Here is a 115,343-nt window from a genome sequence, read left to right on the forward strand (position 1 = left end):
CGCGCACTCAGGTACTGGGACATCACCCGGTCCGATTGGGTCGTCCCCTCCGGAAACTACACCATTCAGGTCGCCGAGAACGCTTCGGAAGTGCTCCTCCAACAGGACGTCCAGCTCGACGGCGATGAGCTGGCCGCCGCCCTTTCGCTTCAGTCAGACGTCGCGGAATGGGTCAGCCACCCGGTGGCCGGTCCGGCGCTCCGAGACCGGCTGAACCAGATTATGGCAGCCAACAACCAGCATCTCGATGATGACAGCGAAGGGACCAAAATGATGCTCTCCATGCCCATGAACCAGATCCTCAGCATCCTTGGCGGTGCCATCGACGGCGACTGGCTCCTCGCAATGCTCAACGAGCCCAGCCAGCCCGCAACTGCCACTGCCTAGCCTCGAATCAGAAAGTGAACCCCATGAACGAGACCCGTTCCTCCGTGTCCGCAGTCTGCAATCCGCTGGATATTGCCTATAGATTCCAGGACCTGCGCCCCCTGGGCGACGAACGATCAGTGCACCGGGAGGCGGCCGACCCCTCAATCGTGCGCTTCCGCGGCCGCTACTATCTCTTCGCCTCCATGGCGGGTGGATTCTGGCACTCCGAGGACCTCAAGACCTGGCATTACCAGGCAACAGACAAGCTGCCGCCGATGGACTACGCACCGGACGTCCGGGAAATCGACGGCGCCCTTTACATCTCCGCTTCAAGGACCACCGACAGCCCCTTTTTCCGCAGCCAGAACCCATTGGACGACGACTTCACTGAAGTCAACTCCGGCTTCCCCTTCTGGGACCCGCATCTCTTCCAGGACCACGACGGCACGGCATATTTCTACTGGGGATGCTCCAACAAGGAACCAATTGCCGGCGCACGCATCGACCCGGCAACGATGGAAATCATTGGCGAGGCCGTCCCCTTGATCAGCGGTGACCCCGACCGGCACGGGTGGGAACAGATCGGCGAGAACTACATCAAGAAGGAACCGACGACCGAGCGCGAAAAATTCATGGCGCAATACCTCGGGGATGCTCCGTTCATCGAAGGCGCATGGATGACGCACCGCGATGGCACCTACTACCTGCAGTACGCCGGCCCGGGTACGGAGTGGAACACCTACGCCGACGGCTACTATACCGGAGAAGGTCCGCTGGGGCCCTTCAGCTACTCGCCGCACAGCCCCTTCTCGTCCAAGCCCGGGGGATTCATCACGGGCGCGGGCCACGGCAGCACCTTCCAGGACGAGTATGGGAACTGGTGGCACGCGTCCACCATGCGTATCTCGGTCCACCACCAATTCGAGCGCCGCATCGGGATCTTTCCTGCCGGCTTCGACGACGACGGTGTCCTGTTCTGCAACCAGAATTTCGGGGACTACCCCATGATCGTGCCCGACCGCCGGATCGACCCGTGGACTGAATCATCTCCAGGGTGGATGCTGCAGTCCTTCCGGGCCGAAGCCACGGCATCATCATCGCTGCCCGGCCACGGGCCTGCCCTCTCGGTCGATGAAGACATCCGCACCTGGTGGGTCGCTGGCGGATCGGAACCGGGGGAGTGGCTCCAACTTGACCTCCGCACCGAGCGGACAATCCACGCCATTCAGGTCAATCTCGCCGACCACGAGCTCGCCAAGATCGCGCCTGAGCGGTCCGACGGCCAGCAGTTCCCGGGAGAGTACCGGGCACTCTACCCAGGCTCGCAGCCAACGGAGTTCATCATTGAAGTCTCCGCCGACGGCCAGCAATGGGAGCCTGTTCTCGATACCCGTGCGGCAGGGGCGGAAGCGCCGCACGCATTTGAGGTCCTCCCTTCGGCCAAGCGGGCACGATACGTGCGCCTGACAGCAGGCAGGATGCCATTTGGAGCTGCTGCCGCAGTGAGCGGACTGCGTGTCTTCGGCCTCGGGGACGGCGCCGCTCCCGGGAGCGTCACGCCCACGGCAATCCGAATCAATGACCTGACCGCACGCATCGAGTGGCCTGCCAGCGAGGCAGCCCAGGGCTACAACGTGCGGTACGGAATTGCGCCGGACAAGCTCTACCACAGCTGGCTTGTCTATGAGCAGACCGACCTTGACCTCGGAAGCCTCAACGCAGGCTGCGACTACTGGGTTGCCGTGGACGCATTCAACGAAAACGGCATCACACCGGGCGCCGTCACTGCCATGCATCCCGCACTGACCAAGACGATCTGAAAAGGACCGACAACATGACCGCATTCAAGCCAGGTTTTCTCTGGGGTGCCTCCACGTCCCCACACCAAACTGAGGGAAATAACGTCAACAGCGACTGGTGGGGCCGCGAGGGACTTTATCCCGGGATGGAACTCAGCGGAGACGCAAATGACAGTTACCACCGCTACCGCGAAGACATGACGCTACTGGCCGAGGCAGGGCTGAACTCCTACCGGTTCGGGATTGAGTGGGCGCGCATCGAGCCGCGGCCCGGAGTGTTCTCCTCTGCGCTGCTGAAGCACTACCGGGCGATGATCGACACCGCCCTCGAACTTGGGATCAAACCCGTGATCACCCTCCATCACTTCAGCTCTCCCCGTTGGTTCGCCGACGAAGGCGGTTGGAGCACTCCCAATGCCGCCGAACGCTTCGCACGTTACGTCAAGGCTGCATCCTCCATCCTCGGCGACGTGGGACACGTAGTCACGATCAACGAACCCAACATGCTGGCTATGATGCTTAACCTCGAAGCCGCCGCCCTCCGAGGCGAGCTGGATGAATGGCAGAGCCCAACCATCGAAAACCAGGCGGACAGCGGATACAAGCAGCCGCCCCTGCCCGTTCCAACGCCTGCGGACGGGCAACACGTTATCGATGCTCACCATGCTGCCCGCGAAGTCCTTCATGAGAACACCGACGCCCTGATCGGATGGAGCGTCGCGAACCAGGCCTTCACCGCCGCCCCCGGCGGCGAGGAACGGTTGCGCGAGGTTCGATGGAACTTTGAGGACCTCTACCTGGAAGCCGCCCGCGACGATGACTTCATCGGGGTGCAGTCCTATACGACACAGCAAGTGGACGCCAACGGCCTGGTTCCGCATCCGCCGCACCCGGACAACACCATGATCGGCACGGCCTATCGTCCTGACGCGCTGGCAATGGCTGTCCATCACGCAGCGAACGTGACAAAAGTTCCGGTCCTGGTGACCGAAAACGGCATCGCCACCCCGGATGACGAACGCCGTATCGCTTACACACACGAAGCGTTGCTGGCTTTGTCCGGCGCTGTCGAAGACGGGGTGGATGTACGCGGGTACCTCCACTGGAGTCTGCTTGACAACTACGAATGGGGGCACTGGGATCCGAAGTTCGGTCTGGTGGAGGTTGACAGGGACACCTTTGAACGCCGTCCCAAGAAAAGCCTCAACTGGCTTGGCAACATCGCGCGCTCGAACGGGGACGGGCTAAAACGCCCCGCCAGCGCAGGCAACACCCATAGGTAAAACCCCAAGCCGGGCCGACGGAACCGACCGGTACCACTACAGGGAACAGCATCAAGGAGAAGCAATCATGGCAGGAAAGCTAGCAGGGAAAGTTGCCATCATCACCGGATCAGGACAGGGCATCGGGCGCGACGTCGCCTTGTGCATGGCGAAGGAAGGTGCCCGCATCGTAACGAACAACCGCAAGCCCGGGTCCTCCATCAACGCCTTCGAAAAAACCGCACTGCCCTTCACCGATCAGGAACAACAAGCACTCGAAACCGTCGCCGGAGATGCCCAAACAACTGCCGATGAGATCCGCCGGCTGGGCGGGGAAGCGGTTCCATTCTTCGGAGACGCCGGCGACTTTGAAACCGCCAGGCAGATGGTCGAAACCGCCGTAACGAACTACGGCCGGATCGACATCGTCGTCAACAACGCCTCGTCCAACTGGGTGGGCAACATCATGGACATGGATGAGGAGCTCTGGGACATCTCAGTAGTTTCCAAGCTCAAAGGCACGTTCAATCTCATGCACCATGCCCTCCCTCACATGAAGGAGCAGGGATTTGGCCGAATCCTAAACTCGTCCTCTGACGCCTTCCTCGGCCTGCCAGGGTACGCGGCATACGGCGCAGCGAACGCCGGCGTAGTTGCCCTGACCAAGGCCGTCGCGGCCGACATTCACGGACACGGAATCACGGTCAACGCCTATACGCCGTTGGCCAGGACACGTTCCTGGGTCAACGCCGCTGCCGCCTACCGTCTCCAAGGCATGCCCCCGGAAGCCATCGAGGCGGCGGCTCCCGCTGCAATGAAGAGGACACCGGAAGGAATGGTCCCCTTCCTGGCCTACCTCTCTTCCGACGACGCGGCCGATATCACCGGACACCTGTTCAAGCTAGCCGCGGACGGTGAAATCGGCCTCTGGTCCGACCCGCAGCTCGTCAACCAAATCACGGCAGCAAACGGGACCTGGACCATGGTCGAGCTGGCCGAACGCGTCCCCAACGAACTACTGGCGAACGCCAAGAACCTTTCCGTAGCACTGCCCATGAGCTAGCGCCCCCACCGGTCGGGATCCAATAACTCCCACATCACCGAACCATCGTCAAACAAAGGAACCAACTTGGGAAAGCTAGACAACAAAGTCATCCTCATCACTGGGTGCTCCACTGGTCTGGGCAAGGAGCAGGCAATCCGGATGGCGGCTGAGGGCGCGAAGCTCGCCATCTGTGCGAGGAACGAGACCAAGCTGAAGGAAACCAAGAACATCTGCGAAGAAAAGGGTGCAGAAGTTCTTGCCATGTCCGTGGACATCATGGATTACGACAGCCTGGTGGAATTCGTTGATGCCACCGTTGAGCGCTTCGGAACCATCGACGTGTTGGTCAACAACGCCCATACCATCACCATCCCGAAACCCTTCCTCGAAAAGACCATCGAGGATCTCGACGTGGAGATGAAAAGTTCCGTCTACGCCTACTGGCATCTCATGAAGCTGTGCTTCCCGCACCTGCGCGATAAGGAAGGGGCAGGAGGTTCCATCATCAACTTCGCGTCTGAAGCAGGCGTTAAAGGCGATTCTCTTTATGCTCCCTACGCGGCAGCCAAAGAGGCCGTACGGGGGCTGTCCCGCACAGTTGCGCGCGAATGGGGCCAGTACAACATCCGGGTCAACACTCTCTGCCCCAACGGCATGACGGAAAACGCGTCCGCCGGCTTGGACTCAGAGGCACTGAGTCTGGAGGCTAGGGATCACATTCGAGACGCATTCACGAATAACCCGTTCCAGCGCGCTGGCGATCCATACCGTGATGTCGCACCCGTGGGTGTATTTCTCGCCTCCGATGACAGCCATTGGATCACCGGCCAGAACATCCACGCAGACGGCGGCATTCTAATCAGCGCGTGATCCCGATAGTTGAAAACGTACCTAAATGAAACCGGCAAACTGAGCCGCCAACTGCTCCTGCATTTGTTCATCAGGGCAGCATCACCGCGTCTCGTGGGACCGGGCCATCGCTTGTAGCCGGCCCGCAATTGCCAAAACTCACCAACACCATCTGGAAGGACAATATGGGTAACGAAGCTACATGGCAGGAAGCCATCAGCAATAACCGATTTGCAGGAAAAACCGTCATCGTCACAGGGGCGGCCTCCGGGATCGGGCAAGCTACCGCCCTGCGCATCGCGAAGGAAGGCGGTAAAGTCATCGCCGCCGATATCAGCAAGGAACGCCTCGATGCTCTAGTCGAGGAGAACAGCGGCCTGGAGCTGGTACCTGTGGCCGGCGACATCTCAACAGAAGAAACTGTTGCCGCCGTCGTGGCTGCCGCCGGCGGGCGCATTGACGCCCTTGCCAACGTGGCCGGAATCATGGACAACTTCGCACCGGTCCACGAAGTGGACGACGAACTCTGGGACCGCGTCTTCCGGATCAATGTCACCGCGCTCATGCGCCTTACCCGCGCCGTGGTACCACTGATGCTGGAACACGGCTCAGGCTCCGTGGTCAACGTTTCCTCCGAGGCCGGCATCCGCGGATCGGCCGCAGGCGCCGCCTACACCGCGTCCAAGCACGCCGTCGTCGGCCTCACCAAAAACTCCGCCGTCATCTACGGCCCCAAGGGACTGCGCTTCAACGCTGTGGCCCCCGGGCCAACCATGACCGGAATCGTCGCGAATTTCGGCTCCCAAATGGCCGCCGAACGCCTCGGCCCACTCATGCAGGCCAACATCCCCACACCGGCAACAGCCGCGCAACTCGCCGCGTCAATCACCTTCCTGCTTAGCGACGACGGAACCAACCTCAATGGCGCCATCTTGGCCTCCGATGGAGGTTGGTCGGCGATTTAGCCGCTAGCGGGAGCGGCTCTTTATTTGCGGGCGCCTGAATGTTGGTCCCCCGGGCGCCCGCCATGAGTCTCAGTTACGGGTAGCAAATGAGTCAACACCGGAAGTTGAGGCGATTTGTGGCACCCGAAATGTTCGGCATCTTAGACGTCAAGGGTTATCAGAGCGCTGCAGACGCTACTTGTGGCCGGAGTCAGGCTTCCTTGCGCGGCTGTGCCGCCTTGACAGGGAGCTCTGCAGGAATTAGCCGTAACCGATCCACGCCTCACGAGCCAAGTCCCTCATGGAAGGTAAGAATGACGCAGACAATAGGGATGCAAATCCCCTCGCCAGATACGCTGACTGAAGAAGGTTTGCATTCGTTAGACGTTGCAGGCCGGCCCCGTAGCTCCAAGGACATCGAGTGCTGGCTCACGGACATGGACGGCGTCCTGGTTCATGAAAACCAGGCAATCCCGGGTGCGGCTGAACTTATCCAGCGCTGGGTGGATACGTCCAAGCGCTTCCTGGTCCTCACCAACAACTCCATTTTCACTCCCCGCGACCTCGCAGCCCGCCTGCGCGCATCCGGCTTGGAAGTCCCGGAAGAGAACATCTGGACGTCCGCCCTGGCCACCGCCCAGTTCCTCAAGGACCAGGTCCAGTCCTCTGGCTCGGGCAACCGCGCCTACACCATCGGCGAAGCCGGACTCACAACGGCCCTGCACGAGGCCGGGTTCATCCTCACGGACACCGATCCCGACTTCGTAGTGCTCGGCGAAACCCGCACCTACTCTTTCGAAGCAATCACCATGGCCGTCCGACACATCCTGGCCGGCGCCCGCTTCATCGCCACCAACCCGGACGCCACCGGCCCATCCAAGGACGGCCCCATGCCGGCCACCGGTGCCATCGCGGCCATGATCACCAAGGCCACGGGCCGCGAGCCCTACATTGTTGGCAAGCCGAACCCCATGATGTTCCGCTCCGCCATGAACCAGATCGACGCCCACTCCGAGACCACCGCCATGATCGGCGACCGCATGGACACAGACATCGTGGCCGGCATGGAAGCAGGCCTGCACACCGTCCTGGTGCTCAGCGGCATCACACAGCGCGAAGAAATCGTCTCCTTCCCGTTCCGGCCCCATCAAGTTGTAGAGTCTGTGGCAGACCTGAAAAGCCAGATATAGGGGAATGGCCACCCTCGTAGTAGGTCTCATTGCCCCCGGGAAGGCCGGTCGCTTCAGGTATTGGCAATTGGTCTCAGGCGCCGATGATGTGGACCCTGTTGAGTGCGGAAAGGTACGCGTCGTCAGCCCTTCAGCGCGCGAAGTTCACGACTGACAGCCTGGAGGCCCGTTCGGAGTGCTCGAAGTTCGTCAACTGTCAGCCCTGCCAATACGTCGCCGGCCAGTTCCGGGCGGGCCCCCATAAGTTCCCGAACAACGGAGCGGCCGAGATCGGTCGCGTGGATGCGGCGGACTCGTTGATCTTCGGGGTCGAGTGACTTGGCGACCAGTCCAGCGGCTGCGAGGCGGCCAATGAGTTTCGACATGGATGCCATTGATACGCCGAAGGTATCGATCAAGCCGACTCCCGTTGCCCCGGTACAATCCATTCCTTACTACCCGCAGATGACTTTCGACCAACCATGCAAGGTAGAAAGACCGAACCAACGCCGCATCCCATGTAGGTGCGAAGAATGCGCGTCCATGGGACTTGCCCCGTCAACGAGCATACGAGATACACCCCATGCCACGACGTGAGCTCCATTAACAAAATAGCCGCAGACCGGAAACGACGGATTCGTCACAGGACGGGAGTTCCCGCAGCTACTTCTACTCCCGTACTTTGAGAGCCGATAACGGATATTCCGTCAAGCTAGGGTGAGGAGCGGGCGGGGGAGCGGACTATTCGCTCCGCCAGGTCAGGCCGAGCATCCGGAAGGCGTCCTTGATCGCATCGCTGTCGTGGTGCAGTTCCTCGGTCCTGGCGTGGCTTAGTTTTGGGCTGACGTGAGGGTCGCCTGCCCGTTCGAAGATGGCCCAGAGCTTCAGGTCGTCGCCATGGCGGGACGCGAAGGTAACCCCGTCGAGGTCTGTTGTTTCGTAGATCCAAGCGGCGATTGCCTGGGTCAACCGGCGCGGCCGGGCATCTTTTAGGGCTGCGGCGTCCAGGTCTAAGAGTCCCAGGCTGAGAGCCACTCCGATGAAGTGCGGGTGGAGGACGGCGATGGACCGGGAGTCCGTCACGGCGCAGTAGGTGCCGGTAAGTTCGGCTGAGGTCGCTGCGCGGGCGTCAAGCCATTCCCGGGGCACCTGCCCGGGTACCAGTGTCGGGTGCAGCACGGCATCTTCGTCATCCTCGACGATCTCGTCCAGTTCCGTTGCCAGCCTGCCGTCACGGCGGAAGCCGGCGAGCACCTCGAGCAGGCATGCCCTCAGGCTGGAGCCGGCGTAGACGGTCCTGAAGTTTCCGTGCAGGTCATCCCACCGGCCGGGGAACCTGCCATCGGTTGCCCACTCCCAGCCACTCCACGCCCAAGGATCCGGGCGGAAACCAATGCGCCATACCCGGGTGTTAGCAGTGGCTGTTGCCAGTTGTTGCTCGTCAACCACCCGTCAGCCTGCTGCCGCGAATGCCCTGGCAGCGGCAAGGACCGCCTGTGCCGCGTCGTCGACCTGGCCTTCGCGCAGTAGCCGCGCTGGCGGCACGTCGTCCAGTTGCGGGTTCATTCCCTGGAACCATGCCTGGACCACGGACCGGGAGTCCCGCTCAGCCAACAGAGCTGCGACGTGGTAGGCATGACGCAGCCGGGTCATGACCTCGGCTGACGGTTTCCGTTCACCGTCGGCCCACTGACGCACGGCCCGGGTTTCCTTGACCGAGCCGATGTACGCAACGAGCTTCGCCCCCAGGATGTCCCGCAGGTCCCGGACCAGTTCAGGCTCGGAAAGCCGAATGGAATCCTGATGCGCTTTCAGCCCTCCACGGGCTCCTGTAACGGCTGTCATGCTTTCATGGTGTCACGGATCAACAGTGTCTTTCAACGATTTGATCACACCCCAAATCACAACTGCGAACGCAAAAGAGATTTGGTCCTCCCGCCGCTTGGTGTGGTGGCGTCAGAATAGTGGCAAATTCCGTTTTACTGACGGTGGCTCATGATGTTCTCAGATCCCACCCTGACAGTCGGAGGGGAAGGAAACGGGGTGGGGCAGCTCGAGAATTGTCGAAGTAGCCCAAAGAATCTGGACTTGATGAAGTCCGTTTGGGGCGGAGGGTGGTTATGTCACCTTCCGTGACTGGCCGTGCCTCGGAGAACAAGCGGGAACGCTGCCCCCAGGCCTAATCCTCCCTGGTCAGGCGGTTTTGACGTCCGGGTGGGGTGTGCCCAACTTTGGACGTGCTGGCCGATTGAATGACAGCGGTGCTCCCCTGTCTCAACAGGCGATGAACAATGACGAGACTCCCGCTTGCCGTGCGGACGCACTTGCCCCTCTATACCCCACGGGGGTATGTTTGAGGTGTTGTCAGTGACATGGTGTGTCCCGGCCGGTGCCTCGCGCCCGCCCTTACAGCCGTCATCCCCAGCACCCATTGATGCTTCGTCAAGGAATGGAAACTGACGTGTTTGAATCTGAAAAACGCACTGAGCTGCCTCTCGCCTCGTCGGCTGGAGGGTGCGGCTGCTGCTCATCCGAACCCTCCTCCTCGCGTGTTGGCACCGGCGACGTTGAGTTCACTGTTGAAGGTCTAACCTGCGGGCACTGTGTTCTGGCTGTTGAGAAAGCTGTCTCGGCGCTGGAGGGTGTGGAATCTGCCTCTGTTGAGCTCGTTCCCGGCGGCCCTTCCCGTCTGGTTGTCAGCGGTCCAGTCAACGGCGGCGCTGTCCGTGATGCCGTCACTTCCGCCGGTTACTCCGTCATCAGCAACTGAGCCGGTAGCACGCCGCGGTTCCCCTACAGGCAACCGCGCGGAATCGCGGTCTCCCTTTTGCTCCAGGAGTTGAAAGGCCGAAACGCTGTGCCAGGCCATCATTCCCCGTGGCCGGTAGCGGCCAAACCGGGGGCACAGGCGTGCTGCAACCCGACAAGCTGCACCGGTCACTGCGACGAACGAGGCTCCGGCCTGGGCAGCACCGCCAAGCAGCAATGGGGTGCTTTGCACCCTTCTGTCCCCAAACCTAATTTGTCGGCATCCATGCGGGATGCGTGAGCAGACGAAAGTCACTGCGCGCCCCAGCGCTGCCTCCCCATATTTTTGAAGGAAATGTTGTGACAGAGAAAACAGGACAGCGGCGGGGTTTGATACCGCTGCTGGTGATAGCCGCCGCGCAGCTGATGCTGGTGCTGGATGACTCCATCGTTAATATTGCTTTGCCGAGGATTCAGCAGGAACTCGGTATCGACGCCGTGCATTTGCCTTGGATCGTGAACGCCTATATCCTCGCGTTCGGCGCCCTGCTGCTCCTGGGCGGGCGGATCGGCGACCTCTACGGGCGCCGGCGTGCCCTGCAGGCGGGCCTGGTGATTTTCGTGCTTGCGTCCCTGATCGGCGGTTTAGGACTGAGCAGTGGGGCGCTCATAGGCGGCCGGGCCGTCCAGGGGCTGGGGGCGGCGCTGGTCGCACCGAATGCCCTGGCCTTGATCGCCACAACCTTTGCCGAGCGCAAGACGCGGGACGCCGCCCTGGCGCTGTACGGCGCGATGTCTGGCCTCGGGATCGTGATCGGGCTGCTCCTCGGGGGCGTGTTGACCGGCACCCTGGGATGGCGGTGGGTCTTCTTCATCAACATCCCCATCGGGATCCTGGTGCTGCTCGGCAGCCGCACGCTGGTTGAAGCCGAGCGTCACCCGGGCAGCCTTGACATCAGGGGCGCAGTGCTGGGAACCAGCGGCATGGTGGCCCTGGTGTATGCCATCACCCGCTTTGGTGAGGATGGCTTCACCGACCCGATCGGGCTGGGGCTCATCGGCGCCGCACTGGTGCTGCTCGCAGCATTCATCGCTACGCAAGCCCGCAGCCGCACGCCGCTGGTTCCGCTGAGCTTGTTCCAGGACCGCGGCCGCGCCGGCGCCTACGCGTCCATGCTGTTGCTGGCCGTCGGGCCGATGGGCACCTTCTATGTGATCACCCTATATCTCCAGCAGGTACAGCACTACAGCCCCTTCCAGACCGGGCTGAGCTGGCTTCCTTTCGCTGCCGGGATTGTCGTCGGAGCCGGCGGCGCCCCCAAACTGCTCAACAAGGTGGCTCCGCGCGTCATCGCATCAGGGGGCGCTCTGCTCAGCGCCGCGGCAGCCTTCTGGTTCTCCTTCATCCAGGTAGACACGAGCTACTGGCTGCACCTTGCCCCGGCCATGTTCTTCCTCGCCCTGGGATTCGGGCTCGGCGTCATCGCCCTGACCCAGGCCGCCGTCTACAACACGGCATCCCACGAGGCCGGCATTGCCTCCGCACTGCTCAACTCCGCGCAGCAAATCGGGGTGGCCCTGGGACTGGCGGTTCTGTCTGGCATCGCCGCAACCGTCACCGGGACGCCCGAACCCGGCGCAACAGCGGCCCCTCAACTGGTCGCCGGGTACGGCAGTGCACTCGCCGTCGCCGCCGTCATGCTCGCAGCAGCAGGAATACTGGCCGCCACCACCCTGCCCTCCAAACCACCGGCACAAGCCGATCACAAACCCGCTGTGGCTGCGGTCGACCAGCCGAGCCACTAGCGCAGGAACCGAAAAGCGGCAGGCCTGCCTCCGCATTCACGGCTGCCCTTACGGTCACCGTCCGCCCCACAACATTGGCAAATAGAAGTACCCGCACGCAACGAAAGGCTAACTAATGCATGATCACCAGGCAGATGCCCAGTACATGAAGGATCTGAAGGAGAGCGCACCGGAGATGGTCTCCGCGTTCTTTGCGTTCGACAAGGCGGTTTTCGGCAAGAAGACCGGCGGCCTTGATCCCCTTGTCCGGGAACTCATCGCAGTCGGCGTCGCGGTCACCACACAATGCTCCTTCTGCATCGAGGATCACACCAAGCGCGCCGTCACCGCGGGGGCCTCCAAAGCCGACATTGCGGAGACTGTCATGGTTGCTACCGCGCTGCGTGCCGGAGGTGGCGTGACCCACGGGTGGAAAGCGATGAGAAGCATTGTTGAAGGGGACTGAGTAACGCGAATGCAAGCGCCACGTGGGATGCATCGTTTAGCCCCGGCACCGAATTAACGGCCAGTGGCGTCAAGCGCCATAACAGCAGCGCGCCCGCATACGTCCCCGCTGATGCCGGCCCTGGGCTATGTGCAGCTGGTGGGGTTCTTGCCGAAGATCTGTCTGGTTGTCATCCGGTAGCTGAGTTCGCCGGAGAGTGCTTGGGGCGTGACCCAGACCTGGTGGCCTTGGCACGCTTCGAACATTTGGCGCGGGTTGCTGTGGTCGGCCGCAAGCCAGATTACCGAGGAGTCGGGCATGACGTCTTCGACGAACCCGGTTCTGATTACCTGGCCGTTTTGTCGGATTTCGACCAGAGCGTTAATCAGCAGGCTCCAGTCACCGTGTTTACGCGGCGTTGCTCGGTTCAGTGTCATGGGCTTTCCGGTTCTGGTCTAAAGAGTGGCAGCGGCCCATGCCGGGCCTCTGCCACTCTTGTCGGCGGGGAGGGAGCCGTGGCGGCCTCTAGGAGGCGACGGCTTCTTTGATCCGGTCGCGGATCTGGCGTTCGAGGTTCTCCTGGGCGGGGAGGGCCTTAAGAGTTTCGTTAAGTTCTGATTGGGGGATGACGACGATGCCGTCCTGGTCGCCGATGATGACATCGCCGGGGTTGCAGACGACGTTGCCGCAGGCGACGGGTTTGCCGACGTACCCGGGTCCGTTTTTGGATGGCCCGGCGGGAACTACGGCGCGGGCGAAGACGGCAAGGCCCATTTGATTCATTTCTTCGATGTCGCGGACGGCGCCGTCGACGATGACCCCGGTGACGCCTTTATGAAGGCAGATTTCGGCGAGGATGCCGCCGAAGACGGATCGGTTGGTGACGCCGTTCCCTGAGATGACCAGGACGTCCCCGGGTTTGGCTTCGTCGAGTCCGCGGTGGATGGCGAGGTTGTCGCCTTCCCAGATTTGGATGGGGAGGGCGGTCCCGGCGAGTCGGGCGCCGGGGGTGAGGCAGCGGATGTCCGCGGACATCATGTCTAGGCGTTTGCGTACGTCACCGATCAACGCCGGGGGGTAGGCCGCGAGGGCTTGGACGAGGTCCTGGCTGGGGCGGGGCCATTCGGGGTAGACGGTGATGTTTTCGGCGGAGGCGTTGATGTACATGTGGTGTTCCTTGAATTTTTGGGGCCGGGATTAGGCGGGGACTTTGCGCAGCTCGTTGGCGTTGACCGGGAAGGCCGGGGTGTTACCTGCCAGGACTGCGCGTACTTCCGACCAGGACCGGGTGCCGGCTTCCTGGAATGCTTGCTGGGTCTGGCCGGCGATGTGGGAGGTGACGAGCAGGTTGGGAACCTCGTTGAGGGGTACCCGGTTGTGGGGGAGCGGGTCCTTCATGTCGATGCTTTCGGCTTCGAGCACGTCAAGGGCTGCGCCGGCGAGGGTGCCATCGGTCAGGGCCGTGACCAGTGCGTTCTCGTCGATCAGACCGCCGCGCGAGGTGTTGATGACGATTGCTGTGCGTTTCATCAGGGCCAGTTCGCGGGTGGAGATCATGTGGCGGGTGGCGGGCAGCAGCGGGGCGTGCACGGTGATGATGTCCGCCCGGTCATAGAGGGTGTCCAGTTCCACCAAGTCGGCACCTGCAGCTGCCACGTCGGCTGCTTTGGCGACCGGGTCGGCGGCGAGCACACGCATCCCGAAGCCCCGGGCGATGGCGGCAACGCGCTTGCCAATGGCTCCGAACCCCACGATCCCGAGGGTGCGGCCGGAGAGTTCGAGCCCGATCAGGTCTCCGCGGCCTTCGGCCCAAGTTCCGGCAACGACACGGTTCGCTGCCGGGACGATTTTGCGGGTCAGGGAGAGCAGGAGGGCAAAGACATGTTCGGCGACGGCGTTGCTGTTCGAACCTGGAGTGCTGGTGACCCAGACCCCGTTTTCCGATGCGGCCGGGATGTCGACGTTGTCAGTGCCGACCCCATGGCGGGCGATGATCTTGAGAATGGGCGAGGCTTCGATCATCTCGCGGGTGAAGGTTTCTCCCCGCAGGATCACAGCGTCAATGTTTTCGCTGACGTCGAGGTAGTTGACCTTGTCGGGGCCGTAGCCGACGTGCACGATGGCATTTGTGTGGATGTCTGCCAGGACGTCCTCGTGGATGACGTCGGAGATGTAGATTTCGGTCACGGTGCAGGGCCTAACGGTAGAGGTGCGAAGAGGGGTCGGAGTTGGCCCGGACCGTGAGTCCGACCACCAGCAGTCCGAGGGCGCCTGCGCCTACCAGGATGAAAGCCGGGACGAAGGTGTTGCCGGTCTGGTCGATCAGGTACGTGGCCAGGTAGGGGCCGGCGCCGCCGCCGATGACGGCTCCGACGCTGTGGCCGAACGCGACGCCGGTGTGCCGGACGCGGGTGGGGTAGAACTCGAGCATGGCGCCGTAGGTGCCGGCCTGGCACAGGGCGTAAGGGATGATGCCCATGCCAAGGCCCAGCAGCGCCAGGACGAAGGAGCCCTGGTTCATCATGGCGAAGGACGGGATCGTGACGGCGACATAGGCCACGTAGGCCCAGAGCAGGACCTTCTTGCTGCCGATGCGGCTGCCGAGCTGGCCGGCCATGGGAATCAGGAGCGCAGCAAAGAGGACTGCTAGGAGAACGATCGTGGAGGCTTCGCCCTTGGTGAAGCCGAGGACTTCACTGAAGTAGACGGCGACGAAGACGGTGCCAATGTACGTTCCGAGGTTCTGCACGAGGGAGATGGAGGTGACCTTGGCCAGCGCCTTGGGGTACTTGGTCAGGACCTCTTTGAACGGAGCCTTGGAGGTGCCTTCCGTGGTTTTGTTGATGGCCTGGAATTCCGGGCTGTCTTCGACCTTCAGGCGCATGACCAGGCACAGGACGCCCAGGGGCAGGGCGAGGAGGAATGGGATGCGCCAGCCCCACGCTGCCAGGTCGGCTGCTGGCATCATTGCCGCGGCGAGGGCGGCCAGGCCGGCGGCCAGGCCCTTGCCGAGCTGGGCGACGGACGGGATCAGGGAGACGAAGAGGGAGCGGCGGTTCGGTGCGGCCCATTCGTGGATGTAGGCGGCGGCACCGCCGATTTCGCCTCCGGTTGAGAAGCCCTGGAGCATGCGCAGCAGCACCAGCAGGATGGGTGCCAGGACGCCGATCTGGGCGTAGCCCGGCAGCAGGCCGGTGAGGGTCGCGGCGACACCCATGCAGGTGATGCTCGCGATGAGGCTCGTCCGGCGGCCCTTCCGGTCCCCGAGACGGCCGAAGAAGACGGCGCCGAGCGGGCGGACGATGAATGCGGAGCCAAACACCAACAGGGTGTTCAGCAGGCCGATGACCGGGTCATCGCCGGGGAAGAAGACGATTGCCAGAGTGGCTGCGACGTAGCCGTAGACGCTGAAGTCGTAGTACTCGATGAACGTTCCGAAGGCGGCTACGCCTGTGGCCTTCTTGGCTTTGGTGCGGCGGGCAGCGTCTGGAACTGCCAGTGTGGGGATGGTCATCCGAAGACCTCTCTGTCTTTTGGCTTAGAAAAGTGGGACACTGTCTCACTTGGGGATTGCTTAAAGAATGCCTGTGTTCCACGCCACTGTCAAGCGGTGGCGGCAGGGCCGGGTTCATTCCAGGAGGAGGGCGCCGAATGGTGTGGGATACTGCAAATATGGAGCAACTGGACCAGTCGGCACAGCGGGACGGCTCTAAAGAGGTCGTTGCCGTCATTGAGGCTGTTATCGGCCGCGCAGGCTACGGATGGGGTGTGCGGGAACTGGCCGAGGAACTTGGCGCGAGCCGAAGCACCGTCAACCGGATCCTCAGCCGGCTCGTTGAGGAACGCCTGGTGTCCAGGGACGCCAGCGGCGCTTACATCGTCGGGCCGCGGCTGAAGGTTCTGTCCGCAGCGCTGCAGGAAGGTCATCCTCTCTTTGCCGAGGGGACGAGGATTCTGGCGCGCTTGAGCCGGGCCTCCGGGGCCACAGCGCTGATGGCCGTCGAAACCGGTAATCCGGAGCAGTGCTTCGTCCTGGCATCCGTGGAACCTGACGCGCCCGTCAGGTACACGCTTCCACCGGGTACCAACCTGCCAACCCATGCCGGCGCACTCGGACTCGCCATCCTTACCCGTAGGGGAACTAGAGGGCTGCCCGAGGAACTGAAGAAGTACACCGAAGCCTCTATGGAGAGCAGGACCCGCATCGAGAATGCCCTGAAGAGCTATGACACGATGGGCGCTGTCGTCAGCATTGGCCAGCACATCCCCGACGCCGCCGGCATCGGCGTGCCATTCACCGTCAACGACCGGCTCTTCGGTTCCCTGTCACTGTCCCGGCCGCGGAACGAATTCAAGGAATCAGACATCGAAGCCGGCGCAAAACTACTCAACGAAGCCGCCCGGGAACTCGAAGCCCTGCTCACCGACAGTGCCAGCAGCAGGAACAAGTGGCAGGTCCTGCCTCAAGCCGAATCGTCCGCACTCATTCAACGGGTCGCGGTCATCATCGCGGCATTCTGTTCGGAACCGTTGGCCCAGCTCTCGCTGCAGGACCTTTCGAGTTTGTGGGGAACCCGGTCCGTGGCTACCCGCCGCCTTGCTGAATCAGTTCGCGATGTGGGGCTGATGACCACGCTGGACAACGGCGGAGCCTGGACGGCTGGCCCGACCCTGCTGCAGTGGTCATCCTCGCTCGGCTCCGGACACGACCTTCCACAACTGGTGGACGAGGATCTGCGCGAACTCAGCGGACAAACGGGCGAGACCACCACCCTTGCCCTCTACGACGCGGATAGCCACCTGGCCCACATAGGACGAACGATCGCCGGTGCCCGGAACGTCCGCTACGTCCTGGAAGAAGGCGAAGAAATTCCCCTGACCGCCGGAGCTGCGGGCAAAGCGATCCTCGCGCACCTGCCCGAGCACGTCCGCACCCGGAAAGCAGATGAGGCGGGAGTCTCCACTGAGGAGCTGGGCCTTATCCGCACCCAGGGCTGGGCTGCCACCGACAGTGAACGAGTCCCTGACGCCCACGGCATCGCCGCACCATTCTTCGTCAACGGAATCGTTCGAGGATCGGTCACCGTCACAGTCCCAAACCACCGTGTAGCCGGAACCCCGCCAAAGGAGCTCACCAGCGCCGTAGTCGCCACGGCCCGGCGGCTCTCACGCCTGCTCACCTTCAAGAGCGCGAGGGCCCCTGCCGCCCATGAAGGCAATCCCGGAGAGCAGGAATCTGAACGCGGCATCGTCTTCGCTGCCGCGCAATAAGCCCTGCCTGGTTAGCGGGCGCGAAGTGGTGCGCTCCTAGTGCTTCTGCAGTTCCGCCAATACTTTTTGTCAGGTTGGGGTGTAGTTCAACCTGATATGAGGGTCGCCGCACTTCGCCTGTTCTGGTGCGTAAAGTTTGCGTGTATCGGGCAGACTAATCAGGTTCCGAGGTCGTCTGCACTAAGTGGCAGAAGGCGCTAAGTGGTACGCCTGAGCCATAAGGTGTGTCTGTCATGGGTCACCGCTTTACTTGGATGACAGCGACGTCGGAGGCTTCGAGGGTGATTTCTTTTCCCTTGGTGACCTTACGGTTGCCCAGGAGTTCCTTTCCGCTAATTTCCAGTTCCAGTGTTTTCGGTGTTGTGGAGTGGTTGAGGAAGAAGAGGAATCTGTTATCGCTGGTGTGGCGTTCGGTGACTTCGACGTCCTGGGGTGCGGCGTGGGGTGATTCCACGGCAGAGCGTTCGATGAAGGCGGCAACGAGCCGCTCCAGTGATTCCTGGGGGAGTTGCGCTCCTATGTAGATCGCACTGCCGTGACCTATGTGGTGGTCGAGGATGGCTGGTTTGCCCTTCAGGTGCCCTTCGGTGAAGACGGCCACGGTGTTCGCAGTCTCGGGAGCGATGTCCTCCTGCCAGCGGGAGGCCTTTGCTGTGAACGTGCTGGGGAGAAGATCTTGCCCCGGGACCGCGGCTATCTCTACCGTGGCGTCTTTAGCCAGCGGGGAGAGGTCCCGGATATGTGCCCCAATGACGTCACGCAGACCCCCCGGGTATCCGTTCTCGATGATCTGGTCGTCATCGTTGACGATGCCGGAGAAGTAGGAGATGAGGACGTGCCCGCCGGCGCGGATGAATTCTCGGACGGCGTCCTGCTGCAGTTCGCTGATCAGGTACTGGTTGGGGATGACCAGGGCACGGTATTTTGAAAGGTCGGAGGACAGGGTGACGACATCCACGGCGACGTTGGTCTTCCACAGCGCCTGATAGTGGCTGGTGACGACTTCACGGTAGTCGTAGTTGTTGAGCGGATGGGCTGCGCCTTCTACGGCCCACCAGTTTTCCCAATCCCATACGAGCGCGACTTTGGCCTCGGTGCGGGCACCGGCGACCGCTTCCAGGGTACGGAGTTCGTTGCCGAGATCACGGACTTCCTGCCATGTCCGTGTATCTTGGCCGCCGTGGGGAAGCATGGCTGAGTGGAACTTTTCCTGCCCGAACCGGGATGCCCGCCATTGGAAAAACATGACGGCGTCGGCTCCGTGAGCAATGGCTTGGTAGGACCCCAAACGCATGCGGCCCGGTTGCTTGGTGAGGTTGACTTTCCACTGGCTTACCGCGCCGGCGGCTTGTTCCATCATCATCCAGGGGGCGCCGTTTCCGAGGTGGCGCATAAGGTCGTACTGCATGGCCGCTTCTGTCAGCGAACTGGGTTTGGCCGGATCCGGGTAGATGTCCAGTGCGATAACGTCTGTTTCCGGGGCCCACCGCCGGTAGTCCTGGATCCGGAAGAACTGTATGAAGTTGGTGGTCGCCGGTATATCGGGGGTGATGCTTTGGAGCAGGTCTTTTTCGAGCCGGTACAGCTCGACCTGTATGTCAGTGTTGAAACGTGCGAAGTCCAGTTCCCGGGCGGTGTTGACCCAGCCTCTGACCGGTTTGGGCACATGTACCTGGTTCCACTGGCTATAGATTTGGCCCCATAAGGTGGTGCCCCACCGTGTGTTCAGTTCGTCAAGAGTGCCGTATTTGTTCTGCAGCCACTGCCGGAACCGTTCATCGCAGAGGTCGCAGAAGCAGTTCGAGTGGTATTCGTTGCCGATGTGCCACATGGCCAGGGCGGGGTGGTCCGCGTAGCGTTCCGCCAGTTTGCGGGCAATGCGCTGGCTGCGGTCACGGTAGACCTCGGATGAGGGGCAAAAGTGCCCCCGGCTTCCGACGGCCACCCGGGTGCCGGAGCGTTCGACCATCAACGTTTCGGGGAACTCGGTAGCCAGCCATGGCGGCGGTGAAGCGTTGGGGGTTGCAAGGTTGGCGAAGATCCCGTTGACGGCCAGCAGGTCCATGACTTCATCGAGCCAGCCGAAGTCGAATTCTCCGTCTGCCGGTTCCAGGGCGGACCAGGAGAAGACTCCCAGACTGACGAGCGTGACGTTGGCTTCGCGCATGAGGCGCACATCTTCCTGCCACGTGCTGCGAGGCCACTGTTCAGGGTTGTAATCACCGCCGTAGATAATTCCCGGGAGTCGGTCTCGGAGGGACATAAATGATGCAACGGTCATGGGTTTTGCACTCTCAGAACGAAGAAGGGTGGAAGGAGGGGTGCGTGCCCCGACGGCAGCCGGGACCCGCACGGTTCACATCGCTGCTTGAACTTCAACGATGAGCTGGTCGGCTGCCTGCTTCGGTGTGAGCCTGTCGAACACGACCTCTTGGGAAAGCCGCTTCACGGCATTAATCAGGACTGCGCCGGCTTTCGGATGAGGGATCGCGTAAGGAGGCGCGTCCAGTTCGTTGACGCGCGTTCCATACTCGGCGACCCGGCTCTCCACGGAGGTGAGGGAGGGTTTGAGTGCTTCGAGGACCTTGGTGTTGGAGGGAATTCCCCGGTCGAACTTCAGCACTTCTCCGGCCTCGGGCGAGTTGGTCAAGAAGTCGATGAGCATTGCGGCTTCTTTGGGGTGTTCGCTGTTGGAGGCGATGGAGTAGTAGATGCCCGGCTTGGTCCATCCACCCTCAGCTTTGAACTGCTTTTCGCCAGGGAGCATGAAGAGTTTGAATTCCTGCCCGGAGGCCTTCTCCAGGTTGCCGAGCTGATTCACGGAGATCAGGGTCATGGCCTTCTTCCCCATGGCCAGGTCGGACTGCTCCAGTGCCACGCTGGCTGATTCAAGCTCTGCCTCGACGGAGCGGGTCCCACCGCTGTCGCGCAGATCCCGGACGAATTCCCACCAGCTGGCAGCAGTCTCTGCCGTGAAGCCGATTTCGCTTCCGTTGTTTTTCCAGTAGTCCTCTCCATGCTGGCGGAGCCACAGGTTCATCGTCTGCTCATCCATCGTGATGGACGTCCCGGCAACCTCGGGAAGGGCTTTGGAGATTGCTACCGAGGTTTCCTTGAAGTCATCCCAGGACCAGGTGCTGTCGTCCGGGAGCGCAACTCCCGCCTTCTCGAATAATGCCGGATTGACTGCCATGCCGAAGCCCGACTCCCCGCTGGGGATGCCGTAGAGCCCGCCATCGATTTGCGTTCCTGCCAGGGATGTCTCCGCGAAGTCCCCCGTCGGCAGGACGTCCGAGTGTTCCTTGAGATCCACGAGCTGGCCGTTGTCGATGTACGAGTACATGTACGGGTCAGTCATCTGCATGACGTCGGGCAGGTCCCTGGATGCGGCACCGGTGGAAAGCTTGTTGAAGTAGTCAGTGAAGTTTGAGAACTCCGGCTGAACGCTGATGTTGGGGTGGGCTGCCTCAAAGAGGTCGATGGCCTTCTGCGTCTGGGCATGACGCGCATCCGAGCCCCACCAGTTAAAACGCAGGGACACCTTTTCGTCCTCTGCCGCCGGAGTGCTGCTGCACCCGGAAACCATTCCCAGGCATGCGAGGACGGAAACGACCGCGGCCGCTGCCTTGAACCTTTTCGGACGTGTTGATGTGGCTAGCACTTAGAGCTCCTTTGCTTCACAAAAAATGGCACAGACCTGAACGCCGGACCCACCAAGGTCAGCGCTTCACTGCGTCGGGATGCCGCTGGGAATCCCGGGAAAGGATCACGCAGAAGCGTGCAGCCTGCGTGTCTCAAGGAAAGTCAAGAGAACCCAGAACGTGACTCGGTAGTGACCGATCACTACTTCGCATGGACTTACACGGAGCGGATCGGAGAACTGTATGGGAAAACCATAGTGACCGGTCACTATTTTGGTCAATAGCATTGACGGCAGTGATTTCGCGCTGCCATACTCGACTCCTGTCAGCCGGTCTGCGCTGTCCCGGCCTCCCACTTCTTCCCTTTGACCCTGGAGTACCTATGTCAACGTTGACGCCATTACCTCGGAGCAGCGGCTCTGTTGGTGAGACGAAGCCTGAGGTTCAAACCAGGCGACGGACCCTGATGAAGCAGGTTGAGGAGCGTGCCGCGTGGTCGTTCCTACTTCCGTGGTTCATCGGGATGCTCGTCATCACCATTGGTCCGATGATCGCTTCGTTGTATTTCTCCTTCACGGACTACAACCTGCTGCGTGCGCCGTCCTGGATCGGGCTGGAAAACTACGAACAGATGATGAAGGACCCGCGGCTGCTGAAGTCGCTCGGGGTCACCTTCGTCTACGTTCTGATCGGCGTTCCGGCACTGCTTGTTGTGGCACTGTCCCTGGCAATGGTGCTGAACAGGGGAATCCGCGGCCTTCCAATCTACCGGTCCGTCTTCTACCTCCCCTCGCTTCTGGGCGGTTCTGTCGCGATCGGCATTCTGTGGCGACAGCTCTTTGGAACAGACGGACTTGTCAATCAGTTCCTGGCTCTTTTCGGCATCGAAGGGCCGGGCTGGATATCGAATCCAAGCACGGCCCTGACCTCCCTGATCATGCTCCACATCTGGAGCTTCGGCTCGTCCATGGTCATTTTCCTGGCCGGCCTTCGTCAGATTCCGGAGGATCTCTATGAGGCTGCCTCGCTCGACGGCGCCGGGAAATGGATGCAGTTCCGCAACGTCACGCTGCCCCTGCTTACCCCCATCCTGTTCTTCAACCTCATTCTCCAGATCATCAACTCATTCCAGACGTTCACTCAGGCTTTCGTGGTCAGCGGCGGAACGGGCGGCCCGGCCGATTCGACACTGTTCTACTCGCTCTACCTCTACGAACAGGGTTTCGGCCAGTTGAACATGGGCTACGCGTCAGCAATGGCGTGGTTGCTGGTGGTCATCATCGGCGTCGCCACCGCCGTCAACTTCTACTTCAGCAAACGATGGGTGTTCTACAGTGACCGCGACTGATACCGCACAAGCAGAAACTCAAACTTCCTACGACGCCGACATCGATTACAGCAAGGGGCGCGGACGCAACCAAAAGCTTCGAGCGCTGGGCAAGCACGCAACGTTGCTCCTGGCAGCAGCACTAATGCTGTACCCGCTGCTGTGGATGGTGGCAAGTTCTTTCAGGCCCGAAGCACTGATCTTCAGGGACCCTTCCCTGATACCGACTGAAGTGGACCTTGGCCACTATGAGGACGGGTGGAACGCACTTGCCCACCCGTTCCACGTATTCCTCATCAATTCAGCCATCATCGTCGCCGGTTCCCTGATCGGTAACCTGCTGACATGCTCAATGGCGGCCTACGCCTTCGCCAAGCTCGACTTCCGTGGCCGAAGCTTCCTCTTCGGTGCGCTCCTGCTCACCCTTATGCTTCCGATGCACGTTATCCTCATTCCGCAATACGTGCTCTTCTCCAACCTCGACTGGGTCAACACCTTCCTGCCGCTGATCGTGCCCAAATTCCTGGCAACTGACGCGTTCTTCGTCTTCCTCATGGTCCAGTTCTTCCGCGGACTACCCAAGGAACTCGATGAGGCGGCACGGCTCGACGGAGCCGGCTACTGGCGCACGTACTTGCAGGTCATCCTGCCCCTGTCAGTACCGGCACTGGCAACCACTGCAATCTTCACCTTCATCTGGACCTGGAATGACTTTTTCGGACAGCTCATCTACCTGACGAAACCGGCGCTGCAGACCGCCCCCGTCGCCCTCCGGAACTTCGTTGACGCAACCAGCGGCGCCTCCTGGGGCTCCCTCTTTGCGATGTCAATCGTGACGCTCATCCCGGTATTCATCGTCTTCCTGGTAGGCCAGAAGTACCTCGTCAAAGGCATTGCAACCACCGGCATAAAGTAACCGCCCAAGGAACAATGCCTGGATTGCTCCGCCATGGATCAACCTTCGCAATCAGCTCCCATGTCCGGACCGGCCGAGAGGCCGGCCCGGACTCACTCCAGCATTGGCCGGCAGGCCTTGCCCCTCGCGCACGACACAGCGCCCAGCACACGCGCAGCTTAGACCTGCGGGAGCGCCTCACCACCGTCAACGGCGCGAAAAGGAAACATGTGTACCAACAATCCCGGCCTCCAGCAACCACCGCCGTAAGCGCGCTGACGAGAAACCCATAGACTGAAATTATGGAACCGACACCAGAGGTCTCGACAGCCGTCGGAACCCTCAGCCGCCGCGCGACCATAGTTGACGTGGCCTCTGCTGCCGGCGTATCGAAACAGACTGTCACCCGCGCCATGAACGACATGCCGGGAATCAAAGCGGAAACCAGGGACCGCATCAGAAACCTTGCCAGGGAGCTCGGGTACGTCCCCAGTCGTTTCGCGAAGGGCCTCGCCCAAGGCGCTCGCACCTCGATCGGCCTCGCAATCCCCGGACTGACAAACCCCTACTTCCCGGCCTTCGTCTCCAGCGTTGTTGAGCAATCCACGCAGCGCGACTGGCATGTTGTCATCCACGATTACGCCGACGGGTCCGTGGACCCCGTTTCCGCTGTCACACAACTCGCTCCCCAAGTTGATGCCGTGATCGGATACCTCGGCAACGAAACCGGTGCCTCGCAGGAAATTCTAGGCAGACGCCCGCTGGTCCTGCTGGACCTGACTAACAGCCGATCAGCCGGGGAAGTCTCCTTCGACTATGGGCACGCCGCCACACTGGCCCTGGAGTACTTAATCTCCAAAGGCCGCACGCGCATCACCTACCTTGACTACGTCCGAGACGGCGGATTGTCAGTCCGCGGCCAGGCCTTTGCCCGTCGGGCCGGGGAACTCGGCATAGCCATAACGTTCATCAACTCCGAGGGTTCCGCGCCGAGTGCGCGGCAAGCGATCACATCGCTGCTGGAGCAAGGGGTCACGCCCGACGCTCTGGTGACGTTCAACGATGTGATGGCAGCCGGGGCACTCAAAGCCCTGTCTGAAGCCGGAAAATCCGTTCCCGAAGACTGCGCAGTCATCGGAATGGACGGCATAGCACTGGGAGAACTCCTAAATCCCGAACTCACCACCCTCGCCCTCGATTTCAGAGAAGTCGGAGCCGTAGCCGTAGGACTCGTCGAAAAACTTCTCTCGGGTGACACGACCCCGGGCGACACTACGTCGAAGATGACACTGAAACATCATCTGACCATCCGCCAGTCCGCCTAAAGGGGGCTCTTCCCGCGTTGCAGGTAGTGGAAACATTGGACCTATACCGCCCCGAAATAGCCGGGACAAGTGAGATTCGGGTCAAGTCCTACATTGGCGAAAGTGGCGTTCTTCAACTTCCATGCCTTTGGGTGTTCCTGCTACCAGGCGTACGTAACCAATTCAGTGAGTGGACCTGCAGTTGCGCTTAGATGCAGATCCTCTCGTTCAATGACGTCCTCGACGCATCGCCGATAATGGATATTCGGTCAAGTAGCTATCGGGTAATGCCAGGAAGCAGGAGGCGTGTGAGGGGTCCCGCACGCCTTGCCCGTTGAAGTTTCTCTGAGGTTGCCTCGCTCTAGAGCAGCGTTGGACAGGGGTGCCGGGGGAGCGCGGGGAACTTGCGGGCGCCGGTCTGGCGTCAGAATAGCGCGAAATTCGGCATTGTTGACGGTGGCTTGTGATGTTCTCAGATCCCAGCCTGACAGTTGGAGGGGCAGGAAACCGAGCTGCGGTAGCCCGAGAACCATCGCAATATTCCGAAGAATCGGGTCTTGATGGAAGTCGCTTAGCGACGGGGCGGGCGATGTCGCCTCCTGCGGTTCCTCAGGTGTCTGAGAACCCGATCGGAGCTCCACCTACGGGCAAGTCTTCCCACGTCAGGCACCCCGACGTCAGGTTGGCGTGTGGCCTATCGCACGGTCTTCGGCAGTCAGGCACACGGACTTGATTGTCAGTGACGGTCGACAGGGGACGTACGTAGTTGGCGCTTCTTCCAACTAGGTTTTCCAGCGCCTTGCCCGTGCGGAAGTGACTCTAGGCTCCTCTTGCTCAGTGCTGTCGCGGCCAACATCGGGGTGTATCCCAGCTTCTCCCGGCTGCTAGGTGCGGAGGTGGCCTGATGGACCGCGTCCGCCAGGCCGGCTTTGGCTATGGCGTACCGAGCGAGGTGATCCATCAATTCGCGCGGGGCCCGATCCGCAGGTCGGGTCTTGAGTAGTTCTGCCGCGACGTCTGCAACCTGTTCCATCCCGTGACGGTAAACCTCCATTATCAGCGCATCGCGGTGCGTGAAGTGTCGGTAGATGGTGCTTTGTCCCACGCCTTCCTTCCTAGCGATCGTGCTTAGCGGGACGTCCGTCGAGCGCGTCAAGTCAGCGTAACCCTGCATCGATTGCAGAGCTGCTCAGACCCTGGCTGCCAGCCACCCAAAATTGAATGTCTTGGTCGACAATTCCGGCATCCTGCTGCACGAGAACGTGTTGGACCCAGCCGGCTTGCAGATCGCGGAGGTCCAGATAACTACAAACCTGCTGGGTACCATCAGGATGACCTACCTGTAAGTTCGTCGGTAACGGAACGCATTCGGCTCTGGCAGGACTTGTAAGGTGTGGGCCCGAGAACCAGCCCGCCTCTGATAGCCGGTGCAAAAGGTTTCCAGGTTTTCCGCAGGACTGTTGACGCGGTGCTGTACAGCAGTGTACATGTATATACATGACTAGTCAGGTATTCAGTAAGCGCAAGCTCATTGTCGAGAAGCTCGCAAACCAGATCCGGCGCGGCGAGATAGGTCCGGGCCAGCGACTGGACGGGGAGCACCGGCTTGCCGAGGAATTTGACGTGTCACGAGGAACGATCCGCCAGGCCCTGGGTGAGCTGCAGCGTCGGCGCCTCATCTCGATCCAGTCCGGGATAGGTTCCTTTGTCACTTATGACGGGCATGCACTGGACCAGCGGCTCGGTTGGGCACAGGCCCTCGCAGAAGTCGGCAGTAAAGTGACAACCCGTGTCCTGAGCATCGAGCCTATCTCCGGCTCTCAGGTCCCAGGACTTCCCGACGATGTTGCCCTGGACGAAGCGATTGCAGTGCGCCGAGTGCGTACGACGCCGGGCGAGGGCGGAGCGGAGGTGGCGGTTTCCTTTGAGTGCGCGTCCGTGCCGGCCGTCGGCTCACTGCGTGATCTCCCGATCCGGGGACTCAAGGATGACTCGCTGTGGGCGTCGCTGCGGGAGGAAGGCCTGATTGCAACTAATGGTCAACAGAGTGTGGACGTTCATCAGTTGGATGAACGCGAGGCTTCCATACTTGGCCGCCCTGTAGGCAGTTCCTTCCTGCGCACCGTCCGAACTTCCTATGACTCCGACGGTCAATTTGTCGAACACGTCCTGTCTTTGCTCGATCCATCCCACTTCACGTTGAAGCTGACATTCGGAGACGAGTCATGAAAACCACTACTCCGGTTTTGGCTGCCACCGACAGGGCCTTCGCCGCGCTCCTTGGGTTGGCTGTGGGCGTCGCCGGCCGGATGCCAACCCAATCGATGCGGCGGGAAGCGATCCGCGCGCGGTACGGCCAACTGGCGGGGTTCGTTGCGGCCAGTGATGATCAGCCCATTGCCCCCGGGATGCCGGCAGGGTCGGTGACCGATGACACCGAGCAGGCCGTACTGGTCGCTGAACTGCTGCTCTCCGGAGGAGGCCGGATCGAGGCGGGTTCCTTCGCTTCTACTCTCCTTACTTGGGAGCAGTCCATGATCGATAAGGGATCCAGGGATCTGTTAGGCCCCTCAACGAAAGCGTCGCTGAACGCTTTGCAGTCCGGGCAAAGCATTGAAGAGGCCGGCCGGTACGGTACGACCAACGGGGCAGCCATGCGGATCACCCCGGTGGGGATCATGTATCGCCGTGGACCCCGATTGATGTCGGCCGTCGTGGAAGCCTGCCAGGTTACGCACAACACGGGACTCGGAATCTCGGCCGCGGCCGCGATTGCAGCGGGCGTCAGTGCAGGAATAGACGGAGCCGAGGTGCCCGAGGCGCTTGACGCTGCAATTGACGCTGCACTTGCTGGCCAGACGCTGGGCCACTGGGTCGCAGGAGCATCGGTGGCCCAGAGGTACCTGAGCCTTCACCAGCATGCACGGTCTCTCGGAAATGACCAGTTTGCTGACTTCCTCTATGACGTGGTCGGAACCTCGGTCCAGTCACAGGAATCGGTTGTCAGCGCCTTGCTGATCATCGACCGATTTCGGGACGACCCCTTTGAAGGGCTTTGCGCGGCAGCTTCCCTCGGCGGGGACACCGACACCATCGCTGCGATTGCCGGCGCCGTCCTGGGCGCCTGCTCCGGTTCGGAAGTTTTTCCGGCTTCTGTCCAAGACCAGCTCATTGCAGCCAACCCAGAGCTGGAACTCCAGGACCTCTCAGCCCGGCTCATCGAAGTTCGCCAGTAACCGCTATCAATGGCGGGGTTGATCAGTGCCAGCTGATCAACCCCGCACCCCTGAAGTGCGCCCCCAATTCGCAGATGGCGCGCACAAGAACAGATCCTCAAAGGAGAGAAAATCATGTCCAGAGACACCTTAACCAGCGGTCCTTCACTAAAACCAGCAGGGGCACTCGGGGCGGTCGAGCAACGCGGCATTGAACCCGTCCCGGTCAGCGAAAGAACAGGAAATCCGCTCCAGCTCTTCTGGGTATGGTTCGCTGCCAACATTTCCGTCCTAGGCCTGCCGCTCGGCGTCGCGCTGGTTGCTATGGGCCTGTCCATCTGGCAAGCCATCTTCGTCGCGGCCGTGGGATCCTTCGGGTCCTTTGCCCTTGTAGGCCTCGTCTCCATCGCTGGTCGCCGCGGCGGGGCACCCAGCCTCACCCTTTCCAGAGCTACCTTCGGTGTGCGGGGAAACTTCGGCCCGACTGCCATGACCCTCTGTTCGCGCCTGGGATGGGAGACCGTGAATACGGCCACGGCGGCCCTGGCCTTCGTGACCATTTGCTCACTGATTTTCAACACCAGCACCGGGGCCAAGGACGTTCCGATGCTGACCGTCCTGGGTGTCGCACTGTTTGTCGCCTGTACTGTCGCCGTTTCCGGACTGGGGCACAGCTTCATCCTCACCGTACAAAAGTGGTCCACATGGATCTTCGGGGCCATCAACCTGGTTGTCCTTGTTTTTCTCGCAGCCAACGTCAACTGGGCAGCTGTTGCCCAGGCACCGTCCGGTGACGTGGCCTCCGTCCTGACAGGAATCGGCATGATCGCTGCAGGCACCGGCATCGGCTGGGCCAATTCCGGTGCAGACATGGCCCGCTACCAGTCACCCGCGGCCAAGGCAGGTGCCCTTGTGGTATCAGCATCAGCAGGAGCAGGCATCCCTTTGGTCCTCATAATCTCGATGGGTTCCCTGCTGGGCGCCTCCAACTCAGCCGTCCTCGGCTCATCCAACCCTCTGGACACCATCCGCGACACGCTGCCCCCGGCAGTAGCTGTGATCTACCTGGTGGTGTCCTTCGCTGGACTGCTCCTGTCGAACCACCTGTCCGTCTATTCAGCAGGCCTGACCACCATCACTCTCGGAGTACGGATCAAGCGTGTCTACGCCGTCATCGTCGACGTTGTCGTTACCACGACAGCCTCACTCTGCTTCCTCCTCATTGCAGACGGCTTCTACGGACCTTTCATCACCTTCATCTCACTGCTGTCCGTTCCCATCATCGCGTGGGTCGGGATCTTCCTCGTCGACATGCTGGGCCGCAAGAGTTACAACTCCGAAGGCCTGCTGGACCTGACTCCAGGCTCCGGCTACTGGTATCGGAACGGAATTGAATGGCGTGCCCTCGGTTCATGGCTGGCCGCCATCACCGCTGGAGCGCTGTTCATGAAGGTTCAACCGGGAGACACTCCTTGGTACACCGGACCGCTGCACGAGACTTGGATTGGCCAAAATGGCCTGACATGGGTCGTCGCAGGACTACTTGGTGCCGTCGCTTACGCCATTCTTGGCGGCGCCCGGAAAGAGTCTGCCCAATGAAAAACCGCGTCATTCACACCGGCCAAGCAATCGTGGACCTCGTCATGGAAGTCGGCCGCATCCCGGAACCAGGCGGAGACACCTTTGCCCGACGATACGAATTCACCGCGGGCGGTGGCTTCAACGTCATGTCCGCAGCAGCCCGCGACGGTGCCGAAGTCCTCTATGCCGGCGGACACGGCACCGGACCCTTCGGCGACACCGTACGGGCAGCCATGACCGCAGCCGGGATAACCGTCCTGGCACCGGTCAACAGTGTCCGGGACACGGGCTTTTGCGTAGCCCTGGTCGATGACAGCGCCGAACGGACATTCGTCTCCACGCTAGGGGCCGAGGGGGACGTAACAGCGGAAAACTACCGCAAAGCCAGCCCTCGCCCCGGTGATGTCGTATACATGTCAGGCTATTCGCTCCTGCACCACGCAAGCAGGGACGCGCTCCTCGAGTGGCTCCCCGAACTCCCCACCGACACAACCGTCGTCGTCGATCCGTCGCCAATCGTAGAAGAGATTCCCGCTAACGTCCTGCGGAACGTCATTCGTCATACTTCGATCTGGAGTACCAACACACGTGAAGCGATGAACACTGCAAGGCTTCTCGGTTCACCAATTCCTTCAAACATGGACCTGGCTGGTCAGGCTGTCCACCTGGCTCAGCTCCTGGCCTGCTCGATAGTCCTGCGGGCGGGGGCGGAAGGTGCGGCAACGGTGGAATGGTCCCGCGAGAGCCAAACAATCCAGGCGACCAGCTACACGCCGGCACTAACAGTCGAGGCGATTGATACCAATGGAGCAGGAGACTCGCATTGCGGGGTGCTTTGCGCGGCACTTGCCGCTGGCAGCGACATCGCCACGGCTGTTCAACGGGCAAATATTTCATCAGGTTTGGCCGTCTCCCGCCGGGGCCCTGCGACTTCCCCCACAACAGCGGAGATAAATGCACTGCTACCAGCCGCGATGGGCAGCATTCCGGATAAGTTGCATTCCACGGTTTAGGAACGGTGCCGGCATCACGGGGCTGTGCGGAAGTTTCCGGGCAGATCATCCCACCTGCCCGGGAACCTGCGTTGGTTGCCCATTCCCAACCGCTCCACGCCCTGGTCAGGACGGAACCCGATCCGCCATACCCGGTTGGCCGCTTGTTTCGAGGTCAGCTATTCCAGCCCTACCGGTCAGCCCGCGGGCGGCGTCCGGGCGACAGTGTCTGCAGGGTTTCCTCGGATGACGGAGTCGACTTGGACCAGAAGGTTGGCTTCGGTAACTGCGGGATTGTTGCCCAAGACCGTCAAACCGCTTCGATCTGCGAGGAGCTTGGTCGTTGTAGGGAGGACTGAAAGCCCTTGCTAGTACGACCACGAGGTCCGCCACGTCCGCCACAACGCTATTTCAGAAAGTAGTGACGAAAGCGACTCGCGAATTCGGTCATGCGTTTGGCGGAACCGCTGAACTGGCGGCGAAACGCAGGGCACAACACGACCTCTGCGATCAGAAATGCCCAACCACTACGACGAGGGAGCCACCAAAGGGGGTGAGCGTGCTGCTTCCGCGCGCCAGGCGGCATCGCTCTGGAGTTCATACAACCGTCTCCCAGTGTCCTGCACCGACACAGTCTATTGCGCCTGCACTGTATGAGTCTCCTCACGTTTGGTGTTACTATCTGAACAGGATCATCACCTTATGAAAAACTCGGGTAGCCTGTTCGCGCCGGTTCCTGCACCATCCGCTTACAAAGGAGTAATTGTGAGGGGTTTAACCCTCGTAGAAAATTCATCACCATCGGCACGATCCTAGCAACTCTGGTTGTAGTGGGGTGGGTACCCGGCGGCGCTAACGAAGGCAGCCGCTGAAGCTCTGACTGGGTGACGCCAAGCAGGTATCAGACCACTCCGAGTCTTCGCACACCGACGCCTGAAATGGCGGCGCCCGTTCCAGACCCTGGACTACAACGTGAACGTCGAGAGTCTGCCTCCGGCTGCTCGCGGCCGAACATGACATGAGCACTACAAGCTGAAAGGTAACTGCACATGCTTTCCGTAATAGATCTCCGTTGCGAGTATTTGGAGGGAGACGTTGTTCTTGATGAATTAGTCCCACGACTTAGCTGGCAGGTTCATAGCCCAGCAGCGGGCCAATGGCAGTCCGCCTATGAGATCGTCGTCGTGAACTCTGCTGACTCCTTCTCGGATGAACCGGTTTGGTCAAGCGGACGCGTCACTTCTTCTCAGACGACTCAGATTGTTTACGGCGGCCCTGCGCCGAAACCGTTACAGGAATACAAGTGGCGAGTTCGAGTCTTCGACCAGGACGGAGTTGAGTCCGATTGGAGCCAGCCTTCTCGATGGGGCACCGGTTTCCTCGACAATTCAAACTGGTCGGCCAGCTGGATTCAGTGCGTTAACGAATGGTCCATAGCTCCTCCAGGCGGCCCCTACGAGCGCCAGAACTGGCTCATGCTTTCGCCACCGATGCACCTGCGGCGCAATTTCGACATTGACGACTCTTACACTAAAGCGACTGTCTATGCGACCGCCAGAGGTGTGTATCAGCTTTCGATCAATGGTCAGCGAGTCGGGGACCACGAACTTAGTCCCGGTTGGACTGATTACGCAGTACGGCAGCAGTATCAGGCTTTTGATGTCACAGACCATCTTCAGTCTGGACCCAACACGCTTGGCGCCATCCTTGGCGAGGGGTGGTACGCCGGGATGGTTGGTTTTAATCAGAAGCAGGCTGGCGGACACTGGGGCAAGATTCCTCAGCTACTAGTCGAACTGCATATCGAATATGGTGACGGACGTGTGCGCCGTATCTGCACGGACGAGCTCTGGAAGGGCTCGATGGGGCCTCGGATTCGATCTGACATTCTTCAGGGAGAACTTTACATATCCTCCGGGGAGATCGACGGCTGGGATACCGTCGGCTATGACGATTCAAACTGGAAGCCGGTCACAGTCCTCCCGGAGTTGGGGCCTGCCTGTCTTGTTGCTGAGCCGGCACCGCCTATCCGGGTGACGCGGACGCTTGCTCCGAAGTCCGTCAGCAGATCTGGGTCCGGAAGCTGGATCATCGACTTCGGTGAGTACGTTTCTGGGGTCACTGAGCTCGAGGTCGACGGGGAACCAGGTACTCCTGTGGCCATCCGTCATGGGGAGTGGTTGAAGAACGGCGAGGTGTACACGGACAACCTGCACACCGCCTCGCCCACCGACATCGTCCTGTTGCGGGGTGGCTTACAGCGGTATCGACCTCTCTTCACCCAGCATGCATTCCAGTTCGTCGAGGTGACCAACTACCCGGGTGAGCTCACGGTTGACCGAATTACTGCTCTGCAGTTTCATACTGATTTCCGTGGCGCTGGTGAGTTCGAGTGTTCAGACCCGCTTTTGACCCAGTTGGTACAGAATGTGGACCGCACTCTCCGCTCCAACAGCATGAGCATTCCTACGTGCGAACCCGCTCGGGATGAACGGATGGCTTATGTCGGTGATGCGCAATTTGCTAGCGCAACCGCAATGTATGTGCGAGACCATTCAGCGTTTTACACCAAGTGGATGCGCGACATCCTCGACACTACCCGCTCCTTGGAGGGGCTCTTCGCCAACGCAGCGCCAACACCGTATCCTGATGAAGGAGCCCCCGGATGGGGTGATGGCGGCGTCGTCATACCTTGGACGATGTATCGGTTCTATGGCGACACGCGAGTGATCGACGAGATGTGGGACGCCATGGGCGCCTGGATGTCATCGATTTATGACGCCAACCCAGATTTGATTCGAAAGCACCGCCTGAATTCTGATTTCAATGACTGGCTGGTGCCGGGCGGCGCGGATCAAACGCCCCATGCAGTCCTCGCAACAGCATGGTGGGCCTGGTGCGCCCGGCTCATGGCAGAAATGGCTGAAGTGACGGGTCGCTCAGCCGACGAGGCTCATTATCGTGACCTTGCCAGTTCCCTCGCTCGAACGTTCGCCGACACCTTCTTCGACTCAGATGGAAGACTCGAAGGAGACACGCAGACCGTTTACGCAATGGCATTCCGCATGGGGCTCGTTCCCAAAGAACTCAAGGCGGCGGCAGCGAAGCACTTCGAAGCCAGCTTGGAGCGGGAGTCCTACTCCGTGCGGGTTGGCTTTGCAGGGGTCGGCTTCATTCTTCCTGCCCTGCATGAGGCGGGTTTGACCCACCTCGCTTATCGCCTGCTACTGAACCAAAGCTTCCCGTCATGGTTGTACCCCGTAACTCGCGGTGCCACCACGATTTGGGAACGTTGGGACACCCTCGATGCAGACGGGCAAATATCGCACGAGACTATGAACGCCTTCAGCCTTGTCGTGTTGGGAAGCGCAGTGGAGTGGCTTTACCGGGGTGTGGCGGGCATCGAATCCGTCGAAGGCGCTGGAGGTATGCAGCAGCTCGCAATCTCTCCAGTACCTGGTCCCGAGCTCAGCTGGGCGCAGGCGACGCACAGGACACCACACGGCGTGGTCACTAGCCGGTGGGAAGGAGAGGACGACATGATTCGATACACGTTCGACGTACCAACTAACGCTCAGGCCTTGATCACGATCAGAACGTCCGACTCCGCAAAGTTCCAGGAGCTGAGTGGAAAAGCGGAATGGACGACGACGGCGGACACCGTATTCGCCCATGTGCGTTCAGGACGCTTCGAACTGCGCGCTCCCGCAGCGCAGCCCGAGCCGGCAGACCTCGTCACTGCGGAATAAGAACGGATTACAGAAAGAGGGGCAACCCGCCACTGAACTGCTCCCCGGAAGTTGGACTGAGACATCTAGTCCCGACTCCCGGGGAGCAGTTTTATGTACGCACGCAAAGTAGTTCCTTGTCGGTGGCACAGCACCAGACGCCGCTGCAGCGCGCTTCGAGTATGGCGCCGTCATCCTGTTCAGTGTGACAGTTCTCGTTATTGTTGGTCAGGCGGCTAGGGGTTCCTGGACGGTGGTTTGGTAGGCGGTGGGGGCGGTGACTGGTGGTGCGCCACCGGCCCGTTGATTTTTACCAGCCTTGGATGTAGCCAATGGCAGCGAGCCTGGAACCGAAGCGTTCGTGGTGGTACAACTCGGTGTTGACGTAGGAGAAGAAGTTCTGGGCGACCGCACTGTCCCAGCACACCGCGACCTTGTCCATAGACTGCACCCGTTGGTAGCGAACCATTTCTGGAATTTGTCAGAGGTGTATTAGGCACCTCGGTTGGAGTGGAATGCTACCCCATGCACGGCGAAGCGGTCGTGGTTCCGGGCCATTCGAAGGGCGGCTGTGCATAGGCATGCCCGCCTGTTCGGCCATGGACCAGCCGATGACCATGCCGGAAAAACAGGGCGATGACGATGGCCAGATAGAGCTAGCCTTCCCCGGTGCCCAGGTAGGTGACGTCACTCACCAGCGGGTCCCGGGCAGCGCGGACGTGAACTTGCGTTTGCCCGGCCATCAGCATGTTGTTCGTGATGTGGGCGGTCTTGGCCTGGGTGTCCTGAAACGTGGTCGTTCTCTCTTTGATGAATTCCCCGCACGCCTATACGGGTGAGCCGTGAACGAACGCACGCAGGTCATCGAGGTTGAGTGCGAGCCGGTCCAAGCTGCGCGCTACCACGGTGTCCGCCTCTCGAGCGAACCGCAATAACTCGGTCAGTTCTGGTCTGGAAGTGTTTCTGCCGAGAGGCCTTGCCTGTGACAACTAGGTCTAGGGCCTGACCTTCGAGTTGAGGTTTCTCGTTCTGCTCCAGCGTGTTTACCAGTGCGTACCCGATTCTCTGCCTGGCGACTGATTGCCTCCACCCTGAACCCGTTAGGTTGCCGATCGCCGGCGATCGCGGCAAAAGCACTGGCAAACTCTTGGAAATCCTGGGGCCTCTCGCCGCTGGTCTGAATCGACGAATTCCGCCCACCCCTGTCGAGCCAGTGTAGAAGCCTTCCGCAAGGGGTTGCTGTTAGGCGACTTTATGCCATTCCCATCTACCTCTTAGGGCGCTAGTATTTGAAACAGATTCAAGATAGGAACCAGCGCGATCCGGTAACCCGAACCGACTGCCGTCACTAAGAAAGCAACGAAGCTTCATGATCAGATGTCTGACACAACGTGCAATAAGCAATTTGGACGGTCGCCACGAAGAGTCGATTACGAACGAGCCAAACTGTCGATTCTACGACGTCCGCTTGGCCCGGAGTGGGATTCAGTGTGAGGACTTCGTGGCCGGCGCGCACTTCGTCTGGTCCTGTGAACATGCTGCCTGCTTCTTCATCGAGCGCGGAGATCGGCACACCTCCGCAGAAGCTCCGAAGACTTGGGCATCGAGAACAGCAAAGATATGACGCGTTTATCGGTAGGAAGGATGCTGATGCAAGAGGGACAGATTGTAGTAGTCACGGGTATCTCCAAGGGGATCGGGAGGGCGATTGCACTACGCGCGGCGGCTCAAGGGGCGTGCGTCGCAGGCATCCATCGTGGAAGCGATCCGAGAGCTACCGAGCATCTTTCGACGGAAATCTCAGCACTCGGCGGGACACCGCTTATCTTGACGGGCGACACCGGGTCGACGTCAGACGTCGACCGCCTAGCTGACGCGGTTTCAGATCGTTTTGGTGGCATTGATGTCTGGATCAATAACGCTGCTGCCCTTCTGGTCCAGCCATTTTTGTCCATGACAGATGACGATTGGATGTCAATTATCAATTCGAATCTAATGGGGTATATCAGAGGCGCACGCGCCGCCGCCGCTGTCATGGTTCCCGCGGGACGCGGAAGCATAATAAACATCAGCTCGGTCGTTGCTGACCAACCACCCACTGAAATGACAGGATACGTTGTCGCCAAGGGCGGCATCTCGGGACTGACGCGTTCGTTGGCCGTGGAGCTTGGCCCGCTGGGCGTAACAGTAAACTCCCTTGCGCCCGGTGCCACTGAGACACCATTGAACACCGATAGTTGGACCGAGGATGTGCGTGCAACCTACCGTGACCGTATCCCCCTCGGCCGCATCGCCACCCCTGAGGAGATCGCCGATGTCGCCCTGTTCCTCGCGTCCGACGCGGCGCGGTACGTAACGGGTCAGACCATCTCAGTGGACGGAGGGCTTTTGCTCAACGGGTCGGTAGGCCACAAACGCCTTGCCGCTGCGGAGCCGGCGAAGTGACCATAGTTCTTGAAAATGCGCACGTAGTACTGGTGTTGGACCCCGAACGGGGAGGAGAAATACAGAGCTTTGCCCGCCATGGTGAAGGCAACGGTCTGGCACATTACGGGTGGACAACCCCCAACCCGCCCGATCAAAACATCCGGTACGGCTCCACCGAACTCGACTGGCTGGCCGGGTACCGTGGGGGATGGCAGGTGCTATTCCCGAACGCTGGCGCGGAATGCGTCATCGACGGTCTCCGTGTCGCCTTCCACGGGGAGGCCTCTGTATCCCGGGCCCGGGTGGTTGAACGTACCGGCACATCGTGCACCTTATCGATTGGCTCCCGGCTTCCTCTCGAGCTAACTAGAACCGTGCGGATCCTGGAAGATTTCCCTGCCGTGCAGGTCGAAGATACCGTCCACAACATAGGAATCGGGCCTGCCTCCTTTATCTGGGGCCACCACCCGGTGTTTCCCCTTACTGAAGGAAGCGTGATCGACGCGCCACCGGCGATGGTGCAGATTGAACCCAGCAAAGCAGGGGGCCACCTTCTCCGATCCGGTCAATGGCCACGTCTCAGTGACCAAGACGGGGCCTGGGAAGACCTGAGCCGCTCTCCTGGAGACCAGAGGGAGCGATTGGTTTACCTTCATGACCTCCCCGAAGGGTGGGCAGCACTTCGTCATCCAGACGGGGGGCCACCAAGCATAGCGATCTCGTGGGATCTCAATGCCTATCCCCACCTTTGGCTGTGGACTCTCGATGGGGCTGACGGGTTCCCCTGGTACGGGCGTGCCCGCATGGTCGGGATTGAGCCCCAGCGCGCCTGGCCTTTCGATGGCCTGAAAGGAGCGATCGACCGCGGCCAGGCCCTAACCCTTGAGCCAGGTCATCAGCAGTCATCCTGGTTCACTCTGACTCTGCTTTCTGACGGAGAAAGGCCAGTGACAGGCATGGATCAGGCCGGGAGGGTGGACCATGACTGACCGGATCACTGAGGCCGAGGCGTGGTTGGTGCGGCTACCCATGCCCCACGAGCTGGTGCTCGGACCCATAACCTACAAAACCCGTGACTACGCCATCCTTCGGTTGATCACCGAGTCGGGGCTCATGGGTGTGGCGGTGGGCTACACACGACACACGCCTTTGATCGAGGCGCTCGAAGTCCTAGTCCCCCAGATACAGGGCCTCGGACTTGACCCAGGCGAGGTTCAGCGTACCCTGCAAGGCCGTTTCTCTCCTGGTTGGGGCTCGCTCGTCCGGGCAGCATCTCTGATCGACATAGCCCTATGGGACATAAGTGCCAAGACCAGACATCAATCCCTCGAAGACTTTATGGGAACGCGGAACGGGCCCGTTCCGCTGATGGCGGTAGCCGGCTACTTCCTGGAAGCCAGGGGAAGGGCCGCCGTCATTGAGGAGATCGAGCGTTTTGTCGCCGAGGGCTACACGACCATCAAGCTCATCATCCCTGGCCATGACTTGGACCACGACCTGAGCCTAATCGACGCCATCAGCAAGATCCTGCCACCGGAGGTAACGGTCGCAGCTGATTTCCATGGAGCCTTTGGGTCAGTCGCGGAGGCGGTGCAATACGGCGAAGGCTTGTCAGGTTGCGGACTCCGGTTCATCGAGGACCCTTTCCCGAGCTACGAGAGCGATATGGTGTCGGCCTTTGCAAGATCAGCTGGCACGCCTGCCGCTGCAGGTGAAGATGTGATGACCCCGGCTGCACACCGTGCGCTGTTGGACGGCGGCGTCCGTTACCTTCGCGCGGACGCGACGGCCACCGGCGGATATACAGCCGCTGTGGCAAGTATCGCCGCAGCGGAAGACGCAGCAGCATGGGTTGCCCCTCATGTTTGGCCCCATATCCACTATCCGCTCTCACACACCTCGACTCGTGTAGCAATGATCGAAACTATCCCCCGGTACGTAGGAGCCGACCCTATCGTTGACCTCCTCCTGGAGGATCTGCCCATTATTGACGGCAGGTGGTCACCGCCCCAGCACGAGGGTCTGTACCTCCCCCTGGACTGGTCACGCATCGAGGGGTCAGCCAGTGTTTCTCGTAGCTGGGTTCTCTAAGAAGACCAAGCCCGCACTATCTGTTGTTCCGCTTTACGTCACCATCTCAAAGAAGAGGTAATGCAATGAAAATAGGAATCCTGACCGCACTGTTCGACGCAAAGCCGCTGGACGAAGTAGCAACTTATGTTGCTGATCTCGGCTATGAAGCCGTCGAACTGACCACCTGGGCAGGCTCTGGCCATTTCGATCTCGATCAGGCCATCTCGGATCCGCAGTACAGCCGGAATTTGAAGAAGATGTTGAACTCTCGCGGGCTTTCCATCTCGGCTCTCTCGGACCATCTATCAGCCCAGCAAGTGCTTCCGCCCAAGGATGCCAGTTTCGATGATTGGTCGCCGACCACCGACAAACAGGAGATGTTCGAATACGGTAAGCAGCACTTGCTGAATACCGCACGAGCAGCATCAGACCTGGAAATTCCGGTGGTCAACGGCTTCTTCGGCTCAACTGTCTGGGGCTCCTGGTACACGTGGCCTCCGAAGCACCTCGAAATCTACAACGAAGGCTGGGACCTCTTTGTGGAGCGCTGGAATCCGATCTTGGACGAGTTCGCGAAGCTCGGAGTGAAGTTCGCCCACGAGGTCCACCCGACTGAGATCGCTTACAACATCACCACAGCACAGACTGCTGTCGAGAAGCTTGACCGTGACGACTGGGGTTTCAATTTCGATCCCAGCCACTTCATCTGGCAGCAGATCGACCCGGTCGTCTTCATCAAGACCTTCGGCAACCGGATCCTCCACGTACACGCGAAGGACTTTGAAGTGCAGGAAGACGAGATCCGACGCGACGGAGTGCTCTCGACCGGATCCTGGCGGAATATGCACCGGGCAGCACGCTACCGGGTGGTCGGCTGGGGGCAGGTGCCGTGGAAGAGGGTCATCACTGCCTTGCTCGAAGTCGGCTACGACTACGTCATGTCCTACGAGCATGAGGACCCGGTAATGAGCGAACGGGACGGTGCCGAGAAGGCCATCGACTACCTGCGTCCGCTCATCGTGAAAGAGCCGATGGATCCCGAAGCCCAGCACTTCTGGCTCGTCTGAGACAAGACAGGGGAAGATTACGATGACTCAGGATTTGCCAGCCTTTTTCACCCAGGGAAAAATGAAAGATGATCACCGGGAAGTCCCGGCGATCGGCGTCGGCATGCTCGGCTATTCGTTCATGGGCAGGGCACACACCAATGCCCTGAAGAAGATTACATACACCTATTGGCCCCCACCGATGCAACCGGAATTGATCGGAATCGCAGGCCGCACACAAGGCCCACTTGATGAAGCAGCGCGCCGATACGGCTATGCCAAGTCAACGACGGACTGGCGCGAGCTGGTTGCGGATCCAGCGATCGGGCTTTTCGATAACACCGGCCCGAACGACCAACACAAGGAACCGACCATCGCCGCGGCCAGGGCCGGGAAGCACGTGATTTGCGAAAAGCCCCTGGGCCGAACCGCTGATGAGGCCTATGAAATCTGGACCGAAGTCGCGAAGACCGGCGTTAAGGCGATGACCGCCTTCAACTACAGGTTCTTTCCCGCCATCCGGTTGATAAAGCAGATGCTCGGCGACGGGACACTTGGTGAGGTCCGTCATTTCCGGGCCCGGTATCATCAGGAGTGGCTGGTTGACCCGAAAAGTCCCACTTCATGGAGGCTGGACAAGAACATCGCAGGTTCAGGAGCGCTGGGAGACCTTGGTGCCCACATCATCGACCTTTCCCGGTATCTCGTAGGTGAGCCAGTAACCGTCTCCGCCAATATGAAGACGTTCGTAGAGGATCGTCCTGGCGGGCACGTCGACGTTGATGACGCTTTCGACGCCATCATCACCTTTGATACCGGTGCTCTTGGCACGTTGGAAGCAACCCGCGTTGCGCCAGGCCGTAAAAACCACATGCGCTTTGAGATCAGCGCCGCGAACGGAAGTGTAATTTTCGATCAGGAACGAATGAACGAAATCGAGTTGCACCTGGCTGACTCGTCACCAGGGCTGAAAGCACAAGGTTTCCGCACGGTTCTCGTTTCCGAAAGTTACCACCCGTACTGGGAACATTGGTGGCCGCACGGCCACATGATCGGGTGGGAAGATAGCTTCGTCCACGAGCTCGGTCACCTGCTGCAAGCCATCGCCGATGACACAGTGATCGGCCCTCACGGCGCCACGCTCGAAGACGGATATCGCTGCGCCGAGGTCGCTGATGCAATCGAGCGAGCGGCAACCACCGGTGCAAGACAAGAAGTTGTGTATCGGGAGGCATCAACGGCTGTTGCTGGAAGCATGCGAGAAAACAGCGATCCAAGGTACGCGGATCGGGATTAGGGCACTACAGGGCGTCCAGGTCATCCGAGGAATGTCAGACAACTGTGGCGCCAGTGGCTCGGATGAAAGCTAGTTACAGCGTCAGGTGACGTCGGAGGAGATTGGTGTGGGCTGCGCCCGCATCGATCTCCTCCGCGTTTAAGACCTCGGACCGCGGCATGGCAGCGCTACGGCCTTGCTCCATTAAATTTCTAGGGACACCTCTGCGTGAGTTCCTGCTCAGGCCCCAACGTCCGAGCGTCCAGAGCGGTACTGAGGCGGTGACAGGGCCGGCTGTGCAGGGTTTGGATGGCCGAAGGGCACTCGTGTCAACGATGGAATGAGAGCCGGGTTCGGGCTGCCCGCGATGGCTAGGGAAGCAAGGAAATCACTAGGTCATCCTCTCTGGACTTGCGCTGCTAGCCAGCGAAAAGAAGGTCAGGATCATGAAGGCCGCCACGCTCCGTGCGGAGCCGTCGCGAAGGCCGCGGTCATGGATGGCAGCCTGTGGATGTAGTGGGACTGGTCCTGGCCTGAGCTTCGCGGTCACGAGTCATGAGAACACCGGTTCACGGTGCCCGCCTCAGCCGCGACCCACTCATCCGATAAAAGCCTGACCCGTCAGCGAACCCAATACACCACCAGCCACCCCCGCGCTGATTCATCGAACGGGGTATGCAGAAAAGAGACAAAGTTGATGCAGCTACCAGAGCGCCGATTTCAGATAGTGAAGCATAAACTATAGTCATGACAAACCAGGACCCTATGGGCGACGAACCGCGTAGCCAGACACGAATCCAATCCGTCAGCAGGGCAGTGGGGCTGCTCCTTGCCGTTGCAGAAAGCACAGACGGGGAAACCGCTAAGCGTCTCGCTGAAAAGTCGGGGCTCTCATTGGCGACCACATATCACCTTCTGACCACGCTCTGGGGTGAAGGCATGTTGACGAAAGACGACCTACGGGTGTTCCGGTTGGGGACTCGAGTGGGCGCCCTTGTAGACGCCTATCAACGGCTGGACTCAGTGCCGGCCGCCTACCGGCAAGCGCTGCAGTCGGTGGCGCGCCGGACAGGCGAAAGCGTTTTTCTTGGTGTCTGGCGGAACAGCGGGGTGCAGGTGCTGGACAGGGCCGAGGGGACACACGCCGTGCGCGTCGTCGGATTGGACGTTGGGTTTGCAGAGGACATGCACGCCCGGGCAAGCGCGAAGCTTTTCCTTGCTTTCGCCCCTAAGGATCTTCGTGACGGCGTTCTTGAACGAATGCGCCTCCGGCCGCTTACGCCGCAAACCATCACCAGGAAAAGCAATCTACTTTCCGAATTCACCAAAATACGTGAAAGCGGACTTGCTTATGATCGTGAAGAGTTTCGAGCAGGCGTTACTTGCGTCAGTGTCCCCATCTGGCGGGGCGACAATATCGCCGCCTGCCTCACGGTCTCGTCGCCGACCCAAAGGTTTGAGGACAACGAGGGTGAGATCGTTTCAGCGCTTAAGGAAGCTGCGGAATCCGTACGGGAAGCATGAAACGGCTGCTTCGTGACGGCCTGGCGCTAACGGCCCTTTCAGGAATGTTCGAGTTGTCCCCCTGAGCGTCGCCCTGAGGACGGGAACTAGAAAAAGCATCCAATCGTCGTGCTCAACCGATCTAAGCTCTTGTACCGTGCTGCTTCGCCAAGACGCCCTGGGGGAGTGGTCAAGGGCCCAAGTCGGCTGGTCCTTTACCTTAGATTCTAATGTTGGCTCTCCTGATCAAAGGAGACTCACAGATCAAGGCCCCCACCAACAAGCAGCATCTCATTCTTCATATGGTGCGACCCTTGCGCAGATAATGAAATCGCTATAAGCTGAAGGCTCTCGGACGGGAACCAGTCGTATGGCAATTTTCTGCCCCACTGGGAAGAGCAAGATCTGAGAGTCAACACAAAGGAGTGCGTGGCACTATGACATTGTCGTGCTGGTTTAGACAGCTACCTGAGCTCGTGTTATTGGGCAGGCCCGTATGATCGGATTCCTTCTGCGCCGCCTTGTAAGCGGGCTGGTGCTGCTGTTTGTGGTCACCGGAGGAGTGTTTTTTCTGACGTACGGCACCGCTGTGTCGATCGCCCGGAACATCCTCGGACAGAATGCGGCTCAGGATCAGGTTGATGCGATGAACGCACGCCTCGGCCTGGACCGCCCTCTCCTCGAGCAGTACTGGTCATGGCTGACCGGTGCGGTGCAAGGGGACTTGGGGAACTCGTTTTTCACTGGCGAAGCGATTTCGCATTCTTTGTCAACCCGTCTTCCCGTCACCTTTTCCATCGTCGTCGTCGCACTGCTGATCACTGTCGTCGTCAGTTCGGCCCTTGGAATTGCAGCTGCTGCTCGAGGCGGTTTGCTCGATCGCGTTGTCCAGGCACTCGTTACCTTGTCGTATGTGTTCCCGGTCATCATTCTGGCGATCGGGATGATCTACATCTTCGCTGTCTTGCTGATGTGGGTCCCCGCCATCGGATTCGTGCCTCTGCTGCAATCACCTACCGGTTGGTTCGCATCCGTCATATTGCCGGCAGTAACTTTGTCGATTGCCGGCATTGCGTCGCTGTCCTCCCAGATCAGGGGCTCCATGATTGACGAACTCAAGCGCGATTACGTGCGGACGCTACGGAGCCGGGGCGTTCCTGAGATGTCCATCATGTTCAAGCACGCGCTGCGCAACGCGGCCTCGCCTGCGTTGACGACCTTCTCGCTCCTCTTCATTGGCTTGTTTGGTGCCTCATTCTTTATTGAGCGGATCTTCGCGCTCCCTGGCTTCGGTGACTTCGCTGTAGGAGCCACCATCCAGGGTGATCTTCCCGCGGTTCTGGGCGTCACCCTCTTCAGCACTGTTCTCGTTGTGATCGTAAACATGGTCGTCGATGTGTTACAGGGCTGGTTGAACCCGAAAGTGAGGACCAGATGACCGAGAGTGTGCGCCCTACCGAGGGGACCAAACCGGAAGCACTACGCAGACCCTCAGGGGTGTCGGGGCGGCTTCTAAGGAACCCTATGGCTGTGGGATCCCTTGCCGTCCTTGCGATCTCCATACTCCTGGGCGTTCTCGAGCCGGTCTTGAGAACCCACGAGCCAAGTTTCGTGTCACTCCAGCACATACATGCCCCTGCTGGAACGGAAGGTTGGCCGCTGGGCGGCGACGGTTCGGGCCGCGACATCTGGGCGATGTTTCTCGCTTCCGTTAAGGTTTCGCTGTTGTCCGCAGCCATTGGGACGGGCGTGGCGGTGATCGTCGGCGGGACCTTCGGACTCATAGCCGGGTACTTTCGTAAGTCGACAGACACTGTCGCATCCTACGTCTTCGACTTGCTCATGGCGCTTCCCACGGTAATTATGCTGGTCGTTCTCTCGCCGCTTACCGGCGGTGGGTACGCGATTACAATGACCATCCTTGGGCTCCTCCTTGCACCCGGAGTCTTCCGCCTTGTACGCAACTTGGTGGTAGCTGTTCGTGATGAGCTCTATGTCGATGCGGCTAGAGTGTCCGGCTTGTCAGCAATGCGGATCATTTCTCGTCATATCTTCTACGTCGTACGAGGACCCATCGTGATCCAAGCGGCCTTCCTGGCTACCGCATGCATCGGATTGCAGGCAGGTCTCGCGTTCATCGGCATTGGGGCCGATATCCCCAGTTTTGGCACGATGACGAGCCAAGCCTTCGCAAATGTTTACTCGTATCCGATGCAACTGTTGTGGCCGACCATCGGTCTCACCCTGCTCACTGGTGCATGCATCCTCTTCGGAAACGCCTACCGTGATGCTCTGGCCGGTTCACGCAGGAGCAGGCGACGTCCGAGCCCGCGACCGGGCACCGCAAAGACCATGACGTCTCGGGTCACCGAAGTTCCGAATGGAAGAGATGCCGCGTCGAGCGATGTGCTTCTGCGAGTTCGCGACCTCGTCGTTGCATACGCAGGTGATGACGGCACGGAAAAGGAAGTAGTTCACGGCGTTTCGCTGGATGTACGCCCTGGCGAGATCGTCGGCCTTGTTGGCGAGTCCGGATCGGGAAAGACGCAGACGGCCTTTTCAATCTTGGGCCTGCTTCCTGGCGACGCCTCAGTGCATGCCTCCGAACTCTCACTGGAAGGCCATACACTGCTTGGCCGGAACCTCAGCGGAGTGCGCGGTCGCGATATCGCCTACATACCCCAGGAGCCAATGTCCAACCTGGATCCGTCATTCACCGTCGGCAGCCAGCTGGTAGAAGGACTTCGACAAACAATGCCCCGAGCGGAAGCGAAAAAAGTCATCCTCGAGCTCCTATCGAGAGTAGGCCTTCCCGACCCGGTGCGTACTTTCAACTCCTACCCCCACCAGATCTCAGGAGGCATGGCTCAGCGGGTACTAATCGCAGGAGCAGTCGCGTCACGGCCCAAACTCCTGATTGCAGATGAACCCACAACGGCGCTGGACGTCACCGTGCAGGCAGACATCCTGGATCTGCTGAGGGAACTTCAGCGCGAGCTTGGCATGGCAGTCCTACTCGTTACCCACAACTTCGGCGTAGTCGCAGATCTTTGCGAGAGGGTTGTAGTAATGCGCGCCGGGCAGGTCGTTGAGACAGGCGCAGTCCATGACATTTTCCACAACCCTCATCATCCCTACACACGTGAGCTAATCGGCGCAATATTGGATGAAAACGCCGTTCGAACCGACGTACCTGAGACCGCTCTTGGAGGATCACGATGAATTCCCTGTTGACGGTAAAGGACTTGCGTCTTCGCTATCCTGCTCGCGGGTTCCGGCGTTTCTCGCCCGAAATCCTGCAAGGTGTTTCCTTGGATATCGCGCCGGGAGAAACGCTCGGGCTAGTTGGCGAGTCGGGCTCCGGGAAGACGACTATTGGTCGCGCCGTGCTGGGACTAGCCACCCCCACCGGAGGCAGTATCGTCTATGAAGGTCGCGACATTACTCACCTTCAGCACCGTGAGAGGAGAGCCCTTGCCAGTGACATACAGGTCGTTTTTCAGGACCCGTACACATCACTGAACCCCGCTCTGCAGGTGGCAGACATTTTGTCCGAGCCGCTTATTGCTCAAGGCATTGATCACAAGAACGCACACCAGCGTGTGCAGGAGCTCCTGGATCGGGTAGGGCTTCCCAACAGCTCTGCAATGCGATATCCGCGCGAGTTCAGCGGGGGACAGCGTCAGCGCATTGCCATTGCCCGTGCTTTGGCGCTCAAGCCACGCCTCATAGTGTGTGATGAACCAGTTTCAGCCCTGGATCTCACGACCCAAGCGCGCGTTCTGGATCTCTTCATTGAAATCCAACGCAGCACACAGGCGGCCTACCTGTTCATTACCCACGATCTGTCTGTCGTTAGACACATAAGCCATCGTGTTGCTGTGATGTATAGGGGACAAATTGTGGAAACAGGGCCCACAAGGTCCGTAACCGACGATCCCCAGCACGACTACACTAAACAGCTTTTGCTTGCATCCCCTACGGCGGACCCTGATCGGCAAACCGAACGGCGTCGGGCACGTCACGAACTTCTCAACCGGACTTGAGCGGTCCGCCCTAGAGCCGGCAGCGGTACAGGAACTGTCCACGCGCAGGTCCTGAAAACCGGATCACCACGGCCTCGCATATCCAGTCACCATGAGGCCACAGCTATAGCCTCATGGTGACCCGGCGTTAAGCAGAAAATCGAATTCAAGCGCAAGGCTGCACCTTCGTCCCGGCGTTATTTGAATGAGCAGGTTCGCCTGAATCATCTGATGAAGGCGACGATCTTCGTTTCCGGTTGGCGGTGGCCCTATCCTTCTCAAACGACGAACCACGGGTTACTGGGCATTGTGAACCTCGGGGACTCCCAGGCAGATGACAAGGACCTGGCGCGTGTTCTCCTGCCGGTCTACGCGAAGACAGAAAACAAACTGATCTGCGGATCAAACAGGCCCTCAAAGGGCGTTCCATTTTTCAAATGGCGCAGATATGCTATAACTATATGACTTCGAGGGTATACGCCTTCGGGGTGGATTGTGTCTATCACGACAAAGGAGTCAAAGTGCCATCCCGTACCCGAAATTTGGCAGCAGGGCTTGCAGCTCTCGCCACCTCAGCAGCACTACTGCTCAGCGGATGTTCATCCCCGGCACCACAAACGAGCGAAGAAGCACCCACCACGCTTCGAGTCCCGGTCACCTCAGCCCCGAACAGCTTTGCGATTGGCTACAACCAGGGCGGACAGAACATTATTCAGCTTTCTGTTTTTGACACGGTGCTGTCCATGCAAAAGGACGGCTCCATCGCTCCGGGACTCGCTACGAAGTGGGAATACAACGAAGACCGGACGAAGCTCACGCTCGACATCCGGCAAGGCAGCAAATTTTCAAACGGAGAACCCGTTGATGCTGCAGCCGTAGCCAAATCGCTTGAAGCAGCTCGTACCGGACCAACTCAGTCAAACGAGCTCGCGACTATGAGCTCGGTCGCAGCGCCCGATGCGAAAACGGTGGTCATCTCCCTCTCACAGCCCGATGCCTCCGTACTCCCGAGGCTGGCCACGATCAATGGTGCGGTCGCAGCTCCGTCCACCATCGGATCCCCTGATGCGGCGACTAAGCCCGTAGGCTCGGGGCCTTACGTTTTGGACCAGGAGCGGTCGCAGTCTGGTTCAAAGTACGTCGTTGCAAAAAACAAAGATTACTGGCGGGCCGGCGACTACCCGTTTGAAACAATCGAGTATTCCGTCATTGCAGACCCTACTGCAGCCTTCAACGGCCTTCGGTCGGGGCAGCTTGACTTCGCCCCCGTCACCGCCGATCAAGCCAAGCAGCTCCCCTCGTCGCAGTTCGCCATGGGATCGGACAACCCTACGGTTATTGGCGCTCTCTGGATTGTCGACCGCGAAGGTACCATTCTTCCGCCCTTGGCCAACATCAAAGTCCGTCAAGCCATCAACATGGCCTTCGACCGGAACTCCATGGAAAAAGTTGCACCTGGCGTTGCGCACGGGATCAATCAGGCCGTCAATCCTGCGGGGAAGGCTTACAGCAAGGACCTGGAATCAACCTACTCCTACAATCTTGAGGAAGCCCGCAAGCTGATGGCCGAGGCGGGATTCAAAGACGGATTCGCAGTGACCATGCCGAGCACCATTGCTTCTCAGCAATACGAGCCCGTGATCACCCAGTCCCTGAAGGACATCGGCATCACGGTGAACTGGGAGGTCGTTCCTATTACGGACGTCGTCGCAAAGATTTTGTCCAAGACATACCCCATGTTCTATTTCCCCAACGCTTGGGGTGCCTCTGACGCCCAAGACTTACAGGCAATTACGAATTATGGCGTGTTCAACCCGTTTACAACCACGACGCCGGAGCTCACGAAGCTCCTGAGTGAAGCAAATGCTTCCGACAAGGCTGACTCATTCGCCCCCGTCAACCGTTACCTTGTTGAGAATGCCTGGAACGCGCCCCTTCAGTACATGACCCTTCCTTGGGCTCACAAGACGTCCATAAGCTACTCCCCGCCGGCAATCTACCGTGACCAGAATGCTCCTTGGGTCTGGGGCTTGCCCGCCAAGTGAAACCTCGGTCGGTTTGACCCGCCTCTTTAGGGTCAAACCGACCGGCTAACGGGTGCGCCCGCTAACGGCGGACCCACCATTCCTGCAGAGGATTAGGTATATGAACAGATTCAGAGACAAGGTCATCCTAGTAACTGGCGCCGGCAAAGGAATTGGTGCTGCCACGGCAGAACTTCTGGGGCGGGAAGGAGCATCGCTCGCCCTGTTCGATATAGATCAGAAGGCCGTGTCCGAAACGGCCGAGCGAATTACACAAGCCGGCGGCAAGGCAATGGCCCTCTACGGCGACGCAAGATCCTCCTCGGATGTGCGACAGGCGGTCGAGGCGGCGGTTAGGGAATACAAGGGCTTGGACGGCATTGCTGCTATCGCAGGGGTTCTGAGACTGACCCCCACCGAGGAGGTGCCGGACGAGCAGTGGCGCGAAGTTGTGGAAACGAACGTCAAGGGACCATTTGAGGTCATCCGCGCAGCACTTCCGCACCTCCGATCGCGAGGCGGTGGCTCAATCGTGCTGGCCTCGTCTGCGATGGCCTTCGCCAGTTCACCGGGTGCGGCACTCTACTCGGCTTCGAAGGGAGCGTTGGTGTCGATGACCATGGCACTTGCCGTCGAGTTCGCCGCGGAGGGCATCAGGGTCAATTGTGTCGCTCCAGGCACAGTACGAACCCCCATGGCCATGGCACTTGCCGAGTGGACCCGCCAGGAACGGGCGGTTGAAGACGCGGTCGAGGACTTCGGCAAGAATCACCCGATGGGACGCCTCATCGAAGCTGACGAAGTCGCCAATGTGGTGGCCTTCCTGCTAAGCGAGGAAGCAAGTGCCGTAACTGGATCTTGTTATGGAGTTGACGCCGGACTGCTCGCAAATCTCGCTTAGTCGCCGATGCCTCGGCAAACTAGGCGCGTGTGACGGGACGCCTCTCAAACCCCTAAGCAATAAGCAATGCTGCTTCTTAGAGAAGCAGCATAAACAAATAACATGAAAGGACAACGCTCAATGCGCTACTACGGAGTGGTTTACGACGTCGGAGTCAAGTACGAAGACCTGGCAGACAGCGGTTCCACGGTCGAACCATTCGATCCGTCCCTCGTCCGACACGACCTCAATGCGATCGCGAACGACCTTCACGCGAACGCAGTTCGTATCGAGGGGGACTCCATTGAACGTGTTGTCACGGCGGCACGATTGGCCCATGACGCCGGCCTCTCGGTGTACTTCTCACCGTGGAAAATGGGGGTGGGTATCGATGACATGCACACCTACCTCGCCGAGGCTGCCAAGGCTGCAGATGAACTCCGTACTGAAGGCGTTGACATCGTTTTCGTCCTGGGCTGCGAATACAGCATCTTTTCCAAAGGGATCTATCCTGGCGAAAAATTCAGCGATAGGGTCGCATGGCTGGCGGAGGTCCTAACCGAGCACGGGGTGCCTAAAACACCTGAACAGCTCCCTGAAGCCTTCGACCGCGCTTCCGACAAGCTCAACGTTGTACTTCGTGCCTTGGCCGAAACGGTTCGCGCAAGCTTCCAGGGTCCGCTGACCTATTCGGCCCTCTTTACCGAAAAAGTTGACTGGTCCATCTTCGACATCACAGGGCCGAACTACTACCGGACAGACGAGTCGGATGAGGAGTACCGCGCCGGCCTCGAGTACTACAAAGCATTCGGTAACCCCGTGGTCGTGCCGGAGGTTGGTTGCTGCACCTACGAGGGAGCCGGGGTGCTCGGTGCTGGTGGCCACGTCGCCCTACACGGGGTGAATGAAGATGGCAGCGGGAATTTTGCGGGCGGAGTACCGCCGGTTCGGAGTGAACGAGAACAAGCCGATACCATCGGGCGCGAGCTTGAAATCTTCGCCGACGCCGATCTCTACGGTGCCTTCGTCTTCCTCTTCAGCTTCCCCGTGTACCCAACCGGTGAGGGCACCAGGGATCTGGATCTGGTTGCCTACTCGCTCGTCAAGACATATTCAAAAGACGACCCCCGTTCTGCGTCCATGCCGCCATGGGGGCCAAAAGAGTCCTTCCAACGAGTTGCAGATTTTTACGGGAACCTTTCGAAGAACCAGCTGAAGGAGTGAAGAGAGTGACGAGTGAGGTGATGGGCAGATGAGCTCACAACGTGATCACGGCATCGTCAGTGGTTTTGGGTTGGTCAAGCACGCGCAGGGGGCCGGCAGCGTAGGTCTCCAGCAGGTTCAGGTCGGGCCCCCGGGATCCGGGCAGGTGCTGGTGGAAATTGCTGCTGCAGGTATTTGCGGCACAGACCTGCACATCATCGACGGTGAGTGGCCAGTGCGCCCACCGGTGACTGTTGGGCATGAGCTTAGTGGGACGGTTAAGGCAACAGGTCCCGGAGTCAGCGAGGAGTGGGTTGGGGCGCGGGTAGTGTCGGAGGTCTTCTACGGCAGCGATGGTACCTGCGACGCCTGCCGTGGCGGACACCGCAACCTGTGCCCGAACCGGCAGTCACTGGGAAGCCATGTCGATGGTGCCTTCGCGCCCGCTGTCCTCGTTCCGGTAACCAATCTTCACCGCGTGCCTGAATCCATCGACCTTGTAGAGGCCGCGCTGCTCGAACCCCTGGCTTGTGCTGCCGGTGCCCTCTGCGACCCTCCGATTGTCAACCCAGGAGATCGGGTACTTGTTACTGGGCCCGGAGCGATCGGCCTGTTCGCCGCGCAAATCGCCCGCGCCGCAGGAGGAGATGTCGTCTTGTCTGGCAGGGAAGCCGACGGGCAGCGGCTGGCAATCGGGTCCCAGTTGGGTCTTACCACTCATGTAAGCGGGCGCGAGCTAACGGACATGATCGAAGAGTTTGACGTTGTCATTGAGTGCGCAGGAGCCGCCGCGGCAGCCGCGACCTGTCTGGCCGCCGTCAAACGCCAGGGACACTACGTTCAACTCGGTCTCTTCAGTAAGCCCGTTCCAATCGACATGAACGCCGTCTGCCTGAAGGATCTCACTGTCACCTCGGGTTTCGGGGCAACTCCCAGCGGATTCCGTCGGGCAATTCGCCTCGCCGCCTTGGGGAAAGTCGAGCTGCGGCCCCTCATTACACGTCAGGCATCTCTGTCGGAATGGGAAGACGTTTTCGCGTCCACGCGTCGAGGTGACGGCGTCAAGTTCCTCTTCACGCCGACACGTTGACCATTACCACCTACCAATTTTACTAATGAGTTTGGAGCGATCCACCATGGGCTATCCCTACAGTCCGACAGATTCGTACCGCCGAATGGCCTTCATCCGGAAATTCGAAGAGCAAGTCCAAGACCTGGGACGGGAAGGCCACGTCGTTGGTTCGGTGCACCTGTGCCTGGGGCAGGAAGCAATCCCCGTAGGGGCGATGTCGGTCTTGGAACCGGGAGACAAAGTGCTGGCGACATACCGCGGACACGGCTGGGCCCTCGCGTGCGGCGCGGACCCCCTCGCACTCATGGCGGAGATCGCCCAGCGCGCCGATGGAGTAAACGGCGGCCGCGCGGGCTCACCTATGCTCAGCGCCCCAGACGCAGGCTTTCTGGGTGAAAACTCAATCATTGGTGCCGGCCTGCCTATAGCTGCAGGTGTGGCGATGGCTGACGGAGCCAAGGGGGGTACCGCAGTGGTGCTCGCATCGTTGGGCGATGGTGCTATGAACCAAGGCGGCACGACAGAAGCGATGATCTTCGCCGCCGCCAAGAATCTTCCGGTGATCTTCGCCTGCGAAAATAACGGATGGGCGGAGATGACCCCCACCGCTGTGACGACGCGTGGCGAGCATCTGGCAATGCGTGGACAGGGCCTCAACATCGAGAGTCACGTCGTGGATGGAAACGATCCCGTTGCGGTCGCTGACGCGGTCGCCGACGCGGCCCGAGTATGCCGCTCGGGTACAGGCCCTGTTCTCCTTGAATTCAAGACCGCCCGGCTCTCCGGTCATTACAATAAGGACATTCAGCACTACCGGCAGGCCGAAGACATTGAGGCGGCAAAACGCCTCGACCCGCTCCTGCGGCTGCGCGAGTTAGAAGGCCTCTCTGACGAGGATGCTGCTTTGATCGACGCCGAAGTTGATGCCGAGATCAAACTGCTGGCCGAGAAGGTTCGGCAGATGCCGGCCCCGAACCCCGACGGAGTTTTCGAGCACCTTTACGCCCCTGACCTGCCGGTTCCAGCCAGTTCACAGACATCTGAGGTCAAGGAAATTCCCTACTTCCGTGCTGTCAACGAGGCACTGAAGAATGCGATGCAACGGCGGGACGAAGTAATCGTCTACGGCGAAGACGTCGGATACGCTGGTGGGATTTTCGGTGTAACGCGAGGCCTCCAAAAGCAGTTCGGCCAGGAACGGGTCTTCGACACGCCCATCGCCGAGTCCGCTATTCTCGGGTCAGCCGTGGGCGCAGCAATCGCCGGCCTGCGACCAGTCGTGGAGATCATGTGGGCCGATTTCGTCTTCGTCGCCCTTGATCAGATCATTAACCAAGCCTCTAACGTCCGCTACGTGAACCGCTCCAAATTGTCGGCTCCACTGGTTATTCGGATGCAGCAAGGAGTTACGCCGGGCTCATGCGCGCAGCATTCACAGAGCATCGAAGCTATTTTGAGCCACATTCCTGGTATCAAGGTCGGCTTGCCGGCTACTCCGCAGGATGCTTACGCGATGACACTCGCTGCGATTGAGGATCCCGATCCTGTCGTCCTTCTTGAGCACAGGTCCATGTACCAGACCGTGGGCGAAGTCGCCCTCAATGGGCCCACCGAGATTGCTGCGGGAGCCGTTGAACGGCGGGATGGTGCCGACGTTGCGATCATCAGTTGGGGATCCATGGTTGCACCGGCCCTTGAGGCAGCCGAAAGGCTTAGTGACGAGGGCATCGACGCCACTGTTGTCGACCTTCGGTGGCTCCGGCCGCTCGACGACCAGGCCATCGCCAAGGCAGTTTCCCGCTGCGGCGGGCGCGTGGTCATAGCCCACGAGGCCTTCCTTTCCGGCGGATTTGGCGCTGAGGTCTCAGCCTTGATTACTGAGCGGCACTTCGATCTTCTGGTAAGTCCCGTTGTGCGCGTCGGAACTCCCGACGTGCGGATGCCATCGGCGCCGTCACTGCAAGATAGCGTCCTCCCGACCGCCAGCGACATTATCGACGCAGCCCGCCGGGTCCACACCCGGTGAACCACATGTCGGAGTTCCTTGTGCGGGTCGATATTGACACGGGTGACCTTCCAACTGCGGAAGTCGAACGGCTGCGGGCAGCCGAGGGCGCTCGTGCAAAGGAACTGGCAGCTGCCGGCCACATAATCGCCCTTTGGCGTGTACCGGATGCTTGGTCTAACTACGGCCTGTGGCGCGCCACTGATGAGTTTGAACTAACTAAGTTGCTAGACAGTCTTCCGCTTCGGCCATTCATGACCGTGAGGATACAATGCCTGGCCCCGCATCCAAACGACCCCCGAAGCGACGGGTGAGATACAACTACAAGTCCTAGGCTGTCCAAGCCAGTGCCATCCGTAATCGCGTGCACGCCTTCAGCTGCAAAGCCAATCCCGGGGCCGGGGAAGACCAACGTGAACGGCGCGGTTAAGAATCAATAATGAAAGTAGGCTCCATTTAGTGACTAATACTGTCGAGAGGCTTTCTGGCACCCAGAACCTCGCAAACCATCGCATCGAAGAACTTGTCTTTCCGGCCGGCTTTGTGTTTGGGCTGTCCAGTTCGTGCAACCAAACAGAGGGCGCCGTCACGCAAGGTGGGAAGGGAGTCTCGATTTGGGACACCTTTACCCAAAAGCCCGGGGCCATCGTGGATGGAAGTACGCAGGAACGCGCGATCGACCACTACAACCGCTTTGATAGCGACTTTGACATGCTTGCAGCGATCGGCCCGGACACCTATCGACCCTCCATAGCATGGTCCCGAGTTGACCCCTTAGGCGACGGCGTTTGGAATGAAGAAGCCCTGACCTACTATTCCGACGTTATCGATAAGTTGATAGCGATCGGCGTGGATCCTTGGGTCACGCTCTACCACTGGGACATGCCGCAGGCTCTCCAGGACCGAGGGGGGTGGGAATCCCGGGAAACCGTTCAGCGGTTCACGGATTATGCGCTAAAGGTCCAAGACAGGCTGGGCGATCGTGTAAAACGATGGACGACTTTTGAGGAGCCCTCCTGCGTGGCGCTATTCGGCTACGGCTCCGGAAAGCATGCGCCGGGAATCACCAGCCCCACTTCGGCCCTAAGGGCCGCCCATCACGTCCTCCTCGCTCATGGGAATGCCACTAAGGCGATGAAGGCCGCCCGCCCCGATAACGAAGTCGGCATCGCGCTGGTCCTGACTCCCATCGATGCTGCGTCCACCTCAAGCAAAGACCTGGATGCCGCACGCCGCGCCGATCTTGTGATCAATCGTTTCTTCATCGAGCCGATACTGACCGGCGGTTACGCCGATGACGCGGTGGCGCTGATCCAGCGCTACACGGACGCGTCGCACATACAGCCAGGGGATGCCGAGCTGATCGCCACCCCCATCGACTTTCTCGGTGTGAACTACTACTTCCGGGAGTACGCTAAGTGGGATCCCAGCCACTGGAACGCGGTGACGCCCAACATCGGGTGCGAGGATGTCGTCATGGTCAAATCGGGTGCTCCACAAACGCTCTCTGGTTGGGAAATCGATCACCACGGGCTTTACGACGCACTCATGCGAGTCCATCACCTTTATCCGGCCATTCCGATTTACATAACCGAAGCAGGAGCATCATTCGACTACGAAGTTGCCCCTGACGGAGCCGTTCATGATATCAACCGGGTGGAATACCTAGCCAACCAGTTCGCCATGGCACAACACGCAGTTCGGTCGGGCGTAAACCTTCGTGGATTCTGCGTATGGACGTTCATGGACAACTGGGAATGGGCTGCGGGCTGGACCCAACGGTTCGGGCTAGTCCACGTTGACCGAGATAGTCTCGAACGGCGTTACAAAGACAGCGCATACTGGTTCGGAAACCTCATCCGCCACAACACTCCCGCTGAACGGCAAAAGCCTGAAATGGTGCCGACGGCAACACAGGCCGTACCGTAACTCCCATTGCCATTATTTAGACCCAAGACGCGACGGCGTCACGAAATCAGGAAATATGAGTAAACCTCTCGCATTAATTACTGGCGGCGCCTCCGGTATTGGCCTCGCATTTGCGTGCCGGTGGATCCGGGAAGGAGGACGTGCCGCCCTCCTCGATCTCCGTCCCGATGCTGTCACTTCAGCGGTAGAGCAACTCGGCGGACCAGACGTCGCCGTGGGTCGCGCCGCAGACGTTTCCGAGTCCGCTTCCGTGGAAAAAGCAGTCCAGCAGATCGCTGACTCAACTGGAGGTGCGATCGACGCCGTGGTGAACTGCGCTGGCATTGCACGACCGGCGATGGCAGCATCCTCGACCGACAGTGAGTGGTCCGGCCTTGTCGACATACACCTGAACGGCACGATGCGCGTCAACCGTGCAGCATATCCCTTCCTTCTCGAGTCGAAGCGGGCTGCTATCGTCAACCTCTCATCAGTGGCCGCGACGTCCGGGATGCCCGGACGCTCAAGCTACTGCGCAGCCAAGGCCGGCGTCGAAGGTCTGACAAAGGCCTTAGCCGTCGAGTGGGCGGGCGACAAGATCCGCGTGAATGCTGTCGCGCCCGGATACGTGAACTCGGCGATGACGGCTGGCCTCGTCGCGGCAGGGTCACTAAGGCTCGAGCCGGTCCTTACCCGGACTCCAATGAGTCGGCTAGCAGAGCCAGAGGAAATCTCAGCAGCGATCTTCTTCCTTGCCTCCCAGGAATCCTCCTACATCACCGGCCAGACCCTTTACGTTGATGGCGGGATGACCGTGGACGGCAACTGGTACTAAGAAGCAGCGCTGTCAATCCCGCAGACGTCAATGTTGACGGGAGCATTCTCCTACCAGGGTCGTGGTTGCCCCTGTGGTCAAGTCAGTTGTCGATGCCCAAAACGGGGGATTTGGCAGTGCGCTGGCCCCCGAAGGGGCGCTGGGTTTCATCATCGAGCGGCGAGGTTCGATGACCGGTTGCCGGCCTATCAGAAACAGGACAAGCCCGCGCACGGCCTGCTCAGGCCATGGGGGCGCAGCTCCGGTACGTATCGCGGACCGGGAAGCTGCCCCCGGCGATTGCACAGTTCAAGGTTCGACCGACGGTGGAAGGCATTCCCGCCAGGTGCTCTGTGGGACTCTGCCGAGCCAGGAGTTCGCGTGGCAGCTGGTTGAGTTCAGCGCCTCCAGTACCAGGGTGTTCCGGCTGTGGACCCTGGAGTCTTTTTCTTTGGATCGTAGGGCGGAGCACGGAGGTTCTCGTTTCAAGCGCGCCGCCGGGGCGCGGGGGCACGGGGGCATACTCGCCACATTGGCTCACTCTTCGACCGTCACCATCCGTCCAAGGCATTTACTTGGTGGCGCGGGCCGCTCGAGCGCAATGGTTGGGCGAGCGGAGCCACCCGATGAGCCCAATTCTGTGATCCAGTAAGGCCCCGCATTCCGACGTTTCGCGGCTGCCTGTTCTCCCTAGGTAGCGTGCCTAGACCCTTGCCAAAAAAAGATTCCGTGAATCCGCTGTCCGGGAGCTTCCTGCAAGCAGCTCCCGGGCAGCGATTCTCGGTAGCAGGGTCAGAGAGCCGCAGGTGAGAGTATTAAGCTCGGAAGTGGTGCCGTGAAGTGGTGTCGACCGGATCCGATCAGAGAGGTCGCTGTGTCATCGCCTAGGACCCACTGCGCTGTCTTTTGAAGATGATCGACCTTAGAGGGGTCGGAACTGGAGATTACAACGGTGGCTGTAGTGTTGGTGGGAATCTGGATAGTGTAATGGACCAGAGCGCCCCTTATGTTCCACTCGCTCACGATCTCGCCGTGTGGTGAGACGTGGGTGCCTTTTGCCCACGTTAGGCCCGGCCCTGGTGTGGGTGAAATAGCAAATTCGCGCATGCCACCTGCACCCTCGACGGTATTGATGCCGGCCACGCCCCGGAACAGCCACTCAACGGCACTGCCGAGCACCACGAGGCTGAAGGCGTTCATTACCGGTGTCGGAATGCTCCCGTCCTCGGCAACCGTGTTCCAACGTTCCCAGATTGATGTTGCTCCGCGGCTGACACTGTACAACCAGGATGGATAGCGGCGGTCCAGCATCAGTCTGTAGGCAGTCTCGGTGAGACCTGCTTGCTGTAGCGCGGGGAGAATGAATCCCACGCCGGCGAATCCCACCCGCACGTGGTTGTCCTCGCGGATTACGCTATTCTGAAACCTCTTGGCGACAGCCATTCGGCGTTGGGGCGGCACGAGCCCCATCCGGAACGCCATAGCGTAAACCGTTTGAGTGTCCCCTTCGATCAGGCCGTCTTCGCTGATGAACTCGGTTGCAAAGGCGTTGGCGATCTTCTCAGCCAAAGCGCCATAGCGCTTGCCCTCATCCCCACGGCCGGTGACTGATGCCATTTCCGACATCAGGCGCGCGCACCAGTACCAGTATGCAGTGGCAAGGACCGGCGGGGGAGTGAAGTCTTTATCGCCGGGCACCAGCCAGTCATTAAAGTTCTTATTCAGGCGGTTCCGGCGAACATGGTCTGGATTGGCTCCGTGGATTGAGTCCATCCACGCACTCATCGCCGCCCACATCTTCTCGATAACCCTCAGATCTCCGTAGAACCGATACATGGTCCACGGCAAAATGATCCCTCCATCGCCCCATCCTGGGGCCGCCTCCGAAGGGTACGGCGTGGGCGCAGCGTCGGTGAACAACCCGCCGATTCCTTCAGCTGCATCGAGGATGTCATCAGTCCATTTACTGTAGAACGCGGCCTGGTCGCGTAGATACATTGCAGTTGCTGAGGCGATCTGAACGTCACCGAGATAGGCCATTCGCTCATCACGGGCCGGTTCGCACGTAGGGATGCTCATGCTGTTAGACCTAAGGCTGCGGTCGGCATTCTCGACCAAGGTAGTGAGGTCCGGCTCAGAGCACTCGAAATAACCCATGCGGCTGTTATCTGTGTGGAACTGCAAGGCAACGACATCGGCATCTGCCACGTCGCCATCGAGGCCGATAATTTCGACAAACTGGAAGCCGTGCTGAGTGAACAACGGCCGGTACCGCTGACGGCCGCCCCGCAGAATGACGACATCGGTCGAAGACGCGGTGTGGAGGTTCTCAACATATGCTGAGTCTCCGGCCAACCATTCACCGTGCTTCAGGCTCACCGTCGAACCAGCCTCGCCATTGAGCGTTAGCTCCGTCACTCCCGAAATGTACTCTCCAAAGTCGAGGACCCAGTTCCCGGCTTCATTTTTCCAAGAACGCTTCGGTACGAGCTTTCTGGTCACTCGGATAGGCGGAGACGGTTCCGCGACCAGCGGGACGGAGCGTTGCTCCGCGACGACCATCGCGGGGTACCAGGAGGAATCATCGAAGTCCGTCCTGTCCCAGCCAGGCAACTCGTTAGCCGAGACGTACCTTTCGCCCTGGTAGATGTCGGACCAAGCTCGGGGTCCACGGGAGCATTTCCAGAGATCATCAGTGCAGACCCGCTGCACGCGCCCATCGGCATGCTCGATGCGCAACTCCACCAGCAACTCGGGTGTGCTGCCGTAGTGACCGCCCGGACGCTTCTGGTCATATCCCAGCATTCCTGCGTACCAGCCCTCACCGAGCAACGCTCCAAGAACGTTGCTGCCGGCTTTGAGATGTTCGGTGACATCGAATGCCTGGTACTGATGCCGACGATCGTAATCGGTCCAACCCGGCGCCAGCTCGTGATCGCCGACCCGCTGTCCATTAATCGATAGTTGATAGACGCCGCGCGCCGTTGCATACACCGTGGCGCGGGAATATTGGCCACTAATTTCGAATGGGCGCCGCAGATGCATCGTAGGCGCCATCAGCATCCAATTTTGCCTGCTATACGTAGGTCCACCCTGAGGAACGACCCGTGTTTGCAGCTTGGTATGAATCCACTGGGCCGACCAGTTTTCGTTGGCGAGGAAACCTGCTCGCCACACTGACTCCTTGCTCCACTGAGATACGACGCCGTCCTTGTCCCAAGAACGCACCCGCCATCGCAAGTCCTGCAAAGGCCGCGGAGCAGGGCCACCATACGGTATTTCGGTGGTCTCGCCAGAGGAGACCCGGCCTGTATTCCAGAGCATTTCGTCCCAGCTCTGCGAGGCGTCAATCACAGCGATTTCGTACGCCGTTTGTCGCTGCTCCGGTTCACTGGACTCCACCCGCCAACTGAACCTTGGCGCAAGTTCGTCTAGAACTATGGGCCCCTTCAAGTGTTCGCATCGAAGATCAAGCACTGTGAGCATAGTATTTCCAATCCGCTAAATGGGACCCGCCGAGGGGTCCGCGCGCACGCATTTTAGAACCGGATTTACCGGACCTACGCGCAGAAACGACGCGCCGCCAGCCCGTCGCTGGTCATTGTCATATGAATTGTATTTCAAATGAAAGTAAGCATCTAGCCTACAACCTTGTCGTCACTGGGGCAGCAGGGCTGGTTCGCCCGCTTCCGTTTCAGGAGTCGGGACCGGGAAATGATGCTGGATAAAGGAAATAACCTGCTCTCGCAACTCGTCATCCTCTGGGGTTGCCCCGCCGAAACCGCCATGCGGTCTCGCTTCAAAGACGTGCAGCTCTGCGGCTGCACCAGCTGCGAGAAGCCGGCGGTGCATGCGTACTGAGTTGGAAAGAAAGAGATCTCTCGTTCCCGTGTGGATAAGCGTTGAGGGAAACCCGGCAAGGTTGCCAAATAGCGGCGACAGGTATGGCTCTGACAGATCGTTGCCGTTCGCGTACAGAAGGTTAATGGATTGAGTGCTCTGCAGCGTAGTGTCCGCGTATTTGTTGACCTGGAAAGAGTCTCCGGATTCAGTCAAGTCCACTTCTGGAGTCCCAAGGACGAGAGCGCGGGGCATGGGCAGCCCCTCATCCTTGGCTCGAAGGAGCAGGGCAGCCGCGAGGTTCCCGCCTGCCGATGTGCCCGAAACCAGAATGTTTTCCGCTCCCCGCGCTTCAACGAGCTCCCGGTACACCGTCAGGGCGTCATCCAGTGCGGCCGGGTACGGGTGAATGGGGGGCATTCTGTAGTCGACGCTCCACGTCTCCATCCCATAGGAGAGGGCCGTAAAGGCGCCGAGGCGACGGCAAACTTCTCCGCCCATGAACATCAGGGCCCCGGGATGCAGGTCCAAGCAGACCGCGTCGCCTGTGCTACGGCCTGTGGGCAGGGACACGAAGACCTGCACTCCTTGAATGTCCCGGCGGTCCTCAGGCAGTGGGCTCTCAGGGAAACGAGCGAGGAAACTCTCATCCAATGCAGCAACGAGTTGCTGCCAAGAGTCGCTGTCCATGGTCTCAAGGGGTTCGGAGGTTGCTGCTGGTGCCGCAAGGAAGGCCCTGGCCTGCTCGCTGACGCTCAAAGGTGGTACGTAGTTGGGCTGGATTTGGCTCGTCATTGGGCTTCAGTCCTTACTTAATTGAGTACACATCATCATGACGTGGTGAAAATAGATCGACTTCAGTCGGGGGTTGATGTTCCGAGGGCGCGCTTGAGGATCTTGATGACCTCATTTTGCGTACTGTCAAAGCGCTGAGCTGGCAACGAGACAGTAATGCATGCTACGACGGTGTCGCCGCGCCAGATTGGTGCGCTTACGCACTTCACACCGATCTCGAATTCTTCTCTGTCAAAGGACAGGCCCCGCTCGCGAATGTCCTCGAATTCGCGGAATAGGTCCGACTTCTTGGTGATGGTATGAGGAGTTCGCCTCCTCAACCGCAACCGGTCTACGATCGACCGCTGTTCCTCGCTCTGCATGAAGGCCATGAGCAGTTTGCCGCTAGCGCGGGCATGGATATCTTCGGCGTAACCCTCACTAAGCCCGACGACGCGGACCGAGTGGGCGCCATCTACCCTGTCAAGCACCCGAACGCTGTTATTGCTCCAGACCCCCAGGTACGCCGTTTCCCCTGTCTCCCCTGCGACAGCGTGGAGAATGTCGCGATACTCACGTGGGACCGTGTCAAGCCGCATATAGGCCTCCGCAAGAGTTGCGGCGCGGGGGCCGAGGCGGTAAACGCGCGAGGCTTCCTTGGATAGCAAGCCGTCGGCCCACAGCGTCGTCAGTAGATGGTAGGTCGTTGCGAGAGACAGCCCGAAGCGGTCGGCAAGTTCTCGGGCCGTCAGACCCTCTGTGCTTTCCGCCACTTCAATCAAAAGGGACATGGCGCGACTCACTGATTGAATGCGCGTCTGGCTGCGCGGTTCATCCTCGCCGAAATCCGTCATAAGATAATAGTAGCGGTTCACCATATGAAAATATATGCCAGCCATAACTGCACGCCAGGAACACGTGTAGAAGAGTATGAGGGCCGGTACACCCCGCTCAGACTGCGCCGGCTGTCTCGGCAGGATTACCCCTCCAGCCAGCACCTTCGGGCAATGGGGAGTGCGTAGAACTTCACATGATGAAATACGAAGCAATATTCTGCTTGCAGCAAGTTTGACCCGTCGTGACAATGCCGTTCGAGAGGATCCTCACCCGTGAAAAAGACCGAAACCGACAACTTGCCTCATCGCCAATTCCACAGCCCTCCTGTTGGTCCGGGAGCGTAGCTGTGAGCTCGCGTGCCGGAGCAGTGGAAATGAGGGAGGGCCTCCGAACTGTCGCGTCCGGATTTCATTTCTTGGAGGCCCCGCGATGGCATCAGGGATCTCTCTACGCCTCTGATATGCACGGCCAGAAGGTTCTTCGATTTAGCCATGGCGGCGGTTTCGATGTGGTCTGCGACGTGCCTGCCCGTCCTTCTGGATTGGCCTGGACCGGGCAGGGAGACCTCCTCATCTCATCCATGGCTGATCAGCTCATTCTGCGGCTTCGGGCAGGCACGCTTGAGCCGTTCGCGGACTTAACGGAAGCTGTCCCTGGCGATCTCAATGACATGATCTCTGACCGTCGGGGCGGGCTGTATATAGGGAACTTCGGCTTCCGGGCCGGCGAAGCCATGAAACCGACCGTTCTTGTCCACGTGAACGGCAGCGGAGAAACCAGGTGCGTGGCAGAAGGCCTTGGTTTCCCCAACGGCATGGCTATTACTCCGGACGGTCGCAATCTCTTGGTTGCAGAGACGTTTTCATTCCGAATAAGCGCTTTTGAAATTCGGCCTGATGGTTCCCTTTCCACCCGACGTGATTGGGCCGCCTTCAGCCCAGCACCGGTCGAACTTGATCCAGCCGCCGCTATGAAGGGCGACGTGCCGCTCCCGGACGGTATATGTCTGGACGCCGAAGGTGCGCTGTGGATTGCGGATGCTGGAGGCGACGGCGTGATCAGGGTCGCTCCCGGTGGCAAGATTCTCGATCGCATCCTCACCCCAGGGTTATCCGTGTTTGCCGTGGAACTTGGCGGCAGGGCCCGGAAGACGCTCTACATGTGTGCGGCACCGAAGATGGGGACGGTTGACTTCGAGACCGAGCGAGCGGGACGTCTTCTTGCCTGTGAGATATCAGTTCCCGGTGTATGACGCCGTTCAGCAATGGAACCGGGCAGTTTGCTGCCCGCCGAAAGAGGGAAGGCCTTGTGCTTGTTACTGGCTGGACTGCAACGAAGCGGAGGATTTCCGCGCCTCAGCAAAGCGCGCGCACTCATTTCTGGGGTCGAAGAAAGCGACGGATCGATCGTACTCGCCCATTCATAACTAAATTGGTTGGGTAGCTCCGGTCGCTCCACCAGTGGGTTGGAGCCGTCGGGTCCCCTTTTTATCCGCAACTCATTGTGCAGTCTGCAGGAAAGGTAGTCTTGAACGGTGACATGAAGCGCCGCTACGCCTTGTTCGCATTGTTTGCCGTACCCGGCTTGAGCATATCCTCATGGGTGACACGGACTCCCGCCATACGCGACCTCATTGGAGCGTCTACGGCTGAAATGGGACTTGTGCTCTTCGGCCTGTCGGTCGGATCGATGATGGGCGTACTGGCATCAGGGCCCCTGGTTGCGAGGCTGGGCACGAAGCCGGTGGTTGTGGGTGGAATGTTGGGCATCGTGGTCAGCAGCCCCACAATCGGGCTAGGAGCAGAAACGTCTTCTGCATTGATCGTCGGCGTGGGCCTATTTCTCTTTGGCCTGGGCATGGGTGTCAGCGAAATTGCGATGAATGTGGAGGGAGCGGATGTCGAAGATGTCCTAAAAATCCCTACGCTTCCACCAATGCATGGCTTCTTCAGCCTAGGAACGCTTGTTGGGGCAACCGCCGGCATGGTCCTGACGGTGGTGAATCTCCCCGTCGCAGTTCATCTCTTGTCTGTCGGAATTCTCAGTGGAGCGATTTTCGCGATATCTATTCGGCGGTTGCCTTCAGGGATCGGGCGTCGCCAGGGACCTCGGACGGGAAAGAAGACTTCCGAGGAAGCTGCCTGGAAGGATCCAAAGCTCTTATTGATAGGATTTATTGTCCTGGCAATGGCTTTCTCCGAAGGGACTGCGAACGACTGGCTTCCATTGCTAATGGTTGATGGGCATGGCTTTGCTCCAGGCTCCGGAGCAGCTGTCTATATGATATTTGCCGGCGCGATGACCGCGGGTAGATTCTTGGGTACACCGGTGCTGGCTAGGTGGGGAGCCAGGTCCAGCATCTGCGGAAGTGCTGTTCTCGGAAGTGCAGGTCTTACATTGGTTATTGTCCCGGACAGTCAAGTATTTGCTGTCACTGGCGTCATTCTGTGGGGACTCGGCGCCGCCTTGGGGTTTCCGGTTGCAATTTCGGCAGCAGGCAGTTCCGGTGCTAACCCAACTGCTCGGGTAGCCTTGGTTTCCACTGTTGGCTACCTCGCATTCCTGGTTGGGCCGCCAGTACTGGGAACTTTGGGGGAGCACTACGGCCTCCGGCTCGCCATGCTTGCAGTCCTGACGTTACTCGTAGTTACTGCCCTAGCTTCTTCTGCCTTGAAAATGCGGGAGCCAACTGTCGTCCCGAAGCGTGAGCACGCACGCTAAAGGGATTGCCCCTAAACTTTCATCGGTTTAGTCGCATCTAACTGAACTTGGTAAGTTCAAGCCCAGATAAGCAGGAAGCTCAACTTCCAAGAACGCCGTCTTCAACGACTCCGCGATATTCCCGTCGCCGGGCCGGTGGACGTGTTCTGGTCCAAGTACCGCTGGTGCTGCGAGGAAGTCGGTGCGACCGGCGGTCGTTCTTTGAATCTACCCCGCCAGGTGCCGCGTCGTGCCCGCTTCATGGCCAGGCTGAGGGACCAGCTCGTGGACGACGTCATCCGCTCGGGCCGGGCCGTGTCGGAGACCGCCGCCGGGTTCGCCATGCCCTGGTGGATGGTCCGCGCCGCCGTCACCGAAGCGTACCTGCTGAAGCTGTCCGACGTGGACCAACTCAGCCCGCGGATGCTGGGCATTGACGAGCGCCGGTTCCGGTCCGTGCGCTACTTCCAGGACCCGTCAACAAAGGCGTGGACCCGGTTCGAACCATGGATGACAATCATCGTCGACTTGGACACCGGACAAGTCCTCAGCGTCGTCGACGGCCGCGACCACATGGGCGTCGGAGACTGGCTGTTCGCCCGGCCGCTGGAATGGCTCCTGGCTGTGCAGGTCGTCGCGATTGACCCCTCCGCGGCATTCAGAAAAGCCTTGCGAATGTGGCTTCCCCGCACCGCGGTCGCCGTCGATCACTTCCACCTGATCTCCCTGGCCAACCAGGCATGACAGAGACCAGGCACAACCTCTCCCAACAGGTCAAGGGCCGCCGCGGTAGGGCCATCGACAAGGCCTGGGCGCACCCGATGCTCCTGCCGCGCGGCGGCGACACCCTCAGCTGCCGGGCCGCCCTCCGACTCGAGGAAGTGTTCGCCCTGGAGGATCCGACCGGCACCCTCCAGGTCGTCTGGAAAGTCAAGGAACAACTCCGAGCCCTGCTCCGCACCCGCTCCCTTGACGACGCTGCGGCGGCAACGAAGGTACTCGAGGAGCTGGTCACAGCAGCCGCACGGGCCGGAAACCAACAGTTTCTACCGCACTGTCTGCAGATGGTGGAAAGAGATGGAGGTGCTGATCATCACCGGCGCCACGACAGGCAAGGGCGAGGCCAACAACACCGCGATCAAGAACATCAAACGCACTGCGCGAGGCTACCGCAACCCGGCCAATTACAAATCGGTATTCTCTTGAGAAGTGCCGTCCGGACGGCGGCCTGTCGCTCACTCCAGGGATCCGCTTCCCCATGAACCGTGAAGAGCCCCGTAACTCGCCTATCGCACCTATTACAAGCTTTCTTGAATGACCATTAGAACCCCGGATTTGTCATCCAAGCGGCGGACTATCCGATTGGGCCCATTCACCTCGATCAAGTGTTCACCTTGGCGGGGCAGTTCGCGAGCGAGTGCGGCGCCGAATGATCCTGTGCTCTCCACTCCGACGGGTGGATGCCCAGCAGTAGCCGATCCTTGCAGGGCCCCGCCGGTGGTTCACGCGCACGGCGATAGCGGCCGCATCCGGTAACTAAATGAGGCTGGGCTCAGCCCCGGGTGTACGACTCCGCTTGCCTTAACGCGCTGTTTCGTTAGCACCTGAATGGGATAGCACTTGTCGTCGTGCCTCATCGATTGTGGCGAGAATCGAGAGTGTCTCCGTGTGGTTGTGAAGAGGAGACTCGCGACGGCCTTCCCCTACAAACTTCGCAAGCGCTGTAGCCTCCCAGGACAGTCCGTCGTACATTGACAGTCCTGTAGGATCCTTCCATTCGATCCGCTCTCCGCCGTAGACGAGCGGGCCGGAGAGGGTGAACGAAGCCGGTGTGAAGAAGGGCTGGCCTATGTCGATCCGCGCGTCTTCCCCGGCGATTGTCGCTCGAATTGGCGTGCTAGTGAGCATACTTGCTGTGAGTGATGCTTGTGCCCCGTTTGGGTGGTTGAGAATCATGGTCGCGTGGGAGTCGACTCCTGTCGAGGTGACACCGCCTCTCGCGACGATCTCCTCCGGCTCGCCGAGCATCTCTGAGCTAAGTGCGATCGGGTAGATTCCAATGTCCCCAATTGCGCCGCCCCCCAATTCACGCTTCCACAGCCGGCTTGTGCCATCCCGGGATATGGCCTGTCCGTGATCCGCGATCACGAGTTCAAGGTCGCCCAGGACGCCGTCCCGAACCAACCGGCGGATGACGTCACTCTGAGGAAGATAACGTGTCCACATCGCTTCCATCAGAAAAACGCCGGCATCGCGTGCCGCGTCAGTGAGGGCTCGGCCTTCTGCCTCGGTCATCGCAAGTGGCTTTTCTATCAGAACGTGTTTTCCTGCAGTGATAGCCAACAGCCCGAGACGAAGATGCTCCGATTGAGGCGCTGCCACGTAAACGACATCGATGTCTTTACGGGTGACGAGGTCTTCATACGAACCGACTGCGCAAGGCAGGCCTAGCTGAGATGCAAATGCCTCGGCCCGTTCCAGGGACCTGGATCCGACGGCTACGAAGCACTGGTTGGTGAAGCGCATGGTCGCTGTCACAAAGGCGGAGGCTATGTGGCCAGAGCCGATTACGCCCCATCGAAGGGATGGAGCGGACTCCCGAGTGAAGATGTTCGGCAAGGGGAGAGACTTTGGCAGCGACAATTGAAGACAACTTTCATTCAGGTCCGTTTGCTGGGCGTCTTGGCAATGAGGTGGAGGAGCCACTTATTTGACTGGGTCTGGGGACAACCCTGTGTCAAGACCAGGCTCAGGGTTGCCGGCGGGGCCGGTTCATCCGGCCAAAGAGATAGGCCGAAGTGACGGCCGCAAGTGGATCGATCGGAGGCAAGTTGGAATTCTCATCTCGACTCCGTTGTCGCTTGGTAGGGAGGGTAGTTCTTTCAAATTATTAAAGCTGTACTAATACTATGCGTTAAGCGAACATAACATGCGCTTCTCATCGGAGCAATACATTCATATAGTAATAGTGCTACGAGTCATATGAAATAGTTTGATTATGAATCCTAGCCACTCGCAAAGCGTGACCGCGCCGTCTGGACACTCAGCCATACGAGACCGGCGGGGAAGCACCCTGGTAATCAACCTCCTTCTCGTGTCCACATTCGTGGTGTTCCTCAACGAGACCATTCTTGGCGTCGCAATGCCCCACCTGATGGCGGACTTGGCCGTCGCTGCTGTGGCTGCGCAATGGCTGACAACCGCATTCCTGCTCACCATGGCAATTGTCATCCCCGTAACGGGCTTTCTGCTTCAGCGGCTGCACACACGGCAGGTCTTCCTGTCGGCCATGACACTTTTTTGTCTCGGCACGCTAATCGGCAGCCTGGCGCAGAGCTTTGAAGTACTGCTCATAGCCCGAATCGTCCAAGCTGCCGGCACAGCCGTGATGATGCCGCTCCTGATGACCACGGTACTGAACCTGGTTCCCATCGAGAAGCGGGGTCGCACAATGGGATACATCGCGATCGTGATGTCCGTTTCGCCCGCTATCGGACCCACGATCTCGGGCCTAGTCCTGTCGATCCTGCCGTGGCGGTTCCTCTTCATTGTCGTCCTGCCGGTCGCCTTCAGCGCGCTGGCGTTGGGTGCGGCCAAGCTCCCGAACGTCACTACTCCCAAACGAATCCGCATCGACGTCACCTCAGTACTACTATCGGCTGTGGCCTTCGGCGGGCTGGTCTTTGGACTAAGTGGACTCGGTGGGCATTCCTCTTCTGGCACCCCGGCGTTGGCGTCTATTGCCGCAGGTATCGTCTTTCTTGGCATCTTCATTGCCCGCCAGGTGGTGCTGCAAGGATCGGACGAGGCCCTGCTTGACCTCCGGGCTTTCCGTTCAGGCACCTTCGCTATAGCCGTCGCCATGATCGCCATGATCATGATGGTTTTGTTCGGCACCCTGATCCTGCTCCCGATCTTCATGCAAACCGTACTGGGCCTTAGTACGCTCTCCAGCGGGCTACTGCTCCTGCCGGGAGGTCTGGCGATGGGCCTGTTGGGATCGGTGTCCGGGCGACTCTTTGACCGGTTTGGCCCAAGGCCCTTATTAGTCCCGGGAACAGTCATCCTCGGCGGGGCACTGTGGGCATTGTCGTCGGTCAGCGAAGTCACCTCGTGGCGGTTATTGCTCGCCATGCACATTGCTTTCAGCATCGGGCTGGCGGTGATACTCACACCGCTCTTCAGCGCAGGTTTGGGGTCCCTTTCACGCTCACAGTATTCGCACGGCAGTGCCGTACTCGGCACCATTCAGCAAATTGCCGGCGCCGCTGGAACTGCATTATTCATCGCAGTCATGACTGGAGTAACGGACGCCCAGACATCCGCTAGCGCTGGGGCGACGGCGGCTGGCGCACGTGCAGCCTTTGCATGCGGGGCCATTATCGTTTTGCCCGCAATAGTGGGAGCCTTCTTCGTACGAAAACCCAAGTAACACGAGGCCTGATGGCGTCCACCACAAAAACGACATGGACCCGCCTCTCGCGGAGGCGGGTCCATAGGGGCATCACCAGGAGGTGAAACCCGCGTCAGCCAGAATGACCTGACCCGTGACCGAGCTCGAGGCATCGGATCCCAGGAATGCGATGACACGTCCAATTTCATCTGGTTCGATCAGTCTCTGCTGCGGAACCTGACTTAACCATTGCTCCATAATGGCCGGCGACGCACTCCCCACAGATCGGAGGAGCTCGGTATTGGTATAGCCCGGAGCCACTGCATTTATCCGCACACCCCTTGGCGCCCATTCGGCCGCCAGAATCTTTGCCATATGGGCAACGCCCGCCTTGGAGACATCGTATGCCACATGGTGCTCTGGGCGGCTGGCGCGGAAGGCAGCGATGGATGAGACATTAATAATGGACCCTGACCCCCGCTCGCACATGTGCCGGGCTGCTTCTCTGGCCCCATAGAAGGTGCCCGTCAGGTCGACCGAAAGAGTTCGTTGCCAGACTTCGTCGGTCAGATCCAGAGCAAGGGAATCCTCCGCGATCCCCGCATTGTTAACCCAGATGTCAATGCCGCCGAATTGATCAGCCACCTGCTCCACTACACTGCGGACCGAGCTGCTGTCCGTCACATCGATTCTGACCGCGGCGGAGTCACCTCCTAGTGATTTCACTAGAGACTGGGCGGTCTCGTAGTTGATGTCCGCGATGACCACCCGAGCGCCCTCATCGGCGAGGACGCGTGCAGTTGCAGCTCCAATGCCTTGCGCTCCACCTGTGATGACAGCACATTTACCGCCTATGTCCAACATGTGAATCCTTCTCCATTCGCGCTGATCTCGTGTCAATACCGACACGACGAGACGTAACTTACACTATTTGAAGCCTATTTCACGGCGAAGGCAATGGTGCGAAGCATATTCCCGGGTCCGCTCCCTGTGGACCCCGGGGATATCGGGGAGTCAGCATCAATGGCTGCGCGGTTCGCAGAGGCCCGCCAAAACCACAAGAATGATAGGGGCCCTGAATCGACTCGGCATCCGCTCCAAGCGGTAGGGGTCCCGCCTTCGCGGACGGGCACGGTCCTCGCTCCGGCGTTCGCACCCGCGGCAGCGGACTGCCATAGTGCGTGGCCATTGTGAGATCATCGAGTTTCGTCATAGAATGAAATCCACTTTCACCATTTAGCGTAATCAGCTGTTCATGAAACAGGAGGGTCAGAGTTGACCGTACATACGATGAGCGAAGGGCACGGATTCCTTGAGGCTCCCCGTTGGCATGAGGGCATGCTGTATGCATCGGACTTCTTCGCCCAAGCGGTGCTGAGATTCGACCAGACTGGAACCCCAAGCGTAGTGTGCAAGGTTCCCGGACAGCCGTCAGGACTTGGATGGGGCCCAGACGGCTGCCTGCTGGTCGTATCGATGCTCGACCGCAGGCTCTGGAAGTTCGATGGTGACAACCTGCGTGAGATTGCAGACCTCAATGGTCTCGCGCCCTGGCACGCCAACGACATGGCGGTGGACAATACCGGGCGCTGCTACATTGGAAATTTCGGTTGGGACGAGTCCAAACACGATGCAATTGAGTCCACGGTTCTGATCAGAGTCGATCCCGACGGTACAGCAACTGCGGCTGCTGAGGACCTCGTATTCCCCAACGGCATTGTCATCTCTCCCGACGGAGCCACATTGTTGGTCGCTGAGACGTTCGCGGGGAGGATCACCGCGTTTGATCGGGGCGCCGACGGAACTCTTCACAATCGTCGGGTCTGGGCAGATTTCAGTGGCGGCAAGACCTTCGCAACAGTTAGCGCAGCACTTGCGTCCGGTGCATGCCTTCCAGACGGGATCGCACTGGCGGACGATGGCACGCTCTGGGTGGCCGATGCGGCAAGGCAGGGTGCACTGCGGGTCAGAGAAGGCGGAGCTGTAGTGGAGACCATACCACTCGGGAAACAAACAGCCTTCTCAGTCGCCGTAGGAGGTGCTGACAGAGACCGGCTGTTTCTGTGTGCCGGGAAGCCCTACGGAAGCGGCGACCCAAGCCTTGAGTGGGAATCGCGGTTGCTGTGGACCGAAACGAGCAGCCGATGATGCAGACAGATCTTTCCAGGAGATCAATTAGCGCGGCGCAGCAGGCGACCAGGGCCCAAGATGGCGTACGTAAGGCCCACACAGGAGGAAATATGAGGCAGACTGCGATTAAGCGACGCTGGGATCTACCCGAGTTGCCTACGTTGACCATCAAAAGGCGCTCCAACGGTGCGGACCCAGGTGCTGGGCTATTGAAACCGCAAAATGCTGGCGGCCAGGACTCCGCACCTTTGCCGGTAGCCTTGACCTCTAAACCTTCCGAGCCGAAGGTACCCGGGGCATTCTCTACGGCAAGTCTTGAGTTCGATCTTACAGAGCTGCTCAGAGAAATCGACGCAGAACTCTGGAACGAAGCGCTTTTTGCGTCGGTAAAGGCTCATGCCTCGTCAGCTTTCACCAAACATCTAGATCACCCTACAGTGGGAGCCCACGGAGTACATATGCCGGCGCTCACCATCACGCACTCTGGGAATCTCGGCCTGGACTCCTTCGCCCTAGTGGACCCTGACCACTTCATCACCATTGATGTAGGAAAGGTAGCCAGACGGGCTGTTGTGCGCCGACTGTCAGATGAAGGAGAGGGGCTCCAGATCCGCTCGGTCGCTCAAATCTCAATTACCTCTGCTCAGGGGTTCCCGCTGGCCGATATCGCTGCAGGCCTTCATCACCTTCGGTCCCTGGTGCAGGCGAGGCCGCAGGGCCTTATTGGAGGGGAATGATGATTATAGGTCAACTGCATCATGGGATCGTCGTCAGCGACATCGAGAAGTCCATCGGATGGTACTGCGGATCTCTCGGAATGGAGTTGGTCCGTCGGCAACGCCAGCAAAACGACTACACACCAATACTCGTAGGCGTGCCGGAGGCCATCTTAGAAGTGGCCCAACTGAGAATCCCCTCGCCGCTACCCACCGTCTCGACTCACGATATTGAGCTGATCGAGTACATCAAAGCAGGAATCTCGGGTGAACCAGCTCCCGTTAATCAACCAGGTAGCGCTCACCTAGGCTTCTTCGTCACAGATCTCGCCGCCCATTACGAATCTCTCCGGTCGTCTGGCACACAATTCCGCAACCCCCCGACCGCAATAACCGAGGGCGCAAACAAGGGGGGGTGGGCGTGCTACTTCCATGATCCCGACGGGAACACACTCGAATTCATCCAGCCGTCTCCTGAGCGCCTCGCGTCAATGCAGGAATTATTAAATTTGCACCGAAGCTGATGTTCCCATCCGATAGCTCCCAATGACTCTCGGAAACGCCCGCGCCAAAAATGCAACGGCTTTTAATTGCACCAAATGCTCTCGAAGTAGAAGACAATCGAATTTCGCCGCGCCCCTGCTTCATCCCCTCCTTGTCCAGGCAGGGAGCCAGAATCAGGCGCTGGGCTGCTTCCGTCGCTTTTAGCCCGACGAAATGCTCGCGGCCCAGGGTAGACTAAAGGAAAGGAAGGTAGTTTCCCTGAAAAGAAATAGTCGCACCTCGTCGGAGTTCCTTAGCGCACGGGAGCTAACTCCGATGGATGCAGAGGCGAAAAGGGAAATTGAAGTCCTCTTGGCATCGCTCGTTCAAGGTCAAGGCATCGCGTTTATTGAACCGCAGGCTGGCCATGTGCAAAGAGGGATAGTTGACATAGCTGTCCCTAAGTTCGGACTTGTCTGGATTCTAACAGGGTTGGGTGAGCGGAAGCTGCTCGACAGTGCCATCCACACATTTTGGCCGTTGGACAAGTCACCTATGTCCTAATGATGCGGCCAGATGACGCTTCGAATCCGCTTCATGGGCAATAGCAAGTCCCTTATTACATGAACGTGCCAGTGTGCCCTGACAGTCTCGCTTCCTGTGGAGGCTTGCGGTGAAGGCATAGGCCTAGACGGACGAGGTGCGGAGGCACTGAAATTAATTATCAGGGTGGCCTTCTCCGAAGATGTCTCGGCATCTTCAAAGTCATCTCCTTATGCTTCACCAATTGACACCGGCTTCTCAAGGCAATGCCCTGTCGGTGACGGCGACTGGAGTTGCAGATTCACGAAAGTCGAAGTGGCAGCCTCCTGCCGCGGCTTTCACGCAATGCACGCAGTCGGCGTAGAACCTCCACGCCGGGGGATCCAAAATGCTGAGACTGAAAACGGCGAAGTCCCAAGGGGCCCGTGGCACTGCTGGATGAGTGTGTCTAAGCCTTGATCCACCGATGATGGCTGCTGCGCCGACGGCGGTTTAAACACGAAATGCCCGTCTTTTCAGGGAAAATTGGACTTGCGACAGAACAATTTTGCTGAAGAAGAGGAGCATCCCGCAGGGCACCTGCGGGATGCTCCTCTTCTTCAGCAAAATTGTTCTGTCGCAAGTCCAATTTTCCCTGAAAAGACGGGCATTTCGTGTTTAAACCGCCGTCGGCGCAGCAGCCATCATCGGTGGATCAAGGCTTAGCCGGGAGGCGGCCAGTTCGACAGCCACCGAAGCTACCGACCTTCCTGCGCTACCAAGGCGGGTCCGTGCCCCCACCTCTTTAGCAGTCCGGGAAGTCTCTTGGAATAGTCGGATGAGTCGTCCGGTTGCCGTGCCCGCGGCCTGGGGCGTGGCCAGCGCACGCCGGACTTGGCCTGCAATTTCACGTTCACCCACAACGAGGGAATCAAGGCCGCATCCAACAGCAAACAGATGCTCGGCTACTGCTGTACCTTCGCGGTAATCGAAGAGTACTTCCAAATCTTGTAAGGGAAGGCCGGAACAGTAGCTCACAGCCTCGAGTGCGTCCGAGCACGCCTCTGCGGCATCAGATGCAGGCGAAATTTCACAGTAGATTTCGAAGCGATTGCAGGTGGACAGAACGACGCACCCTGACACTGCTGTAGTGGCATCCAACAGCGCTTGAGCAATGTTTGTGGAGACTGCTTGCAGCGTGACGATCGAATCAGGGGGGAAATAGCGGTAGCGCGCCGTGAGCACCACCAGGGGCGGAGCGCTGACCGTGCCTTGAAAGCTCGGGCTCACTGTACTAAACGTTCCTGCCACTGCTGTTCCCCCCACGAGAAATCCATCTGCTGACGCAGTTAGTGAGACCACCTGCTCCAAGACAGCGTCGTACAGCAACCTTTGGAAATTCTTGGCATGTACGACTCTTCAGGACGCCACCAGCGAAGTGCGGATCGAGGTCAGCTCATAAGCAGTCTGCCCCACCGCGGATCCAGCAGTTGTGCGCCCGCTAGCCTGAGGGCGTGCCAGAGCGTGACGGCCACTGAGTCCAGGACAGGCACGCCGGTGCTTTCTTCGATCTCGGCTGTGACGTTCGCGCCGTAGAGGTTGGTGCACAGGTACACCAAAGCGTCGGGGTTAGTGGCTGCAAGATCACGCGAGCCGGGCCGCATCTCGTCGTCGGTCACGCGTGCGAAGGATTCGTTGTCACTCAAGCCCAGGGCACGGTGGTCTACTGTTCCGACGCCTTCCCGCTCGTAGGCGGCGATCACCTGGTGGTTTACATCGTCCGTGTACGGGGTGAACAAACCGATCCGTTTGGTGCCGAAAGTTCTGAAGGCCTCCAGGTAAGCGAGCGTCGACGTGGTGGCCGCAATGCCGGTGGCGTCAGTGATTTCCTGCACCAGCTCCTGGTCGTGCTTAGCCCCCAACCAGGAACCGGAGGTGCCGTTCCAGGCAATAACGTCCACGTCCGCCGTGGCAAGCAGCCGGGCGGCGTCGCGCATAACTGCGGAGTCGAATTGCTTGTTCGAGGAATCGTCCAGGGCAATTCGGGTGACGGGGATCCGGGTGAAGTGGACGGTAACGTCGGTCCGGCCGCCCAGGATCCGGTATGTCTGTGGTTCAAGGCAGGTGTTGGATGACGGAACAATCATGCCGATCCGATGGGGGCGTGTTGGTGAAGGCATCGAAGCTCTCCGTTTCTTTTCTTGGCGCAGGCTAGAGATTTGCCCTAGCCGGGAGGCCGGCAGGGACAGTTGAGTCGTGCCCGTGGAAACCGTTCCGGGCCACAAAACGCCCGACACTCCCGGGATCGTGGAAGCCTTGGCCGTCCAGCACCACACGACCCGCGGAAATTACGACGGCGGGCCAACCGGTGAGTGCCTCCCCTTCGAACGGGGAGAAGTCTGTGCCCATGTGCAGGGCAGCGCCGTCCACCGTGCGTTCCTCGGCGGGGTCGAAGATCACCAGATCAGCGTCGAAGCCTTCCGCGATGCGTCCTTTCCCGGGGACTGCATTGATCCGTGCCGGCTCTGCCGAGAAGACTCCCACGAAGTCCTCCACACTGGCACCGGCAGAGATCATTGCCGTGAAGGTGACCGGCATGCGGGTCTCGACGCCGGGCAGGCCGTGAGGCATGGCCCGGACATCGTCCGTGCGCTCGCGCTTCTGCGACAGGTCGTAGCAGGAATGGTCCGATGACATGGTGTGGATGGCCCCGGAGGCCAGCCGTTCCTTCAGTGCGGCCACCGTTTCGGCGTTGCGCATGGGCGGGCAGCAGGCGAACCACTCAGGAAACTTCGAGCCGTACACGGAATCATCCAGCGTGACGTAGTGCGGGCAGGTTTCGGAGTACGCCTCCTGCCCGCGGGTCCGTGCCTCCGTCACCAGATCCACTGCCCGTGGCGTTGATTGATGGACAAAATAGACCGCCGCCCCCGTGTATTCAGCCATGGCCAGGGTTTCCTTGACGGATACTTCTTCCGCCAGCTCGGGCCGCGTCCGGTGCAGGTGCTCGATACCGATCCGGCCGTCCTGGGCGTGCTGCTCCGTACAGTCGGTGATGATGGGATCGTGCTCGGCGTGGATGTAGGTAAGGCCGTCCAGCCGGACCATTTCGCGCATGACTTTCACTATGGTGTCCCCGTCCGCCATGGTGGTGCCGCGGTTGGTGGTGTACATCTTCACCGAACGCACGCCTTCGGCGGCAAGCTGCTCAAGCTGCCAGGGCACGGTTTCGTCCCAGCTGATCACAGCACCGTGCAGGGCAACGTCGCACCTTGATTCTGTTGCCAGCTCTTTTTTGTGCAGGACGGCTGCGAGGGGGGTTTCCTGCGCATCACGGGGTATGCCGAAGTCGATGATGGTGGTGGTGCCGCCCCACAAGGCTGCTGTGGACGTGGTGCGGTAGTCGTCCAGGGTGCGGAAGCGACCGGTGACCTGTGCCACGTGGCAGTGGCCGTCCACGCCGCCGGGAATCACAAGGCGCCCGCCGGCGTCGATAGTCCGTTCGGCGCGCGGAACGGCTTCCGAGGCGTCGATGAGCTGTGTGACCAGGCCGTCCTGGACCACGATATGGGCATTCTGGCGGCCGAAGCTGTTGACGACGGTGGCGTGGGCAATAACAAGGTCTGGGTGGCGGGACATCGATGTCCTCCTTCTGAAGAAAGCTTGGTGGTTTACGCGGTGGGCACTGCGGACGAGGTGCTGTTCTGGGCGGCTGAGAGGGCGGCGTCGAGGTTTTCACTGAGTCCCTTGCGGCCCTTGACGGGCGGGGCAGCGAAGGCGCCTGCGCGGTGCGGACCGGATTCGAGCCCCACCACGGCCTCTGCCATCCGGATGCCGGCTGAGATTCCGTCCACTACAGGGACGGGAATCTGCCCTTTGAGTTCGCGGGCCAGCCCGGCAAGCGGTGCCCCTGCCAGGATGACGACGTCGGCGCCGTCCTCCGCGACGGCCTGGCGGCTGAGTGCCAGGAGGGTTTCCTTAAAGTCCTGCTGGACCGAGCCGATGGCGTTGAGGGTTTCGTTGATGGACCGGATGGAGGCCAGCCTTCCGAGCAGGCCGAACCGCTCCACGCAGTCGCGGTACCAGGGCTTGATTCGGTCCGAGATGGCGATGATGGAAAAACGGTGGCCCTGCAGTGCGGCGGCGCAGAGTGCTGCCTCCGTGATGCCGATGACCGGAATGCCCGTCAGTTCCTTGAGGGCGGGCATGCCGGGATCGCCGAACGCTGCCACCACCACCCCGTCAACGGGCTCCGTGCCAGGGCGCGTGTGTTCGGCGATGATTTCGGCTACGGCGCCGGCGGCAATGAGGGATTCGAAACGCGTCTCGATGTATTCCATGCCGTGGCCGGCGGTGCGGACCACCAATTCGGTGCCCGGAGCCGCGGAACGGAGGGCCTCGGATTCGATGAGGGCGGTGACATCGTCGCTGATGTTGGGGTTGATGACCAGGAGTCGCATTATTTCTTCCGGTGAAGTTGGGGTTCGGTTTTCTCGAAGTCTTCGGGGAACTGCTCGCGGTATTTGCCGATGTGGGATGCCGATTGTGCGGCGGCACGGTCGGGGTCCCCGGTGGCGATTGCGGTGTACAGCTCGCGGTGTTCCTGGATGAGTTCCGGCAGGTCGCTGACGTGGCGGAAAAGCCAGTGCATGCGGCCCTGGAGGGGTTCCAGTGCCGATTTGAGGAAGTTGTTGTCCGCGATGGAGGTGATCGCGTCGTGGAACTCACTGTTTGAGCGGTGCGCTTCCCGAACGGCGCCCTTCGCGAGGAAGCCCTCGGCGTCGTCGAGCAGCCCTTTCAGGTATGCGAGGTCCTGCTCGGTTGCCCTGACGGCGGCCAGCCGGCAGGCCAGGACTTCCAGGGACTGGCGAACGTCGAAGAGGTCCTCCACGTCTTTGGGGCTCAGCGTGCTGACTTCTGCTCCCCGTGCGCCGCGGTCGCTGATGAGGCCTTCCTGGCGGAGCATGCGGAGTGCTTCGCGGACGGGCAGCCTTGAGACGGAGAATTCCGCTGCCAGGTCACGTTCCACCAGCCGCGTGCCGGGAGCGTAGTGTCCTTCGAAAATCCGGGTGCGAAGTGTGTCCCGGACGGCCTCGCGGAGGGGGCGTTCCTTGTCCTGGGTATCTTCTGCGCTAAGCATGGTGCTCCATTCGGGTTTTCGTGTGACGTCGCTCCCGGCAGCGGGGGCGTGGGTTGTGTGTTGCCTTGGGTGGCCAGCTTAGACAGGAAGCCGCTTGTTGTAGTTCAGGGTCAGGACAGACGCACCCATAATGATCGCGGATCCTACGAAGTACAGCAGGGCCCACGTGTACGAGCCGGTGGCCCCGACGATCAGGCCGACGGCGATGGGAGTGACGAACCCGGAGATGTTGCCGCTGAAGTTCATGGCACCGCCCAGGACGCCCGCATTGGTACGCCCGCCCAGGATGGATGGAATACTCCAGAACAGCCCAACCCAGCGCAGGAAGAACATCACGAGCGATAGCAGGACGACGGCCGTGGTGGGGTCGGGAACCACAGTGACGCCCACGAGACCGCCGATGACCACCAGGCTGGAGATTCCGAGGAGGGTACGCATGACGCGGTTGGCTGAGGCGCCGGAAGCACGCCATTTGTCGGCGATGGTGCCGCCGATGATTTCGCCAACGAATCCTGCCCCGAAGATCACGAAGGTGGACCAGCCGATGGTCTTCAGGTCAAAGCCTTTGTCCTGGGAGAGATAGAGCGGGCCCCAGGTGAGCAGGCCGTAGAACACGCCGTTGAAGCCCAGCCAGCCCAGGCACATGGCCCAGAAGGAGCGGAATTTAAGGTAGGGGAGTAGGGCGCGCTTGCCTTTGCTGCCATCGAGCTCCGCTTCGGCGTCCTCTGCCGCGTGCGAGGCTTCGATGTACGCGGCCTCGGCCTCATTGACGCCGCGGTGGTCGCGGGGATTGTCCCGGACGTACCACCAGACGGCGAGGCCCATGAGGACGGTGGCGGCACCGGCGATCAGGAAGGCCAGGCGCCAGCTGCCGGTGGACGCGATAAGCCCGGCGATGATGATGCCGCCAAGGCCAGCACCAAGGGGTGCTCCGGCGTCCAGGATTGTCGCGCCGCGGCCGCGCTCGGACTTGTGCATCCAAATGGCGTTCAATTTGCCGCCGGCCGGCATGACGCCGGCCTCGGTGACGCCGATGCCCATGCGGGCGATGAACATACTGAGGAATCCGCCTGCCATTCCCGAGGCCGCGGTGGCAGCCCCCCAGCCGACGCAGGACGCGGTCATCACCTTACGGGGTCCGAACCGGTCGATCAGCCAGCCGACGGGGATCTGCATGAGGGCATACGTCCAGAAGAAGGCCGACAGCAGCAAGCCCACAAGTTCGGGGGCGAGATTGAACTCCTTTTGGATGATGGGGAGCGCCACGGAAATGGAACCGCGGTCGATGTAGTTGACGGCAACCAAGACCAGGAGCAACAGGAAGAGCTTCCAACGGACGGTGGTGCGTCGTTGCACGCCATCCTTCTGCGGGTCGTCGGTGGCTACCGGGTTTGAAGTGCCGTCGGTGGCGGCTGTTTCAGTATTGGGAATAGACACAGCTTCTCCTTCACGGGGAAGTTACGGATGGGGAAAGCAGGGACGGGCAAATGTGCGGGTGGGTGCCGGGTGGGACCGCAGACCAGATCTGGTCGCTGGCACTTGAGAGCGAAACCTGGCTGGCCTTGTGGGCGATCCGGAGCGCCAAAGTGAAGCCAGGTTTGGGATCCCGTTTTGGGATCCCAAAATCAGACTAGGAGTGACGCATGCCACTGTCAAGGGCTGTCGACCGTAGGCCGGGGGATGTGGTGAAAATTCCAATTGTGACTGCCTGCGGCGTCGTGGTTGGCGCCGACGCCGCAGGCAGCCCCGCAAGGGGGAGCGCCGGACTAAGCAAGGACAGGGGGAGCGCACCCTACACAGCATTTGTCGGCAGCCGTATAGTTCACACAATGGCGATGAGCATGCTTGCCACGAAGTTCCATGTTCCGGCCCCGCGGCGCCACGCCGTCGCCCGCCCCAGGCTTGTCGATCCTCTGCTCTCGGAAGCACGCGCAGATCGGAAGCTCACTCTGATTTGTGCCCCGGCCGGCTTTGGCAAGACCACGTTGTTGAGCCAGTGGGTGCATCGCGTCCGGGCAGCAGAGCCCGAGGTGCGGGTCGCCTGGTTGTCCCTGGATGATGGCGACAACGACCCTGCACGTTTCTTAACCCATCTCATCGCCGGGATACACGGCGTGGACGCAACCATCGGGTCAGGTGCCAAAGCACTGCTCGACGCTACGCAGGCCGCGGCGGCGGAACCGGTTCTGGTAGCCCTCATCAATGACCTCGCCCAGGTTGGAACCACCTTCATCGTTGTCCTCGACGACTACCATGCAGTCGAAGCGCACCCTGTTCATGACGCCGTAGCGTTCCTGCTCGATCATTCCCCGCCCCAACTGCAACTGGCCATCGCCAGCCGTTCTGACCCCCCGCTTCCTTTGTCCCGTTTGAGGGCGCGGGATCAGATGACTGAACTGCGCGCTGCCGACCTCCGCTTTTCGGCCAAGGAGGCTCAGGCCTTCCTGAATGAGTGCATGGGGCTGGGCCTTTCCGCCGAGCACATTTCCGCCCTCGAGGCCCGGACGGAAGGCTGGGCTGCCGGTTTGCAGCTCGCGGCGCTGTCCCTGCGCGGAAACGCGGACGTGCCAGGCTTCATCGACGCCTTCACCGGCAGCAACCGCTTCATCCTGGATTACCTGGTCGAGGAGGTACTGCAGCACCAGCCCGACGGCGTGCGCAACTTCCTGATGCGCAGTGCCATTCTTGACCGCCTCTCGGGTCCGCTGTGTGACGCGGTCACGGGCCAGGGCGGCAGCAGTGCTGTTCTTGACCACCTGGAGAGGGCGAATTTGTTTGTTGTCCCCTTGGACGACCGGAGACAGTGGTATCGCTACCACCACCTCTTTGCCGAAGTGCTCCGGGCCCGTGTATCCCATGAGGAACCTGACCTCCAGCAGTCGCTGCACCGGCGCGCCAGTGAGTGGTACCAGCACCATGATCTGCTGGAGGACGCCCTGAAGCATGCGCTGGCGGCGGGGGACTTCGAACGGGCGGGGGCCTTGTTGGAGGCGGTGATGCCAGCCATCCGAAAGAGCCGGCAAGATGCAACCCTGCGTGGCTGGTTGAACGCCCTTCCCGACCACATTGTGCGAGCGAACCCTGTGTTGAGCGTATTTTACGCCTGGCTGATGCTCACCTCCGGTGACTTGGACGCCGTCGAACAACGTCTCCAGGATGCTGAACGTGGACTTGCGGAGGCTTCCCGCGACGGGGAACGGACACGTGACCTCCGCACAGGGCTGAAAGCAGGGAGCGAAGAGTTCCGCGCCCTGCCGGTGACCATTGCCGTGTACCGGGCAGCGCTGGCCCAGGCAGTGGGGGATGTGGCAGGGACCGCCGCCCATGCCCGGCGCGCGTTGGTGCTGTGCGGGCCGGACGATCATCTGTCGCGGGCCGCGGCGGCAGGATTCCTCGGGCTGGCCGCGTGGGCCCGCGGTGATCTCGACACGGCGGTGCCCACTTTCGCCGAGGTGGCCCCGAACCTGCGTGCTGCAGGAAATATCGCCGACGAACTCGCCAGCACCATGGTGCTGGCGGACCTGTGGATCGCCAGGGGCAGCCTGACCGAGGCCCGGCGTCTTCTGGAGCAAGCCCTTACTGCCGCGGACTCTGCAGGCATATCCGCTGGTCCGCCAACTGCCGACCTCCATGTGGGAATCAGCGCACTGAACGCTGAGACCGGGGACCTGGCTGCCGCGAAAGAACAGCTGGCAGCAGGGATCGCGCTCGGAGAGGCGGCGTCGCTGCCGGAGAACCGGTATCGCCGCTTCGTGGTGAAGGCACGCCTTGAGTACCTGCGCGGAGATCCTGACCGTGCCATCGGGCTGTTGGAGGAGGCCGAACGGCGTTACCTGCGGGGTTTCTTTCCCGAGGTCCGGCCGATCCTTGCGATCAAGGCGCGGATCTGGATCGGCAAAGGGGCTCTGCGGGAAGCCTGGGACTGGGCCCGGGCACGGAACCTCACCGCCGGTGATGACCTGACCTACCTGCGGGAATTCGAACACCTCACCCTCGCCCGCCTGCTCATCGCCCAACACGAAGCAGACCCACCTAGCGGCTCCCTCGGTGACGCCTTCGAGCTGCTCGAGCGGTTGCTCCAGGCCGCCCAAACCGCCGGCCGGGGTGGCAGCGTCAACGAGATCCTCGTCCTGAAGGCAAGGGCGTCTCAGGTACAGGGCGGTCTCGGTTCGGCGCTCGAGGCCCTGGAACAAGCCCTCAAACGAACCGCAGCCGAAAGCCACGTGCGGCTGTTCCTGGATGAAGGCGAACCCATGATCGCTTTGCTGCGCAGGGCCGCCGTCGAGCATATCTGTCCCAGCTATGTCAGCCACCTGCTCCACGCAGCCAACACCGGGGCAACGGCACCTGCCACGTCTCACGGCACCTACGCGATGCCCGTCCAGCTCAGCGAGCGGGAACTCCAGGTGCTCCGGATGCTCGACTCTTCCCTGAGCGGGCCGGAGGTCGCCCGGCAGTTGTTCGTCTCACTCAACACCCTCAGAACCCATACCCGGCACATCTTCGAAAAGCTCCAGGTGAACAACCGGGCCGAGGCAGTTCGCTGCGCACGTGAGCACGGGCTCCTCTAAACGAAGCAATCCCATGCGAAGATCACCACCCCGGTCACCACAGGTGGTGATGCTGTGTCACCACGCGCATCCGTAGCTTTGGAACCGTCCCCGGCACCCGCCCGGGACCAACCAAAACAAGGAGCGCGGAAATGACCACCACCCCGTCCAAACTCAGCGGAGCTGCCGGCGTCGCCGCCATAACCGCCGGACTGCTGTACGGAGGGATACAGTTCGTCCACCCGGTTGAGGAAGTCGCCAACGTCACCGGCAGCGCCTGGGCCATCGTGCATTACCTGACCGTGGCGATGGGTGTCCTCGGCCTTGCCGGCATCACCGGAATGTACCTCAAGCAGGTGCAAGAGACGGGGCTGCTGGGGCTGTCCGGCTTCCTTCTGCTCGGACTGTTCTATCTCACCGTCATCGCGAACTCGTTCGTGGAGGCATTCGTCCTGCCGCCACTGGCGGAGCAGGCTCCGCACATTGCAACGGACATCCTCGGCATCTTCGGCGGCGCCGCAGCGGATGGGAGCCTGGGCCCCCTGGAGGGCATTAGCACGTTCGCCTTCGCGGTCTACTTCCTTGGCGGCCTGACCTTCGGCGTTGCCGTCTTCCGCGCCCGGGTCCTCGCCCGCTGGGCGGGCATCCTGTTGGCCGTGGGGTCAGTCTCTACCGCTCTGCTTCCGCTGTTTCCCCACGCTCTGGGACGCTTCGCCGCCCTTCCCGTAGGTATTGCCGTGGCGTGGTTGGGCTACTCATTGTGGGTCAGCACCCGCCACACGGGTTCCCCGGCTGCCGGGACCGTCGTCCCGGGGCGTGGCCGCGCTGTGGCCCAATGATGATCAGAAACGAGCACGGACCCGGGCACTACGAGCTCCGGGTGGAAGGGCACCTCGATGATCACTGGGTGGAATGGTTCGAGCGTCTTGAACTAACGCGCGCAAGTGACGGTACAACAGCTTTCTACGGCCCGGTAGCAGACCAGGCCGCACTCCACAGCCTCCTCAACAAGGTCCGTGACCTGGGCATGGTCCTCATCTCAGTACGAATGATCACCCCTCCAGCCGGGCCGGACGACGGTCACTGAAACTTATTCGCCGCACCGCCCTCTTAGATATGAGCCCCAAATGTCTGCAAGAATCAACACACTCCTACCTGCCGTACTCATAAGGACCTTTGCGTTCGCCGGATTCTTCTCAGCAGCCATACTGCTGGTCAACGCGGCAAAAAGGGCAGGAGTCATCCCAACATCACCTTTCACACAGCTCGCCGCGCCGCTTGCTCAAGTCGCCGCCATCGGGCTGGTGATCGGTGCCTATGTGGTGATGTCCCGCCCAGCCGGCGCCCTGGCAACCTCAGGTGCCGTTCTCTCCGTCACCTCACTGGCCGGCCTCGTCGGGGTTGAATTTGTCCTCAACCTCGTCTTTCCCTACATCGGCCAAGACGTGATTGCCGTGCTGCGTGCAGGTCCGCTCGGTATCGCGCTGACGGTTGTATCCATGGTGTTCCTGCTCGGTGCCGTTGTCTTTATGTTCGCGCTGTGGCGCACTTCAAATGTGCCCAAGGCTGTAGTCATTCTTTACACATTGAGTTCAGTTCCCATCGCCCTGCGGACGGTGTTTCCGGAAACTGTGCTGCAGCTGGGCCTGGTTGGTTTGGCAGTGGCCGCCGCTTTCCTTGCCTTCTGGATACTTCGCAATGTCGCTCGGACAACAACAACTGAAGAGGCCGCTAAAGCAACGGCAACAGCTGTTATTGGGACAAGCTAGTCCCGGAGTTGGGCGGTGGCGGTCCTCTTGGGAAGTGGAAGGGGCTGGCTGATCTATTGCCTGGGAGCCGCGATGGAATCACGGCGCACGAGGGGGCAGCTCAGAATGGTCGGGTGAAGTGCCATGAGGGCAAGGTCGGTCTTCCCCTCGACGGCGTCAATCAGGTGCTCGGTGGCCCAGGCACCCATTTCGTAATGAGGCAGGGCCACGGTGGTGAGGCCCGGGTGAAGGTTGGCAGCGATCAGTTCCTGGTCATCGAAGCCGACGATTGAAAGGTCGGCGGGGATGCTGAGCCCCAACTCCGCAGCGGCGCGGTAGGCTCCCATCGCCATCCGGTCGTTGTAGCAGAACAATGCCGTAGGCATGTCAGCGCGGTCCTCGCGTGCCAGGATCCGCCGGGCCGCCTCGTAGCCGCCCTGCACCTCGGAGACCTCGGACTCGACGGGTGCCGCGGCGCCGTCGAGCCCTGCTTCAGCGAGCGTGGCCCGGAAGCCCCGGAGGCGCTCATGGGTTGCGGGAACGTCGTCCGTGTTGTTGAGGAAGCCGATGCGGGTGTGGCCCGCTGCGAGGAGCGCTTCCACTGCCGTGCGTGCACCGCCCTCCTCGTCCGGGACCACGGCTGTGATGTTTCCGCCGGCGGCCACGGAGTCCACCAGGACGGAAGGCACGGTGCCGAGGTTGGCCGGTAGTTCCACGTTGCGGTGATACATCGTGGCGTAGAGAATGCCGTCCACCCGGCGTTCCAGGAGGGCCTCGACGTCGGCCTGCCGGGACGCCAGGCTCGCTGAGCCGGAGGTGTTGATAATCATGAGGTTGTATCCCCGGGCCTTGGCGACCTCGTCCGCGCCGAGGATGATCCGGCCGGCGTGGGCCGTGGTGGCGATATCCTCGCTGACCAGGCCCAGCATGCCGGTGCGCTGGGTGCGCAGGGCCTGGGCAAGGCGGTTGGGTCCATAACCCAGCTCCTCGGCCGCGGACCTGACCTTGTCCCTGGTTTCGGGGCTGATCCGTGCATAGGAAACGTCGTTGAGCACGTGGGAGACAGTTGTCACGGACACGCCGGCGGCAACGGCCACGTCCTTGATGCCGATGTTCTTGTTGCTCATCTGTCTCCCACGTCCTTATGGTTTGTGATGCCCCTGGGGGTCATCTGTAGGCTACTGGCACTTGCCGCGCGGGAAGTACCGCCCGAAACGAACGGCGGCCCCGCACCAAAGGTCGCGCTCGCACACAGCGGCGGATTGCGTTAAGCCACTTGACGCCATGTCAGCTCCGTCACAGTCCGCAGTCTAGGATCGGAAGTGTGGAACTAGCCGGGAGGACGCTTCAGGCGGCCTCGTTGCGGGAGAGCGGGCCGCAGAAACTACTCGAGAGTATGCATCATGGCTTCGAACATTGACCCTGAATCTGACAATGGTGTTGAGGGCGGGCAGCCGGGCGGCGTTCAGTCTGTGGACCGGGCACTCGCGGTGCTGGAAATCCTGGCTCGCGACGGCCATGCAGGCGTCAGCGACATCGCCGAGGAGATGGGCATCCATAAGTCCACGGTCTCGCGCCTCCTCGGCTCGTTGGTGGCCAGGGAAATGGTCCATCAGAACAGCGAGCGCGGAAAGTACCAACTGGGCTTCGGCATCCTGCGTCTGGCCAGTTCCATCCCGGGCAGGCTCAGCCTGGTCCGGGAGGCACGGCCCGTCCTGGAAGGCCTGGCGGACGAGTTCAAGGAAACAGTCAACCTTGCCGTGCTGCGCTCCAACTACGCGGTGAACGTAGACCAGGCAATGGGGCCTTCGACCTTGGCCACGTATGACTGGGTAGGCAACCTGACGCCGCTGCACGCCACCTCGAGCGGGAAGGTCCTGCTTGCCGCGCTGCCGGCCGAAGATCGGGACCGCATCCTGAAGGAGACGGGCCTGCCGGCGCGGACTCCCCGGACCATCACCAACCGCAAGGAACTTGAAAACCAGTTGCTCGCCGTCGCCCGCGCCGGTTATGGTGTGGTGCGCGAGGAATTCGAGATCGGTCTGACGGCGGCCGCCGTTCCCGTCTACAACCACCTGGGTGCCGTGATCGGGGCCATCAGCATCTCAGGCCCGGCTTTCCGCTTTGATCCTGAAGAGATCCCGGGACTGATCGAAGCGCTGAAGCAGGGAGGGCTGCAGGTCAGCGCCAAGATGGGCTACACCGGCCGCTAGGGCATCAGCGTCCACGGGAGGACAGGAAGCTGCCGAACGCCAGGACGCCCCACGCCGGCAGCGCTCAGACGTCCTCTTCGAGCCGGGCGGTGAGGATCCGACTGGCGTTGACCTGCAGGATGCCGAGGGACTCCTGGATAAGAGGTGAGGCGATGCTGCCCCTGCGCACCGCGACCACAATGCGGCGCGTGGGTTTCGCCTTACCGGTGATGCGTAGCCGAACCACGTTTTCGGCGCCATGCAAGGGCGCCAGCCGCGGCAACAGGCCGACGCCCAGCCCCGCACCCACGAACGCGATGTGGGTTTCCCATTCGACGGCTTCATGGGCAATCCGCGGTGTCACCCCGACTGCCGTGAACGCCGCCGTGAAGAGGGAATGGTAGGCGGATCCGGCGGCCTCAGTGATCCAAGGTTCCGATGCCAGCTCTTCGAGCGTCGCTGTTTCCCGTGATGCCAGCGGATGGTCACCGGGAATGATCACGTCCAGTGGATCGTCGAGCAGAACTCTCTGCTCGAAGCGCGGATCGTCCTCACCAAAACTGTCCGACTGCATGGCGACAATGACTGCAAGGTCGATTCGTTCCGCAACCAACAAGTCGAAGCAGCGGGCCGGATCAGCCTCCAGAACCTGCACCTCCAGCAGGGGGCGTGTTGAGCGCAGGGTGGCGGCCAGCGGTGCGAGCAACTGGGCGGCCGCACTGGAAAATCCGCCGAGGCCAAAGTGGGACTGCACCTGGTCGCCGGCCTCCATGGCTGCTGCGCGCAGGCTCTCCCACTGGGCAATGAGGGGATCCGAGCCCGCCACCAGAAAGCGTCCCGTCGCCGTAAGCCGAACGCCCCGGCCGTCTTTCGTCAGCAGCTGCATTCCAAGCACCCGCTGGAGCTCCCGCAGTTGCGCGGAGACGGCAGAGGGAGAGTAGCCCGTGAGCTCCGCGGTCGCGCCTATGGTGCCGCACCTGGCGAACACGCGGAGGGTGATGAGCCTTGCATCGATCATGCACTTATTTTGCATGGTCATCGTCGAAATCTTGCGCTTTTGTTGCAGCTCTTGTGACCCTAATCTCATCACTACAAGTTCTTCGGCCGTGCCGCCCGCACCCGTGGTCAACACGCAACACCCACTACCCAGGCCTCCCGGGAGGAAACCCATGACTGCTTCAGTGAACGTGCCCCTCAATTCACGCGGAAAACTCGCTGCATCATTGCCTGCCGAGCAGCTGGCAGAAATTACCGCGTTGTTTGAATTCCGGCGCACCGGCTTCTCCCTTGATGCCCCCTTCTACACTGATCGCTCGATCTTCACCATCGACATGGAGGCCATTTTTGGCCGGCACTGGATCTTTGCCGCCAGCACCGCCGAACTGCCGGAGCCGGGCGACTATGTCACCGTTGACTACGGGCCCTACTCCCTGATCGTGCTGCGCAACGACGACGGCGCCGTAAACGTCCTGCACAACGTATGCCGCCACCGCGGCGCCCGGGTTCTGACCGAAGCTGCCGGGTCAACCGGAAACCTGGTCTGCGGCTACCACTCCTGGACCTACTCCCCGGAGGGCAACCTGATCCATGCCTCCGCGCCGGGGGAAACGAAGTTCGACAAGAGCTGCTTCGGCCTCAAGCGCGCCCACGGCCGCGAGGTCGCCGGGCTTATCTTCGTCTGCATTGCCGATGAACCGCCGAGCGACTTCGACGACACCGCAAAGATCTTTGAGCCCTACCTGGCGCCGCACGACCTCTCGAAGACGAAAATCGCCTACCAGCAGAACATCATCGAAGAGGGCAACTGGAAGCTCGTCATGGAGAACAACCGTGAGTGCTACCACTGCGACGGCCACCCCGAGCTCGCCTGCTCCCTCTTCCCCACCTGGGGCCTGACGGAGGGCCTGATCCCGCCCCACCTTGAGGAAGTGTGGAACCGGAACAAGGAGGCCCAGTCCTCCCTCGAGGAACGTTGCCGCCGCTACGGCCTTCCCTACGAGGTGGTGGAGCAGCTTGACACTCGCCTCGCGGGAATCCGCATCTCACGGGAATCACTCGATGGAGAGGGCGAATCGTTCTCCGCCGACGGGCGCAGGCTTTCCAAGAAGCTGCTCGGTGACCTGCGCGACTTCCGCCTTGGCCGCTGCTCGATGCACCTGCAGCCCAACAGCTGGTTCCATTTCCTCGGCGACCACGTCATCACGTTTGGGGTCTTCCCCATCAACGAACACCAGAGCCTCGTACGCACCACGTGGCTGGTGGCTGACGATGCCGTGGAAGGCGTCGACTACGACCTGGAGAAGCTCACCTACACGTGGAAGCAGACGAACCTGCAGGACAAGGCGTTCGTGGAGCTCTGCCAGCAGGGTGCCGGCAGCCCCGCCTATGAGCCCGGTCCTTACATGAAGAGCGAATACCAGGTGGAGGCATTCATCAACTGGTACGTGCAGCGCGTGCAGGAGCACTTGGCATGATTGAACTCGTCACTGAGACGGCAATCCAGGAACCACAGCGTATCCGCGGTCTTGAGATGCCGTGGAACAGGGTGATGGGAAGCACCGAAGCGCCCGCCCGGGCGGCCCGTGCACTTGGCCCATGGCATCCGCAGGAGTTTATGGCCGAATGCGTCGAGACCATTCCCGAGGCCGGCGCCATGATGACGTTCGTGTTCCGCCGATGCGACGGTGCGCCCCTGGCGTTCCGTGCGGGCCAGTATGTGAACATCGCCTTTCCCGTGAATGGCCATGACCAGGAGCCAGTGGACCGCAGCTACTCGCTGTCCAGTTCGCCCACCGAGCCATGGACCTTCAGTATTACCGTCAAGTGCGACCCCACTGGACTGGTCTCGCCATGGGTGCACGAGAACATCAAACCCGGAACCGTCCTTGAGATGCTGGGACCGGTGGGAGCATTCCACCTGCCCGACGCCGACCGCCGGGCGCGATATCTCCTACTTGCCGCCGGTGCAGGCATCACTCCCATCATGTCCATGGTCCGGACCATCCACTCCCTGCCCGGACACGCCGATGTTGTGGTGCTCTACCACGGCTCGGATGCCGGCGGCTTTGCCTTCCACCGGGAATTGGCCTACATCGCCTCCGTGGATTCACGCGTCAAGGTCCACTACTCCCTGGGCGACCGCACTGTACCGGAGGGGTGGGAAGGGCTCAGGGGAAGGCTGACTGCGGCCATGCTCGAGGAGGTGGCCCCCGATGCCAACGGCCGCCAGGTGTACGCATGCGGTCCCGAGGGTTATCTGAACACCGCCACCGAGCTCCTCAACAAGGTGGGGGTGGATGACACTTCCATCTACATGGAGTTCTTCTCCGGAGACCGCCAGACGCTCCTTGAATACCAGCAGGAAGTGTCCCTTGCAGCCGACGTCGCGGAGGAGATCGCCGAGGAAATCGCCGGATCTGCCGAGGACTACTACGAAAGCCAGCCCGCCGCGTTCGGGCTCTACGAGCCCGGCTACGATGCCGACGGGACGCTGCAGGCCTCAGGGCTGCCGCTGGAAATAAGCGACCCGGACGCACCCGGCTCCAACCCCGCCGTCGACATCCAAGGCGGGCAGCCTGAAGCCGGTTCCCCTGATGCCTCGAGCTTCGACACGGTGGGGACAGGCAGCCTCACCATGTCCTTCATGCGAACCGGCCTCAATGTGCGGATCGACCCCACCGAGCGGATCCTCGAGGTGGCCCAGCGTGCTGGCGTCAGGATTGGCGCGAACTGCAAGGAAGGCATGTGCGGCTCCTGCAAGGTCGTCAAGCTTTCAGGGGAGATCGAGATGAACCACCAGGGCGGGATCCGGGCACGGGAAATCTCTGCAGGCAAGTTCCTGCCCTGCTGCTCCATCGCGCAGACGGACCTGGTGATCGATGCCTGACCCCTGTTCCAGCCCCCTGTCAAGGCTCAGCCGAAACCCCTGAAATAGGGCTTCAAACTTCGGAAAAACCTTGACAGGTAGTTGCGACTCAGGCCACTCTGTTGCTTATTACGAGACGTGTTGATCTCTGCGGAACAACCGCCCCGATCAAAGTAAAGCTGACCCTGATTACTGAATGCCAGGAAGGCCCCTATCTTCCGCCCGGCGTGTGAACGCCGGAGTACAGCGCCAGCCCATGAATTCAAACCAAAGGACTTGACATGGCTTTGAACAGCGACATCCGCCCGGATGCCCAACCCCCCCTTGAGCTGGAGGAGCCCAAACCCGTTCCTGCACCGGAAAACCCTTCTTCCTCCCACGACTCACAGGACGCGGAGGACACCCAGCAGATCATGCAGGAACTCCGCCAGACCAAGGCCGAGCAGGCTGTTGCGAAGCGGCGGAACCGTAAGCTCACCCTCGACAAGGCAACCTTCGGCATCACCGGAGTCCTCGCCCTGGCCTTCGTGGCCTGGGGCTTCCTCGGCCGGGACAGCCTCTCCGCCACCTCAACTTCCGCCCTCAACTGGGTGATGGAGTACACCGGCTGGCTCTTTATGGTCCTGGCATCGCTGTTCGTCGTTTTTGTCCTTTGGCTGGCCCTCGGAAAATGGGGCAACATCCCGCTCGGCAAGGACGGGGAAAAGCCGGAGTTCCGGACTGTTTCCTGGATCGCCATGATGTTCGCGGCCGGCATGGGCATCGGCCTGATGTTCTACGGCGTGGCCGAGCCTCTCTACCACTACATCTCTCCACCGCCCGGAACGGTGGACGGGCGGACCCCCGCGGCCATCCAGACCGCCATGGCCACCTCCATCTTCCACTGGACCCTGCATCCCTGGGCGATGTACGCCGTCGTCGGCATTGCCATGGCCTACGGAACATACCGCCTGGGCCGCCGGCAGCTGATCTCCGCGGCCTTCACTTCGCTGTTCGGCATCAGGACGGTGGAAGGGCCGGTAGGCAAGTTCATCAACATCCTGGCGATCTTCGCCACCCTGTTCGGCACGGCGGCATCCCTGGGCCTTGGCGCCCTCCAAGTCGGCAGCGGCCTGAGCTCGAACGGCTGGATCGGCGAGATCGGCACCCCCGTCCTGGTGGCCATCGTAGCCATCCTGACTGCGTGTTTCGTGGCCTCGGCGGTGTCCGGCATCAGCCGCGGCATCCAGTGGCTGTCCAACATCAACATGGTCCTGGCCGTTGTCCTGGCGCTCATCGTCTTCATCGCAGGGCCAACGCTGTTCATCCTCAACCTCATCCCGGCCGCGGTGGGCGACTACGCCAGGGACCTGGCCGAAATGTCCTCCCGCACCGAGGCCGTCGGTGACGAGGCCCTGCGCACCTGGATGTCCGGCTGGACCATCTTCTACTGGGCCTGGTGGGTGTCCTGGACGCCTTTCGTGGGCATGTTCATCGCCCGGATCAGCCGCGGCCGCACCATCCGGCAGTTCGTCACCGGCGTCCTGCTGGTGCCCAGCATCGTCAGCGTCGTCTGGTTCGGCATCTTCGGCGGAACGGCCTTCAAGATCCAGGAAGACGCGGACAAGGCAGGCGCGGCCGGCCTTGTGTCCATGGCCAGCGGGTCACCTTCCATTGACTTTGACGGAGCCCTGTTCGACCTGGTGAAGAACATGTCCATGCCGGCCTGGCTCACCGCGGCGGTCATCGTCCTCGCCATGGTTCTGGTGGCGATCTTCTTCATTACGGGAGCCGACTCGGCGTCGATCATCATGGCGTCGTTGAGCTCCAACGGATCCTCGGACCCGAAGCGCGGCCTGGTCATCTTCTGGGGCCTCCTCACCGGCGTGGTTGCCGCCGTCATGATGCTGGCCGGCGGAGACGAGCCTTCGGAGGCACTGTCCGGCCTGCAGCGCATCACCATCGTTGCCGCCCTGCCGTTCGTACTGGTCATGCTGCTGCTCTGCTTCGCCCTGGTGAAGGACCTCCGCCGGGATCCGCTGTCCCTGCGGCGGCGGCTGGCTGACTCAGTGGTGGAGCGCGCCATCCGGACCGGCGTGGACCAGCACGGCGGCGTCCAGTTCGATCTCGTTACCAAGCACCAATGTGATCAGCGCTGTTCGGACGGCGGCCCCTGCGCGGCGTCCCCCGCTGACACCCAAGCCCCCGCCAAGAACCAGGAGTAGACCATGACCACAGTCCTCGAAGGCCGCCCGACCGCCAATGCCACGGCCGAAGCCGGCGCCGTCCCCAGCGTCCGCAGTACCGGCACAGCACAGTATGTCCTCACCCTTGCGTGCCCGGAACGCCCCGGAATCGTCCGGGCCATCACCGCATTCCTCGCTGATCGCGGCTTCGACATCGTTGAACACCAGCAGTTCGATGACCACATGAGCGGCAAGCTCTACCTGCGCACGGCCTTCACTCCGGGAGACAAGGAAGTCTCCGCTGAAGGCCTCAGCACGGAATTCGCCGCCGTTGCCGATGAGTTCGACATGGAGTTCGCCATCCACGACGGCCGCCCCCAGCGGGTGCTGGTAATGGTCTCGAAGTTCGGCCACTGCCTCAACGACCTGATCTTCCGCTGGCGCGCCGGCAGCCTGGGTGCGGAGATCGCCGTCGTGGTGTCCAACCACGAGGACCTCCGCCCCATGGCGGAAGCCGCCGGTTTGCCGTTCATCCACGTCCCGGTCACCGCGGACACCAAGCCGCAGGCCGAGGCGCGGCTGCTGGAACTGGTGGAGGAGTACCAGGCAGACCTGGTGGTCCTGGCCCGCTACATGCAGGTACTCTCGGACGGTCTCAGCAAGACCCTCCGCGGCCGCGCCATCAACATCCACCACTCATTCCTGCCCGGGTTCAAGGGGGCCAAGCCTTACCACCAGGCCTATGACCGCGGCGTGAAGCTCATCGGAGCCACCGCGCACTACGTCACCGCAGACCTGGACGAGGGCCCGATCATCGAGCAGGAAGTGTTCCGGGTGGACCACAGCCTCGACCCCAACGCACTGGTCACGGTAGGCAGGGACGCCGAATCCCAGGCACTGTCCCGCGCGGTTAAGTGGCACTGCCAGCACCGGGTCCTGCTGAACAACACCCGCACCGTCGTCTTCCGCTAACGCCAACGCCCGCCACGCAAAACAGGAGAACTACACCATGAGCGCATCACCACGCGTTGTCATTATCGGCGCCGGCATTGTCGGAACCAACCTTGCCGACGAACTCGCCACCCGGGGCTGGACCAACATCACGGTGGTGGAACAGGGCCCGCTGGAACTTGCCGGCGGCTCCACCTCGCACGCGCCGGGCCTGGTGTTCCAGAACAACCAGTCACGGACCATGACCGAGTTCGCCACCTACACGGTCAACAAGTTCCTCGCCCTGAGCAAGGACGGCGAATCCTGCTTCAACCAGGTAGGCGGCCTGGAGTTGGCCACCACCCCCGAGCGCCTCGCCGACCTCCACCGCAAGATGGGCGTAATGACCTCCTGGGGCGTCGAAAGCCGGATCGTCGACGCCGACGAATGCGAAAAGATCTACCCCCTCCTGAACACCGGCAAGCTCACCGGCGGCCGCGAAGTCCTGGGCGGCCTGCTCATCCCCACCGACGGCCTGGCCCTGGCCGCCCGTGCGGTGCAGCTGCTGATCGAGCGCACGCGCGAGGCCGGCGTGACGTACCAGGGCAACACCACCGTCACCGGGATCGCCCAGGAGGGCGGCAAGGTGACGGGCGTGGAAACGTCCGAGGGTTTGATCCCGGCGGACCTCGTGGTGTCCTGTGCAGGTTTCTGGGGCCGGGAACTTGGCAAGATGGTGGGGCTGGAAGTCCCGCTGCTGCCGCTGGCCCACCAGTACGCCATCAGCACCCCGCTGCCCGAACTCGAGGGCGTCAACGAGCTCCCCCAGGGCGCCGGCAAGCCCATCCTGCGCTACCAGGACAAGGACCTGTACTACCGCGAATGGGGCAACCGCATCGGCATCGGCAGCTACGCCCACCGCCCCATGCCGGTGGACATGTCCGCCCTGCCGAAGGTCGCCGCAGAGGAAATGTCGGACCACCGCATGCCCTCCCGCCTGGAGTTCACCCTGGAAGACTTCCTGCCCGCGTGGGAGGACAGCCAGGACCTGCTGCCGGCACTGCGCAGCTCCGGGATCCAGGACGGCTTCAACGGCATCTTCTCCTTCACCCCCGACGGCGGACCGATCATGGGCGAGGCGCCCGACCTCGAAGGCCTGCTCGTGGCCGAAGCCGTCTGGGTGACGCACTCGGCCGGCGTGGCCAAGGCAATGGCGGAGCTGTTGGTGGAAGGCCGGTCCCGCACGGACCTGCACGGCTGCGAGCTCACCCGCTTCGAAAAAGTCCAGACCTCCGACGCCTACGTCAGCGAAACGTCCCAACAGAACTTCGTCGAAATCTACGACATCCTGCACCCGCTGCAGCCCAAGGAATCGCCGCGGGACCTGCGGGTCAGCCCGTTCAACGTCCGCCAGAAGGAACTCGGAGCGTTCTTCCTGGAGTCCGCCGGCTGGGAGCGCCCGCACTGGTTCGAAGCCAACCGCGGCCTGCTGGCGGACCTGCCGGCAGAGTGGCAGGCGCCCGAGCGGGACGAATGGTCCGCCATGTTCTCTTCCCCCATTTCCGCGGCCGAGGCGTGGAAGACGCGCACCGCCGTCGGACTGTACGACATGACGCCGCTGAAGCGGCTGTCCGTTGTGGGCCCCGGTGCGCAGGATCTGCTGCACCGGCTCAGCACGGGCAACATCACCAAGAAGCCCGGTGCCGTCACCTACTGCCTGCTCCTCGAGCACGACGGCGGCATCCGCAGTGACGTGACCGTCGCCCGGCTGGGGGAGGAGGACTTCCAGCTTGGCGTCAACAGCAACGTGGACTTCGACTACCTCCGGGTGGAGGCCCGCAAGCAGTCGGCCACCGATCCCGCCCAGTGGGTGCACGTTTCGGACATCACCGGCAGCACCTGCTGCATCGGACTGTGGGGGCCGCTGGCGCGTGAAGTGATCGGCAAGGTCAGCTCCGATGACCTGACCAACGACGGCCTGAAGTACTTCCGCACCAAGGAAATCTCGGTGGGCGGCATCCCGGTCACGGCCATGCGCCTCTCCTACGTGGGCGAACTCGGCTGGGAGCTGTACACCACCGCCGAGTACGGCCTGAAGCTGTGGGACCTGCTGTTCGAGGCGGGCCAGGAGCACGGCATCGTTGCCGCCGGCCGCGGGGCATTCAACAGCATGCGGCTGGAGAAGGGCTACCGGCTGTGGGGCACGGACATGACGTCCGAGCACCACCCCTACGAATCCGGCCTGGGCTTCTCCATCGCCAAGGACAAGACCGGATTTGTTGGTGCCGAGGCCCTTGCGGCACGCAAGGAGCAGCCGGCCACACGCGCGCTGCGCTGCCTGACGGTCGACGACGGCACCTCCCTCGTGCTGGGCAAGGAACCGGTGTACGTGGCCGGGGAAGCGGCTGGTTACGTCACCAGTGCCGCCTACGGTTACTCGGTGCGCAAGCCGATCGCGTACGCCTGGCTGCCGGCGTCGGTTTCCATCGGTGATTCGGTGGAGGTCGAGTACTTCGGCAAGCGCATCGCCGCGACCGTCTCCGCGGAGCCGCTGTTTGATCCGGGCATGGAGCGCCTCCGCGGCTGACCTAAACCATGGTCTGAGCCCCGCTCCGTCTTCGACAACCGGGGGTCGCCGAACGGGCGGCCCCCGGTTTCACGCGTGCACGCAGGAATGTCAGACCCCCCTGCCATGATTGATTTATGGGGAAAGCGGCGGTGGCGAAGGCGTTTGAGGACATCAATGCGGCTCTTGCTGTGCTCAACGCTGAGACGGATGGCTGTGGTTCGGAGGCGTTCTCCGTTGCAGATCCGCTGGCCGGGCTTGCGGACGGGTGCCTGGACATCCTTGCCGGGGCGCGGGCGGCGGAGGCCGGGTTCGCGGGTCTGAAGGCCCGGGCCGCTGTGAAGTATGCGGACACGGCGCAGGCCATCGCGCCCGACATGCCGGTGCAGGCGCAGGAAATGGCCGTCGCCGCGGAAATCGGGTCCGTGCTGGCCATCGGGCCGCGGTCAGCAGGTTCATTCCTGGCCGCTTCCCACGCCCTAGACAAGACATTGCCACTGACACTCTCGGCCCTGCAGTCCGGAGCGATCTCCTGGCAGCATGCCTTGGCCCTCGTGGACGAGGCAGCCACCCTTGATCCGGCCGGCGCCGCTGCCCTGGAAGCCCACTTCCTCGACCCGGACACACCCAGGCCTGCCACCGCGGCGACGATCGGGGAAATACCCGCGCACCGGCTTCGGATCAAAGCCCGCACTTGGCGCGAACGCCACCACACAGAAAGCATCGAGAAACGCCACGCCAAAGCACTGGCCGACCGGCGCGTCGAATACAGGCCGGACCAGGACGGCATGTCCTGGCTCTCCGCCTACCTCCCAGCCGAACAAGCACTGGCAGGCTGGAACCGCCTCAACGCGCTCTCCCGGGCCGCACAAGGACCCGACGAGCCCCGCACCCTCACCCAAATCCGAGCCGACGAATTCGCCTCAGCGATCCTCACTAGCGGGACCAATAGCGCTACCAGTCGCGGTAGTAGTGACAGTTCCGGGGTCCCTGTAGGCAGCACAGACACCGGCGACGGGGCAGGTCCCAGCGATGGGGCAGGCGCAGGAACGGATACCACCCCTTTGTCAGTTCGGGCCCAGGTGCTCGTCACCGTGCCGGTATTCTCGCTGATGGGCCTCACCGATGAACCCGCAATGCTCGACGGGTACGGACCCATCCCGCCGTCGATGGCGCGGCAGCTGGTGGCCAATGGTGCGGGTTCGTTTTACCGGGTGCTGGTGGATCCGCGGGACGGGGCGCCGCTGGAGATCGGCCGCACCAGCTACCGCCTTACCATGGCCATGAAAAAGGCACTGCAGCTCCGGGATGGCAGATGCACTTTCCCCGGCTGCAACAACCCATCCCTCGACAACGAGGCAGACCACCTTCGAGCATGGCAACACGGCGGGCGTACGGGCATCAGCAACCTGGCGCAACTCTGCCCCAAACATCACCGCCTCAAACATGCCACCGGCTGGACACCCACCCAAGCCACCAAAACCGAACCACCCGGCTGGACCTCACCCACCGGCCGCCACTACAAAGCCGAACACCACGACTGGGAACCACCGCAGTGGCCACACCAGCTACACCTAGCCTCCGGGAATCCTCCGGACTTTGCCTACATTGGGCTCTCCGCAGGCGAAGAAGGGCTCAGCCGGTTCCTGCATGCCCCACCCGCCTGACTCGTCGCTGGACGTCACTCCCCAGCCGCTCCCAAACCTCCCGAGGTCAGTCATGCTCAACCAGCAGGTTGCCTGTGCATTACCGCTTAACCAGCCGGTGCCTGAATGCTGCGCGCTGGTCCAACGATCTGAGTTACGAAGCGACTTCCCCTTGCAGCCACCTTCGGCTGGTGCTTGGCTGGTGGGATGGCAGATGACGAGGTTTCCAAGAACATTCCGGACGACGAGCACCTACGGCAGGACGTCGCGCCGGAGACCGGGGGAGAACCCAAAGGAGCTCCAGACAGCGGCTTTACGCCGGGCCAAACCAATGCGGGACAACAGGTGGGCGGGCTTGCTTCCGCCAGCGGCTACGGTGATGACCTGGATCCTGAAGCGCAGCCTGACGGCAACAACCCGGTGTAAGCGACCCAGTGGGCAAACAGCGACGGCGACAATCCGGCAGGTGCGGAATGTCGCCGTAGCTGTTCCCTGTCTTAGAACTAGCCCACTGCGGCGGGCTCCGGCTCGAGCTCCCCGGCGGCCTCCACTTCCGCGGTTTCCGCCAGGTGCGGGACGAAGCGGACGAACATGGCCTTGAAGCCGGGGGTGTTGGATTCGCGGGCGACGTTTTCCTTGTGGACCAGGGCGTTGGCTTCGGGGAAGTACGCGGCGGCGCAGCCCTTCGCGGTGGGGTAGGCCACGAGCCGGAACTTGTCTGCTGTCCGGTCGTGGCCGCGGAAGGTGCTCACCACATCCACGAGGTCCCGGTCCTGGAAGCCCAGTTCTGTCAGGTCTTCGGGGTGGATGAGGATGACGCGGCGGCCACCGGAAATGCCGCGGTAGCGGTCGTCCAGGCCGTAGAAGGTGGTGTTGTACTGGTCGTGGCTGCGGATGGTCTGGAGGACCAGGTGACCCTCGGGCGGGGTGAGGTATTCCAGCGGGCTGACGGTGAACCGGCCGCGGCCGATGTCGGTTTTGAAGGAGCGGGTGTCCCGGGGCGGGTTGGGCAGCACAAACCCGTTTTTGGTCCGGACCCGGGCGTTGAAGTCCTCGAAGCCGGGCAGGACGCGTTCGATGTGGTCCCGGACGACGTCGTAGTCCTCGGCCATGGCCTTCCAGTCCACCGGATGGTTCGGGCCGAACGTGGCCTCGGCCATGCGGGCCACGATGACCGGCTCGGCGAGCAGGTGTTCCGAAACCGGCGTCAGCCGGCCCTGGGTGGAGTGGACTACGGACATGGAGTCCTCCACGGAGAGGAACTGGGCGCCGTTGGGGTGTTTGTCGTCCTTGTCCGTCCGGCCGAGGGTGGGCAGGATCAGCGAGGTGCGGCCGTGGACGATGTGGGAGCGGTTGGGTTTGGTGGAGATGTGCACGGTCAGGCCGATCCGCTGCATCCCGGCTTCCAGGGTTTCGGTGTCAGAGCAGGCGAGCGAGAAGTTTCCGCCCATGGAGACAAAGACGTCCACCTCGTCGCGTTCGAACGCTTCCATGGCTTCGACGGCGTCATAGCCGTGGTGCCGCGGGGAGGTGATCCCGAACTCGGTGTCGAGGGCCTCCAGGAGCCACTCCTTCGGCTTCTCCCAGATGCCCATTGTCCGGTCGCCCTGGACATTCGAGTGCCCGCGGACCGGGCAGGCGCCGGCACCGAACTTGCCGAAGTTCCCCTGCAGCAGCAGGACGTTGACCATTTCCTTGATGGTGTCCACCGAGTGCGGCTGCTGCGTCACGCCCAGCGCCCAGCAGAAGATGGTGGCCTTGGACCGGATCAGCATCCCGGCAACGGTTTCGATCTGGTCCCGGGACAGGCCGGTGGCTTTCTCCGTTTCGGCCCAGTCCAGCTCCGCGCGGGCTTCACGGTAGGCATCGAACCCGTCGGTCTGCGCGGCGATGAAGGAATGGTCGACGACCGAACCCGGGTTCCGCTTTTCCTCTTCAAGGAGCAGGTGGCCAAGGGCCTGGAACAGGGCGAGGTCCCCGCCCACCTTGATCTGCAGGTATTCATCGGCCAGCGGCGTGCCGCCGCCCACCACACCGGAGACGGTCTGCGGGTCCTTGAAGTTGAACAGGCCAGCCTCTGGCAGCGGGTTGACGGCCACGACCTTGCCGCCCTTGTCCTTGCATTCCTTCAGCGCGGACAGCATCCGCGGGTGGTTGGTTCCGGGGTTCTGCCCCACCACGAAGATCAGCTCGGAATCATGGATGTCATCCAGCGACACGGTGCCCTTGCCGATCCCGATAGTGGGGTTCAGAGCCGAGCCGGAGGACTCATGGCACATGTTTGAACAGTCCGGCAGGTTGTTGGTCCCCAATGCCCGGGCAAAGAGCTGGTACATAAACGCTGTCTCGTTCGCGGTCCGGCCCGAGGTGTAGAAAACGCACCGGTCTGCCGTAGTGGCCCGGACGTGTTCACCGATCAGCTCGAACGCGTCAGCCCAGGAGATCGGCGAGTAGTGCGTTTCCCCGGCGCGGATCACCACCGGTTCGCTCAGCCGGCCCTGGTTACCGAGCCAGTACTCGGTCTTGGTGGAGAGTTCGGCGATGGAGTGCTTGGCCCAGAACTCGGAGCCCACCGTGCGGAGCGTGTTTTCCTCGGCCACGGCCTTGGCACCGTTCTCGCAGAACTCGGCCGCCTTGCGCTTCTTGTCCGATTCCGGCCAGGCGCAGCCCGGGCAGTCGAAACCCCCGCGCTGGTTCAGCCGCAGCAGGGACTGCGCCGTCCGGGTGACTCCGGCCTGCGCCACCGCGCGTTCGAGCGCCACCATGACGGCCTTTACGCCCGCCGCCTCGGTCTTGGGCTTGTGGACGGAAAGTTCGTCCTCATTGATGTCCGCAACAGGTGCGGGCTGCTTACCGAACTTCATTGTTCCAACTTCCTTACCGGCATACGTAGTTCTGGCACCAGCAAAGGCGCACCAAGGTTCCTGGCGCGCCTTTGCTGGACACTTCTGTTACTTCGATGGCTACTGGGACACCTTCGCCAGCGTCTCCCGCTCGGCGCCGATGGTGGTGTTGTCGCCATGGCCGGTGCGGACCACGGTTTCGGCCGGGAGCGGAAGCAGGCGTTCCCGGATGGAAGCCAGGATGGTGGGGTAGTCACTGAAGGAGCGGCCCGTGGCGCCGGGGCCGCCGTTGAAGAGCGTATCCCCCGTGAAGACGGTCCCCTCGCTCTCCAGCAGGAAACAGGTGGAGCCGGGGGAGTGGCCCGGGGTGTGGATCGCCCGCAGGCTGGCCCCGCCCACGTCGAACAGGTCCCCGTCGGCCAGTTCCCGGTCCGGCTTTGAACCGGGGTAGACCTGCTCCCAGAGGACCAGGTCTTCCGGGTTCAGGTAGATCGGGGCACCCACGGCGTCCGCGACCTCACGTGCCGCGCCGATGTGGTCGTTGTGCGCATGGGTCAGCAGGATGGCCTTGACCTTCCGGCCGCCCACCTGGTTGATGATTGCGGCGGCGTCGTGCGGGGAATCGATGATGACGCATTCAGCGTCATTGCCCACGATCCAGACGTTGTTGTCCACGTCCCAGGTGCCGCCGTCGAGCGAAAAAGTCCCCCAGGTGACCAGGTTTTCGATCCGGACGCCCATCAGGAAGCCGCCCCCGCGGCAGGCAGTTCAACAACGGAGCGCAGGACCTTGCCCTCGTGCATCTTCTCGAACGCTTCCTCCACCTGGTCGATGCTGATGCGCTCGGACACAAAGGCGTCCAGGTCCAGGTTGCCCTGCTTGTAGTGGCTCACGAGCATGGGGAAGTCGCGGGAGGGCAGGCAGTCGCCGTACCAGGAGGATTTCAGCGACCCGCCGCGGCCGAAGACGTCCAGCAGCGGCAGTTCCAGCTGCATCTCCGGCGTCGGGACGCCCACCAGGACCACGCGGCCGGCGAGGTCGCGGGCGTAGAACGCCTGCTTGTACGTTTCCGGTCGGCCGACGGCGTCAATCACCACGTCAGCCCCGTTGCCGTTGGTCAGGGCGCGGATGGCCTCGATGGGGTCTTCCTTGCTGGAGTCGATGCCGTGCGTAGCGCCCAGGGACTTGGCCATCTCCACCTTGTTCGCGTCAATGTCCACGGCAATGATGGTGGTCGCGCCGGCCAGTTTGGCCCCGGCGATCGCGGCGATGCCCACGCCGCCGCAGCCGATCACAGCCACGGATTCGCCGCGCTTGACTTCACCGGTGTTGATCGCGGCACCGATGCCGGCCATCACGCCGCAGCCGAGCAGCCCGACGGCGGCGGCATCAACCTCGGGGTCCACCTTGGTGCACTGTCCAGCCGCGACGAGGGTCTTCTCGGCGAACGCACCGATGCCCAGGGCCGGCGAGAGCTCCGTGCCGTCCTCGAGGGTCATCTTCTGGGTGGCGTTCGCGGTGTTGAAGCAGTACTGGGGCTGGCCCTTGGCACAGGCACGGCACTCACCGCACACGGCGCGCCAGTTCAGGATGACGCGGTCACCCGGGGCGACCGAAGTGACGCCGTCACCGACCGCACTGACCACACCGGTGGCCTCATGGCCCAGCAGGAACGGGAAGTCGTCGTTGATGCCGCCCTGCTTGTAATGCAGGTCCGTGTGGCAGACCCCGCACGTGAGGATATCCACCAGGGCCTCGCCCGGGCCCGGATCCGGGACCAGGATGGTCTCCACCGACACTGGAGCGTTCTTTTCCCTGGCAATGACTGCCTTGACTTTATGAACCATTAGCTGGGGTGTTCCTTTCCTAGTCCCGGGACTCTGGGGGCGGTGCCCCGGGCAGTTCGTTCGGCCCGAGTTCAGCCCGACTTCTTATTCTCGTGCCTCAGGCAGGGTGGCGGGTAGTCGGCCTGATTACTGCCAACGAATTGCGCATTACACAACATGATGCGCACAGCGCGTACTGGAAATATGTCAGCCGTCACACGGCGTGTCAATAGAACGTTCGAGTGCTAGGCGGGGCCGCCTGCTCCTCAGTAGTCAACTTTAGCTGCTGCCTGCAACTCACGTCCTCTCCGTGCAACAAGTGCCATTCGCGGCCCTGCAGTCCGCTTCCTTTTGGCCCACGCGCCACCGGCAGTCGGATGCCCTTTTGTGCGGTCCGCAACAACCATTGACTGTGGCCCCCATCACGCTTAGTCTGTTGCAACAGCGTTGCGCTGATTGCAACCCCAACAATTTGGTGGATCCATGAGTAACGAAACTTCCTCTCCCGCCCGCAGGCGGGACCAGGGCCCGGAGCTGAACGGCAGCCAGCCCGGCTCCACGTTCGCTGCCGGCGCGCCGGGCGGGAACAAACCTGAACTTGCAGACAACGCCGTCAGCAAGGAAACGCGGCGCCGGGTCATCGCCGCCAGCTTCATCGGCAACTTCGTCGAATGGTTCGACTATGCCGTCTACGGCTACCTGGCCGTCACCATCGCGACAGTCTTCTTCCCGGAGTCCGATCCGCAGACCGGACTCCTCCTGACCTTCGCCCTTTTTGCGATTTCATTCCTGGTGCGCCCACTGGGCGGCTTCGTCTGGGGCCACATCGGCGACAAGGTGGGCCGCCGGACGGCACTCTCCCTTTCGATCCTGATCATGTCCGGAGCAACCTTCTGCATAGCGCTGATTCCGGGCTACGACACGATCGGTATCTGGGCGCCCCTCCTGCTCCTGATGATCAGGGTGGTCCAGGGCTTCTCCGCTTCGGGTGAATACGCCGGAGCGTCGGCCTTCCTGGTGGAATACGCCCCCGCCAACAGGCGCGGCCTGTACGCCGCAGTGGTCCCGGCCAGCACTGCCGCCGGCCTGCTCCTGGGCTCACTTATCGCCGGCCTGCTGACAACCCTGCTGTCAACCGAAGCGATGCACAGCTGGGGCTGGCGGCTGCCGTTCCTGCTGGCAGCCCCAATGGGCCTGATCGGCCGGTATATCCGGACCAAGCTCGAGGACACCCCCGTGTTCCGCGAACTGGCCGCCGAGGACCAGGCCGCCAAGGCGCCCGTGTCCAGCCTCTTCCGGAACCACTGGCGGCAGCTGCTGCAAGCGGTCGGGGCCGTGCTGCTCAACGCCGTCGGCTTCTACGTGATCCTCAGCTACATGCCCACGTACCTGTCTTCGGAGCTGGGCCTTGGTGAAACCGAATCATTCCTGGCCACCACCATCGCGCTGGTCACCTACATCGGTTTTATCTTCCTCACCGGCATGCTCTCGGACCGGTACGGGCGCAAGAAGGTGCTGATCAGTGCATCGGTTGCCTTCATCGTCCTCACCGTCCCCGCCTTCGCGCTGCTGGGAACCGGGAACTTCCTGGTGATCGTCCTGGTCCAGATCCTCCTGGGCGCCATGCTCACCCTGAACGACGGCACGCTGCCCAGCTTCCTGGCGGAAATGTTCCCCACCCGCGTCCGCTACAGCGGCTTCGCGGTCAGCTTCAACCTCTCCAACGCCCTTTTCGGCGGCACCGCCCCGTTTATGGCAACGCTGCTGATCGCTGCCACAGCCAGCGACCTGGCCCCGGCCTGGTACCTGGTGGCTGCCGCCGTCGTCTCCCTGATCGCCGTGGCCCTGTCCAGGGAAACCTGCAAAGAGCCCCTGCGCCGCGACTAGCTTTCCTCCCAACCACCTGAAGAAACGCACCACAGAAAGGCATCACCACGATGACCATCACCACCGAGAACGCAACCACCGTCGCCGAACTGGAGCGCACGAAGGTCCTCAAGAATGGCGAAAAAGTCACCCTCACCTTCTCCGATGCAGAGTTCGAACGCAGGCTCGCCGGGCTCCGCCGGATCATGGCGGAAAAGGACCTCGACGCCGTTGTCCTCACCAGCTACCACTCCATCAAGTACTACTCCGACTTCCTTTTCACCACCTTCGGCCGCTCCTACGGCATGGTGGTCACCCAGGATGACACCGTCACCGTCACGGCCAATATCGACGCCGGGATGCCTTGGCGCCGAAGCTACGGCGACAACATCGTCTACACGGACTGGCGCCGCGACAACTACATCTTCGCCATCCAGGAAGTCCTGCGCACCCGCGGCATCAACCCGCGCCGCCTGGGCGTCGAGGACGACTCGCTGCCGCTGGACAACCGCAACAAGATCCAGGCAGCATTCCCGTCCGCAGCCCTCGTGGACGTCGCCCAGGCAGCCATGCGCCAGCGCATGATCAAGTCCGCCGAAGAAATCGAGGTCATCAAGCACGGAGCACGCATCGGCGACCTGGGCGGCGAAGCCATCCGCAACGCCATCACCGCAGGGATCACCGAGTACGAGGTGGCACTGATCGGCGCCGAGGCCATGGTGCACGAGATCGCCCGCACCTTCCCGAACTCTGAAATCCGCGACACGTGGGTGTGGTTCCAGTCCGGCATCAACACCGACGGCGCGCACAACTGGGCCACCACCCGGAAGATCCAGGAACACGACATCCTGTCCTTGAACTGCTTCCCCATGACCTCCGGCTACTACACGGCCCTTGAGCGGACGCTGTTCTACGGCGAACCTGATGCCCGCTCGCTGGAACTGTGGAACATCAACGTCGAGGTTCACAAGCGCGGCCTTGAGCTGATCAAGCCCGGTGCGGTGTGCAAGGACATCGCCGCTGAGCTCAATGAGATCTACGTCGGCTACGGCCTGCTGGCCAACCGCACCTTCGGCTACGGACACTCTTTCGGCGTCCTCAGCCACTACTACGGCCGCGAAGCCGGGCTGGAACTCCGCGAGGACATCGACACGGTGCTCGAACCCGGCATGGTGGTGTCCATGGAACCCATGATCACGGTCCTAGACGGACAGCCGGGCGCCGGCGGTTACCGCGAACACGACATCCTGGTGGTGGGGGAGGACGGCGCGGAGAACATCACCAAGTTCCCGTTTGGGCCCGAGTACAACATCATCGGCGCATAGTTCCCCTGCCGCGCCCGCGCCTCGAAGACGTGGCGGGGGAACGCGGCGGCGGTGGCCCCATTAGGGAACGAACCGGAAGCGGCGTCATCAACCTGGCGCCGCTTCCGGCGCCCGCTAAGGAATGATGGGTACCACCATGAGCGCAACAGAACCCGAGACCACAGGCAACGGCGACACCAAGGGCGCCTCCGTGATCGTCAACGCGATCGCCGTCCTCCGCACTTTCACCGCGGACGAGCCCCTGCTGGGGGTCACCGAGATCGCCAACCGCGTAGGGCTGCACAAGAGCACCGTCTCGCGGATCCTGGCCACCTTCGAACAGGAACACCTGGTGGAACGTGACGCCGAGACCCGCCGCTTCCGGCTTGGACTCGGACTGATCGCCGTGGCCGGCCCCCTGCTGGCGGAACTGGAAGAGCGGCGTGTCGCCTACCCCGTGCTGCGCGAGCTGTCGGAGCAGACCGGCGAAACCAGCGCCCTCATGGTCTGGAGCGGTGATGAATCCATCTGCGTCGAGCAGATCGCCAGCCACCACCAGATCAAGCACACCACCCCGCTGGGCGCCCGGTACAACGATGCCCTCAGCGCCTCGGTGCAGGTGTTCCTTGCGCAGGAACCCGAAGGCCGCGTCCGTTCCCTCCTTAGCAGCGGTGCCATCACTTGCCCCGGCTTGGACGAGTCGAGCCTGGACGCCTACCTGGTCCGCCTGAAGGACGACCTCAAGCGTGGCTGGGCCATCAACTATGGGGAAACCTCCATCGACGAGGTGGGCCTGGCAGCACCCGTTTACGATCATCGCGGCGAGGTAGTGGCTGCTGTCCTGATCCCGGCGCCACGGTTCCGGGTGTCCCAGGACCGGCTGAAGGCGCTCGGCGAATCCTGTGCCGCCGCGGCAGCCAAGGTCACTGCCCGGCTGGGCGGAAGGGGCCGGAAGCAAGGAGTTCCTGGGGGAGGCTGAGGTCCTGCGGTTTGTTTCATCAAAGGCTTGAAGCTTCAAGTAATAAGGCGTAGGGTTAGTTGAAGATTCAACCACCTCCGCTAGGAACTGACATGACCGCAACCTTTGAACAGCACGTCCCCGGCTTCGCCAATGCCGCCACTGCGTGGACCCAGGAAGCGGCGGGAAGCAAGGTAACTGTCCGGAGCCAGGTCTCCGTGCCGCTTCGGTTCGACGACGGATTCACGGTCCCGGCCGACGTCATGACCTTCCACGGGCTGGCCGATGGCAAAGAGCACCTGCTCCTCGCGCTGGGCGAATGGGAACAGGCATTGCTGCAGCAGGGGCCCGGGCGCCCGGCGCCCCTGGTCCGGCTCCACAGTGAATGCCTCACCGGCGACGTCTTCGGCAGTGAACGCTGCGACTGCGGGCCCCAGCTTCGCGAAGGTGTCGAAGCCGTTGCGGCCACCGGCGGCTTCCTTCTCTACCTCCGGCAGGAAGGCCGCGGAATCGGTCTTTACGCAAAGCTGGATGCCTACGCACTCCAGGACACGGGCCTGGACACCTACGAAGCCAACGTTGCCCTGGGGCACGGCGAGGACGAACGGGACTACACCGCTGCCGCCCAGATGCTCGCCACCCTGGGTGTGGACTCCATCCGGCTGTTGAGCAACAACCCGGACAAGGCGGCGCAACTCAGCAGCCACGGCATCAACGTCGCCGAGCAGGTTCCCACCGGCGTGCACCTCTCCGAAGCCAACCACCGTTACCTGGCGGCCAAGCGCGACCACACCGCTCACACGCTGAATCTCCCGGCCTGAAACCAGGACAGGACCGCCATGACAATCTTCCTTGACGACGTCGCTGCAGACGTTGCTTCCTTCCCTGAGACTCCGTTCGCCGGATTCAAGGAGCCGGACCCGTCGCAGGTGCCGGCGCAGATCCCCACGCATAACCAGATGCTTACCCGCATCGATGCCATCATTCCCCGGCTGCGGGAGCGCGCCGAGGAAACGGAACGCCTCCGGCGCATCCCCGAGAGCACCATGGCGGAGCTGAAGGAGGCGGGCGTCTTCAAGATCCTCGCTCCTAAGGGGGTGGGTGGATACGGCATGGGCCTGGAAACCTATATTCAGGTAGTCCGCCGGCTCGCAACGGGCTGCCCTTCCACGGCCTGGAATGTCGGGCACCTCCTCGAGCACGTCTGGATGCTCTCGCGGTGGCCCCAGACGGCCCAGGATGAAGTCTTCGCCGCAGGCCCGGGTCCGCTGGCAGCTGCCACCGCCGCCCCCGTCGGAACCGCTGAAAATGTGCCCGGCGGCTTCCGCATCAGCGGCCGCTGGAGCTTCGCCTCGGGAGTGCTGCACTCGCAATGGGCGCTCCTGGCAGTGGAGCACAACAACGTCCGGCTGCAGTGCCTCGTTCCAATCCAGGATGTCGACGTTGTGGATACCTGGCACACGGCCGGCCTGCGGGGAACCGGAAGCAACGACATCCACGCAGAAGGCCTGTTTGTCCCCGCTTACAGGGCGCTCGAATGGTCTTCGCTGGCGGCTGCGGACAATCCCGGCAGCCGTATCCATCCGGATCCAATCATCCACACGCCCCTGGCCACGCTCTTGAATCTCGTTGCACCTTCCGTGGCATTGGGCGGAGCCGAGTACGCATTGGACCTGTTCCGGGGACACCTGCTGAGGCGAAAGGTCAAGAACACGGTGGAGAACCGTCAGGCGGACTCTCCCCTCGCCCAGGCGCGGTTTGCACAGGCCTACGGGCTCGTCGGTACGGCACGGCTGCATTGGGCGGAAGCGGCGCGGCTGGTGGCTGCCTCCCACCGGGGCCATCCGCGGACCATGACTGACGACGAAACAGCGCAGTACCGGCTTTCCTTCGCCCTCAGCGGTGAGGCGTCGGCCCAGGCAGTCAACCCTGATCATGGCGGCCTCCGGCGGCAGCGCACACCGGCTCTCCCATCCACTCCAAAGAATCCAGCGGGATATGGCTGTTCTGCTCAACCATCCAACGCTGGCCACCGATCCAATTCTTGAGCAGGCGGGACGCGGCCTCCTCGGCCTGGGCCCCACCGTCCCCCAGTTCCAGTAAGGGCGCGCGGGACCGCCACGTAGACTGGCAGGATGCGGTTGGTAGCAAGTGACATTGACGGAACGATCCTTGGGCACGATGGAAAGATCAGCGACCGCACCGTCCGCGCCTTCCACGCCTGCCGCGACGCCGGCGTCGAACTCGTTTTTGTCACCGGCCGGCCGCCGCGCTGGCTCCACCCCCTGCAGGACCAGCTCGGGCATACCGGAACCGTCATCTGTTCCAACGGGGCCGTGGTCTGGGACCTTGAAGCTGAACAGCTCGTGTCCGCCCATACCCTGGCCATCGATTCCGTGCTGGAGCTCCGCCGCATCATCAAGGAGCTCCGCCCGGCCGCCCTCTTCGCCGCGGAGACACTGACAGGCTTCCACCTCGAGCCCGGCTTCATCGAAAACGGCTCCTCCGAACTGCTCTCGGAATTCACCCCGGCGCCGCTGGCCGAAACCCTCACCACGGACGACGCCGTCGTGAAGTTCCTCGCGATTGTCCGGGAGGGGACCGCCGATGACTTCCTGGCGGAGGTGAGGCCCGCCGTCGAACATCTGGCCGCGGCCACGCACTCATCCCCCGGCGTCTCCATGCTGGAGTTGTGCCTGCCCGGCGTCAACAAGGCCGTGACGCTGGCGGAATACGCCGCCGCGCTGGGCATCGACGCCGCCGATGTTGTGGCGTTCGGGGACATGCCCAACGACATCGAGATGCTCCGCTGGGCCGGCCATGGCTACGCGATGGCCAGCGGCCACCCGGAGGCAATCCGCGCCGCCGGGCAGCAGGCACCGCATTTTGACGACGACGGCGTGGCCCAGATCCTTGAGGCCCGCCTGGCGTCTTTGGGCGTCAAACTTCCCTGATCCCGCCTGCCAGCGGGCAAATTTCCAGCTGACGCTCACCTTGTGTTCACTTTTGCTCCCTACCGTGGAGCGAAGGGGACCAAGAGCTCCCCTTACGGCTCAAGGGGTAACGATGGCAAAAAACGTCAAGCACGACGCTGTTGATGTGCCGCTGCGCAGGGCAACGCCCGCGCCGCATTGGAAGCAACTGCGCCAGGGCGACCGCGTCCGCGTAGTCTTCACGCCCGGCTTCGAGAGCGGCGGCTTGGTGGACGCCATCACCGGGGACCACACCGCGGTGTGGATAAACCTCGACGGCGGCCGCGGCCGCACGCTGCTGCACTGCAGCGACGGCGTGGAGATCCTTCCCGAGGAGGATTAGGCCGGGCACACCCTGCTGCGCATCCCGGCGGCTCCGGTACGCTCGCAGGGTGAGTTTGCCGTTCTTCAGCAGCCCGGACAACACCGGCGCCCAAACGCCCGTCGCCATGGCCCACCGGGGCTTTTCCCGGGAGGGGCTGGAAAATTCGATGGCCGCGTTCCGCGCCGCCGTCGAACTCGGCTACCGCTACCTGGAAACCGATGTGCACACCACCGCGGACGGGGTGGTGCTCGTCTTCCACGATGACACCCTGGACCGGGTAACGGACGGCAGCGGGCAGATCGCCGCGCTCACCGCTGCTGAGGTGGTCGGCGCGCGCATCAGCGGCCGCGAGCCGATTCCCACCTTCGATGATCTGGTCACCGGGCTGCCCGGGGCCCGCCTCAATGTGGACGTCAAGGACTGGAACTCGGTCCGGAGCCTCGCTGCCGCGATCGAACGCCACCAGGCCCACTCCCGCGTGCTGGTCACCAGCTTCTCGGACCGGCGGCGACGGGCGGTGCTGAAGCTGCTGAGCCGCCCGGTGGCGTCATCGGCCGGAGTGGTTCCGGTGGCCTTGTTTACGGTGCTCGGCCGGGTGCTGCCCGGACCTGTCTTCCGCTGGACGATGCGGCACGTACTGCATGGTGTCCAGGCACTCCAGGTTCCGGTGCGGCGCGGGATGATCGAAGTGGTGACGCCCGGTTTTATCCGCCGCGCGCACGCCCTGGGCCTGGTGGTCCATGTCTGGACAGTCAATGAGCCCGCGGAGATGCGCCGCCTGCTCCGGCTCGGCGTGGACGGCATTGTGACCGACCGCGCAGACCTCCTCCGGGACGTGCTGCAGGAACGCGGCGAGTGGCCGGGCCAGCCGGAGGACTAACCCCTGCCTGTGCTGGTGGAAGGGTCCTGGTCGCCTTCGGACGGATCTGCGCGCAGCTCATCCGGGTCGCCTTCCGGCAGCCCGCCCGTCACGCCGCCGGGGCCGCCGCTGCCTGCCGTCCCGGCCCCGCCGGCCGGGGCGGAGGCACTGCCTGCCAGGCCGTCGTCGCCCGTTCCCCGGCCTGCTTCCGCGCTGTCATTGTTCGTTTCGTCTATATCCCCGCCAAAGGGACTCTCGGAGACCGGGCCCGGGGCCGCGCCGGCCTTGAGGCCGGGAGCCTTTTGCTTCTCCGCCTCCATGGCGTTGGATCCCTCGCTGAGCGAGGAGTGGACTTCCACGTCGTCATTGGGATCCGAGGGGTCCGGAACATGCAGTTTCTCAGTGGGCTTGCTCGTTCCTGCGAGGTCCTCCATGGCGTTCTCTGCTGCCTTGCCGATGCTGTCGCCGATACCCATGTGACTGCTCCTTCTGACACTGCGTGCCGGGCGCCCCAGTGGACTTCCGGAATTACCCTTCCAGAATTATCAGCATGCTTACAATTAGTCCAGAGCTGGGGTACGAGACCACGGCCCGGCACAGGAAGGACGAGTATTGTGAGCAGCTACCATCCGGAAAACGATCCCGCCAACCCTGACCAGCCTGGCAAGAATACGCCGGGCGCTAACGGGGCAGGTGCGGCCCAACAGGGCGGGCGCGACTCCGCCGGCTCGGCGAATCCGGACCCGGCGGCAGGCAACGTAACGGGGTTGGAGCCGGGCGGGGGAGTGCCGCCAGGTGAGACTCCTCCGGCGGAAGACCAGATGAGCGCCGACCAGGGGCACGAGGAGTAAACCGTCCGCCAGGAACGGCCCGGCGGACACGGATAGGCCTCGCCGGGCCGGCGCCTAGGTTCCAGCCATCCGCGGGCCCTGCCGGTCGCGGCGGCAGCCGATGGTCAGAGGGAGTCTTTGGGTGGGGTGCTGCCGCCGGACTTCTCGGGGCCGACGAGTTGCCGTTTGAGCCCGTCCATGTCGAGGCGGGTGTTCCAGCTTGCCCAGTCCTGGGGCCGGACGGACGGCCTGCCCAGCAGGTAGCCCTGGCCGGCACTGATGCCAAGTTCCGTGAGGACCTCCAGTTCGCCGACCGTCTCGATGCCCTCCGCCACCAGGGTGGTGCCGATCTGCCCGGCGAAGTCCACCAGGCAGGCGACCATGGCCCTCTGGATGCCGTCCTTGTCCACGTCGCCAATGACATTCCTGCCGACCTTCAGGAAATCCGGCCGCAGGTGCACCATCCGGCTCAGCGCCCCGGCCTCGGGGTGCGTGTCGTCAACGGCGATACGCAGGCCCTTGTCGCGCAGCGGGCTAACGGCGGCAATGAACTGCGGGTACTCCTCATCGCTGATGGTCTCCGTCAGTTCCAGCACCACCCGGCTGATGGGAAGATCAATGTGCTCGAACAGCTCCGGCAGGCGCGGGTCCAGGCATGAGGTGGGCGAAATGTTGAGTGAAACGTACAGGTCTTTGGGAAGATCCCTGGCTGCAGCGGCAGCGGATCCGAGGGCCGAAAACTCGAGGTTCGCGCCCAGGCCCACCGCCGCCGCCTCTGCAAACCAAAGTTCCGCGGCAGCGCCGTCGTCGCTGACAAAGCGGGACAGTGCCTCCACGCCCACAACCGATTCTTCCGCAAGCCCGTAAATGGGTTGGAAAGCCGTCATCAGCATCTGGCTGTCAAGCAAAGCGCTGATGCGTGACATGCTTCGAATCGCGTCAATCTGTTCAGCGAGTTTCGGCGGGATGGCGACGGATTCCAGGCGCATTTTCCTGGCGCTGTCCAGCGTCTCAACCGTGTTGGCGTCACTGCGCCGCGTTTCGAGGAGATACTCCAGCAAAGCCCGTTCAGGCACGCCCGGATTCTCGTCGAGACTGTTGCTAAGCCGCTGCCGTACAGCGGCCCCGGATGGATCCGAGTCCGCCAAAACAGCGGCGATGATTCCCCACGCCTGCACACGAACCGACATTAGCTACGCCCCCAGTTGACGAAGTAATGACCCCTTGGCCCTTTGTTGTTCAAATTCCAACCGCTTCTGAAGTCCCGTGCTGCTGATCAGCCGCGACATCCACGGCGACGAAAATCAGACCCAGCACGATGATCGTATATCGGGGCGGACAAAAGTGCAGTACTTTTCTGTTACGGGTTAGCGCTTTCCGGCTGGCCCGCCAGGAGCTCCGGAACCTGCGCAGGCGGGACAGGGCGGCTGAAGTAATAGCCTTGCGCGCTGAGGCAGCCCAAACTCCGTAATATCTCTGCCTGCTCCGCCGTCTCAACGCCTTCCCAGACCGCCTCCAGGCCGCAGGCGCGAACAAGTTGCAGGACGGCGGCCACCAGGGCCGGTTGGGTGGGATCGGTGCCCAGGCCGGTGATGAGGGAACGGTCCACCTTCACCCGGTCCACCGGCAGCCGGCGCAGGTAGCTGATGGATGAGTAGCCGGTGCCGAAGTCGTCGATCTCGATCCCCACGCCGAGGCCGCGCAGCCCGCCCAGCGAGTAGCGGTCCAGTTCGTTGCCCTTGACGATCGCCACTTCCGTCAGTTCCAGGACCACCTGTTCCGGCCGGACAAGGGTTTCCTTCAGGACATTCCGTACATCCTCAATGAACTGAAGGCTTTGCAGATCGGTAGCGGAGATATTGATCCGGACGGAGAAACGGCTGTCCACAAGGGACTCGTCAATCCATTGCCGCAACTGATGCACCGCCGTGCGAAGCACCCACAGCCCCAGGACGGAGATCAGCCCCGCATCCTCGGCCAGTGGAATGAACTCATCCGGCATGATGAGCCCGCGGGTCGGGTGGTTCCAGCGGACCAGGGCCTCCACGCCTTCGATCCGCCCGGAGCTGAGTTCCACCACCGGCTGGTAGTGCAGCGTCAGGCCGTCGCTCTTGATGGCTGCCCGAAGGTCCTCCACGAGCTGGCTGCGGAGCCTGCGGACCAGCAGGAGGCCTGGTTCAAACCGGTGAAGCTTGTTCTGGCCCTCGGCCTTGGAGGCGTACATGGCGACGTCGGCCTCCATCAGCATGTCCTCGGGGGTCTGCCCGGCTCCGCCAACACTCAGCCCTATGCTTGCACCGCAGCGAATACTTCGCCCCGGCAGTTCAATCGGTTCGGTCAACGCCGAAAGGATGCGGTGACCCACGATGGCTGCCTGGTCTGCGGAGACCGCCGGCATAACGATCGCGAACTCGTCCCCACCGAGGCGTGCCACGACGTCGGTAGCGCGTACTGCGCCGCGGATCCGTTCCCCCACGGTGATCAGGACCTGGTCACCGGCAGTATGGCCCAGGCTGTCATTGATGGATTTGAAGGCATCGAGGTCCATCAGCAGGATGACGGGCCCTTCGCTGGCATCGTCGTCGTCAATCGCGGCGCGCAAAGCCTCGATGAGCGCCGAGCGGTTTGCCAGGCCTGTCAACGGATCCTGCATGGCCATCTTCTGCATTTCCAGGTGGGCCTCGTGCAGCAGTTGCGTGCGCACCTGCACCCGCTGTTCAAGTTCCTCGTAAATGATCTGAAGGTCCTCGGCCAGCAGGTTCGTGCCCATGATGATCGCGTCGAGCTCATCGCGGGCTTCGGATACCTCGATCCGGGAGGCGAGGTCTCCCGATGCCAGCCGGACAATGCCTTCCAGCAGCTGTGAGAGCCGGGGGTCATTGTCAGCAAACATCAGTCCTCCTTCCCCTGCTCAGTTGGCCTGGCTGTGGTCGGTATCCAGCGGAAGGCTGACGGTGACAGTTGTACCCGCGCCCAGGGTGGAAGCCACATCGATGTGGCCACCATGGCGTGCCACGATGTCCTTGGTGATGGCCAGGCCCAGGCCCGTTCCGGGAATCGCGCCGGACATGGCGTTGGAGGCGCGGTAGAACCGGGTGAAGACGTGGTCGATTTCCTCGCTGGAGATGCCGATGCCGTTATCCGCGACGCTGACGGTGGCCCACCGCGTTCCGTCCGCCGCCGCGTGGGATTCGCTGCCCACCTCGATCCGGCCGCCGCTGGGGGTGAACTTGATGGCGTTGGACACCAGGTTGGTGAACACCTGCTGCAGCTGTACCTCATCGGCCAGGATTTCAGGATCTTCCGGGAGCGGCTCGACGGCGATGGTCACGTTTTGCAGCTGGGCCAACGGACGCAGCGCGCCCGCGACAAGGTCCAAAGTCTGCCCCAGGCGCACCGGGGTGAGGTGCATCAGGTTGTCATCGAGGCCGTTGCGGGAAACACTCAGCATGTCTTCGATCAGCGTCCGGAGCCGCTCCGTGTTCCGCACCACGATGTCCAGCATCTGGTGGACCTCGGGGGAGACCGGCTGCTCAGTGCTCTCCTGGATCATGTCCAGGTACGCCATGATGGACGTCAACGGCGTCCTCAGCTCGTGGTTGACGGTGGCAAGGAAGTCTGTTTTCGCCTTGTCGAGCTGTTGAAGCTGCTTAACAACCTGCTGCTGACTGCTGATGAGGTGGCTTTGGATCAGCCCATGGGCGGCATTGCCCGCCACATGCTGGATCAGCCCCAGCT

97 protein-coding genes and 3 pseudogenes (2 of these 100 cut by a window edge) are annotated in these 115,343 nt (G+C 61.5%); 68 read left to right on the top strand and 32 right to left on the bottom strand.

Annotated elements, in window-relative coordinates:
• From M8J71_RS17550 to M8J71_RS17580, 7 genes are all read left to right on the top strand, one after another.
• Positions 1-387 carry the final stretch of a beta-glucosidase gene (locus M8J71_RS17550; RefSeq protein ID WP_256249079.1) on the top strand. The gene continues 1,863 nt to the left of window position 1, outside the view, so only the last 387 of its 2,250 coding nucleotides appear in the window; its start codon lies beyond the left edge, outside the window; the stop codon is at positions 385-387.
• Positions 388-410: 23 nt separating this feature from the next.
• Positions 411-2,189 carry a family 43 glycosylhydrolase gene (locus M8J71_RS17555; RefSeq protein ID WP_256249080.1) on the top strand — a complete coding sequence of 593 codons (1,779 nt, stop codon included), beginning with the start codon at positions 411-413 and terminating at the stop codon, positions 2,187-2,189.
• Between the two features lie 14 nt (positions 2,190-2,203).
• Positions 2,204-3,451, top strand: a complete 1,248-nt coding sequence (locus tag M8J71_RS17560; RefSeq protein WP_256249081.1) for a glycoside hydrolase family 1 protein — start codon at positions 2,204-2,206, stop codon at positions 3,449-3,451.
• Positions 3,452-3,518: 67 nt separating this feature from the next.
• Entirely contained in the window at positions 3,519-4,493 is a 975-nt protein-coding gene (locus tag M8J71_RS17565; protein ID WP_256249082.1) for an SDR family NAD(P)-dependent oxidoreductase, read from the top strand.
• A gap of 66 nt (positions 4,494-4,559) precedes the next feature.
• Positions 4,560-5,345, top strand: a complete 786-nt coding sequence (locus M8J71_RS17570) for an SDR family NAD(P)-dependent oxidoreductase (RefSeq protein WP_256249083.1) — start codon at positions 4,560-4,562, stop codon at positions 5,343-5,345.
• Between the two features lie 164 nt (positions 5,346-5,509).
• Positions 5,510-6,289 carry an SDR family NAD(P)-dependent oxidoreductase gene (locus M8J71_RS17575; RefSeq protein WP_256249084.1) on the top strand — a complete coding sequence of 260 codons (780 nt, stop codon included), beginning with the start codon at positions 5,510-5,512 and terminating at the stop codon, positions 6,287-6,289.
• 311 nt (positions 6,290-6,600) lie between these two features.
• The gene (locus M8J71_RS17580; RefSeq protein ID WP_374114873.1) at positions 6,601-7,458 is read left to right on the top strand and encodes an HAD-IIA family hydrolase; all 858 of its coding nucleotides are present in this window, start codon (positions 6,601-6,603) and stop codon (positions 7,456-7,458) included.
• Positions 7,459-7,580: 122 nt separating this feature from the next.
• On the opposite strand, the gene M8J71_RS17585 is transcribed toward M8J71_RS17580, so the two are convergent.
• The 3 genes from M8J71_RS17585 to M8J71_RS17595 form a co-directional block, all read right to left on the bottom strand.
• Complete coding sequence (locus M8J71_RS17585) at positions 7,581-7,823, bottom strand: MarR family winged helix-turn-helix transcriptional regulator (protein WP_374114863.1); 243 nt, start codon at positions 7,821-7,823, stop codon at positions 7,581-7,583.
• A 355-nt stretch (positions 7,824-8,178) separates the two neighbouring features.
• Positions 8,179-8,886 carry an RES domain-containing protein gene (locus tag M8J71_RS17590; RefSeq protein ID WP_256249087.1) on the bottom strand — a complete coding sequence of 236 codons (708 nt, stop codon included), beginning with the start codon at positions 8,884-8,886 and terminating at the stop codon, positions 8,179-8,181.
• 3 nt (positions 8,887-8,889) lie between these two features.
• Positions 8,890-9,282 (bottom strand): hypothetical protein, encoded by a 393-nt coding sequence (locus tag M8J71_RS17595; protein WP_256249088.1) that lies wholly within the window; start codon positions 9,280-9,282, stop codon positions 8,890-8,892.
• Positions 9,283-9,886: 604 nt separating this feature from the next.
• Here M8J71_RS17595 and M8J71_RS17600 point away from each other — a divergent pair.
• The 3 genes from M8J71_RS17600 to M8J71_RS17610 all read left to right on the top strand — a co-directional run bounded on the left by M8J71_RS17600 (position 9,887) and on the right by M8J71_RS17610 (position 12,436).
• A complete protein-coding gene (locus M8J71_RS17600; protein WP_256249090.1) occupies positions 9,887-10,207 on the top strand; it encodes a heavy-metal-associated domain-containing protein in 321 nt (106 codons plus the stop codon).
• Between the two features lie 338 nt (positions 10,208-10,545).
• Positions 10,546-11,991 carry an MFS transporter gene (locus M8J71_RS17605; protein ID WP_256249091.1) on the top strand — a complete coding sequence of 482 codons (1,446 nt, stop codon included), beginning with the start codon at positions 10,546-10,548 and terminating at the stop codon, positions 11,989-11,991.
• Between the two features lie 115 nt (positions 11,992-12,106).
• On the top strand, positions 12,107-12,436 hold the full coding sequence (locus tag M8J71_RS17610) for a carboxymuconolactone decarboxylase family protein (RefSeq protein WP_256249092.1): 330 nt from the start codon (positions 12,107-12,109) through the stop codon (positions 12,434-12,436).
• A 125-nt stretch (positions 12,437-12,561) separates the two neighbouring features.
• Here the strand turns inward: M8J71_RS17610 and M8J71_RS17615 are convergent, their stop codons facing one another.
• From M8J71_RS17615 to M8J71_RS17630, 4 genes are all read right to left on the bottom strand, one after another.
• Positions 12,562-12,852, bottom strand: coding sequence for a hypothetical protein (locus M8J71_RS17615; protein WP_256249093.1), 291 nt, complete (start codon positions 12,850-12,852; stop codon positions 12,562-12,564).
• Between the two features lie 88 nt (positions 12,853-12,940).
• Positions 12,941-13,582 carry an RraA family protein gene (locus M8J71_RS17620; protein ID WP_256249094.1) on the bottom strand — a complete coding sequence of 214 codons (642 nt, stop codon included), beginning with the start codon at positions 13,580-13,582 and terminating at the stop codon, positions 12,941-12,943.
• A gap of 30 nt (positions 13,583-13,612) precedes the next feature.
• Positions 13,613-14,602 (bottom strand): hydroxyacid dehydrogenase, encoded by a 990-nt coding sequence (locus M8J71_RS17625; protein WP_256249095.1) that lies wholly within the window; start codon positions 14,600-14,602, stop codon positions 13,613-13,615.
• 10 nt (positions 14,603-14,612) lie between these two features.
• A complete protein-coding gene (locus M8J71_RS17630; RefSeq protein WP_256249098.1) occupies positions 14,613-15,929 on the bottom strand; it encodes an MFS transporter in 1,317 nt (438 codons plus the stop codon).
• A 137-nt stretch (positions 15,930-16,066) separates the two neighbouring features.
• Between M8J71_RS17630 and M8J71_RS17635 the strand changes: the two genes are divergently transcribed.
• Positions 16,067-17,686 (top strand): IclR family transcriptional regulator, encoded by a 1,620-nt coding sequence (locus M8J71_RS17635; protein WP_256249099.1) that lies wholly within the window; start codon positions 16,067-16,069, stop codon positions 17,684-17,686.
• 238 nt (positions 17,687-17,924) lie between these two features.
• Here M8J71_RS17635 and M8J71_RS17640 read toward each other — a convergent pair whose 3' ends face one another.
• The gene (locus M8J71_RS17640; RefSeq protein WP_256249100.1) at positions 17,925-19,967 is read right to left on the bottom strand and encodes a beta-galactosidase; all 2,043 of its coding nucleotides are present in this window, start codon (positions 19,965-19,967) and stop codon (positions 17,925-17,927) included.
• Positions 19,968-20,042: 75 nt separating this feature from the next.
• Positions 20,043-21,347 (bottom strand): ABC transporter substrate-binding protein, encoded by a 1,305-nt coding sequence (locus M8J71_RS17645; RefSeq protein ID WP_256249102.1) that lies wholly within the window; start codon positions 21,345-21,347, stop codon positions 20,043-20,045.
• 362 nt (positions 21,348-21,709) lie between these two features.
• Here M8J71_RS17645 and M8J71_RS17650 point away from each other — a divergent pair, with 362 nt between their 5' ends.
• The 8 genes from M8J71_RS17650 (at position 21,710) to M8J71_RS17685 (ending at position 34,390) form a co-directional block, all read left to right on the top strand.
• Positions 21,710-22,675, top strand: coding sequence for a carbohydrate ABC transporter permease (locus M8J71_RS17650; protein ID WP_374114864.1), 966 nt, complete (start codon positions 21,710-21,712; stop codon positions 22,673-22,675).
• 40 nt (positions 22,676-22,715) lie between these two features.
• On the top strand, positions 22,716-23,570 hold the full coding sequence (locus tag M8J71_RS17655; protein WP_256249603.1) for a carbohydrate ABC transporter permease: 855 nt from the start codon (positions 22,716-22,718) through the stop codon (positions 23,568-23,570).
• A 281-nt stretch (positions 23,571-23,851) separates the two neighbouring features.
• On the top strand, positions 23,852-24,874 hold the full coding sequence (locus tag M8J71_RS17660; protein ID WP_256249104.1) for a LacI family DNA-binding transcriptional regulator: 1,023 nt from the start codon (positions 23,852-23,854) through the stop codon (positions 24,872-24,874).
• 1,476 nt (positions 24,875-26,350) lie between these two features.
• Positions 26,351-27,082, top strand: coding sequence for a GntR family transcriptional regulator (locus M8J71_RS17665; protein ID WP_256249105.1), 732 nt, complete (start codon positions 26,351-26,353; stop codon positions 27,080-27,082).
• Positions 27,079-28,089, top strand: a complete 1,011-nt coding sequence (locus tag M8J71_RS17670) for an ADP-ribosylglycohydrolase family protein (RefSeq protein WP_256249106.1) — start codon at positions 27,079-27,081, stop codon at positions 28,087-28,089. Before M8J71_RS17665 ends, M8J71_RS17670 begins: the two co-directional genes overlap by 4 nt.
• A 114-nt stretch (positions 28,090-28,203) precedes the next feature.
• A complete protein-coding gene (locus M8J71_RS17675; RefSeq protein WP_256249107.1) occupies positions 28,204-29,667 on the top strand; it encodes a purine-cytosine permease family protein in 1,464 nt (487 codons plus the stop codon).
• Positions 29,664-30,662: a PfkB family carbohydrate kinase gene (locus tag M8J71_RS17680; RefSeq protein ID WP_256249108.1), complete on the top strand. Its 999-nt coding sequence runs from the start codon at positions 29,664-29,666 to the stop codon at positions 30,660-30,662. Before M8J71_RS17675 ends, M8J71_RS17680 begins: the two co-directional genes overlap by 4 nt.
• Positions 30,663-31,690: 1,028 nt before the next feature.
• The gene (locus M8J71_RS17685) at positions 31,691-34,390 is read left to right on the top strand and encodes a family 78 glycoside hydrolase catalytic domain (protein ID WP_441338914.1); all 2,700 of its coding nucleotides are present in this window, start codon (positions 31,691-31,693) and stop codon (positions 34,388-34,390) included.
• Positions 34,391-34,679: 289 nt separating this feature from the next.
• Here M8J71_RS17685 and M8J71_RS17690 read toward each other — a convergent pair whose 3' ends face one another.
• A complete protein-coding gene (locus tag M8J71_RS17690; protein WP_256249110.1) occupies positions 34,680-34,838 on the bottom strand; it encodes a hypothetical protein in 159 nt (52 codons plus the stop codon).
• A gap of 142 nt (positions 34,839-34,980) precedes the next feature.
• Here M8J71_RS17690 and M8J71_RS17695 point away from each other — a divergent pair, with 142 nt between their 5' ends.
• Complete coding sequence (locus M8J71_RS17695; RefSeq protein WP_256249111.1) at positions 34,981-35,208, top strand: hypothetical protein; 228 nt, start codon at positions 34,981-34,983, stop codon at positions 35,206-35,208.
• Here the strand turns inward: M8J71_RS17695 and M8J71_RS23795 are convergent.
• Complete coding sequence (locus M8J71_RS23795; RefSeq protein WP_308292961.1) at positions 35,197-35,358, bottom strand: recombinase family protein; 162 nt, start codon at positions 35,356-35,358, stop codon at positions 35,197-35,199. The two genes, M8J71_RS17695 and M8J71_RS23795, sit on opposite strands and share 12 nt — an antisense overlap.
• Before the next feature lie 661 nt (positions 35,359-36,019).
• On the opposite strand from M8J71_RS23795, the gene M8J71_RS17705 reads away from it, so the two are divergent.
• The 12 genes from M8J71_RS17705 to M8J71_RS17755 all read left to right on the top strand — a co-directional run bounded on the left by M8J71_RS17705 (position 36,020) and on the right by M8J71_RS17755 (position 50,847).
• A complete protein-coding gene (locus tag M8J71_RS17705) occupies positions 36,020-36,814 on the top strand; it encodes an SDR family NAD(P)-dependent oxidoreductase (RefSeq protein ID WP_256249604.1) in 795 nt (264 codons plus the stop codon).
• A 32-nt stretch (positions 36,815-36,846) separates the two neighbouring features.
• Positions 36,847-37,785 carry a DUF4432 family protein gene (locus tag M8J71_RS23685; RefSeq protein WP_374114874.1) on the top strand — a complete coding sequence of 313 codons (939 nt, stop codon included), beginning with the start codon at positions 36,847-36,849 and terminating at the stop codon, positions 37,783-37,785.
• Complete coding sequence (locus tag M8J71_RS17710) at positions 37,778-38,887, top strand: mandelate racemase/muconate lactonizing enzyme family protein (RefSeq protein ID WP_256249114.1); 1,110 nt, start codon at positions 37,778-37,780, stop codon at positions 38,885-38,887. Before M8J71_RS23685 ends, M8J71_RS17710 begins: the two co-directional genes overlap by 8 nt.
• 65 nt (positions 38,888-38,952) lie before the next feature.
• On the top strand, positions 38,953-39,936 hold the full coding sequence (locus tag M8J71_RS17715) for a sugar phosphate isomerase/epimerase family protein (RefSeq protein ID WP_256249115.1): 984 nt from the start codon (positions 38,953-38,955) through the stop codon (positions 39,934-39,936).
• A 22-nt stretch (positions 39,937-39,958) separates the two neighbouring features.
• Positions 39,959-41,212, top strand: a complete 1,254-nt coding sequence (locus M8J71_RS17720) for a Gfo/Idh/MocA family protein (RefSeq protein ID WP_256249116.1) — start codon at positions 39,959-39,961, stop codon at positions 41,210-41,212.
• 726 nt (positions 41,213-41,938) lie between these two features.
• A complete protein-coding gene (locus M8J71_RS17725) occupies positions 41,939-42,715 on the top strand; it encodes an IclR family transcriptional regulator (RefSeq protein ID WP_256249117.1) in 777 nt (258 codons plus the stop codon).
• A 475-nt stretch (positions 42,716-43,190) separates the two neighbouring features.
• Positions 43,191-44,132, top strand: a complete 942-nt coding sequence (locus M8J71_RS17730) for an ABC transporter permease (RefSeq protein ID WP_256249118.1) — start codon at positions 43,191-43,193, stop codon at positions 44,130-44,132.
• Positions 44,133-44,218: 86 nt separating this feature from the next.
• Entirely contained in the window at positions 44,219-45,916 is a 1,698-nt protein-coding gene (locus tag M8J71_RS17735) for a dipeptide/oligopeptide/nickel ABC transporter permease/ATP-binding protein (protein ID WP_256249119.1), read from the top strand.
• Entirely contained in the window at positions 45,913-46,740 is an 828-nt protein-coding gene (locus tag M8J71_RS17740) for an ATP-binding cassette domain-containing protein (RefSeq protein WP_256249120.1), read from the top strand. Before M8J71_RS17735 ends, M8J71_RS17740 begins: the two co-directional genes overlap by 4 nt.
• 500 nt (positions 46,741-47,240) lie before the next feature.
• A complete protein-coding gene (locus M8J71_RS17745; protein ID WP_256249121.1) occupies positions 47,241-48,764 on the top strand; it encodes an ABC transporter substrate-binding protein in 1,524 nt (507 codons plus the stop codon).
• A 100-nt stretch (positions 48,765-48,864) separates the two neighbouring features.
• Positions 48,865-49,644, top strand: coding sequence for an SDR family NAD(P)-dependent oxidoreductase (locus tag M8J71_RS17750; protein WP_256249125.1), 780 nt, complete (start codon positions 48,865-48,867; stop codon positions 49,642-49,644).
• 120 nt (positions 49,645-49,764) lie between these two features.
• Entirely contained in the window at positions 49,765-50,847 is a 1,083-nt protein-coding gene (locus M8J71_RS17755; protein ID WP_256249126.1) for a hypothetical protein, read from the top strand.
• A gap of 34 nt (positions 50,848-50,881) precedes the next feature.
• Here M8J71_RS17755 and M8J71_RS17760 read toward each other — a convergent pair whose 3' ends face one another.
• Positions 50,882-51,088 (bottom strand): hypothetical protein, encoded by a 207-nt coding sequence (locus M8J71_RS17760; protein ID WP_256249127.1) that lies wholly within the window; start codon positions 51,086-51,088, stop codon positions 50,882-50,884.
• On the opposite strand from M8J71_RS17760, the pseudogene M8J71_RS23690 reads away from it, so the two are divergent.
• From M8J71_RS23690 to M8J71_RS17780, 6 genes and pseudogenes are all read left to right on the top strand, one after another.
• Positions 50,999-51,253 (top strand): annotated as a pseudogene (locus M8J71_RS23690) (alcohol dehydrogenase catalytic domain-containing protein); the annotation flags it as partial. The gene M8J71_RS17760 and the pseudogene M8J71_RS23690 overlap by 90 nt on opposite strands.
• 51 nt (positions 51,254-51,304) lie before the next feature.
• The gene (locus M8J71_RS17765) at positions 51,305-51,916 is read left to right on the top strand and encodes a zinc-binding dehydrogenase (RefSeq protein WP_256249128.1); all 612 of its coding nucleotides are present in this window, start codon (positions 51,305-51,307) and stop codon (positions 51,914-51,916) included.
• An 85-nt stretch (positions 51,917-52,001) separates the two neighbouring features.
• Positions 52,002-53,924, top strand: a complete 1,923-nt coding sequence (locus M8J71_RS17770) for an alpha-ketoacid dehydrogenase subunit alpha/beta (RefSeq protein WP_256249605.1) — start codon at positions 52,002-52,004, stop codon at positions 53,922-53,924.
• 5 nt (positions 53,925-53,929) lie between these two features.
• Entirely contained in the window at positions 53,930-54,217 is a 288-nt protein-coding gene (locus tag M8J71_RS23695; RefSeq protein WP_374114865.1) for a muconolactone Delta-isomerase family protein, read from the top strand.
• A gap of 145 nt (positions 54,218-54,362) precedes the next feature.
• Complete coding sequence (locus M8J71_RS17775) at positions 54,363-55,832, top strand: GH1 family beta-glucosidase (protein ID WP_256249129.1); 1,470 nt, start codon at positions 54,363-54,365, stop codon at positions 55,830-55,832.
• A 55-nt stretch (positions 55,833-55,887) separates the two neighbouring features.
• Positions 55,888-56,646: an SDR family NAD(P)-dependent oxidoreductase gene (locus M8J71_RS17780; RefSeq protein ID WP_256249130.1), complete on the top strand. Its 759-nt coding sequence runs from the start codon at positions 55,888-55,890 to the stop codon at positions 56,644-56,646.
• 771 nt (positions 56,647-57,417) lie between these two features.
• On the opposite strand, the gene M8J71_RS17785 is transcribed toward M8J71_RS17780, so the two are convergent.
• The 3 genes from M8J71_RS17785 to M8J71_RS17795 form a co-directional block, all read right to left on the bottom strand.
• Positions 57,418-60,111: a family 78 glycoside hydrolase catalytic domain gene (locus tag M8J71_RS17785; RefSeq protein WP_441338915.1), complete on the bottom strand. Its 2,694-nt coding sequence runs from the start codon at positions 60,109-60,111 to the stop codon at positions 57,418-57,420.
• A 171-nt stretch (positions 60,112-60,282) separates the two neighbouring features.
• Complete coding sequence (locus tag M8J71_RS17790) at positions 60,283-61,260, bottom strand: alpha/beta hydrolase fold domain-containing protein (RefSeq protein WP_256249132.1); 978 nt, start codon at positions 61,258-61,260, stop codon at positions 60,283-60,285.
• A 62-nt stretch (positions 61,261-61,322) separates the two neighbouring features.
• Positions 61,323-62,093: an IclR family transcriptional regulator gene (locus tag M8J71_RS17795; protein WP_256249133.1), complete on the bottom strand. Its 771-nt coding sequence runs from the start codon at positions 62,091-62,093 to the stop codon at positions 61,323-61,325.
• Between the two features lie 356 nt (positions 62,094-62,449).
• Between M8J71_RS17795 and M8J71_RS17800 the strand changes: the two genes are divergently transcribed.
• From M8J71_RS17800 to M8J71_RS17815, 4 genes are all read left to right on the top strand, one after another.
• Positions 62,450-63,328 carry an SMP-30/gluconolactonase/LRE family protein gene (locus M8J71_RS17800; protein ID WP_256249606.1) on the top strand — a complete coding sequence of 293 codons (879 nt, stop codon included), beginning with the start codon at positions 62,450-62,452 and terminating at the stop codon, positions 63,326-63,328.
• Between the two features lie 275 nt (positions 63,329-63,603).
• Complete coding sequence (locus M8J71_RS17805; protein ID WP_256249134.1) at positions 63,604-64,797, top strand: MFS transporter; 1,194 nt, start codon at positions 63,604-63,606, stop codon at positions 64,795-64,797.
• Between the two features lie 240 nt (positions 64,798-65,037).
• The gene (locus tag M8J71_RS17810; RefSeq protein ID WP_256249135.1) at positions 65,038-65,520 is read left to right on the top strand and encodes a transposase; all 483 of its coding nucleotides are present in this window, start codon (positions 65,038-65,040) and stop codon (positions 65,518-65,520) included.
• A gap of 225 nt (positions 65,521-65,745) precedes the next feature.
• Entirely contained in the window at positions 65,746-65,982 is a 237-nt protein-coding gene (locus tag M8J71_RS17815) for a transposase (protein WP_256249136.1), read from the top strand.
• Positions 65,983-66,357: 375 nt separating this feature from the next.
• Here the strand turns inward: M8J71_RS17815 and M8J71_RS17820 are convergent, their stop codons facing one another.
• The gene (locus tag M8J71_RS17820) at positions 66,358-67,419 is read right to left on the bottom strand and encodes a Gfo/Idh/MocA family protein (protein ID WP_308292962.1); all 1,062 of its coding nucleotides are present in this window, start codon (positions 67,417-67,419) and stop codon (positions 66,358-66,360) included.
• Positions 67,420-67,870: 451 nt separating this feature from the next.
• On the opposite strand from M8J71_RS17820, the gene M8J71_RS17825 reads away from it, so the two are divergent.
• Positions 67,871-69,208 carry a DHA2 family efflux MFS transporter permease subunit gene (locus M8J71_RS17825; RefSeq protein ID WP_256249138.1) on the top strand — a complete coding sequence of 446 codons (1,338 nt, stop codon included), beginning with the start codon at positions 67,871-67,873 and terminating at the stop codon, positions 69,206-69,208.
• Positions 69,209-69,280: 72 nt separating this feature from the next.
• Here M8J71_RS17825 and M8J71_RS17830 read toward each other — a convergent pair whose 3' ends face one another.
• Positions 69,281-70,033 (bottom strand): SDR family NAD(P)-dependent oxidoreductase, encoded by a 753-nt coding sequence (locus tag M8J71_RS17830; RefSeq protein ID WP_256249139.1) that lies wholly within the window; start codon positions 70,031-70,033, stop codon positions 69,281-69,283.
• Between the two features lie 426 nt (positions 70,034-70,459).
• Here M8J71_RS17830 and M8J71_RS17835 point away from each other — a divergent pair, with 426 nt between their 5' ends.
• The 3 genes from M8J71_RS17835 to M8J71_RS17845 all read left to right on the top strand — a co-directional run bounded on the left by M8J71_RS17835 (position 70,460) and on the right by M8J71_RS17845 (position 72,539).
• Positions 70,460-71,317 (top strand): SMP-30/gluconolactonase/LRE family protein, encoded by an 858-nt coding sequence (locus tag M8J71_RS17835; protein WP_256249140.1) that lies wholly within the window; start codon positions 70,460-70,462, stop codon positions 71,315-71,317.
• Positions 71,318-71,409: 92 nt separating this feature from the next.
• Positions 71,410-72,036, top strand: coding sequence for a hypothetical protein (locus M8J71_RS17840; protein WP_256249141.1), 627 nt, complete (start codon positions 71,410-71,412; stop codon positions 72,034-72,036).
• Positions 72,033-72,539 (top strand): VOC family protein, encoded by a 507-nt coding sequence (locus M8J71_RS17845; RefSeq protein ID WP_256249142.1) that lies wholly within the window; start codon positions 72,033-72,035, stop codon positions 72,537-72,539. The genes M8J71_RS17840 and M8J71_RS17845 overlap by 4 nt, the downstream gene beginning before the upstream one ends.
• Before the next feature lie 1,216 nt (positions 72,540-73,755).
• Here the strand turns inward: M8J71_RS17845 and M8J71_RS17850 are convergent.
• The 6 genes and pseudogenes from M8J71_RS17850 to M8J71_RS17875 form a co-directional block, all read right to left on the bottom strand.
• Positions 73,756-74,382: pseudogene (locus M8J71_RS17850) on the bottom strand (hypothetical protein); the annotation flags it as partial.
• 89 nt (positions 74,383-74,471) lie between these two features.
• Positions 74,472-75,200, bottom strand: a complete 729-nt coding sequence (locus M8J71_RS17855) for a maleate cis-trans isomerase family protein (protein WP_256249144.1) — start codon at positions 75,198-75,200, stop codon at positions 74,472-74,474.
• 31 nt (positions 75,201-75,231) lie between these two features.
• Positions 75,232-76,659 carry an amidohydrolase family protein gene (locus M8J71_RS17860; RefSeq protein WP_256249145.1) on the bottom strand — a complete coding sequence of 476 codons (1,428 nt, stop codon included), beginning with the start codon at positions 76,657-76,659 and terminating at the stop codon, positions 75,232-75,234.
• 32 nt (positions 76,660-76,691) lie between these two features.
• A complete protein-coding gene (locus M8J71_RS17865) occupies positions 76,692-77,480 on the bottom strand; it encodes an aspartate/glutamate racemase family protein (RefSeq protein WP_256249146.1) in 789 nt (262 codons plus the stop codon).
• Positions 77,480-78,160, bottom strand: a complete 681-nt coding sequence (locus M8J71_RS17870; protein ID WP_256249147.1) for a GntR family transcriptional regulator — start codon at positions 78,158-78,160, stop codon at positions 77,480-77,482. Before M8J71_RS17870 ends, M8J71_RS17865 begins: the two co-directional genes overlap by 1 nt.
• A gap of 78 nt (positions 78,161-78,238) precedes the next feature.
• Positions 78,239-79,597, bottom strand: coding sequence for an MFS transporter (locus M8J71_RS17875; RefSeq protein ID WP_256249148.1), 1,359 nt, complete (start codon positions 79,595-79,597; stop codon positions 78,239-78,241).
• Between the two features lie 398 nt (positions 79,598-79,995).
• On the opposite strand from M8J71_RS17875, the gene M8J71_RS17880 reads away from it, so the two are divergent.
• The 4 genes from M8J71_RS17880 (at position 79,996) to M8J71_RS17895 (ending at position 84,479) form a co-directional block, all read left to right on the top strand.
• Complete coding sequence (locus M8J71_RS17880; protein WP_256249149.1) at positions 79,996-82,731, top strand: LuxR C-terminal-related transcriptional regulator; 2,736 nt, start codon at positions 79,996-79,998, stop codon at positions 82,729-82,731.
• Between the two features lie 131 nt (positions 82,732-82,862).
• Positions 82,863-83,549, top strand: coding sequence for a hypothetical protein (locus tag M8J71_RS17885; RefSeq protein ID WP_256249150.1), 687 nt, complete (start codon positions 82,863-82,865; stop codon positions 83,547-83,549).
• Positions 83,546-83,797, top strand: a complete 252-nt coding sequence (locus tag M8J71_RS17890) for a hypothetical protein (protein WP_256249151.1) — start codon at positions 83,546-83,548, stop codon at positions 83,795-83,797. Before M8J71_RS17885 ends, M8J71_RS17890 begins: the two co-directional genes overlap by 4 nt.
• A gap of 40 nt (positions 83,798-83,837) precedes the next feature.
• Positions 83,838-84,479, top strand: coding sequence for a hypothetical protein (locus M8J71_RS17895; RefSeq protein WP_256249152.1), 642 nt, complete (start codon positions 83,838-83,840; stop codon positions 84,477-84,479).
• A gap of 53 nt (positions 84,480-84,532) precedes the next feature.
• On the opposite strand, the gene M8J71_RS17900 is transcribed toward M8J71_RS17895, so the two are convergent.
• Complete coding sequence (locus M8J71_RS17900; RefSeq protein ID WP_256249153.1) at positions 84,533-85,585, bottom strand: LacI family DNA-binding transcriptional regulator; 1,053 nt, start codon at positions 85,583-85,585, stop codon at positions 84,533-84,535.
• A gap of 276 nt (positions 85,586-85,861) precedes the next feature.
• Here M8J71_RS17900 and M8J71_RS17905 point away from each other — a divergent pair, with 276 nt between their 5' ends.
• Positions 85,862-86,671 carry an IclR family transcriptional regulator gene (locus M8J71_RS17905; RefSeq protein ID WP_256249154.1) on the top strand — a complete coding sequence of 270 codons (810 nt, stop codon included), beginning with the start codon at positions 85,862-85,864 and terminating at the stop codon, positions 86,669-86,671.
• A 64-nt stretch (positions 86,672-86,735) separates the two neighbouring features.
• On the opposite strand, the gene M8J71_RS17910 is transcribed toward M8J71_RS17905, so the two are convergent.
• On the bottom strand, positions 86,736-87,668 hold the full coding sequence (locus M8J71_RS17910) for a LysR family transcriptional regulator (protein WP_256249607.1): 933 nt from the start codon (positions 87,666-87,668) through the stop codon (positions 86,736-86,738).
• A 151-nt stretch (positions 87,669-87,819) separates the two neighbouring features.
• Between M8J71_RS17910 and M8J71_RS17915 the strand changes: the two genes are divergently transcribed.
• The 7 genes from M8J71_RS17915 (at position 87,820) to M8J71_RS17945 (ending at position 98,248) form a co-directional block, all read left to right on the top strand.
• Positions 87,820-89,124 carry an aromatic ring-hydroxylating oxygenase subunit alpha gene (locus M8J71_RS17915; protein WP_256249155.1) on the top strand — a complete coding sequence of 435 codons (1,305 nt, stop codon included), beginning with the start codon at positions 87,820-87,822 and terminating at the stop codon, positions 89,122-89,124.
• Entirely contained in the window at positions 89,121-90,536 is a 1,416-nt protein-coding gene (locus M8J71_RS17920) for a ferredoxin reductase (RefSeq protein ID WP_256249156.1), read from the top strand. Before M8J71_RS17915 ends, M8J71_RS17920 begins: the two co-directional genes overlap by 4 nt.
• 260 nt (positions 90,537-90,796) lie before the next feature.
• On the top strand, positions 90,797-92,719 hold the full coding sequence (locus M8J71_RS17925; protein WP_256249157.1) for a BCCT family transporter: 1,923 nt from the start codon (positions 90,797-90,799) through the stop codon (positions 92,717-92,719).
• A 3-nt stretch (positions 92,720-92,722) separates the two neighbouring features.
• A complete protein-coding gene (gene purU / locus M8J71_RS17930) occupies positions 92,723-93,652 on the top strand; it encodes a formyltetrahydrofolate deformylase (RefSeq protein WP_256249158.1) in 930 nt (309 codons plus the stop codon).
• Between the two features lie 37 nt (positions 93,653-93,689).
• Positions 93,690-96,197, top strand: coding sequence for a GcvT family protein (locus tag M8J71_RS17935; protein WP_256249159.1), 2,508 nt, complete (start codon positions 93,690-93,692; stop codon positions 96,195-96,197).
• 116 nt (positions 96,198-96,313) lie between these two features.
• Positions 96,314-97,843 (top strand): HNH endonuclease signature motif containing protein, encoded by a 1,530-nt coding sequence (locus M8J71_RS17940; protein WP_256249160.1) that lies wholly within the window; start codon positions 96,314-96,316, stop codon positions 97,841-97,843.
• A gap of 186 nt (positions 97,844-98,029) precedes the next feature.
• Positions 98,030-98,248: a hypothetical protein gene (locus M8J71_RS17945; protein ID WP_256249163.1), complete on the top strand. Its 219-nt coding sequence runs from the start codon at positions 98,030-98,032 to the stop codon at positions 98,246-98,248.
• A 77-nt stretch (positions 98,249-98,325) separates the two neighbouring features.
• Here the strand turns inward: M8J71_RS17945 and M8J71_RS17950 are convergent, their stop codons facing one another.
• From M8J71_RS17950 to M8J71_RS17960, 3 genes are all read right to left on the bottom strand, one after another.
• Complete coding sequence (locus M8J71_RS17950) at positions 98,326-100,686, bottom strand: FdhF/YdeP family oxidoreductase (RefSeq protein WP_256249164.1); 2,361 nt, start codon at positions 100,684-100,686, stop codon at positions 98,326-98,328.
• A 99-nt stretch (positions 100,687-100,785) separates the two neighbouring features.
• Positions 100,786-101,406, bottom strand: a complete 621-nt coding sequence (locus tag M8J71_RS17955) for an MBL fold metallo-hydrolase (RefSeq protein WP_256249165.1) — start codon at positions 101,404-101,406, stop codon at positions 100,786-100,788.
• A complete protein-coding gene (locus tag M8J71_RS17960) occupies positions 101,406-102,512 on the bottom strand; it encodes an S-(hydroxymethyl)mycothiol dehydrogenase (protein ID WP_256249166.1) in 1,107 nt (368 codons plus the stop codon). Before M8J71_RS17960 ends, M8J71_RS17955 begins: the two co-directional genes overlap by 1 nt.
• Positions 102,513-102,974: 462 nt before the next feature.
• Between M8J71_RS17960 and M8J71_RS17965 the strand changes: the two genes are divergently transcribed.
• The 9 genes and pseudogenes from M8J71_RS17965 (at position 102,975) to M8J71_RS18005 (ending at position 110,796) form a co-directional block, all read left to right on the top strand.
• The gene (locus M8J71_RS17965) at positions 102,975-104,378 is read left to right on the top strand and encodes an MFS transporter (protein ID WP_256249167.1); all 1,404 of its coding nucleotides are present in this window, start codon (positions 102,975-102,977) and stop codon (positions 104,376-104,378) included.
• 50 nt (positions 104,379-104,428) lie between these two features.
• Positions 104,429-105,682 carry an aminopeptidase P family protein gene (locus M8J71_RS17970; RefSeq protein WP_256249169.1) on the top strand — a complete coding sequence of 418 codons (1,254 nt, stop codon included), beginning with the start codon at positions 104,429-104,431 and terminating at the stop codon, positions 105,680-105,682.
• 136 nt (positions 105,683-105,818) lie between these two features.
• The gene (locus M8J71_RS17975; RefSeq protein ID WP_256249170.1) at positions 105,819-106,640 is read left to right on the top strand and encodes an IclR family transcriptional regulator; all 822 of its coding nucleotides are present in this window, start codon (positions 105,819-105,821) and stop codon (positions 106,638-106,640) included.
• Positions 106,641-106,732: 92 nt separating this feature from the next.
• Positions 106,733-107,440: a GTP cyclohydrolase II gene (locus tag M8J71_RS17980; RefSeq protein WP_256249171.1), complete on the top strand. Its 708-nt coding sequence runs from the start codon at positions 106,733-106,735 to the stop codon at positions 107,438-107,440.
• A gap of 225 nt (positions 107,441-107,665) precedes the next feature.
• Positions 107,666-108,487 (top strand): annotated as a pseudogene (locus tag M8J71_RS17985) (acyl-CoA dehydrogenase family protein); the annotation flags it as partial.
• Positions 108,488-108,554: 67 nt separating this feature from the next.
• Complete coding sequence (locus tag M8J71_RS17990; protein WP_256249172.1) at positions 108,555-108,722, top strand: hypothetical protein; 168 nt, start codon at positions 108,555-108,557, stop codon at positions 108,720-108,722.
• Between the two features lie 32 nt (positions 108,723-108,754).
• The gene (locus M8J71_RS17995) at positions 108,755-109,573 is read left to right on the top strand and encodes an HAD family hydrolase (RefSeq protein WP_256249173.1); all 819 of its coding nucleotides are present in this window, start codon (positions 108,755-108,757) and stop codon (positions 109,571-109,573) included.
• A gap of 112 nt (positions 109,574-109,685) precedes the next feature.
• On the top strand, positions 109,686-109,934 hold the full coding sequence (locus M8J71_RS18000; protein ID WP_256249174.1) for a hypothetical protein: 249 nt from the start codon (positions 109,686-109,688) through the stop codon (positions 109,932-109,934).
• Positions 109,935-109,983: 49 nt separating this feature from the next.
• A complete protein-coding gene (locus M8J71_RS18005; RefSeq protein WP_256249175.1) occupies positions 109,984-110,796 on the top strand; it encodes a glycerophosphodiester phosphodiesterase in 813 nt (270 codons plus the stop codon).
• Here M8J71_RS18005 and M8J71_RS18010 read toward each other — a convergent pair.
• On the bottom strand, positions 110,793-111,251 hold the full coding sequence (locus tag M8J71_RS18010; RefSeq protein ID WP_256249176.1) for a hypothetical protein: 459 nt from the start codon (positions 111,249-111,251) through the stop codon (positions 110,793-110,795). The genes M8J71_RS18005 and M8J71_RS18010 overlap by 4 nt on opposite strands.
• A 138-nt stretch (positions 111,252-111,389) precedes the next feature.
• On the opposite strand from M8J71_RS18010, the gene M8J71_RS18015 reads away from it, so the two are divergent.
• Positions 111,390-111,626 (top strand): DUF6480 family protein, encoded by a 237-nt coding sequence (locus tag M8J71_RS18015; protein ID WP_256249177.1) that lies wholly within the window; start codon positions 111,390-111,392, stop codon positions 111,624-111,626.
• Between the two features lie 104 nt (positions 111,627-111,730).
• Here M8J71_RS18015 and M8J71_RS18020 read toward each other — a convergent pair whose 3' ends face one another.
• The 3 genes from M8J71_RS18020 to M8J71_RS18030 form a co-directional block, all read right to left on the bottom strand.
• Positions 111,731-112,795, bottom strand: a complete 1,065-nt coding sequence (locus M8J71_RS18020) for an EAL domain-containing protein (protein WP_256249179.1) — start codon at positions 112,793-112,795, stop codon at positions 111,731-111,733.
• A 170-nt stretch (positions 112,796-112,965) separates the two neighbouring features.
• Positions 112,966-114,498, bottom strand: a complete 1,533-nt coding sequence (locus M8J71_RS18025; protein ID WP_256249180.1) for a putative bifunctional diguanylate cyclase/phosphodiesterase — start codon at positions 114,496-114,498, stop codon at positions 112,966-112,968.
• Positions 114,499-114,516: 18 nt separating this feature from the next.
• On the bottom strand, positions 114,517-115,343 hold the 3' portion of the coding sequence (locus M8J71_RS18030) for an ATP-binding protein (RefSeq protein ID WP_256249608.1). The gene runs 808 nt beyond the window's last position; the window shows 827 of its 1,635 coding nt (coding positions 809-1,635); its start codon lies off the right edge, out of view — the gene reads right to left on this strand; the stop codon is at positions 114,517-114,519.

Source organism: Pseudarthrobacter sp. R1, from assembly GCF_024494415.1.
GTDB lineage: Bacteria > Actinomycetota > Actinomycetes > Actinomycetales > Micrococcaceae > Arthrobacter.

Excerpts from the sequence above, each read along its gene's own strand:
- M8J71_RS17555 (WP_256249080.1), top strand. The coding sequence starts at position 411 with ATGAACGAGACCCGTTCCTCCGTGTCCGCAGTCTGCAATCCGCTGGAT.
- M8J71_RS17560 (WP_256249081.1), top strand. The coding sequence starts at position 2,204 with ATGACCGCATTCAAGCCAGGTTTTCTCTGGGGTGCCTCCACGTCCCCA.
- M8J71_RS17565 (WP_256249082.1), top strand. The coding sequence starts at position 3,519 with ATGGCAGGAAAGCTAGCAGGGAAAGTTGCCATCATCACCGGATCAGGA.
- M8J71_RS17575 (WP_256249084.1), top strand. The coding sequence starts at position 5,510 with ATGGGTAACGAAGCTACATGGCAGGAAGCCATCAGCAATAACCGATTT.
- M8J71_RS17580 (WP_374114873.1), top strand. The coding sequence starts at position 6,601 with ATGCAAATCCCCTCGCCAGATACGCTGACTGAAGAAGGTTTGCATTCG.
- M8J71_RS17585 (WP_374114863.1), bottom strand. The coding sequence starts at position 7,823 with ATGTCGAAACTCATTGGCCGCCTCGCAGCCGCTGGACTGGTCGCCAAG.
- M8J71_RS17595 (WP_256249088.1), bottom strand. The coding sequence starts at position 9,282 with ATGACAGCCGTTACAGGAGCCCGTGGAGGGCTGAAAGCGCATCAGGAT.
- M8J71_RS17600 (WP_256249090.1), top strand. The coding sequence starts at position 9,887 with ATGGAAACTGACGTGTTTGAATCTGAAAAACGCACTGAGCTGCCTCTC.
- M8J71_RS17610 (WP_256249092.1), top strand. The coding sequence starts at position 12,107 with ATGCATGATCACCAGGCAGATGCCCAGTACATGAAGGATCTGAAGGAG.
- M8J71_RS17615 (WP_256249093.1), bottom strand. The coding sequence starts at position 12,852 with ATGACACTGAACCGAGCAACGCCGCGTAAACACGGTGACTGGAGCCTG.
- M8J71_RS17620 (WP_256249094.1), bottom strand. The coding sequence starts at position 13,582 with ATGTACATCAACGCCTCCGCCGAAAACATCACCGTCTACCCCGAATGG.
- M8J71_RS17630 (WP_256249098.1), bottom strand. The coding sequence starts at position 15,929 with ATGACCATCCCCACACTGGCAGTTCCAGACGCTGCCCGCCGCACCAAA.
- M8J71_RS17635 (WP_256249099.1), top strand. The coding sequence starts at position 16,067 with ATGGTGTGGGATACTGCAAATATGGAGCAACTGGACCAGTCGGCACAG.
- M8J71_RS17640 (WP_256249100.1), bottom strand. The coding sequence starts at position 19,967 with ATGACCGTTGCATCATTTATGTCCCTCCGAGACCGACTCCCGGGAATT.
- M8J71_RS17650 (WP_374114864.1), top strand. The coding sequence starts at position 21,710 with ATGTCAACGTTGACGCCATTACCTCGGAGCAGCGGCTCTGTTGGTGAG.
- M8J71_RS17660 (WP_256249104.1), top strand. The coding sequence starts at position 23,852 with ATGGAACCGACACCAGAGGTCTCGACAGCCGTCGGAACCCTCAGCCGC.
- M8J71_RS17665 (WP_256249105.1), top strand. The coding sequence starts at position 26,351 with ATGACTAGTCAGGTATTCAGTAAGCGCAAGCTCATTGTCGAGAAGCTC.
- M8J71_RS17670 (WP_256249106.1), top strand. The coding sequence starts at position 27,079 with ATGAAAACCACTACTCCGGTTTTGGCTGCCACCGACAGGGCCTTCGCC.
- M8J71_RS17675 (WP_256249107.1), top strand. The coding sequence starts at position 28,204 with ATGTCCAGAGACACCTTAACCAGCGGTCCTTCACTAAAACCAGCAGGG.
- M8J71_RS17680 (WP_256249108.1), top strand. The coding sequence starts at position 29,664 with ATGAAAAACCGCGTCATTCACACCGGCCAAGCAATCGTGGACCTCGTC.
- M8J71_RS17685 (WP_441338914.1), top strand. The coding sequence starts at position 31,691 with ATGCTTTCCGTAATAGATCTCCGTTGCGAGTATTTGGAGGGAGACGTT.
- M8J71_RS17690 (WP_256249110.1), bottom strand. The coding sequence starts at position 34,838 with ATGGTTCGCTACCAACGGGTGCAGTCTATGGACAAGGTCGCGGTGTGC.
- M8J71_RS17695 (WP_256249111.1), top strand. The coding sequence starts at position 34,981 with ATGACCATGCCGGAAAAACAGGGCGATGACGATGGCCAGATAGAGCTA.
- M8J71_RS17705 (WP_256249604.1), top strand. The coding sequence starts at position 36,020 with ATGCAAGAGGGACAGATTGTAGTAGTCACGGGTATCTCCAAGGGGATC.
- M8J71_RS17710 (WP_256249114.1), top strand. The coding sequence starts at position 37,778 with ATGACTGACCGGATCACTGAGGCCGAGGCGTGGTTGGTGCGGCTACCC.
- M8J71_RS17715 (WP_256249115.1), top strand. The coding sequence starts at position 38,953 with ATGAAAATAGGAATCCTGACCGCACTGTTCGACGCAAAGCCGCTGGAC.
- M8J71_RS17720 (WP_256249116.1), top strand. The coding sequence starts at position 39,959 with ATGACTCAGGATTTGCCAGCCTTTTTCACCCAGGGAAAAATGAAAGAT.
- M8J71_RS17725 (WP_256249117.1), top strand. The coding sequence starts at position 41,939 with ATGACAAACCAGGACCCTATGGGCGACGAACCGCGTAGCCAGACACGA.
- M8J71_RS17730 (WP_256249118.1), top strand. The coding sequence starts at position 43,191 with ATGATCGGATTCCTTCTGCGCCGCCTTGTAAGCGGGCTGGTGCTGCTG.
- M8J71_RS17735 (WP_256249119.1), top strand. The coding sequence starts at position 44,219 with ATGGCTGTGGGATCCCTTGCCGTCCTTGCGATCTCCATACTCCTGGGC.
- M8J71_RS17740 (WP_256249120.1), top strand. The coding sequence starts at position 45,913 with ATGAATTCCCTGTTGACGGTAAAGGACTTGCGTCTTCGCTATCCTGCT.
- M8J71_RS17750 (WP_256249125.1), top strand. The coding sequence starts at position 48,865 with ATGAACAGATTCAGAGACAAGGTCATCCTAGTAACTGGCGCCGGCAAA.
- M8J71_RS17755 (WP_256249126.1), top strand. The coding sequence starts at position 49,765 with ATGCGCTACTACGGAGTGGTTTACGACGTCGGAGTCAAGTACGAAGAC.
- M8J71_RS17760 (WP_256249127.1), bottom strand. The coding sequence starts at position 51,088 with ATGCCCAACAGTCACCGGTGGGCGCACTGGCCACTCACCGTCGATGAT.
- M8J71_RS17770 (WP_256249605.1), top strand. The coding sequence starts at position 52,002 with ATGGCCTTCATCCGGAAATTCGAAGAGCAAGTCCAAGACCTGGGACGG.
- M8J71_RS23695 (WP_374114865.1), top strand. The coding sequence starts at position 53,930 with ATGTCGGAGTTCCTTGTGCGGGTCGATATTGACACGGGTGACCTTCCA.
- M8J71_RS17780 (WP_256249130.1), top strand. The coding sequence starts at position 55,888 with ATGAGTAAACCTCTCGCATTAATTACTGGCGGCGCCTCCGGTATTGGC.
- M8J71_RS17785 (WP_441338915.1), bottom strand. The coding sequence starts at position 60,111 with ATGCTCACAGTGCTTGATCTTCGATGCGAACACTTGAAGGGGCCCATA.
- M8J71_RS17790 (WP_256249132.1), bottom strand. The coding sequence starts at position 61,260 with ATGACGAGCCAAATCCAGCCCAACTACGTACCACCTTTGAGCGTCAGC.
- M8J71_RS17795 (WP_256249133.1), bottom strand. The coding sequence starts at position 62,093 with ATGACGGATTTCGGCGAGGATGAACCGCGCAGCCAGACGCGCATTCAA.
- M8J71_RS17800 (WP_256249606.1), top strand. The coding sequence starts at position 62,450 with ATGAGGGAGGGCCTCCGAACTGTCGCGTCCGGATTTCATTTCTTGGAG.
- M8J71_RS17810 (WP_256249135.1), top strand. The coding sequence starts at position 65,038 with ATGGCCAGGCTGAGGGACCAGCTCGTGGACGACGTCATCCGCTCGGGC.
- M8J71_RS17830 (WP_256249139.1), bottom strand. The coding sequence starts at position 70,033 with ATGTTGGACATAGGCGGTAAATGTGCTGTCATCACAGGTGGAGCGCAA.
- M8J71_RS17835 (WP_256249140.1), top strand. The coding sequence starts at position 70,460 with ATGAGCGAAGGGCACGGATTCCTTGAGGCTCCCCGTTGGCATGAGGGC.
- M8J71_RS17840 (WP_256249141.1), top strand. The coding sequence starts at position 71,410 with ATGAGGCAGACTGCGATTAAGCGACGCTGGGATCTACCCGAGTTGCCT.
- M8J71_RS17845 (WP_256249142.1), top strand. The coding sequence starts at position 72,033 with ATGATGATTATAGGTCAACTGCATCATGGGATCGTCGTCAGCGACATC.
- M8J71_RS17855 (WP_256249144.1), bottom strand. The coding sequence starts at position 75,200 with ATGCCTTCACCAACACGCCCCCATCGGATCGGCATGATTGTTCCGTCA.
- M8J71_RS17860 (WP_256249145.1), bottom strand. The coding sequence starts at position 76,659 with ATGTCCCGCCACCCAGACCTTGTTATTGCCCACGCCACCGTCGTCAAC.
- M8J71_RS17865 (WP_256249146.1), bottom strand. The coding sequence starts at position 77,480 with ATGCGACTCCTGGTCATCAACCCCAACATCAGCGACGATGTCACCGCC.
- M8J71_RS17870 (WP_256249147.1), bottom strand. The coding sequence starts at position 78,160 with ATGCTTAGCGCAGAAGATACCCAGGACAAGGAACGCCCCCTCCGCGAG.
- M8J71_RS17880 (WP_256249149.1), top strand. The coding sequence starts at position 79,996 with ATGAGCATGCTTGCCACGAAGTTCCATGTTCCGGCCCCGCGGCGCCAC.
- M8J71_RS17885 (WP_256249150.1), top strand. The coding sequence starts at position 82,863 with ATGACCACCACCCCGTCCAAACTCAGCGGAGCTGCCGGCGTCGCCGCC.
- M8J71_RS17890 (WP_256249151.1), top strand. The coding sequence starts at position 83,546 with ATGATGATCAGAAACGAGCACGGACCCGGGCACTACGAGCTCCGGGTG.
- M8J71_RS17895 (WP_256249152.1), top strand. The coding sequence starts at position 83,838 with ATGTCTGCAAGAATCAACACACTCCTACCTGCCGTACTCATAAGGACC.
- M8J71_RS17900 (WP_256249153.1), bottom strand. The coding sequence starts at position 85,585 with ATGAGCAACAAGAACATCGGCATCAAGGACGTGGCCGTTGCCGCCGGC.
- M8J71_RS17905 (WP_256249154.1), top strand. The coding sequence starts at position 85,862 with ATGGCTTCGAACATTGACCCTGAATCTGACAATGGTGTTGAGGGCGGG.
- M8J71_RS17910 (WP_256249607.1), bottom strand. The coding sequence starts at position 87,668 with ATGATCGATGCAAGGCTCATCACCCTCCGCGTGTTCGCCAGGTGCGGC.
- M8J71_RS17915 (WP_256249155.1), top strand. The coding sequence starts at position 87,820 with ATGACTGCTTCAGTGAACGTGCCCCTCAATTCACGCGGAAAACTCGCT.
- M8J71_RS17920 (WP_256249156.1), top strand. The coding sequence starts at position 89,121 with ATGATTGAACTCGTCACTGAGACGGCAATCCAGGAACCACAGCGTATC.
- M8J71_RS17925 (WP_256249157.1), top strand. The coding sequence starts at position 90,797 with ATGGCTTTGAACAGCGACATCCGCCCGGATGCCCAACCCCCCCTTGAG.
- purU (WP_256249158.1), top strand. The coding sequence starts at position 92,723 with ATGACCACAGTCCTCGAAGGCCGCCCGACCGCCAATGCCACGGCCGAA.
- M8J71_RS17935 (WP_256249159.1), top strand. The coding sequence starts at position 93,690 with ATGAGCGCATCACCACGCGTTGTCATTATCGGCGCCGGCATTGTCGGA.
- M8J71_RS17940 (WP_256249160.1), top strand. The coding sequence starts at position 96,314 with ATGGGGAAAGCGGCGGTGGCGAAGGCGTTTGAGGACATCAATGCGGCT.
- M8J71_RS17945 (WP_256249163.1), top strand. The coding sequence starts at position 98,030 with ATGGCAGATGACGAGGTTTCCAAGAACATTCCGGACGACGAGCACCTA.
- M8J71_RS17950 (WP_256249164.1), bottom strand. The coding sequence starts at position 100,686 with ATGAAGTTCGGTAAGCAGCCCGCACCTGTTGCGGACATCAATGAGGAC.
- M8J71_RS17955 (WP_256249165.1), bottom strand. The coding sequence starts at position 101,406 with ATGGGCGTCCGGATCGAAAACCTGGTCACCTGGGGGACTTTTTCGCTC.
- M8J71_RS17960 (WP_256249166.1), bottom strand. The coding sequence starts at position 102,512 with ATGGTTCATAAAGTCAAGGCAGTCATTGCCAGGGAAAAGAACGCTCCA.
- M8J71_RS17965 (WP_256249167.1), top strand. The coding sequence starts at position 102,975 with ATGAGTAACGAAACTTCCTCTCCCGCCCGCAGGCGGGACCAGGGCCCG.
- M8J71_RS17970 (WP_256249169.1), top strand. The coding sequence starts at position 104,429 with ATGACCATCACCACCGAGAACGCAACCACCGTCGCCGAACTGGAGCGC.
- M8J71_RS17975 (WP_256249170.1), top strand. The coding sequence starts at position 105,819 with ATGAGCGCAACAGAACCCGAGACCACAGGCAACGGCGACACCAAGGGC.
- M8J71_RS17980 (WP_256249171.1), top strand. The coding sequence starts at position 106,733 with ATGACCGCAACCTTTGAACAGCACGTCCCCGGCTTCGCCAATGCCGCC.
- M8J71_RS17990 (WP_256249172.1), top strand. The coding sequence starts at position 108,555 with ATGGCGGCCTCCGGCGGCAGCGCACACCGGCTCTCCCATCCACTCCAA.
- M8J71_RS17995 (WP_256249173.1), top strand. The coding sequence starts at position 108,755 with ATGCGGTTGGTAGCAAGTGACATTGACGGAACGATCCTTGGGCACGAT.
- M8J71_RS18000 (WP_256249174.1), top strand. The coding sequence starts at position 109,686 with ATGGCAAAAAACGTCAAGCACGACGCTGTTGATGTGCCGCTGCGCAGG.
- M8J71_RS18010 (WP_256249176.1), bottom strand. The coding sequence starts at position 111,251 with ATGGGTATCGGCGACAGCATCGGCAAGGCAGCAGAGAACGCCATGGAG.
- M8J71_RS18020 (WP_256249179.1), bottom strand. The coding sequence starts at position 112,795 with ATGTCGGTTCGTGTGCAGGCGTGGGGAATCATCGCCGCTGTTTTGGCG.
- M8J71_RS18025 (WP_256249180.1), bottom strand. The coding sequence starts at position 114,498 with ATGTTTGCTGACAATGACCCCCGGCTCTCACAGCTGCTGGAAGGCATT.